This window comes from Methylorubrum rhodinum (assembly GCF_014199935.1).
Taxonomy (GTDB): domain Bacteria; phylum Pseudomonadota; class Alphaproteobacteria; order Rhizobiales; family Beijerinckiaceae; genus Methylobacterium; species Methylobacterium rhodinum.
The window spans coordinates 1-95,253 of the sequence record NZ_JACHOP010000022.1; the positions used below are offsets into that span (position 1 = coordinate 1).

A 95,253-nucleotide genomic window follows, 5' to 3' on the forward strand; every position below is an offset into this window, starting at 1 on the left:
GCCCCATTCCGGGACGGTCGGCGCCCCGCGCCTGGTCCGGGTGGCCACCCGGACCAGGCACCCCGCGGCTGCGGGACAGCCTCTTTCTAGCAGAGTGCCAACAGACAATTCCGGGGCGCCGAAGGCGAACCCGGAATCCACGACTGGCCGCGACGCTTCGTGAGGCCGCGCATCTCGGGTGGATTCCGGGTTCCGCTGCGCGGCCCCGGAATGACGAACGTTCCGCGTGCCGACCCGGAGTGGGCAGAAGTCCACGCGCCTATCGCCCGCTGCGACAGGCTTCTATATTTCAAAGGATGTCCGCCGCCTCCGCCCTCCTGCCGCCGCGCGCCGGCGTCCGCCGGCTCGATCCGATCCTGGTCGATCGCATCGCCGCGGGCGAGGTGGTCGAGCGGCCGGCCTCCGCCGTCAAGGAACTGGTCGAGAACGCCATCGACGCGGGCGCGCGCAGCGTCGAGGTGACGATCGAGGCGGGCGGGCGGCGCCTGATCCGGGTGGTCGATGACGGCATCGGCATGGGAGCCGAGGATCTGGCGCTCGCGGTCGAGCGCCACGCCACCTCCAAGCTCCCCGACGGCGACCTCACCCGGATCGGCTCGCTGGGCTTTCGCGGCGAGGCCCTGCCCTCGATCGGCGCCGTCTCGCGGCTCGCGATCACCTCGCGCACCGCCGACGGGGAGGGGGTGAGCCTTCTGGTCGAATCCGGCGCCAAGGGGCCGGTGCGGCCGGCGCCCGCGTCGCGCGGCACCCGCATCGAGGTGACGGACCTTTTTGCGGCGACCCCGGCCCGGCTCAAGTTCCTCAAATCCGACCGGGCCGAGACGGCCGCCGTCGCCGAGGTGCTGCGGCGCCTCGCGGTCGCGCAACCGCAGGTGCGCTTCACGCTGCGCACCGAGAGCGGCAGCCCGACGGTGTTTCCGGCCGAGGCCGAGACGGGCGAAGCCGCCCTGTTGCGCCGGCTCGGCGGCGTGCTCGGGCCGGATTTCCCCGGCAACGCCGTGCCGCTGTCGATGGCCCGCGAGGGGTTTTCGCTCGAAGGCCATGTCGGCCTGCCGACCTTCCACCGCGGGGTCGGCACCCACATCCACTTCGTCGTCAACGGACGGCCCGTGCGCGACCGGCTGCTGCTCGGCGCCGTGCGCGGGGCCTATGCCGACACGATGAGTTCCGACCGCCATCCGGTGCTGGCGCTCTACCTCGCCTGCGAGCCCGGCCTCGTCGACGTCAACGTGCATCCGGCCAAGACCGAACTGCGCTTCCGCGAGCCGGGGCTGGTGCGCGCCCTCGTGGTCAGCGCGATCCACGAGGCCCTGCGCCGTGCCGGGGCGCGCTCGTCCACGACGGGCGCGCGCGCCGCCCTCGACGCCCTGCGGCCGGGCGGCGCCCCGGTGGGGGAGGGGCGCTTCGCGGTCCATACCGGCGCCTCGGCCCCGAGCCTGATGCCGCGCCCGGCCCGCACTCTGTTCTCCGGCCCCTCCCTCGCCGCCCCTGCGGGCTGGCGTGCGCCCGCTTCCGCGATGCCCGATCGGTCGGGCTTCGCCGAGACGCCGCAGGCCGCCTTCGCCCACGATCTCGGCCCGTCCGATTTCGCGCCCCCCGCCGCCGACCTGCGGCCGGAGGCCGAGACGGAAGGAGCCGAGGCCCATCCGCTGGGCGCGGCGCGCGCCCAGATCCACGGTACCTACATCGTGGCCCAGACCCGCGACGGCATCGTGCTGGTCGATCAGCACGCCGCCCACGAGCGCCTCGTCTACGAGCGGTTGAAGGCCGAGCGGGCCGGCGGCGGCGTGGCGCGGCAGGGTCTGCTCATCCCCGACGTGGTCGAGATGGCGCCGGAGGCCGCCGACCGCCTCGTCGAGGCCGCCCCCGAGCTGGAGCGGCTCGGCCTGTCGCTGGAGGCCTTCGGCCCCGGCGCCGTGCTGGTGCGCGCCGTCCCCACGGCTTTGGCCGGCGGCTCGGTGAAGAACCTCGTGCTCGACGTGCTCGACGCGCTCGACGCCAGCGGCGTCGAGGAGGGCGGCCCGGCGGGCGCGGGCGATCCCGATCCCGTGAGCCGGCGCCTCGACGCGCTGCTCTCCCGCATGAGCTGCCACGGCTCGATCCGCGCCGGGCGGCGCCTCAAGCCGGAGGAGATGAACGCGCTCCTGCGCCAGATGGAGGCGACCCCCCTCTCCGGCTCGTGCAACCACGGCCGCCCGACCTTCGTCAGCCTGGGATTGGCCGACATCGAGCGGTTGTTCGGGCGGCGTTAGGGCTTCAGGGAGGACTCGGACGACGGCCCGAGCGGAGCCATTCGGCCATCTCCTGCGGCCGGACGATGACGAGGTCGTGCTCTGCCGTCCGGCGGATATGGAGGCGCCCGCGCAGGATCACCGTGTCGCCGTGGTGCGCAAAATCCCGGAAGTTCGCCGTGACCAGGGCATCGGCCCGGCCCGCGAGCGCGGTGTCGATCACCCGCCCGTCCTCGGTGTCGGTGGGTTTCGGCAGGAAGGCGGGATCGTACGGATCGTGCAGCGGCGGCCGGGCGTCGCGGGTCGGCTCCACGCCGCCGCCGAGCACCATCCTGGGGAATTCGGGCGCCGGCCCGAGGCGGGCGAAGCTCGCGATGAGGTCTATGAGACGACCCGAACTCTCCGGCGTGGCGCCCTTGCGGATCAGGACGTCTTGGAGCCGGGACAGCATCGTGTGCGAGACGACGAGCTGGACCGGCCCGAGGCCGGAGCGTCCCTCCTGCACCGCCTGAACGACGCTGCGGGCGGCGCTCACCCGCGCGCCCTTCGCCTCGGCCAGGAAATGCGCGATCCAAACGTTGAGATCGACGCAGAGCCGGAACGTCACGACTTCGACGGGGCCGTCCAGTCGCGGGCGGTCGCCTCCAAATCGGCCTCATCCGTGCTCTTGGGCAATGTGGCGGCGACCTCTTCCACCATCAGGCGCTGCGTCAGCGAGAAGTCGGCGCGCAGGAACAGGCGCACCAACTCACTCTCGAGCCAGCGCCGCTCCTCGCCCGTGGCGTGGTCGTCGAGGCGGCGCATCGCGCGGCGCGCGACCTCCGGCAGGGCGGTGTAGAAATCAACGGCCTGACTGACGAGGCTGGCCGGCGTCCGGGACTCGGCTTGCGCCACGCTGGCAAGACGCGCCGCCACCGCGTCATCGACGTCGCCCGAGACGGACCTGCCGGCCACACGCATCCTCCAGAAGATGTAAGGAGGATAGAAGCGGGCCGGACATCCCGCAAGGCGAGCGTCACTCAGCCTCGTCCTCCGCGGGCTTCGGCTCCGGCGGCAGCCGCGGCGGCGGCACCCGGCCGGGGCTCGGCGGGGTCGGCAAGCCGGCATCCGGGTCGGCGGGCGGGGGCGGCGGGGGATCGGTCTCGGGCATGGCGGGGCGTCCTTGAGGCGCGGGGTTGTCGGTCAACGCCGCGGGGCCCGCATCGGTGGCAATCGGAAGCATCAAAGGCGAGGCGGATGGGCGAGGATGTTTCCAACCTGTTCGCCGGCCTGCCGCCGGAGGGCGCGCCCGAGGAAGCCTTCGCCACGCTGCTCGCCGCCCCCGGCGCCCGGATCGAGCGGATCGTCTCCCGCGGGCAGGCGAGCCCGCCGGGCTTCTGGTACGATCAAGCCGAGGACGAGTGGGTCGCGGTGCTCGTCGGCGCCGCCACGCTGCGCTTCGCCGACGCGCCCGAGCCGCGGCATCTCACGCCCGGCGACCACGTGCTGATCCGGGCCCATCGCCGCCACCGGGTCGAGGCGACCGCCGATCCGACGATCTGGCTCGCGGTTCACCTCGCGAGGCGCTAACCCGGCCGGCATGATCGCCTGTCATATCGAACCGAAGGGACAGCTGGAGCCGGAGGGCGAGGGCCTGTGGCGCTCGACCGGGGCAGACCCGCAGTTCCGCCTCGTCCGCCCCGGCGGCGGGCGGCTGTTCCGGTTTCGCCTCACCGGCGGCTGGGTGCGGCTGCGGCTCGATCTCGAACCGCTGGGCTCGACCAAGCTCGTCCCGCTCCTCTACGTCGATGACGGGTCGGGCTTTCGCGAGGACGGCGCGCTGCGCCTCGAACTCCGGGAGGAGGGCGGGATCGACGACCTCGTGCGCCTGCCGCGCCGGGTGCGGGGCCTGCGCCTCGATCCGCTGGCCGCGAGCGGGCGGTTCCATCTCGCGCGCGCCAGCCTCGAACCCCTGAGCGGGCCCCGCGCCGCGATCGAGATCGCCCGGCGGCTCCTCGCACGGCTCTCCGAGATCGAGCGCCGCCCCGCCGCCCTGGTCCCGCGCCTCGTCCGGCTCGCCGTCTCGCATCCACCCGCCGCCCTCTGGCAAAAATTCTGGGACAGCGCCCGGCCGCGCCCGGCGTCGGCCTCCTACGCCGCCTGGATCGAGCGGGTCGAGCGGCCGGCCCTGCCGAGCGCGGAGGCGATGCGGGCGGCGATCGCGGGCTTCGCGCTGCGTCCCCGCATCTCCATCGTCATGCCGGTCTACGACACGCCCGAGCCCTATCTCGCTGCCGCGCTCGCCAGCATCCGGGCGCAGTCCTATCCCGATTGGGAGCTGTGCCTGTGCGACGACGCCTCATCCGCCCCCCACATCGCCCCGATGCTGGCGCGGCTGGCGGCGCAGGATCCGCGGGTGCGCCTGCATTCGCGGACAAAGAACGGCGGCATCGTCGCGGCGAGCAACGACGCGCTGGCGCGCGCCACCGGCGACTGGCTCACCCTGATCGACCACGACGACACGATTCCCCCCCACGCCCTCTACGCCCTGGTGGCGGCATTGAACGCCGATCCGGAGACCGACTTCGTCTATTCCGACGAGGACAAGATCACGGTCGAGGGCGAGCGCTACGAGCCGTTCTTCAAGCCCGACTGGTCGCCCGAGACACTGGAGGCCTGCATGTACACGGCCCATCTGGCGCTCTACCGGATGGACATCGTGGGCCGGATCGGCGGCTTCCGGGCGGAATGCGAGGGGGCGCAGGATTACGACTTCGTGCTGCGCTACACCGAGCACGCGGGGCACGTGCGCCACGTCGCCCAGGTCCTCTACCACTGGCGGGCGATCCCCGGCTCGACGGCGTTAGCCATGGACAACAAGGGCTACGTGGTGGCCGCCGCGATCCGCGCGCTGGAGGATCGGGCGCGCCGCACCGGCGGGCTCGACGTGGTGCGCCCCACGGCGTTTGCCGGCAGTTTCCATCTCCGCCGCACCTTGAGGGAGCGCCCGCCGGTCTCGATCGTGATCCCGACGGCCGGGCGCGACAGCGTGGTGCGGGGGCAAACCGTCGATCTGCTCGCCGCCTGCCTCGCCAGCATCCGGGCCACCAGCACCTACGAATCCATCGAGATCGTCGCGGTCGACAACGGCGACCTGCGGCCCGCCACGAAGGCCGCGCTCGCGCGCCACGGCGCCCGCTCGGTGACGTGGGAGAGGCCCGAGTTCAACGTCGCGGCCAAGATGAACCTCGGCGCCCGCCATGCCACCGGCGCCGTGCTGGTCTTCCTCAACGACGACGTCGAGGTGATCACGCCGGACTGGATCGAGGCGATGCTGGCATTGCTCGCCATCCCCGGCGTCGGCGCGGTCGGGGCCAAGCTCCTGTTCGAGACCGGCGAGCTGCAGCATGTCGGCGTCAGCGTCGTCGACGCGACGCCCGACCATCCCCGCCGCTCCTATCCGCGGGAGGATCCCGGCCACTTCTTCTCCAGCGCGGGCAACCGCAACTATCTGGCGGTCACCGGCGCCTGCGTGATGGTGCGGCGTGCCGACTTCGAGGCGATCCAGGGCTTCGACGAGGGATTCGCGATCAACTACAACGACGTGGATCTGTGCCTGCGCCTGCGCGAGCGGGGCCTGCGCAGCGTCTATTGCGCGGAAAGCCAGCTCTACCATTACGAGAGCCGCAACCGCGCCCGTACGGTCGATCCGGCTGAGCACGCCCGCTTCCGGGCGCGCTGGGCGGAAAAGATCCCGCGCGATCCCTATTACGGCGAATGGTTCGAGGCGCTGCCGCCGACCTTCGAGCTCGATCCGGCGCGGTTCTGACGGCTCATCCCGCCAGCGCGAAGGCCGGATCGTCGGCGAAGCTCCCACCGGTGAGGATCGCCTGCTCCAGGCCCGAGGCCGCCGGCAGCAGGTTCTCGGCGAAGAAGCGGGCGAGCGCGATGCGGGCCGCATGCGCCGGGTCGGTCTCGCCGGCCTTGAGCGCCGCACTCGACGCGAGCCCGGCTTGCGCGAGGCAGGCGGCGCCTTGCACCAGGCCGAACAGGCGCAGGTACGGGCTCGCGCCGGGCAGGGCCTCCTGCGGCCGGTTCGAGCCGAGCGCCTTCAGCAGAAAGCTCGTGGCGCGGTCGAGGCTGCCGATCCCCTCGCGCAGGCAGGGCGCCGCGTGGCCGAAGCCGGGATGGCCGTCCTTCACCAGCCCCTCGGCCACCCGCCGGATGAATGCGATCTGCGCGCCCACCGCGGCACCGCCGTCGAGCGGCAGTTTTCGCGTCACGAGGTCGATCGCCTGGATGCCGTTGGTGCCCTCGTAGATGCCGAGGATGCGGGCGTCGCGCATGAGCTGGGCCGCGCCGGTCTCCTCGACGAAGCCCATGCCGCCGTGGACCTGCACGCCCAGCGAGGTCACCTCGTTGGCAATGTCGGTGGAGAAGGCCTTCGCCACCGGCGTCAGCAGCGAGGCGCGCGCGTGCGCCGTCTTGCCGTCCGGGCCGTGGGCCGCGTCGAGGGCCTGGGCCGTGAGGTAGCAGAGGCCGCGGGAAGCCGCCGTGTAGGCCTTCATGGTCAGGAGCATGCGCTGCACGTCGGCATGGGCCGCGATGGCGCTGACGGGCTCGGGCGCGCCCGGCGCCCGGCCCTGGCGCCGCTCGCGGGCGTAGTCGAGCGCCTTCTGATAGGCGGCCTCGGCCACGCCCACGCCCTGGAGGCCGACATTGAGCCGGGCCGAGTTCATCATCGTGAACATGCAGGCGAGGCCCCGGTTCTCCTGCCCGATCAGCCAGCCGGTCGCCCCGCCGCCATCGCCGAAGGCCATGGAGCAGGTCGGCGAGGCGTGGATGCCGAGCTTGTGCTCGATCCCCGAACACCGCAGGTCGTTGCCCGAGCCGTCCGGCAGCACCTTCGGCACGAGGAACAGCGAGATGCCGCGGGTGCCCGCGGGCGCGTCCTTCAGGCGGGCGAGCACGAGATGGCAGATGTTGTCGGTGAGATCGTGCTCGCCGTAGGTGATGTAGATCTTGGCGCCCGTGATCCGGTAGCGGCCGTCGCCGGCGGGTTCGGCGCGGGTGCGCAGGCCCGAGAGGTCCGAGCCGGCCTGCGGTTCGGTGAGGTTCATGGTGGCGGTCCACTCGCCCGAGACGAGCTTTTCGAGGTAGCGGGCCTTGAGGTCGTCGGAGCCGTGGGCGGCGAGCGCCTCGATCCCGCCCGCCGTCAGCAGCGGGCACAGGCCGAAGGCGAGGTTCGCCCCGTTCCACATCTCGGTGCAGGCCGCCGCCAGCAGGTGCGGCAGGCCCTGGCCGCCGTGCTCGGGCGCGGCCAGCACGCCGTTCCAGCCGCCCGCGACGAAGGCGCGGTAGGCGTCCCGCCAGCCCGGCGGGGTGGTGACGGCGCCGTCCGAGAACGGCGTGCCGTGCCGGTCGCCCGCGCGGTTGAGCGGCGCGATCACGCCCGCCGCGAACCGGCCCGCCTCCTCCAGGATCGCCACCGCGTCCTCGGGGGCGATCTCGGTCCCGCTTTCGGCCAGCACCGCGTCGAGCCCGGCCACGTGGCGGAGCGTGAAGGCCATCTCCTCGACGGGGGCGCGGTAGGTCATGGGGCGTGAACCTGTGCTGGCGCTGGATGCGGCGCATGCCGTTTGACGGCCCGCACCGGGGGAGGCTAGGGCCGCTGATCCCCTGATCCGAGATCGCTTCCCCTCCGACATGGACGGATTCCCGTCAACAGCCCCGCCGCCGGCCACCGAGCGCCTGCCCGCCGACGCGGCCGGCCTTGCGCAAGCCGCTGCGCTCCTCTCGGCCGGGCGGCTCGTCGCGCTGCCGACCGAGACGGTCTACGGGCTCGGGGCCGACGCCACCGATCCGGTGGCGGTGGCCGGCATCTACGCCGCCAAGGCGCGCCCGAGCTTCAACCCGCTCATCGCGCATTGTCCGACGATCGAGGCCGCGATGGCTGAAGGCGTGTTCGACGATCACGCCCAAAGACTCGCAAAACAATTCTGGCCGGGGCCGCTGACGCTGGTGGTGCCGGTGGCGCCCGGCGGCACGGTCTGCGAGCTGGCCCGCGCCGGGCTCGACAGCGTCGCCCTGCGGGTGCCGGGCCACGCGCTCGCCCGCGACCTCCTGGCGCGGGTCGGGCGGCCGGTGGCGGCGCCCTCGGCCAACCGTTCGGGCCGGGTCAGCCCGACCAGCGCCGCGCACGTGCTGGCCGATCTCGACGGGCGCATCGCGGCGGTCCTCGACGGGGGCGAGTGCCCGGTGGGCGTCGAATCGAGCGTGGTCGCCTGCCTCGGCGGCCCGCCCCGGCTGCTGCGGCCGGGGGGCGTCACCCGCGAGGCCCTGGCCGCCGTGCTGGGGCTTTGGCCGGAGACGGGCGGAGAAGCGGGGGCAAAGCCCGTCGGGCCGGGGCTGCTGGCCTCCCACTACGCCCCGCGGGCCGCCGTGCGGCTCGACGCGACCCGGATCGGTCCCGGCGAGGCCGCACTGCTGTTCGGCGCCTTCCGGCCCGAAGGTGTGGGCGCGGCCCGCGCGGTCGAGACCCTGAGCGAGGCCGGCGATCCGGCGGAGGCGGCGGCCCGGCTGTTCTCGGCCCTGCGCCGCCTCGACGCCTCGGGCGCGGCCGTGATCGCCGTCGCACCGGTGCCGGACATCGGCCTCGGCGAGGCGATCAACGACCGGCTCCGCCGGGCCGCCGCGCCGCGCTGAATCTTTTTCGCGGATTTTTCGGAACCGATCCGCGGGCGGCGCATTGATGGTTCACGAAGGCCAGTTCAGCCCCCAATGGCCTTTTCCCTTCAAGGCTCGGAGCAATCCGAGCCTTTTTTCTTGCGCGCTGTGCAAGTCGCTGAAGAAGCAGCATTTTGCCGAACGCGCATCCCCTCGCCCCGCACGCGGGGAGAGAGTCGCGGCGACCTTGTCGTCGACGCGACAAGGCGGCAACCGGGGGTGAGGGGGCTTGGCCGGGAGAGGCGCGTCCTGAACCGCCCCCTCACCGCCGCTCCGGCTACGCCTGCGCTTCCTGCATGGACGACAAGGTCCATGCAGGCCTCTCCCCGCACAGCGGGGAGAGGGGGAACCAAAAAACTCAGCCCGCGAGCTTGGCGGCGATGCCAGCCACGTGGCGGCCCTGGTAGCGGGCGCCGTCGAGTTCGACTTCGCTCGGCTGGCGCGAGCCGTCGCCGTCGGCGATGGTGGTGGCGCCGTAGGGCGAGCCGCCCTTCACCGCCTCGACCCCGTTCTGGCCCGCGAAGCTGTAGGGCAGGCCCACCACCACCATGCCGTGGTGGAACATCACGGTGTGGAAGCTCGTCAGCGTGGTCTCCTGGCCGCCGTGCTGCGAGGCGGTGGAGGTGAAGGCCGAGCCGACCTTGCCGACGAGCGCGCCCTTGGCCCACAGGCCGCCGGTCTGGTCGATGAACTGCTTCATCTGCGAGGCCATGTTGCCGTAGCGGGTCGGCGTGCCGAAGATGATCGCATCGTAATCGGCCAGCTCCTCGACGGTCGCGACCGGCGCCTCCTGGTCGAGCTTGTAGTGGAACTGCCGGGCCACCTCCTCGGGCACCAGCTCCGGCACGCGCTTGACCGCGACCTCGGCCCCGGCTTCGCGGGCGCCCTCGGCCACCGCCTGCGCCATCCGCTCCACGTGGCCCCAGGACGAGTAGTAGAGAACCAGAATTTTTGCCATCGCGTGTGACTCCCGTTTGCGGCCGCTCCGCGGGGCGACCCTTGTCGAATGCGTGGCGGAGTATGGGTGTGCGGGCGGCTTGCAGAAACGCCCTCGTGTGCAAGATCATCCTTGCAGCGATGCAAGGAGGGTGAGCGGTGCCGGTGGCCTGGGACGAGTTCCGCCTCGTGCGGGCGATCGCCGAGAGGGGGGCGCTGGCCCCGGCCGCGGGGCAGCTCGGCATCAACCCCTCGACCGCCTTCCGCCGGCTCGCGGCCCTGGAGGCGGGGCTCGGGGCGCGTCTGTTCGAGCGCCACCGCTCCGGCTACGTGCCGACGCCCGCGGGCGAGGCGATGGTGGCCGCAGCATGCCGGATGGAGGAGGAGGCCGCCCGGTTCGACCGCGAGGTGGCGGATCGTGCCTCGGTGCCCTCGGGGAGTTTACGGATCACCGCGCCCGCGGGGCTCGCGGTCGATCTGCTGATGCCGATGCTGGCCCGCTTCCGCGGCCTCTACCCGCGGGTGCGGCTCGACCTCGTCGTGTCGGAGGAGGCGCTGAACCTGTCGCGCCGCGACGCCGACGTGGCGCTGCGCGCCACCCGCGAGCCGCCGGACAATCTCGTCGGGCGCCGCCTCTCGGGCGTGGCCTGGGCGGTCTACGGCCCCGTCGAGGCGAGCCTTGCGGCGGACCCGCTCTGGGTCAGTCCGGACGAGAGCGTGGCGGGCGGCCTGTTCACTCGCTTCGTCGCCGCGCGGACCGCGCCCGAGCGGGTGGCTTTGCGGATCAACACCGTGCAGGGCCTCTACGAGGCGGTGGCCGCCGGGATCGGCATCGGCGCGCTGCCCTGCTACGTCGCCGACCGACGCCCCTCCTTGCGGCGGCTCTCCGGCCCGGAGCCGGAACTCGCCGCCGAACTCTGGCTCCTGACCCATCCGGACCTGCGCCGCTCGGTGCGGGTGCGCGCCTTCCTCGAACACATGGCGGGCGAGATCGCGCCGCTGCGGGCGTCCCTGGAGGGGCGGGGGACGGAACGGCTTTTCGAGCGGGGAGAAGGCGCTGCGGGGCGGGCGACGGCCTGAGGCTCGCAGGCAAGGAAAATCCGTATGGCCCGGCGCGAAGAGCGCCGCGCGAAGCGGGCCTCGGCTTTCAGCCGAGGCGTCGAGCGGAGCGAAAGCCTGAGCCCGCGGATGCGGGCGCCGGCGACTGAGGCAAGCAGGAAGACATCTAATACAATTGCGTGAGGGCCGCTTCCGCCTGTATAAGCCCGCAATCCCCTCATTCATCGCGACACGGGATCCTCCGGGCTCGAAGCCGGAGGTCGCGGGAAGCCCGTTTCCGCTCCCCTGGCGCGACGCCCCGAACGACACCGTCTGGAGTTTGCCCGATGTCCCAAGGTCCGCTGATGCCCAAGGCGACCGCCGTGTGGCTCGTCGAGAACACCTCGCTGGCCTTCGAGCAGATCGCCGATTTCTGCAAGCTGCACCCGCTGGAGGTGAAGGGCATCGCCGACGGCGAGGTCGCCGCCGGCATCAAGGGGCTCGACCCGATCACCACCGGCCAGCTCACCCGCGACGAGATCGAGCGGGCGCAGCGCGCCCCGAACTACAAGCTCAAGGTTGCGGTCTCGAAGGTGAAGCTGCCGGAGGTCAAGCGCACCACCAAGGGCCCGCGCTACACCCCGCTGTCGCGCCGCCAGGACCGGCCCAACGCCATCCTCTGGCTGATCCGCAACCACCCCGAACTCAAGGACGCGCAGATCATAAGGCTCGTCGGCACCACCAAGTCGACGATCCAGCAGATCCGCGAGCGCACCCACTGGAATTCGAGCCAGCTCTCGCCGCTCGATCCGGTGACGCTGGGCCTGTGCTCGCAGATCGATCTCGACTTCGAGGTCCAGCGCGCCGCCAAGGACCGCCCGGCGGTGGTCCAGCCGGAGGCCGGTGCCAAGCTGCTGCCGACCGAGGTCTCGACCGCGCCGGCGGCCGAGGAGGCCGAGGACGAGGATCTCAACGCCGACGCGGTCTTCGCCAAGCTCAAGGGCATGAGCCGCATCGACGAGGACGACGAGGACTGAGTCTTTCGCCTCAGAAGAGATCATTTGATAAAAACAAAGGCCTCCCGCTCACGAGCGGGAGGCCTTTGTCGTTGAGGTGTAGGCCGATTCTCGCTCAATTCATGGGTGGGCGTCTTACCAGGGAGAATTTGGCAACGCATTGCCGATAGAACATTGCGCAAGAATCGGCGGGCGCCGCTCCTCATGGGGAACGCAGTTCTCGATCAAGCCGATCTCGGGGCCGGGGTTGCCGATGATTGCGAGACTGTCCGACGAGCTGTGCTTGTTGTCGACCAAGGACTTCGTGGATGTCGAGATCATCGACGGCGGCGATACCGTCGTGGTGAAGTTCGAGGGTGCCGATTGTCGGGTGGTGGGCGTGATGATGTCACGCCGCGTGATGCAGGGCATGGTCCGCGCGCTGGCCGACCTCACCGTCGAGGCCGAGCCGAGGAAGCAGCCCGGCGCCTGAGGCCTTACGACGGCAGCCGCTCGATCAATCCCTGGATCTCCCCCGGCAGCGGCGTCCGGTCCTGGCGGGCGTAGAGGTCGCGCAGCTGGCGGCCGATCTCGGCCAGACTCATCGAGCCCTTCACGATCAGCCGGTCGGCCTGCCGCCCGAGGCTCTCCTTCTCGGAAGCGCTGATCTCCTTGGCGGTCAGCACCACCACCGGGACGTTGCCGTCGGGGCGTCCGCGCAAGGCTCGGAGGAAGGCGAAGCCGTCCATCACCGGCATCATCAGGTCGAGCAGGATCAGGCTCGGTCGGCTCATGTCGAGGCTCTCCAGCGCCCGCGCGCCGTTCTCCGCCTCGCGCACCTCCCAGCCGTCGCGCTGGAGCGTGCGGCGCACCCGCTCGCGGGCATCCGCGTCGTCGTCGACGATGAGAACGTGGCCCTCGTGCCCGGCCGGGCGGTAGCGCTCCATCGCCTCCTTGAGGGCGTTCCAGTCGACCGGCTTGACGAGGTAGTCGGTGGCGCCGAGCACGTGGGCGAGGCTGAACTCGTTGACCACGCTGGTGATGATGACCGGGGTCTCGGCGATGTCGGGATCGGTGCGGATCGCGTGCAGCACCGCCCAGCCGTCCATGCGCGGCATCTCGATATCGAGCAGGATCGCCCGCGGCTTGAGGGCACGCGCGAGCGTCAGCCCGGCCCGCCCGTCGTTGGCGGTGCGCACCCGGAACCCCTCGCGCTCGAGGAAGCGCTGGAGCAGGTCGCGGGCGGCCGGGTCGTCGTCGACGAGCAGCACCACGTCGTGCAGGTGCGCCTCGCCCTCGGTGATCTCGCGGACGCGGGCCGCCACGCTCTCGGCCGCTTCCTCCTCCTCGCGATCGGCCAGTTCGGCGGGCAGGCGGATCGTGAAGGTCGCGCCCTTGCCGTAGGTGCTGGCGACCCCGATCGCGCCGCCCATGCGCTCGCAGAAGGCGCGGGTGATGGAGAGGCCGAGGCCGGTGCCGCCGAACTGGCGCGTGGTCGATTCGTCGGCCTGGGAGAAGCGCTCGAACAGCCGGCCGATCTGCTCCTCGGTCAGCCCGATGCCGGTGTCCGAGACCGCGAAGGTCAGCCAATCGGCGCCGTCTTCCGTGCTGCGGCGAACGGTCAGCGCGATGTCGCCGTCCTCGGAGAACTTCGCGGCGTTGCCGATCAGGTTGATCAGCGATTGGCGCAGCTTGAGCTGGTCCTGATGCATCGCGCCGAGATCGGGCGCGAGGTCGAGGCGGAAGCGGTTGCGCTTCTTCGCGATCAGGCTTTGCGTGGCCGCCGACACGTCGTCGATCAGGCTCGCGACGTCGAAGGTCTCGGCCGACAGCGTCATGCGCCCGGCCTCGATCTTCGAGATGTCGAGCACGTCGTTGATGAGGCCGAGCAGGTGCCGGGCCGAGGCCTCGATCTTGCGCAGGTCCGGCAGCAGCGCGGCCTGGCCCAGATCCTCCAGTTCCTCGCCGAGCATCTCGGAATAGCCGATCACCGCCGAGAGCGGCGTGCGCAATTCGTGGCTCATGTTGGCCAGGAACTGGCTCTTGGCGAGGTTGGCGGCCTCGGCCGCCGCACGCGCCCGCTCGGCCTCGGCCTCGGCCTCTTTCCGCACGGTGATGTCGATGTTGAGCCCGACCCATTCGCGGATCGCGCCGTCCTCGGCCAGCACCGGCACGCCGCGCACCTCGGTGTCGCGCCATTCCCCGTCGTGGCGGCGCAGGCGATACTCGACCGCGTAGGGGCGCTTGCCCTCGACGCATCCGGCCCAGACCTCCGCCGCCCGCGCCCGGTCCTCGGGATGGACCGCATCGACCCAGCCCCAACCCTGATAGGCCTCCTCGCTCTGGCCGGTATAGGCGGCCCAGCGCGGCTGGGGCGGGGTCAGCTCGCCCTCCGCGTTGGTGTTCCAGATCACCGCCGCGGAGGCGTCGATCAGCGCGCGGAAGCGCTCTTCCGACAGGCGCAGCGCTTCCTGGGCGTCGCGCGTCTCGGTGACGTCGGTGTTGGTGCCGTACCAGCGCTCGACCGTGCCGTCGGCGTTCCGCACCGGCTCGGCCAGCGACAGGAACCAGCGATAGCGCCCGTCCTTGCCCCGGAGCGGAAACGTGTCCTGCCAGGATTCGCCCGCCGCGATGCAGGCGGAGAAGCGCGCGGCGGCGCCCTCCAGATGGTCCGGGTGGTGCAGCTTGCGCCAGCCCGCATCGGCCATCTCGGCGGGGGTCGTGCCGGTGTAGTCGTACCAGCGGCGATTGTACCAGAACAGGTTGCCCGCCCCGTCGGCGATCCAGGCGAGCTGGGGCAGCGCGTCGGCGAGGTTGCGGAAATCGGCCTCGCTCGGCGGGGCCGGCTGTTCGTCGCGTGCCGTCACGGTGTCGCTCCCACGGTGTCGCTGTCGATGGCCCGTCGCATCAGCGCCGCAGCCGGTTGCCGAGGACGAAGCCGAACAGGCCCATCAGCACGATGCCGACCGCGCCCTGCAGGCCGACGAGCAGGTTGGTGATGCGCCCGTCCGGCTTCACCCCGATCTCCGGCGGGTTGGCGGTGAGCATGTTGAGGGCGCTGTAGCTCACGAGGTCGAGGGGGTTGTAGGTCGGCACGTTCGTGCCCTCCCGCGACAGCCCGCCGGCCGCCCCGTAGGCGCCCGCGAACAGGACGATGCCGATGAGGAAGGCGCGGGCGATGCGTGACAGGCTCTCGCCGTAATCGCACAGCCACTCGACGTAGCGGTCGGCGACCCAGCGATAGCCGTGGGTGATCACACCGCGGACATCGCGTGCGGAAAGGGCCTTGCGGGCCTGCTGGCCGGCATGGCGCCGGCCCATGCGGCGCCCGCGCTTGTAGGCCCAGCTCGCACCCGCGTGGCTGCCGATGCTCTGGAGGTTGCGCTCCAGCGCCAGATAGCTCGCCTGCGCCGCCTCGTACTCACCCGCCGCCTCCTCGCCGACGCAGCCGCCGAGCTGCTCGTGCGAGAGCCGCACCCCTTCGAGCCAGGCGCCGGCGAAGCGCGCGTGGCGCAAGCGGCACGCCGTGAGATCGAGCCGCACGAGGCTGGTGCGAGAAAAATCGGCCCCCGAGAGGTCGGCCCCGTCGAGGCGGCAGCCGGCGAGGTTGGCCCCCCGCAGGCGCGAGCCGACGAGCCGGGCCTTCTTCAGGCTGGCCCCCTCGAAATCCGCCCCCGTCAGGTTGCAGTCGGACAGGTCCGCCTCGTCGAGGCGGGCGCCACGGAACACGGAATCGTCGGCATCCGCCCCGGTGAAGTCGGTGCCCCACAGGTCGGCGCCGGGAAAGCGGGAGCCGTCGAGCAGCGCCTTCCTGAATTTGGCGAAGCGCATCACGGCGCCGGAGAAGTCGGCATCCTCCAGCATCGCCTCGCCGAAGGCCGCCTGCCCGCCCGCGACGCCGTGGAAGCGCGCGCCCGAGAGGTCGGCCCCGGAAAAGTCGGCCTCCTCGACGCAGGCCCCCTCGAACCCCGCCGAGCGGGCGAGCACCCCGGCGAGCCGCGCCCGCCGGAGGTTCGCCCCCGACAGGTCGGTTTCTTCGAGGTCCGCCTCGGACAGATCGGCCCCGGCCAGGTCGAGCCCGCCGGCATCCGCCGCCCACCACCGGGGCGGCGCCTGCGGATCGACGCGGGGTTCGAGCGCGGCGCGCCCCAGGCGCATCCCGGCGAGCCCGCCCCGGCCCGCGCCGTCGAGGACGGCCGCCCCGGCGCCGAGCTGCGCCAGCAGGGCGGCGACGCGCGGATCGCCCTCCGTCGCGCCATGTTGCACCGCCGCGTCCCGCACCATATCCACCCCTCGCGCCGTCGCCCTGAGCGATACAGGCAGGCGGGGCCGGATGGCGAGACGCTTGCACCGCGGCGATTGTGTGATCCGGCGGGCGTTCCGCGCGTTGGTGCGGAGCGCCGTTGCGGCGCGAGAGGGGATGGGCGGGCGTGTCGGGCAAGATTCTGCTGGTCGAGGACCACGAGGAGATCTGGGACTTCCTGTCCCGGCGCCTCAAGCGCCGCGGCTACGAGGTGGTGCTGGCCCATGACGGCGAGGCCGGCGTGCAGCAGGCGCGTGCGGCCCAGCCCGACGTGATCCTGCTCGACATGAACCTGCCGGTGCTCGACGGCTGGTCGACGGCCCGCGCGCTGAAGGCCGGCGGCGACACCCGCGCGATCCCGATCATCGCGCTGACCGCGCACGCCATGTCGGGCGACCGCGACAAGGCGATCCAGGCCGGCTGCGACGACTACCACGCCAAGCCGATCGATTTCCCGAAACTCTTGAGCCAGATCGGCGCGGCGATCGGGGCGGCGTCCTGAGCGTGGCCGGGGCGGCAGGCTCTCTCACCATCCGCACTCCCATCCAACCCCCTCATCCTGAGGTGCTGCGCAGCAGCCTCGAAGGAGGGCTCCAGCGCGCGCGCGATCCCTGGAGCCCTCCTTCGAGGCTTCGCTTCGCTCCGCACCTCAGGATGAGGGTGTGGGTGGGAGAGGCGCCGCCGTTATCCGTCTTCTTCGAACAGGCCCCAGCGTCATGAGCGACGACCCGGTCACGGCGCGCCTGCTGCGGCGGGCGCTGCCGGTGGTGACGGCGCTCGCCTCGCTGCTCCTCGTCGTGACGCTGGCAGGCGCCCTCTATCTCGGGCGCGACATCCTCGTGCCGGTGGCGCTCGCCATCCTCCTCAGTTTCGTCCTGCTGCCCGCGGTGCGCGCCCTGCGGCGCCTGCGGGTGCCGCGGGCGGCGGCGGTGCTGGTCGTGGTGGTGCTGGCCTTCGGCATCCTCGCCGCCGTCGGCGGGCTGATCGCCCGCGAGGCGGCCCAGCTCGCCACCGACCTGCCGCGCTACTCGCTGACGCTCCGCGACAAGATCACGGCCTTGCGCGCCGCCACCGCCGAGCGGGGCGGCCTGTCCGACACCTTCTCCGGCTTCTTCGACATGGCCGAGGAGATCGGCAAGGAATTGCAGCCGCCCGCCTCCGAGACGGCGACCGAGGCCCGGCTCGGCACCGCCGAGCGGCCGATGCAGGTCGAGATCCACGCCCCCCGCTCCGGCGTGCTGAAGACGCTGGGCTCGGTGGCGGGCGGCGTGCTGCACCCGCTGGCCACGCTCGGCCTGATCCTGCTGTTCACGATCTTCATTCTCTTGCAGCGGGAAGACCTGCGGAACCGCGCGATCCGGCTGGCCGGCTCGAGCGACCTGCGCCGCACGACGGCGGCGATCGACGACGCCACCGGGCGCCTCAGCCGGCTCTTCCTGGCGCAGCTCGCCCTCAACCTCGCCTTCGGCGTGGTGATTGGGCTGGGCCTGTGGGCGATCGGCGTGCCGAGCCCGATCCTGTTCGGCGTGATCGCCGGCATCGCGCGGTTCGTGCCCTATATCGGCGCGGTCATCAGCGCGGTGCTGCCGCTCGCCATCGCGGTTGCGGTCGATCCCGGCTGGTCGATGGCGATCCAGGTCGCGCTGCTGTTCGTGATCGTCGAGCCCGTCGCCGGCCACGTGGTCGAGCCGCTGCTCTACGGCCACTCCACCGGCATCTCGCCGATGGCGGTGATCCTGGCCGCCACGATCTGGACCTTCCTGTGGGGGCCGATCGGGCTCCTGCTCGCGACCCCGCTCACCGTCTGCCTCGTGGTGCTCGGGCGCCATGTCGAGCGATTGTGGTTCCTCGACGTGATCCTCGGCGACCGGCCGGCGCTCGGGCCCGATGAGATCTTCTACCAGCGCATGCTCGCGGGCGATCCGGCCGAGGCGATCGAGCAGGGCCGGCTGTTCCTCAAGGAGCGGGCGCTCGTGACCTATTACGACGAGGTCGTGCTCGCCGCCCTGCGGATGGCGCAAGGGGACGCCGCCCGCGGCAGCCTCGACCGCGAGCGCCAGGGGCAGGTGGGCGAAAGCGTGCGCACCGTGGTCGAGGCGCTCGGGCAGGTGCGGGCCCGCGGCCTGCCGCTGCTCGGACGGCGGCGGGCCCCGTCCCTCAGCCCCGAGGCGGAGGCCGCCTTCGCGGCCGTCGGGCCGGACCGGAGCGACGCCCGCATCGTCCTGCAGCCCGAGGACCTCGCGCCCGGCTGGCGCGGCGCCGCGCCGGTCCTGTGCGTGACGAGCGGCGGCGCCTTCGACGAGGCCGCCACCCTGATGCTCGCCCAGACGCTGACTCGCCACGGCCTGACCGCGCGGGTGGTGTCGCGGGACGAATTGCGCGACCTGCCGCCGGGGGAGCGGCCGGCGATGATCTGCTTCTCCTATCTCGACCCGATCAGCCTGTCGCAGATCCGCCTGACGCTCCGCCGCGCCCGGCTGGCCGTGCCGGGGGTGAGTGTGCTCGTCGCCTTCTGGCGCGAGCGCGACCCGGCCTCGCTCGGGCGCCTGCGCCGCCAGATCGCCGCCGACCGCCTCGTCACCTCGCTGGGCGACGCGCTGGGCGCGGCCCTGGAGCAGGCGCGGGCGGCGCCGAAGTCGAGGGAATCCGGCGGGCAGGCGCTTCGGCGAGCCGGATGAGGCGTTCTCCTCCCCCTTGTGGGGAGGAGGGAGGAGGGAGGAGGTGGGGGTGGTGCCGGCTGAAGCTCGGCGGTGCCTTCTGCACCACCCCCACCCCGAACCCCTTCCCACAAGGGGGAGGGGACACGCGTCGGCTGGACCGGTGCCCGGTGCGGGACTACTTCGGCACGGCTCGACCCCGCGGGAGGACACCCGGACCGTGACTTCCGACGACACGCCCGAGATCCTGCTGATCCGCCAGACCCGGCCGGACGTGGCCGAGCGGCTCAGCCAGCGCTTCCGCCTGCACCGGCTGGAGGAGGCGCCCGACCGCGACGCCTTCCTGACCGAAGTCGGCCCGCGCATCCGCGGCCTCGCGGTCGGCGCGATGAGCCCGATCGATGCCGCCCTGTTCGGCCAGTTGCCGAATCTCGAGATCGTGTCGAGCTTCGGCGTCGGCTACGACACCATCGACGTGACTGAGGCCGCCCGCCGCGGTGTCTGCGTCACCCACACCCCCGACGTGCTCTCCGACGAGGTGGCCGACCTCGCGCTGGGGCTGCTGCTCGCCACGGTGCGGCGCATCCCGCAAGCCGACCGCTACCTGCGCGAGGGCCGCTGGCGTCAGGGGAGCTTCCCGCTCACCGCGAGCCTGCGCGCGCGCAAGGCCGGCATCCTCGGCCTCGGGCGGATCGGCCGGGCCATCGCGACGCGGCTCGAAGCGTTCGGCGTGCGCGTCGCCTATCACGGCCGCAATCCGCAGGACGGGCCCTACGCCTATCACGACAGCCTGATCGGACTGGCGCGGGACAGCGACATCCTGATCGTGGCCGCCCCCGGCGGGCCGGAGACCAGGGGCATCGTCGATGCCGCGGTGCTGGAGGCGCTGGGAGCCGACGGCATCGTCATCAACATCGCCCGCGGCAGCGTGATCGACGAGGCGGCGCTCACCGCAGCCCTGAGAGCCGGCACGATCCTCGGGGCCGGGCTCGACGTGTTCGAGAACGAGCCGCACGTGCCCGATGACTTGGCCGCCCTCGACAACACCGTGCTGCTGCCGCATGTCGGCTCCGGCTCCCACTACACGCGGGCGGCGATGGGCCGGCTCCTGACCGACAACCTGTTCGCGTGGTTCGAGGGCAGGGGGCCGCTGACCCCGGTCCCGGAGACGCCCGTCACGGGCGCGCGATGAGGTTCTTGTCCGTGCTGCCGCGCCTGCGCCCCGCCGCCCTCGCTCTCATGACGCTCCTGCCGCTGGCGGGTACGCCGGCCGCCGCGCAGGAGACGCCACCCCCGTCCCCGGAGGGCGCGATGCCCGCCACCTTGCCCGACACCCTGGCCGGGGCGGCGGGCACCTGGGATCTCGCCCTCGCGGGCGGGCAGCGGCGCTGCGTGCTGACGCTCTCGGCCGACAGCGGTCCGTCCGGCCGGATCGTGCGCTTCCCCGCGGGCTGTCGCCGGGCGCTGCCGGTGATGGCCGGCATCGCCGGCTGGCTCTACGGCGAGGACGGCCTCCGCCTCGTCGACACCAACGTCCGGCCGATCCTGACCTTCGCCCGCGAGCCCGACGGCCGCAGCCTCGGCGCCGCCAGCGGGAACGGCGAGCGCTACAGCCTCGTGCCGCTCCAGATCGCCGCCATGCGCCCGGCCGGCGAGACGCCGCCCGCGACCACGGCCTCGCCCGCCGCCGCCGAGCCGGCCGCGGCCCCCGCGCCGCCGGAGGGCCCGGCGCCCGGCCTCTACGCCCTCGACCGGGCCACGCAGAAGGACGTCTGCCGCCTCGAACTGGCACCGCCCGACGCGGCGGCCAAGGACCAGGCCGCCGTGCGCCTCCTGCCCGGCTGCCGCGACAGCGGCATCACCGTGTTCGATCCGACCACCTGGCGCTTCGCCGCCGGCCACCTGACCCTCAAGGCCCGCCGCGGCCACGCGGTGAACCTCGTTTCCGTCGGCGACGGCCGCTGGCGCCGCGACCCCGATGTCGGGGTGACGCTGGTGCTCAGGAAGGTCGAGCCGTAAGGCGGTTGGATCCAGGCTCGGTCGGTGCCGACGCTCTCGGTTCCCGTGCCGCATCGGCCCGAAAGCTGGTAGCCGCCTTTCGGGCCGATGCTCTATGCCGAGAGAAACCGGCCGACGTGTTCGCAGAAGAACGCCGGCTCCTCCTCGGCCACGAAATGTCCGCTCCCCTCGGCAACGAGGCTCTCCAGCCGTGTCGCCCGCGGTCGCATCGCGGCGGCGAGACGGTCCCCGACGCTGTGGCGACCGCCGATCGTCAGCACGGGCATGTCGAGCCTGCGCTGGCCGAACGAGGCGGCGAGCGCGGCGTCGTCCGGCAGGGCGCGGTAGAGGTTGAAGCCGGCCGTCATGCCGCCGGGCGTCGCGTAGTGTCGCGCATATTCCGTGATCGCCGCCTCCGTCACCGCATCCGGGCGGTGCGACCACGCCCTGATCTGCGCACGGATGTAGTCGCGCTCGCGGCCGCGCGTGAGCATCTCGGGAAATCCGGGCGCCATGTGGAAGCCGTAGTGCCAGGCGCCTCCGCGCAGGGCGTCGCCGCTCTCGGTGCCGGGCACCGCGCAATCGACCATCACGAGCCGATCGACGCGCTCGGGATGCAGGTAGGCCAGGGCGAAGGCGACCTTGCCGCCCATGTCGTGGCCGACGACATGGGCCCGGCCACCGGCCGCCTCGACGATCAGCGCCGCGATGTCGGCGGCGAGCGTGCGCTTGTCGTAGCCCGCTGCGGTTCGCTCGGAGAGGCCGATACCACGAAGGTCCGGGGCGATGAGGGTGAAGGAGCCGGACAGCCGCTCCATCGTGTCGCGCCACGCGAACCAGGTCTGCGGCCAGCCGTGCAACAGGACGACCGGCGGACCCTGGCCGAGCGTGACGGCGTGGAGCCGGATGCCGTTCGCCTCGATGAAGCGATGGCGACCGCCCGGCGGCAGCGGCGCGGCGTCCGCTTCGCGGTCTGGAGCGATCTCGCCCAGCGCCCGCCTTCGCGGCAATAGGGAGCCGGCCATCGCGCCGAGCAGAAGGGTTCGACGTCCGAGATTCACGGGCCCGCTCCATCGGTTTCGACGGCGCGAGTTTGATGATTTGCGCGACCCCGACTATCGGTGGCGGGGGCATGGTTTCCATAACCCGTGGTTATCGATGAACGCCGTCTCCGCCCTGCGGGTCTTCGTCCGCGTCGTCGAGCGCGGCTCCATGACCGCGGCTGCCCGCGACCTCGGCATCTCGCAGCCCGCCGTCAGCAAGATCCTGCGCGACCTCGAAGGTCAGATGGGCGCGTGTCTCCTGCAGCGAAGCTCCCGCGCGATGCGGCTCAGCGAGCAGGGGCGCGCGCTCTACGAGACAACGAGCGGCGCGCTCTCGACCATCGACGCCGCCATCGAGGATGTCCGCGGCAGCGCCGGCTCGATCACGGGCGATCTGCACATCCACGGCCCCGTCTGCGTCGGGGAGCGCCATCTGAGCCGGATCGTCTTCGACTTCCAGGGCCGTCACCCCGCGGTGAGGGTCTCCCTGACGCTCGAAGACCGCGCGGTCGATCTGATCGAGGCCAATATCGATCTCGCTCTGCGCGTCGGCCGCCCCGAGGCGCAGGACCTGATCGTCCGGCGCATCGGCACGAGCCGGCGCCTGCTGGTCGCCTCGCCCGACTATCTCGCGCGGAACGGGACGCCTCGGAGCCGCCGCGACCTCGCGCGCCACGGGCTGATCGTCTCCACCACGATCCTGTCCCGCCAGGGCACGATCACGCTCTGTCGCGGGCGGTCGACGACGGAGGTGCAGGCGCATCCCGTCCTCACGACCAACAACCCCCAGGTGCTCGTCGGCGCCCTCGAAGCCGGACGCGGCATCGGCACCGCGCAGCACCTGCTCGTGGCCGATCACCTGGCGTCGGGCCGCCTCGTCCGCGTCCTGCCCCAGGAGGAGGTCAGGGCGAGCGAGCTGTTCCTGACCTATCCCTCCACGAAGTTCATGAGGCCGGTCGTTCGGGCGTTCATCGACTTCATGGTCCCGGCGCTGCGGAGCGTCGAAGGAATCGTCTGATCGCGTGAGGCGTGCCGAACCGGCTCACCCGTCAAAACACCGCCCGCGCGGCGAGATGCGCCCCGAGCCCGAGCAGGCCGACATAGAAGATCTTGCGGAACACCGGCTCGCTGACCCGGCCGCGCACCCAGCCGCCGACGAACATGCCGCCGAGGGCCGGCAGCAGCGCCAGCAGCGAGACGCCCGCGATCTTCGGCCCCAGCACGCCGGTGCCGGTCAGCGCCACGGCGAGCGCGATGGTCGAGACGGTAAACGACAGGCCCAGCGCCTGGATCAGGTCGTCCTTGGTCAGCCCCAGCGCGCCGAGATAGGGCGCGGCCGGGAAGGAGGAGACGCCGGTCGCCGCCGTCACCACGCCGGTCGCCGCACCGATCACGGGGGCGAGCCAGCGCTCGGCGGCGGGCGCCACGGTGAGGCGCAGGGCGGCAAGCCCGTAGGCCGCGTAGATCATCAGCGCGAGCCCCAGCGCGATGGTGGCCTCGCGCCCGTAGCGCCCGTGCAGCAGGGCGCCGGCCGCGAGCGTCGCCAGCGTGCTCGCGACCAGGAGCGGCCACAGCCTCTTGGCCAGCGCGCCGAAGCGCGGCCCCGCCACGAGCTGCCAGACATTGGTGACGAAGGCCGGCACCACGAGGATCGCCGCGGCCTCCGCCGGCGTCATGACGAGGCTGAGCAGCCCCACCGCGACGGGCGGCAGGCCGAGCCCGACCACGCCCTTGACGAAGCCGGCGAGCAGGAAGGCGAAGGCCGCGATGGCGAGCGCCGACGGATCGAGGGGGAAGGTCATTTTTTTGCCAGTGGGTCGTCTTGCGTGTTCAAGCCGCGCGCCGGGCGGCGTGTGAGACCCGCGCCGTCATTGCGAGGCGAAGCCGGAGCGAACACGCAATCGGCGGAGGCATCGGAGCCGCCAAAAAGAATCAGTCGCCGAGGAGCAGGGCGTCTCGAAAGATCGTCTCCGGCTCGGGGCCGGAGGCAGCCATCGGGCGCTCGACGATGCGGGTCGGGGCCGCGCAGCTTCGCCCGGCGTCCGAGCGCGTCGCGAACGCCACCAGGGCGAGGAGCGCCGCGAGGACGATCGCGGTGCTCTCCAGAAGCATCCGTCCGGAGACGAGGGTGGGTGCCTGCCGTGCCATGGGCCGAGCTTCGGCGGGACGGGCGCGGGGGACAATGCGGAACTCGCCTCATCCAGCCTTCGGCTGGGCCGAAGGCTCTTGTCCTCGCGCCGTCATGAGCCGACCATGGTCCGATGCGCTTCGATCTCACCGATCTCCGCCTGTTCCTGCACGTGGTCGAGGCCGAGAGCATCACCCACGGCGCCGAGCGGGCCGGCCTCGCGCTGGCCTCGGCGAGCGAGCGCATCCGCGGGATGGAACTCGACGGCGGCGTGCCGCTCTTGGAGCGCCTGCCCCGTGGGGTGCGCCCGACGCCGGCGGGGCTCGCGGTGGCGCACCATGCCCGCACGGTGCTGGCGCAGCTCGAACAGATGCGCGGCGAACTCGGGCAATATGCCCGCGGCCTGCGCGGCCATGTCCGGCTGCTCTCGGTGACGGCGGCCGTCGCGGCCTTCCTGCCGGAGGCCTTGTCCGGTTTCCTCGCGGCGCATCCGAGCGTCGACATCGATCTGGAGGAGCGCACCAGCCGCGAGACCGTCGATGCGGTGGCCGGGGGGCTGGCCGATCTCGGAATCGTCGCCGACACCACCGAACTCGCCGATCTGGAGACGCGGCCCCTGCGGCCCGACCGGCTCGTCCTCGTGGTGGCCGAGGGCCATCCCCTGGCGGCGCGGGAGGCGGTTGCCCTGCGGGACGTGCTGGACGAGCCGTTCGTGGGCCTCAGCCACGGCCGCTCGCTGCAGGCCTACCTCGCCGGCCACGCGGCGCGGGCCGGGCGTCCGTTCAAGCTGCGGGTGCGGCTCGGCGGGCTCGACGCGGTCTGCCGCATGGCCGCCCGCGGGGTCGGCATCGCCATCGTCCCGGAGGCGGCGGCGTTCCGCTCGGGCGAGGCGGCGGGCATCCGGATCGTGCCGCTCGCCGACCCCTGGGCCTCGCGCCGGCTCGTGCTCGCCGCCCGCAGTTTTTCCGCCCTGCCGGCGCATGCGCGCCAGCTCGTGGATCACCTGCTCGCGGAGGGCGGCGCGACCGGGTGACGCCTCCGTCAGATCGCCGCCGCCGGGTCCTCGTCGGCGCTCCGCTCCGTGCGCTCGCGGCGGGGGCGGCGCTCCATCAGGGCACGGCCGATGGCGCGCAACGGCGCGGTGAGGCGGCGGGCGTCCTCGGCGCGCTCCATGAAGGTCTCGCCGCGGCGGATCTCCCGGTCGAGCCTGGCCATGGTGCGGGCCAATGCCGGATCGTCGTCGTCGAGCCAGACCTCGACGGTGCGGGCGAAGGCCACCACCGTGCCCTGGATCTTGAGGCGCCCCAGCGGCCCCTCGGTGTCGATCCCGGCCGCGGCCAGCATGTAGCGGTGGGAGTTCAGCGCCACGCCGTTGAGCGCCAGCATCGACAGCGGATCACCGCGCAGCGCGAAGGAGATCCGCCGCAGGGCCGGCTTGTAGGGCGCCATCGCGTCGAGGCGGCGCATCAGCACGTCGAACAGGCGCTCGCGGGCGGGCTCGTCGGCCAGATCGCTGGAATCGCCCTCCAGCACCGCCCGGTCGATGATCCGCGACAGGCCGCCGAGCACCGCGCCCTTCGACGGAAACAGCTCGCGCAGCTCGGCGAGCGACAGGTCCGCCTCGCGGGCGATGTCGCCGATCTCGATGTCGTTCCAGGGCTGCTCCGCGGCGAGCCGCATCAGCGCCTCGACCGCGGCCTCGCGCGGGTTCGGCTTGGTGCGGGAGGCTGTGTCGGGCGCAGCACTCTGTTTCGCCTTGCCGGCCTTGGCTCCGGACTTCGGGGCCCCGGATTTGGGCTCGCCGGTCTCTTCCATGGGATCAGGCTCCGTGTCTTGGCTCGCCCTCCATGTAGGTGCCCGCCCGCGCGCTTGCAGCGCTTTTCGCCTCACCCGGACAATTCGCCCGCCCGGCGCCGGTTGGCCTCGACCGCCTCGCGCAGGAGATCGGGCAGGCCGCCCTCGCGCATCAGCACGCCGAGCGCCGCCGCGGTGGTGCCGCCGGGCGAGGTCACGTCCTTGCGCAACTGCGCTGCCGAGCGCGGATCGGCATCGAGCAGCGCGCCCGCGCCCGCCACCGTGGCGCGGGCGAGATTCTGGGCGAGGTCGGCCGGCAGGCCCGCCGCGATCCCGGCTTCCGCCAGCGCTTCCGCCATCAGGAACACGTAGGCCGGGCCCGAGCCCGAGACGGCGGTGAGCGCATCGATCAGGCCCTCGTCGTCGAGCCACGCCACGATCCCGGCGCTGGCGAGCAGCGCGTCGGCCGCCGCGCGCTGATCCGCATCGACCTCGGGGCTCGCCACCGCGCCGGTGGCGCCGCGGCCGATGCTGGCGGGCAAGTTCGGCATCGAGCGCACGACCGCGCGGGCGCCGGGCAGGCGGCGCTTGAGGTCGGCGATGGTCTTGCCGGCGAGGATCGAGACGACGAGCGTGGCCTCGCCGATCCAGGGGCCGAGCGAGGGCGCGGCGGCCTCCAGCCCCTGCGGCTTGAAGCCGAGCACCAGGGTGCCGGCGGGTTCGGGCTGGGCCGGGTTGAGCCGGATGCCGCGGGCCGTGCAGAGTTCGGCGATCTCGGGCGAGGGCTGCGGATCGACGATGATCGTGGCCTCGGGCGCGAGGCCGCCCGCGAGCCAGCCCTGGAGCAGGGCGCCCCCCATCTTGCCGGCGCCGACGAGGACCAGGGGGGAGGGCAGGGTGGCGAGAGGGCCGGAGAGGGATGCGGGCGTGTCCGTCATGCCCCCTCGATCCCACCGGATCGTTACGGGATCAAGCCTCGCCTTCGGTCTCGAAAAGCACCGCGTCGAGGGCCTCGCGGGCGGACTTGCCGGCCCAGAGCACGAACTGGAACGCCTGGAAGTAGCGCTCGCAGGCATCCGTCGAGGCCTTCATCAGGGCCGCGCACTGCCCTTGGGTCGGGGCGAGCCCGTCGTTGAGCAGGAGCGAGTGGCGGAACATCACCACGCTGTCGGACGACCACAGGTCGAAATGGCCGATCCAGAGCTGCTCGTTCACCAGCGAGACGAGGCGCAGCATCTCCGCGCGGCGGCGCTCCGGCACCTTCAGGTCGAAGGCGGCAGCGACGTGCAGGGCCTCGACCTCCTCGATCCACGTGAAGGCGACGTGGTACTCGGCCCAGCGCCCCGAGACCGAGACCGACATCTCGTCGGTCTCGATCCGGTCGAAGATCCAGTCGCGCAGCGAGGCGAGACGCTCGACCACGTCGATCGGGTGCTCGGACCGGTCGTTGTCTTCGATGAGGCTGAGCTGGGTCATGGCGATCCACGTTGTCGGCACGGTCGGACCACGTCCGATCGGGCCGGCGGGCAAAGCAGGGCCGTGACGGAACCCGGACGAGTCCCGTCGCTCTCCGTCCTGCGGAGGGTTTCGGTCGGATGTACTGGCCCCGCGGTCCGGTCGGTCTGTCCCGACGGGGCGAATCGTCTTGAAACCGGTTATAGCCCGCAGCCCCGGCGGGCTTCAAAGCGTCGTCCCGGCATCAGCGGTGGGCAACGAACGCTGTCCACCGCTGCTTCCTGTGCAAAGAAAATCCGAATCCGGACGGTGTTGCTTCCCATCGACGTGCGGATCGCGGCCCCGCCGCAGGGAGAAAATCGGGAGGAGGTCCCACGGGTTTCCCTCTGCCGCGACGGCGGAGCCATCCGAAGAATCAGACGGCTTCCGTGCTGCCCGCCGTGCCGGCCTCGCTGCCGAGGCGGGCCTCCAGGGCGGTGACGCGGGCGGCGAGCGCGTCGTTCTGGCTGCGCAGGGCCGCGACGAGATCGCGCAGCACGTCGACCTCCTCGCGGGTGGCGACGTCCATGTCGCGGATCAGGCGCTCGGCCTGTCCCTTGATCAGGGTCTCGGCCTCGCGGCGCACCCCCTGGGCCGCCCCGGCGGCGTCGGTGAACAGCCGGGCGACGTCGTCGAAGAGGCGGTTCGGGCTCTGCATGGTTCTTCTCCCGGGCCCGAGACGGTCCGGGCGCTGGTCCGACATAAGAATCCGCGGGCGGCGGGGCAATCGAGCGCTTTATCTCGGCCGCGCTACGCCGAACCGTCGGCGAGCGCGCGCACGACCGCGTCGGGCTCCTTGTCGATCACCATCAGGAGGGTGCGGGCCGCCGGATCGGGCGTGCGTCGCTGCTGTTCCCAGTCGCGGATGGCGCTCGGCGACAGGCCGAACCTTTGCGCGAACCGCGCTTGGGAGAGGCCTGTCCGCGCGCGGATCGCCGCGACATCGATCGAGGGCGGGGTGAAGCTGCGCGCCGGCTCCGCCTCGCCTCGGGCGATGGCCCTGGCCTCCTTGGCGCTCTTGAGCAGGCGCTCTCCGAGCTTGGTCATCATCGTCTCCGCCTGAGGGTCGCGAGGCGCGCGGCGACACCGGCGCGGTAGTCGTCGGCGAGTTGCGAGAGTTCGACGGCCAGCGCGTTGCGCTCCGCCTTCGAGAGATTGTCCCGCTCTCCCTTGTCGATGAGCGCGAGCAGGAAGACCGGGATGTCGCCGCCGCCGTAATAGTGGATCGTCCGATAGCCGCCGGACTTGCCCTTCCCCTTGCCGGCAAACCGCACCTTCCGGGCCCCGCCCGTGCCCCGCATCACGGCGCCGTCCTGCGGGTTGGCAGCCAGCCACGACACCATCGCGACGATCTCGTCCTCCGACACCCCGGCCGCGGCGGCATCCGCCTCGAAGGTATCGGTGGTGAGGACGGCGTGCATGCGGTATTTGTACGGCATTGCCGTATGTCGGACAAGCCGAAAGCGCGGCAATACCGTAGAGTGCGAAACGCCTTGTTCAGGGTCGCTCCCGTCCGCTCGAACCGTGGCAGGGCACCGCGGACTTCATCGACCCGCCCCACCTTGTTGCCCGACATCTCTCGACACCGCCGGCGAAACCGCCAGTTACAATCCCATTCGCCCCACTGGCTTCCGGCCCAAGCCTAAGCAGGCGTAAGACTTCTCCCGCCATGAGCGCGAACGCCCCCACCCCCCACATCCTCGTCGTCGAGGACGACCGCGAGATCTCTGCGCTGGTCGCCCGCTACCTGCGGGCCAACGAGTGCCGGGTGAGCGTGGCCGGGGACGGGCGCGAGATGGACCGGGTGCTCACGGACGCCCGCGTCGACCTCATCGTGCTCGACCTGATGCTGCCGGGCGAGGACGGCTTGAGCCTGTGCCGGCGCCTGCGGGCGTCCTCCCAGGTGCCGATCCTGATGCTGACGGCCAAGTCCGAAGAAATCGACCGGATCGTCGGGCTGGAGATCGGCGCCGACGACTATCTCGGCAAGCCGTTCAACCCGCGCGAACTTCTGGCGCGCATCCGGGCGATCCTGCGGCGCAAGGGGGCCGAGCCGCAGGACGGCGACGGGGTGCGCCGCTTCCACTTCGCCGGCTGGACGCTCGATGCCGGCCTGCGGCAGGTGCTGAGCCCGGAAGGGGCGCGCCTCTCGATCACGGGCGCGGAGTTCGACCTGCTGCACGCGCTGTGCCTGCGGCCGGGCCGGGTTCTTTCGCGCGATCAATTGCTCGACCTCACCCAGGGGCGGGCGGCGGGGCCGTTCGAGCGCAGCATCGACGTGCTGGTCTCGCGCATCCGCCAGAAGATCGAGCGCGATCCGCGCAACCCCGAGATCATCCGCACCATCCGCTCCGGCGGCTACCTGTTCGCCCCGGAGATCGCCCGGTCATGAGCGCGATACGCCGTTCCGCGGTGCCGGCCGCCGCCGCGGTGCCGGCCGCCGCCGCGGAGCCCGCCGCCGTCCCGCGGCGGCGGCGGCTCGCCTGGCCGCGCCCCAAGAGTGCCGCGGGGCAGATCGCGCTCCTCGTCGTGGCGGCGATGCTGGCCGCGCACGTGCTGGCCACCGTCGCGGTGCTGGCCCTCCGCGAGCCGTGGCGGGCGGAAGGCCGCCCCGGCGTCGCCGCGACCCGGCTCGCGACCGTGGCGCGGCTGATGGATGCCGCCGAGCCGGCCGAGCGCGAGGCGATCCTGCGCGCGGGCGCCCGCAGCCTGCCGACCCTGCGCCTCGCCCCGTGGGACGCCCTTCGGGACGGCGCGCCGCCGGTCGGGGAGGGCGCGCAGGAGCCGGCCTTCGAGCGCCATCCCCTGGTCGAGCGGCTGCGGGACGGGTTCGGGCGCAGCCTCACCCTCGTCGACCTCGCCCCCGAGGGTCACGAATCCGGCTTCCTCCAGATCGGGCTGACCACCCCTGCGGGGGCCCGGCTGCGGGCGGCGCTCCCCGACGACAACCCGCGCCCGCCGATCGGGCAGGGTGCCCTCATCTTCACCCTGATCTTCCTCGGCGTCAGCCTGCTGCTGCTGCTGTTCTGGGCGACGCGGGCGCTCACCGCGCCGCTCGCCGGCCTCGCTGCCGCCGCGGAGGCCTTCGGCACCGCCGATGAGGCGCCGCCCCTGCCCAAGCGCGGCCCGGAGGAGGTGCTGGCGCTCGCCCGCGCCCTCGACCGGATGCGCGCCCGCGTGCTGCGCCTCCTCGACGACCGCACCCAGATGCTGGCCGCGATCAGCCACGATCTGCGCACGCCGATCACGCGGCTTCGCCTGCGCGCCGAGTTCATCGAGGACGAGCGCGCCCGCGAGATGACCCTGCGCGACCTCGACCAGATGAACGGCCTCGTCGAATCCGCCCTCTCCTACGTGCGCGACGGTCAGGGCAGCGCGAGCGAGGGCGAGCCCGCGCTGATCGACCTCGCCTCCGTGGTCCAGACCGTCTGCGACGGCTTTTCCGATGTCGGCGCGGCAGTGAGCCTGGAGCGCAGCCGCCACGTCCTCGTGCGCGGGCGGCCCGACGACCTGCAGCGGGCGCTGACCAACCTCGTCGACAACGCCGTGAAGTACGGCGGCGGCGCCCGCATCCGGATGGGGCCTGCAAGGGGGATGGATGTGCAGGGGGCCTGCCCCGGCGTCGCCGTGGAGGTGCTCGATGACGGCCCCGGCATCCCGGAGGCCGAGCGGCACGCCATGCTCCAGCCCTTCGTGCGCGGTGACCGCGCCCGCAACCTCAACGCGGCCACCGGCTTCGGGCTCGGCCTGTCGATCGTGCTCGCCATCGTCGAGGGCCATGGCGGGCGCCTGACCCTGGAGAATCGCCGGACGGATGGGAAGGTGGGGGGGCTCTGCGCCCGCATCGAGCTGCCGCTCGCGGCCTCCAGCCGTGCCGGCTGAGGCCGCCCCTCAAAACTCCATGTCGAGTTCCTCGATCTCGTCCGGCTCCGCCTCGGCGAGTGCTGCCCATTCGTTGAGCAGGTCCCAGGCGAGGATCGTGTCGCGGTAGGTCGCGGAGGTGAAGGGCAGGGCGACGTCGTAGGTGCGGAAGCGCGTGCAGACGGGGGCGTACATCGCGTCCGCCATGGTCGGGCGCGCCCCGAACAGGTAGGGGCCGCCCGAGCGCGACAGGCAATCCTCGAAGATCGCGCAGATGCGCTCGATGTCGCCCTTGGCGCCGTTGAAGATCTTGAAGCCGCGGTGGAGGCTGCGCAGGTTCATCGGCAGGGCCGAGCGCAGGTTGATGAAGCCGCCATGCATCTCCGCGCAGACCGAGCGGCAGCGGGCGCGCTCGGCGGGCGCCTCCGGCAGCAGGCCGGCCTCGGGCCTGATCTCGTTGAGATATTCGGCGATGGCGAGCGCGTCCCAGACCGCGATCCCGCCGTGGTCGAGCCGCGGCACGAGAAAGGACGGCGAGAGGTGGAGCAACTCCGCCCGCGTCGAGGCGTCGGAACCCGGCAGCAGCTCCACCGCGAGGTCGAGCCCGGCCATGCGGCACAGCAGCCAGCCGCGCAGGGACCATGAACTATAATTCCGGCTGGAGATCGTGAGCGTCGCCTCGGCCATGGTGTCCCCCCGCATCGTCCCGGCGGAGGCCGATCCAAGACTTGTGCCGGATGGTTGGCAAGGATCTTTTCGAACGACTTGGCTTTTCGAAGGACTTGGCAAGCGCCTTGCCAGGGATGGGTCGGGCCGGAGGCACGGCCCGGCGCAAGCCCGGCTCAAGCCACTCGTGCGACACGAGGAAACGACGTTCTCCCGGGAGCGGTCGGCGCGATGTGATGCATCCACGACACAGGTAGCATCTGTGTACTTTTGGTCGGTTGCGCGGTTTTGCGAACGGCTTAGCCTGGACCGTCCGAGATCGCGGCGTTGGGGGCGGCGGCCGCGACTTGAAGAAGTGCAGCGGACGACGCCGGGCATCGGGACGTTCGTGCTGGGGAGTGTGACCCGATGCTGTATCAAGCCTTCGATGCCCAATCGGACATCGCCCGGCACACGCGCCAGTGGGGGAGCCTCCTCCACGAGGCCGCCGCGCCCTGGATGCGCACGCCCTGGCATCATAACGCCAAATGGTGGTCGGCGGGCGCCCGGATGATGATGCGGGCCGGGCTCACCTTCGCGCGGCCGGCCTACGGCATCAACGCCGTCACGGTCGGCAACCGCGAGGTGCCGGTGATCGAGGAGCCGGTGCTGGCCACGCCGTTCGGCACGCTCTTGCGCTTCCGCAAGGACATCGACAGCGCCCAGCCCAAGGTGCTGCTGCTCGCCCCCCTCTCGGGCCACTTCGCCACGCTCCTGCGCGGCACCGTGCGCACGCTCCTGCCCGACCACGACGTCTACATCACCGACTGGCACAACGCCCGCGACGTGCCGCTCTCGGAAGGCCGCTTCGGCTTCGACGACTACGTCGATCACATCGTGCGCTTCATGGAGGCGATCGGCGAGGGCGCCCACCTCATGGCGGTGTGCCAGCCCACCGTGCAGGCGCTCGCCGCGGCGGCCGTGATGGCGCACACCAGGAACCCGGTCCAGCCCCGCAGCATGACGCTGATGGCCGGCCCCGTCGATTGCCGCATCAGCCCGACCTCGGTGAACCACCTCGCCACCTCGAAGCCGATCGAGTGGTTCGAGAAGAACCTGATCGCCACGGTCTCGGGCCGCCACAAGGGCGCGGGGCGGCGGGTCTATCCCGGCTACATGCAGGTCTCGGCCTTCATGGCGATGAACGCCAAGCGCCATCAAGACGCGCACAGGGACCTGTTCTGGCACTACGTCGACGGGGAGGGGGAGAAAGCGCGCGCCGTCGAGGCCTTCTACGACGAGTATTTCGCCGTGCTGGACCTCACCGCCGAGTTCTACCTCGAGACCGTCCGGACCGTGTTCCAGGACTACACGCTGGCGCGCAACGAGTTGACCTATCGCGGCGAGCGGATCGACATGGGCGCGATCCGGCGCACCGCGCTGCTGACGGTCGAGGGCGAGCGCGACGACATCTGCGCGGTGGGCCAGACCATGGCGGCCCACGACCTCTGCTCCGGCCTGCCGCCGCACATGAAGAGCCATCACCTCCAGCCCGGCGTGGGCCATTACGGCGTGTTCTCCGGCCGCAGGTGGGAGAGCCAGACCTACCCGCTCGTGCGCAACTTCATCGCCGCGCACGCGTGAGGCGGGCGGGGCGGCCGTTCGCTCCTCTACGCCGTCATTCCGGGGCTCGCCACAGGCGAGAACCCGGAATCCACGACTGGCCTCGGCGGGTTGCAGGGCGTCGCATCACGGGTGGATTCCGGTCTCGCTTTCGGCGCCCCGGAATGACGGCGGGGGATTCGGCCGGCTAAGTTCCATCGTACGAAGCCTACGCTCGCTGAGGCCTTGGCCCTCCGCGACTACCCCGCAAAGGCCCAAAATCTGCGTGGGGACAAACTTTCGGAAGGCCTTGTCTTTCCGGCACCCTTCCAACCACAGCCGGCTTCGTGTATGTCGCGCGCCCAGGTGCAATTCTTCGCGCCGATTCGGCCGCCGTCGCGACGCCTCTCCCGGAAGGAAACCGGGGACCGGGGCGCCCGACGGCTTTTTCCCGGTCCGGCCGGGAATCCGAGGCCGGCGCGGTCCGAAACAGCGAAACTCAGGGGTTGATTCCGTTGCAGGTACTCGTCCGCGATAACAACGTCGATCAGGCGCTCCGCGTCCTCAAGAAGAAGATGCAGCGCGAGGGCATCTTCCGCGAGATGAAGCAGCGCAAGGCCTACGAGAAGCCGTCCGTGCGCAAGGCCCGCGAGAAGGCCGAGGCCGTCCGCCGCGCCCGCAAGCAGGCCCGCAAGACCGCGATCCGCGAGGGCCTGATCGCCGCGCCGAAGCCCAAGCCCCGTACCGGCGCGCCCCGCCGCCCCGGCGCCCCGAGCTTCTCGCAGCAGCCGGCCGCCGCCGCCCCGACGCCCGCCGCCGCGTCCTGATATTCGAGGCCGGCCCTCGGCGCCGGTCTTCACGTCGACACGAAAAAGGCCCCGCCGCCGGCGGGGCCTTTTTCGTGTCCGGAAGGCTCAGGCGGCGCGGGCCGTGAGGGTGGCGCGCTCGGCCTGCCGCAGCAGATCGAGGGGGAGCCACGGCTTGCTCATGTAGACGGCGCGCGGCGGCAGGTCGGCGCGGGCCTTGCCCTGCGAGGTCACCACGAGCCGCACCTGCGGCCAGCGGTCCCCGACCGTGCGGGCGAGCGCCGCCCCGTCCATCTTTCCGGCGAGCCGCGTGTCGGCCACCACCATCGCGACAGTCACGTCGCCCCGCTCCAGCACCGCCAGCGCGTCCTCCGCGCTCGAACAGGCGATCACGTCGAGATCGGTCTCCTCGATCAGGGCCGCGGCGAGATCGCGGGCGGCCTCGTCGTCCTCGACGACGAGCGCGACGGGACAGTCGGACGGAGATTGGGGCATGCTGCCTCCTCTGGCGATGACAAAGAGGCCGGCGCGGGGAGAACGCGGCGCCGGACGGGCGAGACGCGGACGGGAACGCTGCATCGCCACTCTGCGACGATGTTTGCCCCGCGACAACAGGTGGGCGGATGAATGGTTCAAGGCGGATCGTCGCCCCGTCCGGCCTCCGCCGGAAGAGTCTTTCTTAACGGACTGTTCACGCTGGGACGCGAATTGTTACACTCCGGTGACGCGAGCGGGGCGGTTCGGACCGCGGCTTGCATAGCCGGGCCCAGGAGGCAAAGGAGGCCGACGTCCCGCCATGTGCCGATTCCTCGCCTATCTCGGTGAGCCTGTCTTCCTGAACGAGCTCGTCTGCGCCCCGACGCACTCGCTGGTGCATCAGTCGCTCCACGCGGCCGAGGCGAAGACGGAGACCAACGGCGACGGCTTCGGCATCGGCTGGTACGGCGAGCACGCCGAGCCCGGCCTCTACCGCGACGTCTGCCCGGCCTGGTCGGACGACAATCTGGTCAACCTGTGCCGCCAGGTGCGGGCCAAGACCTTCTTCGCCCATGTGCGGGCGGCGACCGGCACCGCGACGACGCGGGCGAACTGCCATCCCTTCGCGCATGGCCGCCACCTGTTCATGCACAACGGCCAGATCGGCGGCTATCACCGGATCAAGCGTCGCCTGGAGGCGCTGATCCCGGACGACCTCTACGACACCCGCCGCGGCACCACCGATTCCGAGGCGATCTTCCTGCTGGCGCTGGCCAACGGGCTCGAATCCGACCCGGTCGCCGCCATGGAGGCGACCTGCGCCACCGTGCGCGACCTGATGCAGGCGGCCCGGATCGCGGAGGCCTTCCGCTTCACCGCCGTGCTCACCGACGGCGACAGCCTCACCGCCTTCCGCTGGGCCTGCGACGGGCGCCCGCCGAGCCTCTACTACCGCGAGAGCGAGCGCGGCCTCACCGTCGTCTCCGAGCCGATCGACGGCTGCCGCGAGGGCTGGCAGGTGGTGCCCAAGGGCGGCACGCTCCGGGCCCGCCGGGGTTTTGGCGCGGTGGTGAGCCGGCCGGAGGCCGGGCGCGCGGCGGCTTGATTTTTCGTAAATCCAGCCTTCCAGCCGTGCCGGTCCCCAAGCCGGGGCGGCTCGCCTAGATAAGGGCCGTTTCCCGTTCAGGAGTCGGCCCATGGATCTCGACGTTTCGCTGCACATCGCCGGAAGCTGGCGCCAGGGCGGCGCGGGCGAGAGCCTGCCGATCCTCAACCCCGCCACCGGCGAGAGCATCGGCCGGGTCGCGGTGGCGACGCGGAGCGACCTCGACGAAGCGCTCGCCGCCGCCGAACGCGGTTTTTCCGCATGGCGCAAGGTCTCGGCGTTCGAGCGCGGAAAGGTGCTGCGCCGGGCCGCCAGCCTGATGCGCGAGCGGACCGAGGCGATCGCCCGCACCATGACCCGCGAGCAGGGCAAGCCGCTGGCCGAGGCCCGCATCGAGACCGGGGTCGCCGCCGACATCATCGAGTGGTTCGCCGAAGAGGGCCGGCGCGCCTACGGCCGGGTCATCCCGGCGCGCGCCGAGGGCGTGCTGCAGATCGTCGTGCGCGAGCCGGTCGGCCCGGTCGCGGCCTTCACGCCCTGGAACTTCCCGATCAATCAGGCGGTGCGAAAGATCTCCGCCGCGCTCTGCACCGGCTGTTCGGTGGTCCTGAAGGGCCCCGAGGACACCCCGGCCTCCTGCGCCGAGCTGGTCCGGGCCTTCCTCGACGCGGGCGTGCCGCCCGACGCGCTCGGCCTCGTCTACGGCGATCCGGCCGCGATCTCCGGCCATCTCATCCCGCATCCGGTCATCCGCAAGATCACCTTCACGGGCTCGACCGCGGTGGGCAAGGAACTCGCCGCATTGGCCGGCCGCCACATGAAGCGGGCGACGATGGAACTCGGCGGCCACGCGCCCGCGATCGTCTTCGACGACGCCGACGTGGATCAGGCCGTGCGGGTGCTCTCGGCCAACAAGTACCGCAATGCCGGCCAGGTCTGCGTCGCCCCGACCCGCTTCCTCGTGCAGGAGAGCGTCTACGACCGCTTCGTCGATGGGTTCATCGCGGCCTCGAAAGGGCTCGTCGTCGGCGACGGGCTCGATCCCGACACGCAGATGGGCCCGCTGGTCCACGGCCGGAGGGTCGAGGCGATGGAGGCCTTCGTGGCCGATGCCGAGGCCAAGGGTGCCCGGCTCATGACCGGCGGCAAGCGCATCGGCAACCGCGGCCACTTCTTCGAGCCGACCGTCTTCACCGACGTGCCGTATGATGCCCGCATCATGAACGAGGAGCCGTTCGGCCCCATCGCCGCGATCAGACGTTTTTCCGCCGACGACGAGGCGCTGTCGGAAGCCAACCGCCTGCCCTACGGCCTCGCGGCCTACGCCTATACCCGCTCCGGGGCACGGGCGACCCGCGTCGGCGCGGGCGTCGAAGCCGGCATGGTCTCGATCAACCACCACGGCATCGCGCTCCCCGAGACGCCCTTCGGCGGCGTCAAGGAATCCGGCTACGGCAGCGAGGGCGGCTCGGAGGCGATCGAGGCGTATCTGACGACGAAGTTCGTCACCCAGGCCAGCGCCTGACGGGTTATTGCGGGCTCGATCACCCACCACCGTCGTTCCGGGGCGCCGCAGGCGAACCCGGAATCCACGGCTGCCCGCGACGCTCTGTTCGGCGTCGCGTCACGGATGGATTGCCCGCCCCCGGCGCGCCCCTCGGGGGCCGGGCTCCGTTCCGCGGCTCCGGAATGACGCCGAGAGGGTTGGAGAGGAAGGCTGTGCCCCCGCCGCATCCGTGGGGGATACCGCAATGCACAATAAATCCGATTTTCCCCAGCTTCAGCTTGAACAAATGAAACTTATTGCAGCAAGGCGAGTTTAGCCCTCCACGACATGAAGATAAGGACAGCTTGGGTCTGCGAGCTGCTCCGGGGAGTGCTCGCTTGCTGTATCCTCTCTACGAGGCCGGACATCTGTGGCTTGCGCCGATGCGCTTGGCCGCCGAGGCCACCCGTATCGCCTGCGAGAACCCGTTCAACCCGTTCGCCACCACGCCGCAGAGCCGCACGCTCGCCGCGTCTTGCGAGATGTTCGAGCGCGCCACCCGCGTCTACGCCAAGCCGGATTTCAACCTCGGCGTGCCGGAGCGGATCGTCTGGAAAAACCCGTTCTGCCGCGCCATCGCCTTCGGCGAGCCGGGTCCCGCGCTCGATGCGCGTCCGAAGCTCCTGATCGTCGCGCCGATGTCGGGCCACTACGCCACGCTGCTGCGCGGCACGGTCGAGGGGTTTTTGCCCACCCATCAGGTCGTCATCACGGACTGGATGGATGCCCGGCAGGTGCCGCTCGCCGCCGGCCGCTTCGGCCTCGACGACTACGTCGATACCTGCATCAGCCTGTTCGAGGCGCTCGGGCCCGATCTCCACGTCGCGGCGGTGTGCCAGCCCTCGGTGGCGGTTCTGGCCGCCATCGCCCGCATGGAGGCGGACCGGAACCCGCTGGTGCCGCGCTCGGCCACCGTGATCGGCGGCCCGATCGACACCCGCCGCTCGCCGACCGCCGTGAACGCGCTCGCCGCCGAGAAGGGGTTTGGCTGGTTCGAGAAGAACTGCATCCACACCGTGCCGCCGGGCTATCCGGGCGCGGGCCGCGCGGTCTATCCGGGCTTTCTGCAGCTCGCCGGCTTCATGGGGATGAACCTGCAGCGCCACGCGGACGCGCACCACGCGATGTTCGACCATCTCGTGCGCGGCGACGGCGATTCGGCGGCCAAGCACCGCGCCTTCTACGACGAGTATCTCGCCGTGATGGACCTCACCGCCGAGTTCTACCTCGAGACCATCCGGCGCGTCTTCATCGACCACGAGCTGCCCCGCGGCCTGTTCCGGCATCGCGGCGAGCGGGTCGACCTCGGCGCGATCCGCCGCTGCCACCTGATGGCGATCGAGGGCGAGAAGGACGACATCACCGGCATCGGCCAGACCAAGGCCGCGCTGGAGCTGGCCGTGAATCTGCCGGAGAGCGCCAAGGCCTACCATCTCCAGCCGGGGGCGGGGCATTACGGCATCTTCAACGGCTCGCGCTTCCGTGCCGAGATCGTGCCGCTGATGCGCACCTTCATGGAGCGCAGCGTGGCCCCCACCGTGCAGCAGGTCGTGGAGGTCGATCCGCACCCGATCCTCATGCCCACCGAGCCGGCGATGGCCCAGCCTCACCACCATGCCGCTTCGTCCCGCTCCCCCCGGCGCGACTGGGCCGCCTGGCGCGAGCGCCACGCCGCGCAGGAGCGCCCGGGGCAGCGGATCGCGGGGTAGGGGCACACCACCTCCACCCCCGCCCTCATCCCGACGCGCAGCGGCGGCCTCGAAGGAGACCTCCAGCCCGCCGCGCGATCCCTGGAGCCCTCCTTCGAGGCCGCCGCTGCGCGTCGGCACCTCAGGCTGAGGGTGTGGATGGGATGAGTCTCGAGAATCGCACGCGGTACCGATCCGCAGCCCTCGCGGCCCCTCGTCGAGGTCGATCACGAAGATCTCAGCGGCAGATCGCCGTTTGACCCGACTCCCTTCCTTGAATTATGAATACAAAAAGGTCGGCAGGCCTGGGAAGGGGAGGTCCGTTTGGGCGCGAGCGCGAAACCGGCGGCGAGTCAGCGGGCGACAGTCCGCAACGCGGCGGGTTTGCCCCGCAAGCTCGCGGAGGTGCTGCAGGGCGAGGCCCGCTTCGACGCCTTCACCCGCGGGCGCTACGCGACCGACGCGTCCATCTATCAGATCATGCCGGCCGGTGTCGTCTTCCCCAGAAGCGCCGCTGACATCGCCGCGACCCTTCGGGTGGCGGCCGACCACGATCTGCCCGTCATCCTGCGCGGCGGCGGCACCTCGCAGAACGGCCAGCCGATCGGCTCCGGCCTCGTCGTCGATTGCGCGCGCCACTTCAACGGCGTTCTCGCCTACGACGCGGAAGCAGGCACGATCACGGTCGAGCCCGGCCACGTGCTGGAGCGGCTGAACGGCCGCGTCAGGACCGACGGCTGGTTCTTCCCGGTCGAGCCGTCCACCGCGACCCGCTGCACCCTCGGCGGCATGGCCGGCAACAATTCCTGCGGTGCCCGCTCCCTGCGCTACGGCAAGATGAGCGACAACGTGCTGAGCCTGGAGGCGCTGTTCCACGACGGCAGCGCCTTCGGCTTCGGCCTCACCGGCAACGAGGCGCAGGCCGTCACCGGCGGCCCCCGCGTCGACGACCTCGCCCGCCGGATGCTGGCGCTGGCCGAAGCCCATCGCGACGAAATCATCCAAAAGTATCCGCGGGTGCAGCGGCGGGTCGGCGGCTACAACCTCGACAGCCTGATCGAGCCGCGGCCGAACCTCGCCCATCTCCTCGTCGGCTCCGAGGGGACGCTCGCCGCCACCACCTCGGTGACGCTCAAGCTCTCGCGCCTGCCGGCCCACCGGGCCATGGGCGTGTGCCACTTTCCCTCCTTCCGCTCGGCGATGGAGACGACGCGCCACATCGTCGATCTCGATCCGGTGGCGGTCGAACTCGTCGACAACAACGTGCTGGTGCTCGGCGCCGACATCCCGCTGTTCCGCACCACGCTCGCCGACATCACCCGCGGCCAGCCGAACTGCCTGCTTCTCGCCGAGTTCGCGGGCGACGATCTTTCGGCCTTGAAGCAAGACCTGAAACGTCTCGATCAGTGCATGGCCGACCACGGCTTCCCCGACGCCGTGGTCGAGGTGGTCGAGCCCAACCGCCAGAAGGCGGTGTGGGAGGTGCGCGAGGCCTGCCTCAACATCATGATGTCGATGAAGGGCGACCGGAAGCCGGTCTCCTTCATCGAGGATTGCGCCGTCCCGCTGGAGCATCTGGCCGACTACACCGACGCCGTCACCGAGGTGTTTTCCCGGCACGGCACCCGCGGCACGTGGTACGCCCACGCCTCCGTCGGCTGCCTGCACGTGCGCCCGATCCTCAACATGAAGGACGGGGAGGACGTGGCGCGGATGCGCGCCATCGCCGAGGAGACGGCGGAGCTGGTGCGCCGCCACAAGGGCTCCTACTCGGGCGAGCACGGCGACGGCATCTCCCGCTCCGAGTTCGTCGAGCCGCTGTTCGGGCCAAAACTCACCCGCGCCTTCGAGGCCGTGAAGGACGATTTCGACCCGCAAAACCGGCTGAACCCCAACAAGATCGTCCGCCCGCTCAAGATGGACGACCGCACGCTGATGCGCTTCGCCCCCGGCTACGCGGTCACCGAGCCGGCGCGGACCGCGCTCGACTGGTCGGACTGGGGCGGGTTCGGCCCGGCGGTCGAGATGTGCAACAACAACGGCACCTGCCGGAAGCTCGCGGGCGGGGCGATGTGCCCGTCCTACCGGGCGACGAAGGACGAGCAGCACCTGACGCGGGGCCGCGCCAACTCGCTGCGGCTGGCCATCTCCGGTCAGCTCGGCCAGGACGCGTTCCTGTCGCCGGAGATGAAGCGCACGATGGACCTGTGCGTCTCCTGCAAGGCCTGCCGCCGGGAATGTCCGACCGGCGTCGACATGGCGCGTATGAAGGTCGAGTTCCTGCACCATTACCACGCCCGGCACGGGCTGCCGTTGCGCGAGCGGCTGGTCGCCGAGATGCCGCGCTACGCGGGCGTCGCCGCCGCGCTGGCGCCGCTGCTCAACCTGCGCAACCGCTATGCCCCGCTCGCCAAGTTCGGCGAGCAAAGGCTCGGCTTCTCGGCGCGGCGCTCGCTGCCGGCGTGGCGCCGGCCCTGGCGCGAGACCGGCGAGCCGGCCCACCCTGCCGACGTCACGGGCGAGTTCCGCGACATCGTCCTGTTCGGCGACACCTTCAACCGCGCCTTCGAGCGCGAGAACCTGGAGGCCGCCGAGCGGGTCCTGACCGCCGCGGGCTACCGCCTTCACCGTGTGCTGGCGCATTCCGGCCGGCGCCCGCTCTGCTGCGGCCGCACCTGGCTCGCCTCGGGCCAGACCGACCGGGCCCGCGCCGAGGCCCGGCGGACGCTCGACGCGCTGCTGCCCTTCGTGCGGGCCGGCGCCCGCGTGGTCGGGCTGGAGCCCTCCTGCCTCCTCACCTTCCGCGACGAATTCTTGTCCCTCCTGCCGGGGGAGGAGGCCAAGACGCTGGCGCAGAGCGCGCTGCTGTTCGAGGAACTGCTCGCCGCCGACCTCGCGGCCGGGCGCATCAACCTGCCTCTGAAGGATCAGGGCGGCCGCGTCGCCCATCTGCACGGCCATTGCCACCAGAAGTCCTTCGGGGCGATGGGCGCGGTCGAGACGGTGCTGCGCCGCGTGCCGGGGCTCGATGTCCGAGTCATCGAATCGAGCTGCTGCGGCATGGCCGGAGCCTTCGGCTACCGCGCCGACACGATCGACACCTCCTTCGCCATGGCGGAGCTGTCGCTGTTCCCGGCGCTGCGCAAGGCGGGCCCCGACGACCTCGTCGTCGCCGACGGGACGAGCTGCCGCCACCAGATCCATGACGGGCTGAAGCGCGAGGCGATCCACGTGTCGCGCGTGCTCGACGCGGCGCTCTGAGAGCATCGGCCCGAAAAGTGGCCGCCGGTTTTCGGAGGAAGCCGATGCGGCACAAGAATCCGGAGCGTCATCCCGGATGACGCTCCGACCCCGCGGCCCTGCGGCGCGGGGTCGGAACACGACCTCCCGTCTCCGGTTGTCGCGGCATTCCATCAAGGACCTGCGATGACCGATCCCCTCACGAAATACCCGCGCCCGCCCTTCCCCGAGCAGCCCCAGAGTTTTCCGGGCAAGACGCCGAAGATGCAGCCCGAGCCGGACCACGGCGAGGCGAGCTACCGGGGTGCGGGCAAGCTCGACGGCAAGGCCGCTCTGATCACCGGCGGCGACAGCGGCATCGGCCGGGCGGTCGCCATCGCCTATGCCCGCGAGGGCGCGGACGTGGCCATCGCCTACCTGCCCGAGGAGCAGGCGGACGCCGAGGCCGTGGGCCAGTGGATCGAGAAGGCGGGGAAGCGCGCCCTGCTGCTGCCCGGCGACATCAAGGACGCCGCCTTCGCCCGCGAGATCGTGGAGCGCACGGCCAAAGCGTTCGGCCGCCTCGACGTGCTGGTGAACAACGCCGCCTTTCAGGAGCCGAACCGGGGCCTCGACGCGCTGGACGACGCGACGTTCGAAAAGCATTTCCGCACCAACGTGTTCGGCGCCTTCTACGCCACCAAGGCGGCTTTGGCGCATCTGCCGCCGGGCGGCAGCGTGATCTTCACCTCCTCGGTGAACTCCAAGCACCCGATGCCGACGCTGATGGCCTACAGCGCCACCAAGGGCGCGCTCAGCAACATGGTGCTCAGCCTCGCGCAACTGCTCGCCGAGAAGGGCATCCGCGTGAACGGCGTGCTGCCGGGCCCGATCTGGACGCCGTTCATCCCCGCCGGGATGAGCCAGGACGCGGTGAAGACGTTCGGCAGCCAAGTCCCCTTCGACCGCCCCGGCCAGCCGGCCGAGTTGGCCTCCGCCTACGTGATGCTCGCGTCCGAGGAGAGCAGCTACACCTCCGGCGCGCTGATCACGGTCGCGGGCGCCATGCCGGTGCTGTGAAAGTCCGGGTTCCCAAAGGGACCATCCCTTTGGCGGGGTTTGGAGCGGAGCCCCATGGGTGGCTTCGCCGACCAGGGCTCTGCCCTGGACCCGCGAAAGGACGTAGTCCTTTCGAAACCTGGACTTCAGCCCTTCGGCCAGCGGCTCTGGAGGGTGGCGAGCATCTCGACCGCGTCCTGCGAGATGCCGGCCTCGCGGGCGGCCGTGAGGGCGGGGTCCTCCGGCCGCGGCTCGGTGGGCCTCGTCTCGAACTGGCGGCGGTGGGCGTGGTCGAGGATGTCGGCGATGCGACTGCCGACCGCGACCGCGATGGCGGTCGAGTCCGGCCCCTCCGAGCGATGGACGTGCATCCGCTCCAGCGCCTCGGCGATCTGCCGCTCGAAGGCCTGGAACAGGTCGCCCGCCGCCTTCGGGTTCATCCGCATCAGCGCCGCGGCTGCCGCGCCGTAGGTCTCCTTGAGCATGTAGAGCGTCAGCCGCTCGACCGCCCGGTCGTCCTCGTCCATCGACTTGTCCGCCATACCGCCTGTCCTGTCGCGCTCGCCGTCTGCGGAACGCTTTTTCGACGACGTGGATTCCGGTTCGTCGAAAGAACGCGCGTCCGACGAGGACCTCGTGATCCGACCCGACGGGGTCGGGCACGGCTCCCGGGGCCGCCTCCGCAGGCGCCGATCATACCCTCGAAGCGAGAGAGTCTCATCCTGCCCTGTCATGTCGACGGACGACATGGGGAACGGCTTCGATCGCTTGTGAGTTGCGGCGCGTCGGGCCGTCAACCCATGCTCGGGCCGCACGCGCGCGGGGGGCGGGCGGCGGCCCCGCCGTCCGAAGGGAACGGCGGGGCGTGTCGTGTCCGCACGACGGAGCCGATACGCAACGCGGCTCGTCATGGACGATGCCCGGTTCAGGTTAGCCGGCCCTCAAGGCCCCGCTCCGGCCGCGGTCCCGGAATGGGATGGCGTCAGGGCGCCTCCTCGGCGGGCTTCTGGGCGAAGACGAGGCGCTGGTAGACGAGGCCGATGCCGATCAGGCAGGCGCCGAGCCCGAGGAAGGACAGGGCCCGCAAGGGCCCCTCCAGCCCGGCGAGATCGAACAGGAACGCCTTGAGGGTCGCGAGCCCGACCAGCGCGGCGGAGGCGAGGCGGGCGAGCGTCGAGCCGCGCCGGATCCCGTAGGCGAGCGCCAGCAGGCCGAGGACGAGCCACGCCGCCGAATAGGCGTACCACTCGGGCTGCCCGGTCTCGCGGTCGAGGCCGATCCGCTCCCCCTGGAAGCCGTGGCGGACAGTCAGGCACGTGCCGAGGAAGGCGAGGCCGAGCCCCAGCAGCCCCGCGGCCCGCACGAACCAGACCGGTCGCCGCCCCCGCGAGGCCCGCGCCAGGGCGAGCGCGGCGAGGGCCGGCGCGCCGTAGGCGAGAACGATGTCGTTGACGAGGATTCCGCCCGCCACCGGCTCGTCGGTGAGCAGAGGGTTGGCGGCGAGCCCCAGGCCGAGCGCCCCCTGCACCAGGGCGAGCGCGGCGAAGGCGAGCCCTCCGAACCGGATCACCGGCGAGGCGGCGGCCCCCGAGACGCGCCCCAGCACCAGGGAGAACCCGAGCGCGGAGAGCGTCGTCAGCCCCTGCTCGACGAGGCTGGTGCCGGGTGCGGCGAGGTCGCCGCCGTGGAGCGCGTGGCGGATCTGCAGGAAGACGAGCAGGCCCGCCAGCACGAGGCTCACCGCCTGGGCGACCTGCTCCGGGACATCCGGCGCGCCGCGGCGGATCACCCACGCGGCGAGGCCGAGGCACAGGGCCGGCAGGCCGTAGGCGATCAGCAGCCCGTTGAGGATCGGCGTTGCCGACAGGCCGGGGCCCGTCAGCAACGGATCCCAGGCCAGCCGCCCCGCCACCAGGGCGGCGAGCCCGGCCACGCACCAGCGGAGCGCCGGGATGTCGAGGCGCCGCGCGATGAGCCCGGTCGCGAGCGCCGCCCCGGCGAGCGCCGGGGTCAGCGAGCCGCCCGACAGCGCGAAGACGAGGCCGAGGCAGAGCGCCGCCACCGTGGCGGAGGCGAAGGCGCCGAGGCCGAGGGTCAGGGCCGGGGAGGGCGTGCCCTCGCCCTGTCGGCGGAAGAGGGCGGCGAGGCCGCAGAACAGGGCGGCGAGCGCCCCCGCCGCCGCGGCGAAGCCCGGTGCGACCGCGCCGCCGGAGAGCCGCAGATAGGCGAGCGCCAGGGCGGCGAGCGGCCCGAGCGCCGCGCCCGCGGCGTAGGCGAGGGCGGTCGCGTAGGGCAGGCGGCTGCCGCCGAGGAGGCGCAGCGCTCCCGCCGCGACGATGGCGGCGGAGGCCGCGAGCGCGAACCACGGCAGCGCGCCCGGCGCGTCGGTGCCGAGCCACAGGCCGAGCGGGTCGTTCGCCGGCGCGACGGCGTCCGGTTCGAAGGCCGGCCCGAATTCCGGCCAGAGCGCGAGGGCGCCGGCCAGCGCCACGACCGCCACCGGCAGGCCGAGGGCGGCGGGCGCGGCGAGGAAGCCGGCGGCACTGGGCAGGGCCACCGCGGCGAGGGCCGCCGCGATCCAGCCGGCATGCGCGCCCTCGTCCGCGGTGAGGCCGAGCACCGCCCCGGCGACGAGGACGACGCCTGCGAGCGCCCCGGCGGCGAAGCGGTCGAGGCGGGCCTCCGTCTGCGCCACGGCCCGGCCCGGCAGCACGGCGAGCACCAGGGCGGCGAGCGCGCCCTGCAGCACGAGATCGGCCTGCGCCGCCCCGCCCCCGGCGGCGTGGAGCGCCATCAGCACCGCCCATGCCGCCGCGCCGAGCCCGCCCGCGACGGCCAGCGCGCGCCAACCTTTGAGCCACGCGAAGCCGTAGGCGCTGCCCGCCACCACGGGCAGGTAGAGGGCGAGCGGCCACAGGCTCGCCGAGCCGCCGCCGACGAGGAGCGGCGTCGCCATGGCGCCGACGAGGCCGATGCCGGCGAGCGCCGGCCCGTGCAGCAGTGCGGCGGCCATGGCGGCGAGCCCCGTCGCGGCGAGCCCGGAGAAGGCCGCGAGGGGCCCGAGGAAGCCGTAGAGGGCATGCGCCGCGTAGAGCGCGCCGAACAGGGCGACGGTGCCCGCGGCGGTGACGACCGCCGGCACGTCGGGCCAAGTGGGAGGGGTCGACGCTTCTCCTCGCAGGCGCCTCCGTAAAAGCTCGCCCGCGGCGAGCAGCCCGAGCGCCAGGAGCACGGCGCCCGCGACCCGCACGCCGGGGCCGAAAAAGCCCCGCTCGGCCGAGTAGCGCACCAGCAGGGCGGCGCCGAAGGCGAGTGCCAGCCCGCCGACCCAGACGGTCCAGCGGGTGCCGAACCGCTCCTCCAGGGAGGGGCGTGCTGCGGCCGGGCGCGCGGCTTGGGGAGGAGCTTGGGGCGGAGGTTGCGGCCCGATCTTCGGAGCAGTCTTCGGAGCAGTTTCGGCACTCTGGGCCCGCGGCTCCGGCGGGGCAGGGACCGGCTGCGGGGGAGGCGCGTCGGCGCGGGGGGCGTCCGGTGCGAGCGGCCGCGGGCCGGCCTCGCGTGCGGACGACGCTCTCTCCCAGACGGCGAGGCGCCGCTCCAGCTCGGCGATGCGCCCGCGCTGCACCAGCGCCACGATCAGGCCCGCCGGGCCGGACACCGCCAGGGCGAGCCCGACGAGGGCGAGGAAGAGGAAGATGCTGTCGTCCATGGGCCCGGCCGTCCGGTTCGGAAGGCGGCGAGCTTAGCGCGACCCGGGGGGGACGCGCGTGTGGCCCCTCACAAGCGGGCCCTCAGCGCATGTAGGCGAGGTGCAGCCGGCAGCCTTCACGCTCCACCACGGCGCACGCGCGGTCGATCGCCAGCGAGGCGATCGAGAGATGGACCGTGTCGGGAACGACGGCGCACGGATCGATCTCGACATCGACGCCGTCGGGTGAGGTATCCCACACGAGACAACCAATCGAGCCCTGGTGTCCGAGCGGTGAAATCAGTCCTACCTTGAAAGCGTCTTGGAGAAATAAATCACGGCCCGCGTTCATCATGGCTTACCTCCGCGACCGCACCGGTTACGAGGATTAACATTACGATTACCGTCTTCCAAAAGCACGCGGGAAATTTTCCATTCGCTGGCAAAAAACCGATTGCGCCGGGCGCCAGTTCATGAATGCGCGGCGGATGTTGCTTGTTCGTTCCGAACGAAAGCTTCCGTTCGTATCCCTGAGGGATCGATGCTCGGCGTGCCCGTTCCGGGCCTTCCGCGCCCGGCCGCTCCGGTCATCCACGGCGAAGGTGCGCGGGCCCGCCCGCGACGACTTGACCCGCCGCAGCGCCCGCCCCACGATCCGCCCCGCGCGAAGAAGGTTTTTGAGGCGTGGCGACAGGCCGGTTGGCGAGCATCCCGTTCTTCAAGGAACCGGGTGTCGATCTCACTCCCTACGAGACGCGCTGCCACTGGCGGCGCTTCGACGAGAACGAGACGCTCGTCGATTACGACGACATCTCGACCGACGTGTACTTCCTCGCCACCGGCGAGGTGCGCATCCTCAACCGCTCGCAATCCGGCAAGGAGGTCATCCTCGGCGAGATGCGGGCGGGCGCCTTCTTCGGCGAACTCGCGGCGCTGGACGGGATCGGCCGCTCGGCCAACGTCACGGCGCTGACCCGCGGCGAGGTCTGCGTGGTGCCGGCCACCGTGTTCCGCCAGATCGTGTTCGCCTCCGAATCCATCGCCGACCGGCTGTTCCGGCTGCTGGCCAAGCGCGTGCGCGAGCTGAACACCCGGCTGATGGAGCACGCCCTGCTCGACCTGCGCCACCGCCTCTACGCGGAACTGCTGCGCCTCTCGGTGCCGCGGGCCGGCCATGACGGCGAGCGCGTCGTGACGCCGCCGCCCTACCACCACGTGCTCGCCGCCCGCATCGGCTGCCGCCGCGAGCAGGTGACCCGCGAGTTCACCGTGATGGCGGGCGAGGGCCTGATCGACCGCACCCGCGGCGCCCTCGTGATCCGCCGCCCCGACCTGCTGGAAGCGCGGGTGCAGGAGGCGCTGCGGGAAGACGCGTGATAGGGATGAGCCAAGTCCTTCCGAGCCCCTGACCGATCGTCTTGCACGCCCCCGTCCCGCCTTCCGCCCCGCTGCTCGGCATCGAGCGGATCACCAAACGCTTCGGCCCCCATACGGCCGTCGACGGCGTCTCCCTCGACCTCGCGGGGGGAGAAGTCTTCTGCCTGCTCGGCCCCTCGGGCTGCGGCAAGAGCACCCTGCTGCGGCTCATCGCCGGCTTCGAGACGCCGGATGCCGGGGCGATCCGCCTCGACGGGGCGGACCTGACCGCGCTGCCGCCGCATCGGCGGCCGGTCAACATGATGTTCCAGTCCTACGCGCTGTTCCCGCACATGAGCGTGGCGGCCAATGTCGGCTACGGACTCAAGGGGTTGGGCCTGGACCGAAAGCAGGCGGCCGAGCGCGTCGCCGGGCTGATGAGGCTCGTGCGGCTCGAAGGCTTCGAGGCGCGACGCCCCGAAAAGCTCTCGGGCGGGCAGCGGCAGCGGGTGGCGCTCGCCCGCGCGCTGGCGCGGGAACCCAAGCTCCTGCTCCTCGACGAGCCGCTCGGCGCCCTCGACCGCACCTTGCGCGAGGAGACTCAAGGCGAGCTGCGGGCGATCCAGCGGCGGCTCGGCACCGGCTTCGTCGTCGTCACCCACGATCCCGCGGAGGCGATGGCGCTCGCCGACCGAATCGGCGTGATGGAACGCGGGCGCCTCGTCCAGGTCGGTCCGGCGCGCGACCTCTACGAGCGCCCGGCGAGCCGCTTCGTCGCCGGACTCTTGGGGGACGTGAACCTGATCGAGGGTCGGCTCGGGCCGGACGAGCCCGGCGGCATCCGCACCGTCGAGACCGCGCTCGGACCCGTCCGCGCCAGCGGGGAGGGCGCGGCGGGCGCCGCCGTGGTGGTCGCGGTGCGGCCCGAGCGGCTGAGCCTCGACGGGGCGGGCGGCCTGCCCGGCACGCTCCAAGGGACACTTGAAGGGACACTTGTCGAGCAGACCTTCCTCGGCGACCGGATCCGCTCGCGGATCAGGATGGCCGACGGCTCGGTGCTGCGCGCCTCCGCGGCCTTGCCGATGACGGGGCCGATGCCGGCGGTCGGCGCGACCGTCACGGTCGCAATTCCCATTGATGCCGCTCGGGTGCTGCCGGCATGAGCGGGCGCTTGGCGCGGCTCATCGTGCGCGGCTTGCCGCTCCTGTGGCTGGTGCTGTTCTTCCTCGTGCCCTTCGCGGTGACGCTGAAGATCAGCTTCTCCTCCCCTGCCACCGCCCAGCCGCCCTACCTGCCGGTGATCGACTGGCAGGGCGGGCTGGAGGGCTGGCGCGAATTCCTCGAAGCGCTCGACTTCCAGAACTACCGCATGATCGCGGAGGACGCGCTCTACCGCGACGCCGCCCTCTCCTCGCTGGGCTATGCCGGCCTCGCCACCGCGATCCTGGCGCTGATCGGCACGCCCACCGCCTACGCCATGGCCCGCGCGTCGGAGCGCTGGCAGCCGATCCTCGTGGCGCTGGTGATCGTGCCGTTCTGGACGAGCTTTCTCATTCGCGTCTACGCCTGGATCGCGATCCTCAAGCCCGAGGGGCTGCTCAACGGCGCCCTGATGAAGCTCGGGCTGATCGGAAGCCCGCTGCCGATCCTCGACTCCCCCTACGGCGTGCTGATCGGCCTGACCTACGCCTACCTCCCCTTCATGGTGCTGCCGCTCTACGCGGTGATGAGCCGGCTCGACCCGACGCTGCTGGAGGCCGCTGCCGATCTCGGCGCCGGGCGGATGCGGGCGTTCTTCACGCTCACCCTGCCGCTCGCCCTGCCGGGGCTGGCGGCGGGCGCGCTGCTCTGCTTCATCCCGATGGTCGGCGAGTTCATCATCCCCGACCTGCTCGGGGGCTCGGACACGCTGATGCTCGGGCGCGTCCTGTGGAGCGAGTTTTTTTCGAATCGTGATTGGCCGTTGGCCTCGGCGGTCGCGGTGCTGCTGCTGTTCCTGATCGTCGGGCCCGTGGTGCTGTTCCGCGAGGCGGAGCTGCGCCGCGAAGAGGCCGCCGAGGGGAGGGGGCGGTGAGCGCCTTCGTCCGCATCGCGCTGGGCCTCGCCCTCGCCTTCCTCTACGCGCCGATCCTCGTGCTGATCGTCTATTCCTTCAACGATTCGAAGCTCGTCACCGTCTGGGGCGGGTTCTCGACCCGCTGGTACGCGGTGCTGTTCGCCGACGGGCCGCTGATCGCCGCGGCTCTGGTCTCGCTCAAGGTGGCGCTGCTCTCGGCCGCCATCGCGGGCGTGCTCGGGACGCTCGCCGCGCTCGCCCTCGACCGGCACGGGCGCTTTGCCGGGCGCGGCGCCTATACCGGGCTGCTCTATGCCCCGATGGTGATGCCCGAGGTCATCACCGGGCTGTCGCTGCTGCTGCTGTTCGTCGGCATCGGTTTGGATCGGGGCATCGCCACTATCGTGATCGCGCACGCCACCTTCGCCACCGGCTTCGTCGCCGTGGTGGTGGGCGCGCGCCTGAAAGGCCTCGACCGCGCGCTGGAGGAGGCCGCGGCCGACCTCGGCGCCTCACCGGCCCGCGTGTTCTTCGGCATCACCCTGCCGCTGATCGCCCCCTCGGTGGCGGCCGGCTTCCTGCTCGCCTTCACCCTGTCGCTCGACGACCTCGTGATTGCGAGCTTCGTCTCCGGCCCCGGCGCCACCACCCTGCCGATGCGGCTCTACAGCCAGGTCCGGCTCGGGCTGAACCCGGAGATCAACGCCGCCTCGACCCTGATGATCGCGACCGTCGGGCTGGTGGTGCTGGCGGCCTCGTGGCTGACGGCGCGGCGGGGGCAGGGGGCGTAGGGGTGCTCTACGGACTTGGACTATAACGCTCTGCGTTATACAAACGAGCCCGACGATGCGTTCCGCTGTCGATGCGGGTCGCGCCGGGCCGCAGCGGGAGGCCGTGAATGAGGATCTACGCGACCTCGGCCTTCGCGAGGCTGGCCGGCAAGGAGGGCGTGTCCGACGCCGACTTGATCGATGCCGTCGAACGCGCCGAGCGCGGCCAGATCGACGGCCCGATCGGCAAGCTCCTGATCAAGCAGCGCATCGCCCGCCCCGCCCAAGGTCGTGCCCGCGGCTTCCGGGCCATCCTCGCCCACAAGGTCGGCGAGGTCGTCGTGTTCCTGTATCTCTTCCCGAAGAGCGCCCGCGCCAACCTCACCGGCCCCGAGCGCGCAGCCTACCAAGACTACGCCGAGACCCTGACCCGCCACACGGAGGCGGATTTCGCCCGCCTCGTGGCCGAGCGCGGATGGAGACAGATCGGATGACGAACCAATCCCGAGCCAAGCCCCGCAGCGATGCGCTCCAGGCGCTGCACGAGGCCGCGTCCGATTCCCATGCGGTCGGCGCGATCGACAAGGCCACGATGCGTCACTTCGATCTCGCCTGCCTTACCCCCGTCGAGCCGCTGTCGCCCGAGGCGATCCGGCAGGTGCGCGAGACGGCCAAGATGAGTCAGGCGCTCTTCGCCCTCGCCCTCAACGTGACCGTCACCCTCGTCAGCCAGTGGGAGCGCGGCGAGCGCCGCCCGAGCGGCCCCTCGCTCAAGCTGCTGTCGCTGGCCGCCCACAAGGGCATCGACACGATCCTCTGACGCGCGTCTCCGGGACCCTACCCCGGCGGCGCCAGCACCTGCGCGCGCCGCGCCTCCAGCGTCTGCCAGACGAGGAGCGCGGGCAGGCCGAGGACGACGTCGGGGACGCGCTTGGCCAGCGACAGGGCGATGGCGATGCCGGCATCCAACCCGAACAGGGCGCCGACGAAGACGAAGCCGCCCTCCTGCACCCCGAGCCCGCTCGGCACCGGGAAGGCCGCCGACTTGATCGCCTGCGACAGCGATTCCAGCACCAGCACCTCGGTCAGGCTGGCCTCGACCCCGATACAGGCGAGCACGATCCAGATCTCGGCCGCGCCCAGCAGCCAGCCCGCGGCGTGGAGCAGCGTCGCCTGGGCGAGCGGGCCGCGGCGGTCGCGCGCCCAGACCGCGTCGAGGGCATCGCGCACGGACGGGCCGGCGGCGGCGTCCGGCTCGGAGGCGCCGAGGACGCGGCGCAGGAGGCCGGAGAGCCGCCGCTCCAGGCCGCGGGCGGAGCCGAGCCGCTGCAGGGCGAAGAAGGCCGCCACCGCCGCGACGGCGACGGCGGCGGCCTCCGCGGTCCAGCGGGCGAGCGTCGCGGCGGCCTCGCCGGGCAGGCGCCACAGCAGGCCGGCGCCGAGCCCCGTGAAGGCCACCTGCGTGGCGACCTGGATCAGCATGTCGGCGAGCAGCGAGGCCGCGGCGAAGCTGCCGGCCACGCCCCAGAAGGTGAGCAGGCGCCCGCCCACCACCTCGCCGCCGACCGAGGCGACGGGCAGCAGCACGTTCACCCCCTCGCGCACGAAGCGCAGGATCACGAAGGCGCCGGTCTCGACCGCGCCCCGGCCCGGCACGGCGGCACCGACCCCGGCGAGCAGGCGCGCCCAGGCGAGCCCGCACAGCAGGATGATCAGCGCGCGGACGAGGACGAGGCCGGCGAGCCCCGGCGCGCCGATCCGCCCGAACGCGTCGCCGATCGCGGTCAGGTCGTTGGTGGCCACGAGCCATGTGCCGAGCGCCAGGCCGGCGAGCGTCCCGAGGAGCGGCAGGCGCCGCACCAGCCCTCGCAGCAGCCGGCGCGGCGCGGAGGCGGGGTCAGCCATCGGCGGCGGGCGCGGGCGGTAAGGCGGGCGTGTCGAGCGAGAGGGAGGCGGGCGAGAGCGCGTCGAGGCAAGGTGCGAGCAGCACGACGCGGCCCCGCGCCAGGGAGGCCGGCGTCGCCACCGCGAGCAGGCGCTTGGGGCAGGGGCCGAGGCAGCCGGTCTCGATGATCTTCACTTTACGACCCTTCGCACGCGCCTCGCCCTCGGGCCGGGCGGCGGCGCGCTTGAGGGCGCGGCCGAGCCGCTTGCGGTCCACGCCCTGGCGCTTGGCGCACTTGCCGCAGACCAGCACGACCTCCGCGAAGCCGGCCTTCGCCGTGCGGGCCCCCCTTGCATGGGCCGGACCGTCCGGTTCCTGACGCCGTCCCAATCGCCCCTCCGCTCCCGTCGAATCCCGCGCTGCTTCTCGTGCATCTGCCGTTGCAGAGCGAGGGCGGCCTATCGCAGCCGTCGCCCCGCGCGGCAATCCCGGCGGATCGCCGCGCCTTAAAAAGGGCCGAAAAGAACGTGACCTCAGCCGTGGCCGCGCGGACCGGCCCGGCGCTTCGCGGCCGGGCGCGGCCAGGGCCCGGCGTGAACCCGGTACGAAGCCGGCGGTGGTTTCCCCGCGAGGATGTCCTTTCGATGAGTTCGGACGAGATCAAGCAGGAGACGCGGGTCCGGCAGAGCCCGAGCGTTCAGTCGCTCATGGACCTCGCCCGCCGCTCCGTGCCGGATCTGCGGCGCAACGCCGAGACGATCGAGCCCATGCCCGCGGGTCGGCGCGGGGCGCTCGTCGCGCGCGCGCGCCGGACCCTGGACTGGACCCGCCTGCCCGGCCTCCGGCCCCGCGACGAGGAGCGCCCGCAGCCCCGGCTGATGGTGCGGCTGATCCGCGGCTACGGCCTGTTCGTGCTGCTGCCGACGGTGCTGGTCGGGATCTACGTGTTCGCGATCGCCACGCCGCAATACATCGCCGAATCCCAGTTCGCGGTGCGCGGCAACGTCGAGCCGATGGAGAGCGTCACGCTCGGCGTCTACCAGGAGATGATCCAGAAGCATAACAGCCAGGACAGCTTCATCCTGCGCGACTACATCAAGAGCCGTCAGCTGGTGGAGGCGGTCGACGCCAAGCTCGGTCTCGAGAAGATGTTCTCGCAAGATGGGATCGACTTCTGGGCCCGCTACGATGCGAGCCAGCCGGTCGAGAAGCTGGTCCGCCACTGGCGCCGCCACGTCCTGCCGCAGATCGACGTCGTCTCCGGCGTGATCCGGCTGACCGTGCGCGCCTTCTCGCCCGAGGACGCCGTGGAGATCTCCAAGCAGGTGATCGCCCATGCCGAGACCCTCATCAACGCGATCTCCCGCCGCGCCCAGCAGGACCTGCTCGCCCAGTCGCAGATCGAGGTCGACAAGGCCACCGAGCGGCTCAAGCGGGCCCGCATAGCCCTGCAGCAGTTCCGCAACCGCTGGGGCATCATCGATCCCTTGCAGTCCGCCCAGGCGACGGTGACCACCATCGAGCTGCTGCGCAAGGACAAGATCAAGGCCGAGAGCGACCTGCGGGTCCTGCGCGATTCCAAGCTCGACGAGCGGACGCGCGGCATCCAGGTGCTCGTCGCCACCGTCGCGGCCATCGACGGGCAGATGAAGGACCTGCAGAACCGGCTCACCACCGACGGCCTCGTCAGCGACGCCTCGCACAACCTCACCCAGGCCCTGCTCGAATACGAGGGCCTGATGATCGAGCAGGTGATCGCCGAGAAGATCAGCGCCTCGATGAACATGATCCTCGATCGCGCCCGGATCGCGGCCGCCAAGCAGCAGATCTACCTCGCGACCTTCGTCGAGCCGCTGCTGCCGACCTACTCGGCCTATCCGGCGCCGTTCTACGCCGTCGGCGTCGCGCTGTTCCTGTTCACGATGATCTGGAGCGCCCTTTCCCTGATCCGGGCCGCGGTCGCCGACAACCGGCTCTGACGGGGCGGCATTCCCGAGATCGTCCCTCGATCGGGACGTCGCCACGGCCGAGGTCCGGCCCCGATCCTCATCGAACGTCGAGTGTGCGCCATGGCGGATTTCTCGGACCTCGTCGCCCGCGCGGTGAGCCCGGCCATGGGCCGGGACGAGCGCGAGCAGGTCTACGACGTGGTCCGGCAGGCGGTGCAGCGGCTGCAGGAGCGCGAGGGTCTGGCCGTGGACGATCCCGGCATCCTGCTGCAGCGCCACCTGATCGAGGAGACGATCCGGGACGTCGAGTTCGACATCACCCGCTTCCTGACCCTGCGCAGGATCGACGAGGCCCGGGCCGCCCAGGACGCCGAATCCGCGCGCCGCTCCGGTCGGCGGCGCTAAAGCATCGGCCCGAAAGGTGGGCCCGGCTTTCGGAAGAAGTCGATGCGGCACGGAAACCCAGAGCCTCGGCCCGAAAGGTGGGGCCCGGCTTTCGGGAAAAGCCGATGCGGCACGGAAAACATGGAGCCTCGGCCGATCTCCCGGCAACTGGACGATCCCGCGCCCGGACCCAGATGGGACGGACCTTCCGCCCTCCGGGCATCCCGACGAGATCCGCGATGCAGGCCGATCCCCCCGCCGATTCCCCCCTTTCGTCCCCCACCCTCGACGACGAGACGATCGCGTTCGCGGGCCGCGTCTTCCAGTACGCCCGGATGGGCCACGCCGAGGAACTCGCCGGGCTGTTCGCGCAGGGGCTTCCGGCCAACCTGCGCAACGACAAGGGCGACAGCCTGCTGATGCTCGCCGCCTATAACGGCCACGCGGAGACCGCCCGCGTCGTCCTGGAGGCGGGCGGCGATCCCGAACTCGCCAACGACCGCGGCCAGACCCCGCTCGCGGGCGCCGCCTTCAAGGGCGAGGCCGGCATCGTGGAACTGCTGCTCGACCACGGCGCGCAGGTCGACGGGGCGGGCGACGGCGCGCGCACGGCGCTGATGGTGGCGGCGATGTTCGACCGCGTCGCGATCTGCGAGCTGCTGCTCGCCCGCGGCGCCGACCCGGCCCGCCGCGACGCCTCGGGCCTGAGCGCCGCGGAGCTGGCCCGGCAGATGGGTGCGACGGAGACCCCGGCCCTGCTGGAGCGGGCGGGAGGCTGAGGGCTGCTCCGCGCCGGTGTCGCCCAAACGACACGCGTCGTCCTGTTTCTCGGTCTACGTGCAGCACAGGCTTGCGACGACGCAAGGTGTAACTTAGGGCTGTGGCAGAGGTGATGCCACGATGTCCAAGACCGTCAGCGATTACACGGCCCTTTTGTCTGGATCGAGTTGGTGGGGCGGCAAGACCGTCGGTAAGCCCGTCTTCGTGACCTACTCGTTCGAGGTGGAAGCCTACGATTATCTTACGGATTTCGGGTTTTCGAGCGCGTACAAGTCTTCGTTCAAGCCGCTGACCAATTTCGAGGAGACCGCCGCCTCCTTCGCCCTCGGGCATTGGGAGGGATCCAGCGGGATCACGTTCCTCCAGGTCGCGCCGGGCGAGGGGGATATCCGGTTCGGGCGCTACGATTTCAGTAAGGACGCGGACGTCTCCGACGCCGCGGCCTTCGCCTATCATCCGGTGACCGCGATCGATCGCGACGGATCGTATTCCCTGGCCTTCGGCGGCGACGTGTCCATCGACCTGTCCGTCGCGGATTACTCGTTCTACGGCATGATCCACGTGCTGACGCACGAGGTCGGCCACGCGATCGGCCTCAAGCATCCGTTCGAGGGCGGCATCGTCCTCGACACGACTCTCGACACCGTCGCGCACACGATTATGAGCTATACCGGCGTGACGGCGACGCTGCCCAAGCTCGGCGAACTGGACGAGGCGGCCGTCGCGTATCTGTACGGTCCCGAAACGGCGGATGGCAAGCAGGTCTCGAGCTGGAACTGGGACGAGAAGACCTACACGCTGACCCAGACCGGCGGATCAGGAAAGGACACGATCCGCGGCGTCTCGACGAAGGATGTCATCCGGGGCGGTGGCGGCGACGATCTGGTGTTCAGCGGCACCGGCGACGACCGGATCGAGGGTGGGGCGAACGACGACGTGGTCTTCGCCGACGACGGTGACGACACCGTGTTCGGCGGCGCGGGCGACGATGTCCTCCATGCCGGAGACGGCCGGGACGTGCTGTCCGGCGACGCAGGGAACGACGCGCTCGCAGGCGACGACGGCGACGATGTCCTGAAGGGCGGAGACGGCGCCGACGCGCTGTTCGGCTTCTCCGGCCAGGACCGGCTCGAAGGCGGGACCGGGGACGACGTGCTGGTGGGCGGCGCGGGCGACGACACGCTCGATGGCGGCGTCGGCGGCGCGATCGAGGGCGACACCGCCGAGTACGGCGCCGTGCGCCAAGCGATCCGGGTCGATCTGAACGGCCTGCGCGAGACCGTCGGCGGCAAGGTCGTGGTCTATCACGCGGCCGGAGCGGAGATCGGACGCGACACCCTCGTCAGCGTCGAGAACGTGGTCGGCGGCGCCCGCTCCGACGTGCTGATCGGCGACGGGGCCGCCAACCGCTTCTGGGGTGGGGCCGGCAACGATCTGCTCCAGGGCAACGCAGGCGCCGACCGACTCGAGGGCGGAGAGGGCGGCGATCGCCTCGAGGGCGGGGCCGGGGACGATCTGCTGGTGGGTGGCGCCGGCAACGACACGCTCGAGGGCGGGACCGCGAGCGACACCGCCGATTACGGCGCGGCGCGCCAGGCCGTCCGGGTCGACCTGAACGGCGTGCGCGAGACCGTCGGCGGCAAGGTCGTGGTCCATCACGCATCGGGAACCGAGATCGGCCGCGACACCTTCGTCAGCATCGAGAACGTCGTCGGGGGAATGCGTTCCGACATGCTGATCGGCAATGCCGTCGCGAACCGTCTCGCCGGGAACAACGGCGACGACACGTTCAAGGGCGGCGGCGGCGCCGACACCCTCACCGGGGGAGCCGGCGCCGACCGCTTCGTGTTCGACACGAAGCCCGGCGCGAACGACGCCGACCGGATCACCGACTTCACGGTCGGCACCGACAAGCTCTGGCTCGACGACGACGTGTTCACCGGGCTGAAGGCGGGGCTGCTCGCCGAGGGGCGGTTCCATGCCGGCCGCGCCGCCCACGATGCCGACGACCGCCTGATCTTCGACGCGCGGAGCAAGAGCCTGTTCTACGACGCCGACGGCACGGGGGCCGGGGCCCAGGTGAAGATCGCGACCCTCGACAAGGTCGCCTCGCTCAGCGCTTCCGACTTCCTGATCGTCGTGTAGGATCGCCCCCACGGCCCCGGACCGACGATCCGGGCCGGGGAGGGACGCCATGGTTCAAGCGGTCGGGGCGATCGACCAGGGCACCACGAGCACGCGCTTCATCGTGTTCGACCGCGCCGGCGCCATCCGGGGCCAAGCCCAGCGCGAGCACGAGCAGATCTTCCCGCGCCCCGGCTGGGTCGAGCACGATGCCCGCGAGATCTGGCGCAACACCCGCACGGTGATGCGCGAGGGGCTGGTCCGGGCCGGGCTGGAGCCCTCGGACCTCGCGGCCATCGGCATCACCAACCAGCGCGAGACGGCGCTGCTGTGGGATGCCGAGACCGGCGAGCCGCTCCACAACGCGCTGGTCTGGCAGGACACCCGCACCGACCGGCAGGTCGCCGCGCTGGCCCGCGACGGCGGGCGCGACCGGTTCCGCGATCTCACCGGCCTGCCGCTGGCGAGCTACTTCTCCGCCTCGAAGCTCGCGTGGCTGCTCGACCATGTCGAGGGGGCGCGGGAGCGGGCCGAGGACGGGCGCGCCCTGTTCGGCACGTTCGATTCCTGGCTGGTCTGGAACCTCACCGGCGGCGAGGCGGGCGGCCTGCACGTCACCGACGTGACGAATGCCAGCCGCACCCAGCTGATGTCGCTCGCGACCCTCGACTGGGACGACGGCATGCTCGGCGTGTTCCGCATCCCCCGCGCGGTGCTGCCGCGGATCGTCGCGTCGAGCGCGGTGCTGGGCGAGACCCGCGACCCGTTCGAGGGGGTGCCGGTGGCCGGCATCCTCGGCGACCAGCAGGCGGCGCTCTTCGGCCAGACCTGCTTCGAGCCGGGCGAGGGCAAGAACACCTACGGCACCGGCGCGTTCGCCCTGATGAACACCGGCCCCGAGCCCGTCGCCTCCAAGGCCGGCCTCGTCACCACGGTGGCCTACCGCATCGGCGAGGCGCCTCCGGCCTACGCGCTGGAAGGCTCGATCGCCATCACCGGCGCGCTGGTGCAGTGGCTGCGCGACAATCTCGGGCTGATCAAGGAATCGGCGGACGTCGAAGCGCTGGCCCGCAGCGTCGAGGACAACGGCGGCGTCTACGTGGTGCCGGCCTTCTCCGGCCTCTACGCCCCGCATTGGCGCGACGACGCCCGCGGCCTGATCATCGGGCTCACCCGCTACGCCAACAAGGGCCACATCGCCCGCGCGTGCCTGGAGGCCACCGCCTACCAGACCCGCGAGGTGCTGGAGGCGATGGAGCGCGATTCCGGGATTCGACTCGGCGAGCTGCGCTGCGACGGCGGCATGGTCGTCAACGACCTGCTGATGCAGTTCCAGGCCGACATCCTCGACCGCGAGACCCTGCGCCCCAAGGTGTCCGAGACCACGGCGCTCGGCGCCGCCTACGCCGCGGGCCTCGCCACCGGATTCTGGGCCGGCTTGGCGGACCTCAAGGACAATGGGGCGGTTGACCGACGCTGGCATCCGCGCCTCGACGCGGACCGGCGCGCGGCCCTGTTCTCCGGCTGGAGCCGGGCGGTGGAGCGCTCCTTCGGCTGGGTGGAGGACGAGGCATGAGGACGGGCCGGGCTTTCGCGATCACACTTCTGACGATGACGATGTCTTTTGGAACCGCGGCCGAGGCCGCTCCGCAGAGCTATCCGGGCCAGAGCGAGGGCGACGTCGTCGTCAAGGACTTGCGCCTCGCCGACGGCGGGAGCCTGGAACAAGCAAAACTCCACTACACCACGCTCGGCACGCCGCATCGCGGCGCCGACGGCGCGATCGACAACGCGGTCCTCGTCCTGCACGGCACCACCGGCACCGGAAAGAGCTTCCTGATCCCGACGCTCGGCCCCGAGCTGTTCGGCGAGGGGGCGCCGCTCGATGCGCGCCGCTGGTACGTGATCCTGCCCGACGGGCTCGGGCGCGGCGGCTCGTCGAAGCCCTCGGACGGGCTCAAGGGCCGCTTCCCCCGCTACGGCTACGGCGACGTGGTCGAGGGCCAGCGCCGGGTGGTCGAGGAGCTCGGCGTCAAGCGCCTGCGCCTCGTGCTCGGCACCTCCATGGGCGGGATGCAGGCCTGGATGTGGGGCATCCGCCATCCCGACGCCATGGACCTGATCATGGCGGTGGCGAGCCAGCCGATCCCGGTGAGCGGGCGCAACGCCCTGTGGCGGCGCCTGCTGATCGAGGGCATCCGCTCCGATCCCGACTGGAAGGGCGGCGAGTACACCGAGCAGCCGCGCCGCTTCGAGCGCATCCTGCCGATCTTCAACATCATGACCGAGAGCGTGCTCGGCCTGCAGAGCCAAGCGCCGACGCGGGCGGCCTCGGACACGGCCTATGACCGGATGATCGCCGGCTACGAGCGCAAGGCCGACGCCAACGACTGGCTCTACTGGTTCGATTCCTCCTACGACTACGACCCCTTCCCGGAGCTTGCTAGGATCAAGGCCAAGGTGCTGGCGGTGAACTTCGCCGACGACGAGCTGAACCCGCCCCAGCTCGACGTGATGAACGCGGCGCTGGCTAAGGTGAAGGATGGCCGCTTCGTGCTGGTGCCGACCTCGCCCGAGACCCACGGCCACCAGTCGCTGCGCTACGCCGCCCTGTGGAAGCGCCACCTCGCCGAGTTCCTAGGCGCGCCCGACGCAAAGACGGAAGGGGCGAATTCGCCGGAAGGACCGGCGAAACGCTGAAAGCCTGCTCGACCTGGCCCTTCGAGAGCAGCCCGGCTCGATGCTGAGGTTGTTTCGATCCGTCCCCTCATCCCGAGGTGCGGAGCGAAGCGGAGCCTTGAGGGAAGGCTTCGGGGATCGCGCGATCCGCTGGAGCCTTCCTTCGAGGCCGCTGGTGCGGCACCTCGGGATGAGGGTATTGGGTGAGAGGAACGGTCGAACCGGCGCTGAGATGATCGGGCGTGATCGTTCGAAACAACGGAAAGGTTGCGTAAAAGCTTTCCTTCTGCCGCTGCGCGAAAACCAACGAATGTTATCCGGCTGCGATCTTAGCCCATGATAGGTCTTGCGGCTCTATCGGCGTCGTTCACGCGGGCGTGATCCGGATTCGGCCGGCCGACGGGAGCGGAGAGACTTGATGACTGTTGCGGCGACGGAAAATTAACCGTTCGAATTATAAATCCGGTTCCGAGAATTGCTCCTGCACTCGACCGGACTCACCATGCGCGTCTCCCTCAAAGCGGCCCTGGCCGGCTCGTTCAGCCTGCTCGCCGTCGTCGCGGCGGCCCAGGGCGGGCTCAGCATCGTCAAGCTGGCGGCGATCGATGGCGAGGTGCGGGCGATCGCCGACAACTGGCTGCCCTCGGTCGGCCTGCTCGGCGACATCAGCACGGCGACCCGCGACGAGCGGGTGAAGTCCTACCGCTACGTCGCCACCTCGGACACGCCGCAACTGCTCATCGACAACGAGAAGAGCGTGCGGACGAGCCAGAAGGCGCTCTCCGACCTGCGCAAGGCCTACGAGCCGCTGATCGCCTCGCCCGAGGAGCGGGCGCTCTACGAGCGCTTCTCCGCCACCTGGGCGACCTACACGGTGCGGCTGGAGGAGATCGTCGGGATGATGCGGGCCGGCCGGCAGGCCGAGGCGCTGACCCTGCTGGCCGGGCCCGACACCCTCGCCTTGGCCCAGGCCGCCACCAAGGCGCTGCAGGAGAACGTCGCCCTGAACAAGCGCGGCGCCAAGGACAGCGTCGCCCACGCCGTCGAGAGCGCGGCCTCGGCCGCCACGACCGCCTGGATCGCCATGGCGGTGACGCTGCTCTGCGCGCTGCTCGCCGCCCTGTTCGGCTGGCTCGGCATCTCGCGGCCGATCGAGGGGATGACCGCGGCGATGGGCCGGCTGGCGGCGGGCGACGCCACCCTCGACGTGCCGGGAAGCGGCCGCGGCGACGAGATCGGCGCGATGTCGGCCGCCGTACAGGTGTTCAAGGACAACCTGATCCGCGCCCGCGCGCTGGAGGAAGAATCCGCGCTCGCCCGCGCCGGGGCGGAAGCCCAGCGCAAGGCGGCGGCCCGCGACATGGCCGACGCGTTCGAGCGCGCGGTCGGCGGGGTCGTCGGTGGGCTCTCGGCGGCGGCGACCGAGCTGCAGGCGACCGCGCAACAGATGACCGCCACCGCCGCCCAGACCGCGGCCCAGTCCGGCACGGTCGCGAGCGCCGCCGACGAGGCGGCCTCGAACGTCGGCACCGTCGCGGCGGCGGCGGAGGAACTCGGCGCCTCGGTGCAGGAGATCGGCCGACAGGTCGACGGCTCTGCCGAACTCGCCCAGGCCGCGGTGGGCGAGGCCGGGCAGACCGCCATCCTCGTGCGCGACCTGTCGGACGCGGCCTCCCGCATCGGCGACGTGGTGGCGATGATCGCCACCATCGCCGGCCAGACCAACCTTCTGGCCTTGAACGCCACGATCGAGGCGGCCCGCGCCGGCGAGGCGGGCCGGGGCTTCGCGGTCGTCGCCGCGGAAGTGAAGGAACTGGCGAACCAGACCGCGCGCGCCACGGAAGAGATCACCGGCCAGATCGGCCGCATCCAGTCCTCGACCGGTCAGGCGGTGTCGGCCATCGACAGCATCGCCGGGCGCATCCGCGAGATCAGCGGGGTCGCCACCGGCATCGCCGCGGCGGTGGAGGAGCAGGGCGCCGCGACCCAGGAGATCGTGCGCAACGTGGCGCAGGCCGCGAGCGGCGCGGGCGCAGTGACGGCCAACATCGCGGGCGTGGCGAGCGCGGCGGAAGAAACCGGCGCGGCGGCGAGCCAAGTGCTTGCCTCGGCGACCGAGCTGTCGCGCCAGTCCGAGCATCTCGGCGCCGAGGTCGCCCGCTTCCTCGGCACCGTGCGGGCCGCCTGAGACGGCTTCAGAAGACCGGCGGCTCCGCGCTCGCGGCCTCGGCTGCGGGCGTCTTCTTCTTGCGGGGCTTGCGCGGCTTGATCGGCGCCTCCTCCTCGGTGGCGCGCTCGTGGATCGCGAAGGCGTGGAGGTCGCTCGCCGGCTCCGGCGCCGGGCTCTGCCCCTGGTCCTCGATCAGCGCGTAGAAGGCGGCGCGCACGACCTCCTTCTTGCTGGCCTCGGGATGCCGCTCGCGCACCGCGCCCAGCAGTTCCTTCGGCTTCATACCGGCTGCCGCCACGCTGCGCAGCGTGGCCGCGATCTCGTCGATCGACGCCATCTCGTTCCTGTCTCCGGTCGCAACTCCCCGACCTGTGGTCGGCGTACCGACTTTAACACAAGTATGACGGCCCGGTCTGCCTGCGGATCGCCTTCATCCGGAGGCGTTCAGGGCCGAAAACCCTCGAACACCATCTGGTCGGCATGCGCGGCGGCCAGCGCCCGCTGCTCGGGCGTGCGGACGGTCCAGGTCATCACCGGCATGTTGCCGAGGCGGCGGCAGAGATAGGGCACCGGCCCCGGCAGGTCGCCGACCCGCCAGGACAGGAAGTCCGGCCGGCTCTCGTCGAGATGGAGCAGGCCCGAGAGCGCCGTGCGCAGCGAGGGCGTCAGCCGGTCGTATTCGGGATCGTCCTGGCTCGCCTCGGCGACGATGCCGCGGGGTATTTTTTCGGGCGCGATCTCCGCCAGAGTCCCGACGATGCCGGGATCGAAGGATTTGAGCGCGATCGGCGCGTCGAAGCCGGCCACGACCTCCGCAGTGCGGCGGGTGAGGCGCCGGTCGCCGTCGAAGCGGCTCTTGATCTCGACCACCACCGGCACACGGCCGCCGATATGGGTGAGGAATTCGGTCAGCGTCGGGATGCGCTCGGCGGTGCCGAAGACCGTGAGCTTGCCGAGTTCGGCGGCGGGCGTCGCGTCCACCGCGCCCTCGGTGCCGGTGAGCCGCCCCAGCGTCGCATCGTGAAACACCATCGCCTCGCCGTCGGCGCTGATCTGCACGTCGCACTCGATGGCGTAGCCCGCCAAAGCCGCGGCCTCGGCGGCGGCGAGCGTGTTCTCGGGGATGCCGCCCGCGCGGTCGTGCAGCCCGCGATGGGCGATCGGCCGCGCGGTCAGCCAGGCGGGGGCGTTGAGGGGCCGGCTCACGCGACCTCGAACATCGCCTCGACCTCGACCGCGGCGTCGAGGGGAAGTTCGGCGACGCCTACGGTGGAGCGGGCATGGCGGCCCTTGTCGCCCAGCACCGCGACCATCAGGTCGGAGGCGCCGTTCATGATGGGGGCGAGCGCGGAAAACGTCGGCACGGCGTTGATGAAGCCGCCGAGCCGCACGCATTGCACGACGCCGCGGTCGAGATCACCCACCGCCGCCTCGATCTGGGCCAGCACGTTGAGCGCGCAGAGCTTGGCCGCCTCGATCCCGGCCTCGTTCGAGACCTCGGCGCCGAGCTTGCCCTTGTGGGCGTCGGCGAGCTTGCCGTCCGGCCCGAAGCAGATCTGGCCGGAGACGATCACGAGGTTGCCCGAGCGCACGAACGGCACGTAGTTCGCGACCGGTGCGGCGGCCTTCGGCAGGGTGAGCCCGAGGGCTTCCAGGCGTTCCTTGACCGAGTTCATCGCGTACTCCGCTCCTCAGGGCTGCTTCGTCGCGGGGGACGAAGCACGGGGGCAGGGCGGGGCGCAAGGGGCGTTCCGCTGCGTCCCCTTGCGCCTGATTCGGCCGCGCGCCGGCTGAGCCGGCAAAGGAGCCGGGAAAAGCCCGTCACGACACGCCACGGTGTCCGCGGCGTTGCGAACACCCCCTTTTCCAGTGTAATCGCGACCGTGCCGCCCGCATCCCGAGGCGGCGCTTTCGTTTGGAAAGCCGTTTCGAGGAAGCCGGATGACCGCGACCTCCGCCCTGCTGCCGACCTATGCCCGCGCGCCGCTCGCCTTCGAGCGCGGCGAGGGCGCTTGGCTCGTGACGGAGCACGGCGAGCGCTATCTCGATTTCGGGGCGGGCATCGCGGTCAACGCGCTCGGCCACGCGCATCCCCACCTCGTGGAAGCTCTGACCACGCAGGCGCAGAAGCTCTGGCACACCTCGAACCTGTTCCAGATCCCCGAGGGCGAGCGGCTCGGCCGGCGGCTCGTCGACGCGACCTTCGCGGACGTGGCCTTCTTCGCCAATTCCGGCGCCGAGGCGAACGAGGCCGCCATCAAGATGGCGCGCAAGTACCACGCCGCGGGCGGCCACCCCGAGCGCTACCGCATCGTCACGTTCGAGGGCGCCTTCCACGGGCGCACGCTCGCCACCATCGCGGCGGGCGGGCAGCAGAAATACATCGACGGCTTCGGCCCCAAGGTCGAGGGCTTCGATCAGGTGCCGGTCGGCGACTTCGATGCGCTGGAAGCGGTGATCGGCCCCGAGACTGCGGCCCTGATGATCGAGCCGATCCAGGGGGAGGGCGGCCTGCGGGTGATCCCCGGCGAGACGCTCCGGCGGCTCCGCGCGCTGTGCGACGAACACGGCCTGCTCCTCATCATGGACGAGGTCCAGACCGGCGTCGGGCGCACGGGCAAGTTCTTCGCGCACGAATGGTCGGGGGTGACCCCGGACATCATGAGCGCGGCCAAGGGCATCGGCGGCGGCTTCCCGCTCGGCGTCTGCCTCGCCACGCTCGACGCCGCCCGCGGCATGGTCGCCGGCTCGCACGGCACCACCTTCGGCGGCAACCCGCTCGCCATGGCGGTGGGCAACGCCGTGCTCGACGTGGTGCTGGGCGAGGGCTTCCTCGCCCATGTCGAGCGGATGGGCCTGCTGCTGACGCAGAAGCTCGCCGGCCTCATCGACCGCCATCCGCACGTCTTTATCGAGATGCGCGGACAGGGGCTGATGCGCGGCCTGAAGCTCAACCTGCCGAACACCGAGTTCGCGGCCGCCGCCCGCGCGCGGCACCTGCTGGTGATCCCGGCGGGCGACAACGTGGTCCGCCTGCTGCCGCCGCTGATCGTCGGCGCGGCGGAGGTGGACGAGGCCGTGGCCCGGCTGGAGGCCGCGGCGACCGATCTGGAGGCGCAGATGCGCGGCGCGGCCTAACGGGCTTTTCCCATGAAGCGCCTCAGCGGCGCTTCGTGGGGGCCTTGGGCTGTCCCGCGAGCGAAGATTCAATGAGCACGACCCTGAACGGCAGCGGACGCGAAGTCCGCCACTTCCTCGACCTCAAGGATTTCTCCGCCGAGACCCTGCGCGGCATCCTCGATTCCGGCGCGGCCATCAAGCGCGCGCGGGTGAAGGGCCGGCAGGCCGCGGAGCGCCCGCTCACCGGCAAGACGCTGGCCATGGTGTTCGACCGGCCGTCCACCCGCACCCGCGTCTCGTTCGATGTCGGCATGCGCGAACTCGGCGGCGACACCCTGATGCTGACCGGCAAGGAGATGCAGCTCGGCCGCGGCGAGACGGTGGCGGACACCGCCCGCGTGCTGTCGCGCTTCGTCGACGCCATCGTGATCCGCACCCTCGACCACGCCCTGATGCTGGAACTGGCCGAGCACGCCGAGGTGCCGGTGATCAACGCGCTGACCAAGGTCTCGCATCCCTGCCAGATCATGGCCGACATCATGACCTTCGAGGAGCATCGCGGGCCGATCCGGGGCAAGACCGTCGCGTGGTCGGGCGACGCCAACAACGTGCTGGCGAGCTGGGTCCACGCGGCGGCCCGCTTCGACTTCACCCTCACCGTCGCCGCCCCCGAGGAACTGGCGATGCCGCCCGCGCTTGTCGCCTGGGCCGAGCGCGAGGGCGCGCGGGTCACCGCCTCCACCGACGCTTACGAGGCGGTGAAGGGCGCGGACGCCGTCGTGACCGATTGCTGGGTCTCGATGGGCGACGCCGACGAGCATTTCCGCCACAACCTGCTCTCGCCCTACCGGGTCGATGCCGCCCTGATGGCGCATGCGGCCAAGGATGCGATCTTCCTCCACTGCCTGCCGGCCCATCGCGGCGAGGAGGTCACGGCCGAGGTGATCGACGGCCCGCAATCGGTGGTGTTCGACGAGGCCGAGAACCGGCTCCACGCGCAGAAGGGGATTCTGGCTTGGTGTCTGGGGGAGGAGGCGTAAGCCTTTTCTACTGGCACCGATTGATCGAGGTGCTTCGTGCGCATCCCCTCTCCCCGCCGTGCGGGGAGAGGGCTTTGCCGGCCTTGTCGTCGGCAAAGCGAGGCGGCAGCCGATGGTGAGGGGGCTTCTACGGAAGAGCCCCAACCTGAGCCGCCCCCTCACCACCGCTTCGCTTCCTGCATGGACGACGAGGTCCATGCAGGCCTCTCCCCGCGTGCGGGGAGAGGGGGAACCGGCTGCGTCCGAACGCCTAACCTTCCTCCGCCCGCTCCAGAAACGCCGCGTACGCCCCCGTCACCGCCCCTGGCCGCTCGAAATGCGGGAACGCGCCCGTCGGCAAGCGCAGGATCGTCCAGTTCGGGCGGCCCACGACCTCGCCGACATGGCGGTAATCCACGAAGTCGCCGCGCGCGCCGTGGACCATGAAGACCGGGAGCGTCAGCGCCTCGTAGACCCGCGTGGTGTCGTCCGGAAACAGATACCCTGAGATGAACGAGAACGGCGCGTGCTCGGCCCCCGGCTGGTGGGCCGAGAGCTGGTCGTAGGCCAGGAGGCCCTCGTCGATGTCGCGGCTGCCCCAGGTCTTTTCGAGGAAGAAGCGCATGCTCGGGGCGCTCACCAGCGCGTCGAAGAGCGGCCGGCCCCAGAGCGGGAAGGCGGCGAGCCGGCGCGCCGGCGCGCTGCCGCGGTGGCTGTCGAGCGGACCGCGGCCGGAGAGGCGGGCGTCGAACCCGGTCGGGCTGATCAGGCCGAGCGTGGCAAACAGTGCCGGCCGGTCGAGGGCGGCCCGCGCGAGGTAGGCGCAGGACAGCGACAGGGCCATGGCATCGACCGCGACCCCGCCGTGGCGCGCGGCGATCTCGGCCGCCGCGTCGAGGATCGCGTCGGCCATGAGGCGGGGCGTGTAGACCCGGTCCGCCCGCTCGGACGAGCCGAAGCCCGGCAGTTCGAGGGCGTAGACCGGGCGCTCGTGGCGAAAGTGCTCGTAGAGCGGCCGGACCTCGTAGGCGTTGGCCGCCGCGTTGATCGAGTGGATCAGGAGAAGCGGCCGCCCGGCCCTGGCATCCGCCGCGTAGAGGCCGACCCGCCCGGCGCGGGTGCGCAAGGCGGTGCGCCGCCCCGGCAGGGCCGGGGGGAGGGGTCCGCTGCGGTTGAGGCCGAGATGGCTCCAGGCGATCCACGCGCCCGCCGCCGCCAGCGGCAGCAGGGCGGCGCCTTTCAGCACCCGGCCTCGCTCGACCGATCTGCGTGTCCGATCCACCCGTGTCCTCCGTGGCCTCTTGAACGTCCGGCGACAACGCGGGGCGCCGCGGACGTTTCCGTCAGGCAGACGCCAGCGGCTTCGACACGTCCTCCAGCGACTTGCCCTCGGCCGCGGTGGCGTAGAGCCCGCCGACCACCGCCGCGACCGCCATCAGCGCGGCGCCGATGAGGTAGCCGACCAGCACCCAGTCCCGCGAGCCGGTCTCGACCAGCGTGCCGAACAGGAGCGGGCCGGACACGCCGCCGATGCCGGTGCCGATGGCGTAGAAGGCGGCGATCGCCAAGGCGCGAATCTCCAGCGGGAAGGTCTCGGCGACCGTGAGGTAGGCGGAGCTGGCCGCGGCGGACGCGAAGAAGAACACCACCATCCAGGCCGCGGTCTGGCCCACGGGGCCGAGGATGCCGAGATGGAACAGGTATCCGACGACGGCGAGCAGCACCGCCGAGATGCCGTAGGTCGCCGCGATCATCGGGCGCCGGCCCACCGTGTCGAACAGCCGCCCGAGCAGGAGCGGGCCGAGGAAGGAGCCCAGCGCGAAGGGCAGCAGGTACCAGCCGACATCGCCGCCGGGCACGTTGTAGAACCGCTCCAGCACCAGGGCGTAGGTGAAGAACAGGGCGTTGTAGAAGAACGCCTGGGCGATCATCAGCGCGAGCCCGACGAAGGTCTGGCGGCGGTTCGACACGAACATCGCGTTCGCCACCTCGGACAGCGGCGTGTGGCTGCGGACCTTGAGCTTGAGGCGCCGGTTCGGATCGGGCGGGGGCAGGGTGATGCCCTCGTCCGTGAAGCGCTTCTCGATGCCGGTCACGACCCGGTCGGCCTCCGCGGCGTAGCCGTGGGTGACGAGCCAGCGCGGGCTCTCGGGAATCCATGTGCGCAGCAGCAGGATCACGAGGCCGATGCCGCCGCCGACGAAGAAGGCGACGCGCCAGCCCCAGGCCGGGTCGATCACTTCCGGGCGCAGCAGCGCGATCGACAGGAACGAGCCCAGCGCCGCGCCGATCCAGAACGAGCCGTTGATGACGAGGTCGGTCCAGCCGCGCACGCGGGCCGGGATCAGCTCCTGGATGGTCGAGTTGATCGCGGTGTACTCGCCGCCGATGCCCGCCCCCGTGAGGAAGCGGAACAGGCAGAAGCTGTAGATGTCCCAGGACAGGCCGGTGGCCGCGGTCGCCACGAGGTAGAGGGCGAGCGTGATGAAGAACAGTTTCTTGCGGCCGATCCGGTCGGTGAGCCAGCCGAAGCCGAGCGCGCCGGTCACCGCGCCGATCAGGTAGGAACTCGCCGCCAGCCCGACGTCGAACTCGGTGAAAGCCATCGGCTCCTTGCGCAGCGCGCCGACCAGCGCACCGGCCAGCGTCACCTCCAGCCCGTCGAGGATCCAGGTGATGCCGAGCGCCACGATGACGAGGGTGTGGAAGCGGCCGAACGGCAGCCGGTCGAGCCGGGCCGCGATGTCGGTCTCGATGACGCTGCCCGCCGCCACCCGCTCGGGCGCCTGCGCCCCCGCCTGACCTTCCACGCGGCTCGTCATTGGGCCCCCGTTTACCGTGAATCCGGACTCTTGTTGGCAAGCGGCGGGCGGGCCCGGCGCGTATCCGACTCCGGCAACGCTTCAGCGCGCGAAATGGCTCATTCGCCGGGCCTGCCGCCATGAACTTTTCCGCCAGAGCGTTTTCACGCGCCGCTTTCCTTCCGCTCGCCGGTCTCGGCGGGCTGCTCGCCGCCTCGGCGCTCGCCTCCGACCGGCCTGGCTCGGCCGGCGCCGAGCGTTGGGCGCTGCGGCCGACGCGAAGCCCCGAGCCCGCGCCGACGCCGGTGCCGGTGCTGCGGGGCGTGAAGGCGATCCCGCTCTCGGACCTGCCCGGTGAGCGGCGCTCGGTGCGGGTGATCTACCAGGGCTACGGCCCGGTCGCGGCGGCGGAGCGCTGAGGCTCGCGCCTCAGCCCGGCCCGACCATCGCGTAATCCCGCCGCCGCAGCCGCCGCGCGCCCCGGCGATAGGCGGTGGCGGTGCCGGGCCAGAGGGTGCGGTTGCGGCCCTTCCCGTCGAGATACCAGCTGCCGCAGCCGCCCCGCGCCCAGATGCTGTCGGCGAGCCGGGCGTCGACGGACGCGCGAAACTCACTTTGCGCTTGCGCGCGTACCTCCACCGCCCGCCCCGGATTCTTTTGAAGCCACCGCAGGCACCCAAGCACGTGGGCGACCTGCGCCTCGACCATCGCCAGCACCGAGTTGTGGCCGAGCCCGGTGTTCGGCCCGAGCAGCAGAAAGAGGTTCGGGAAGCCCGCCATCGCGATGCCGTGGAACGCGTCCGCCCCCGCGCACCACGCCTGCGCCAGGGTCCGCCCGTCGCGGCCCGTGAGGACGAGGCGGTCGAAGCTGCCGGAGGGGGAGAAGCCGGTGGCGAGGATCAGCACGTCGAGGGCGTGCGCGGCCCCGTCCGCGGTGACGATGCCGTGGGGCGTCACGGCGCGGATCGCCTCCGTGACGAGGCTCACGTCGGGCCGCGTCAGCGCGGGATAGAAATCGTCCGACAGGAGCACCCGCTTGCAGCCGAGCCGGTAGGACGGCGTGAGGCGCCGCCGCAGATCGGAATCGGGGATCGCGCGCTTCAGATGGGCGCGGGCGAGCGATTCTCCGCCCGCGGTCAGCCGCGAGACGCGGGTGAAGCCGAGAAGCGCCAGCATCTCGCGGCGCCAGAACAGGCCGGCCCGGTAGAGCCGGCGCAGCGGGCCGATCCCGAGAAGGGTTTTTGCGACTGGGCCGTAGGATCGGTCGTGGCGGGGCAGGATCCAGGCCGGGCTGCGCTGGAACAGGGTGAGGTGGGCCGCATGGCCTGCGATCTCCGGCACGATCTGCACCGCGCTCGCCCCCGTGCCGATCACGCCGACGCGCTGGCCCCGGAGGTCGCAGCCGTGATCCCACGCGGCGGTGTGGAAGCAGGGGCCGGCGAAGTCGTCGAGGCCGGGCAGGGCGGGACGGGCCGGCGCGTGCAGGGCGCCGACCGCGCCGACGAGGACGCGGGCCGAGACCACGCCCCGGTCGGTCTCGACCCGCCACAGGCAGGACGCTTCGTCGTAGGCGGCGCCCAGCACGGTCGTGCGGAGGCGCAGCCGGTCCGCCAGTCCATGCTCGGCGACGAGAGCTTCGAGATAGGCCTGGATCTCGCCCTGACGGGGAAACAGCCGCGACCAGTCGGAGCGGGGGGCGAAGGACAGGGAATAGAGATGGGCCGGCACGTCGCTCGCCGCCCCCGGATAGGTGTTGTCCCGCCACGTGCCGCCGATCCGGTCGGCCTTCTCCAGAACCGCGAAGCGCGGGAACCCGGCCCGGTCCGCCCGGATCGCCATGGCGAGGCCGGAGAAGCCGGCGCCGACGATGACCAGATCGAGCGGAGCCTCGCTCACGCCACCGCCTCCGGGACCGGAACCGCCTCAAGGGCGCGGCGCAGGAAGACGGCCGCCTCCGAGAGCGATGCCTGGGCCTCGGGCAGAAAACTCTCGGCGAGTTGCCAGGCATGCGGCACCACCGGGAACACCGTGAGCGAGACCGGCACGCCCGCCGCGCGGGCCTTGTCGGCGAGGCGCAGGGAATCGTCGCGCAGGATCTCGCGGGCGCCGACATGGATCAGCAGCGGCGGGAACCCGGAAAAGTCGGCCTCGATCGGCGAGGCGCGGGGATCGGCCGGGTCGGCCCCGTCGAGATAGGCCGGCACCAGCCGGGTCAGCGCCTCGGGCCGAAACATCGCGTCGCGCTTGGCATTCGTGCGGAAGGACGGGCTGCGGCCGACGAGATCGGTGGCGGGCGAGAACAGGGCCGCCGCCGCGGGCAGCGGCAGCCCGAGGCGGCGCGCCTCGACCATCGCGGCGAGCGCGAGGTTCCCGCCCGCGGAATCCCCGGCGATGGCGGCCGGCCCTCGCGCCGCGAGGGCACGCCAGACCGCCGCGCAATCCTCGACGCCGGCCGGGAACGGGTCTTCGGGGGCCAAGCGGTAATCGGAGGCGAACACCCGGAAGCCGGCCCTGGCGAAATGGCCGGTGATCGGCCGGTACATCCGGGCCGAGCAGGCGATGAAGCCGCCGCCGTGGAGATAGAGCAGGGCAGGGCGCTCCGCGGGCCCGCCCTGGCCTTCCGCCCACTCGCCGGCCACGCCGCCGAGTTCGCCCGGCGTGAAGGCGACGCCCAGGGGCGCGGGAAAGGTCTCGCGGTCGAAGGCCCGGCGGATCGCCGCGATGTCGGACTGGCCGCCGATGCGCGCCTTCACGGCCAGCCGCACGGCGACGTCGTAGAGATGCGCGCGCAGGCTCGCCATGCTCAACCCTCCCCCACCGCGCGGCGGATCAGCGACCAATACCGAACCGGCATCAATCGCTGGATCAGAAGGGCGCGGCGCGCATCCTTGCCGATGACGATGCGGGGCGCGCGGGCCTCGACGCCGCGCAGGATCGCGGCGGCGACCGGCTTCGGGTCCATCGTCAAGAGCCGCTCGAAGGCGGCCAGCCCGCGGGCCGCTTGCCCCGGATCGAGGCCGCGGGGGATGCGGGCGTTCCGGGCGATGCGCGTCGCCACGCCGCCCGGATGGACCAGCGTCACGCCGAGCCCGGTGCCGGCAACTTCATGCGCCAGCGCCTCCGAGAAGCCGCGCACCGCGAACTTGCTCGCCGCGTAGGCCGCCTGGCCGGCCGGCGCGACGATGCCGAACACGCTCGACAGGTTGACGATCTGCGCCTGGGGCTCGGCCCGCAACAGCGGCAGGCAGGCGTGGGTCAGCCGCATCACCGCGTGCAGGTTCACGTCCATCAGCCACGCCACGTCGTCGAGGTCGGCCTCCTCGAACCGCCCGGCGAGCGCCACGCCCGCGTTGTTGACGAGCAACTGCAGCCCGCCGTGATGGGCCCGCACCGCGGCGGGCAGCGCCGCGACGGCGGCGGCATCGGTGAGGTCGATCACGTGCTCGCTCACCGCCACGCCCGCGGCGCGGGCGGATGCCGCCACCGGGGCCAGCCCCGCGCCGTCGCGGTCGGCCAGCGCCAGGGCGCAGCCGCGCCCGGCGAGCGCCTGGGCCAGGGCCGCGCCGATGCCGCTCGCCGCCCCGGTGACGAGGGCGGTGCGGCCCGAAAAGACGAAACGCCCGGCCATCACGAAGCCCGCCGGACCCACGCGGGGCCGATCCTGCGAGCCATCCGAGTGATGCAGAAGGCGCGTTCCCCTCCCCACGGATCTCGGGCTTGCCCGAGATCCGCACCTTGCTGGCCCAGATCGGGCAGGCCCGATCTGGGTGGGGAGGGGTCAGGGGTGGGGGTCGGGCAGACGGTGCCGCCCCGTTCGATCCTGAACCACCCCCACCTCCTCCCTCCTCCCCGCAAGGGGGAGGAGAGGCGTTTCACCCTGCCGACCGTGCGCTGTGGGCGCGCGCCAGGGCGAGGGGAGGGGGAAGCGGACGGAAGGGCAGGCAGGGCAGGAACTCCGGCGCGGAGCGAGTGAGGTCGGCCCAGAGCCGGCCTTCGTCAAGGCGACGAAAGGGGGAGGACGCCCCCGCAGACATGACCTCGCACTTCGGACGCTCCCTGGATTTGGTATCGCGCGCCCGCTACCTCTTCCGGTGACCCGGAGCCCGCCCGATGCGCGACGCCGCCCTCCGCCTCGACGACCTCGTGACGTCCGATCCCGCCATCATGGGTGGGCGGCGCGTGTTTCGGGCACGCGCGTGCCGGTCGAGGTCCTGTTCGAGAACCTCGACCGGGACGACGTGGTCGCGGTTCTCGAACGCACTGCGCCGCGAGCCGCCTGAGACGTGATGTATGGCCGGAGGTCGGAGAGATGGAGCGTGAACTCGACCGCGCGATGTCGGAGGAGCAGTTCCTCGCCTGGGCCGAGGGCCGCGACGGGCGCTACGAACTCGTCGAGGGCCGGGTGACGATGCAGGCGGGGGCGACGCGGGATCACGAGCGGGTGGCCAAGCGCATCTTCTCGCTCCTCTACGCGCAGGTCGACGAGGCGCGCTTCGACGTCAACAAGGGCGATTTCGGCGTGCGGATCAGGCCCGGGGAGGGCAGGGGCAGCATCCTCTATCCGGACGTGGTGATCGATGCGCAGAGCCCGACGGGCGCCGAGCGCGCGACCCTGACGCCGGTCGTCGTGATCGAGGTGCTGTCGGCCGGCACCGACGACGACCATCACGTCCAAAAATTCGCGCGCGACGCCCGCCGGGACACGCTGCGGTGCTACGCCGTGTTCGACCAGAAGCGTCCGCGCACCCATCTCTGGACCTGGGGCGACGGCGGCCGGCCGGACGCCCCCGCCTTGGTCGAGGGGAGTGCCGCCGAGATCGTGTTCCCGGTCATCGGAGCGCGGCTGCGCCTCGCCGACATCTATCGCCCGATCCCTGGTTAGGGCGCCGGGCGATCCTCCCACGCAACGATCCGGACAATCCCCATCGTGCAGGCAGATTCCAGCCGGCGGCGCGGCTCCACGGCCACCGCCTACGCGATCCTGACGCTGACCGCTCTGCTCTGGGCCGGCAACGCGGTGGCGGGCAAGTGGGCGGTGGGCGAGGTGTCGCCGCAGGCGCTCACCACCTTGCGCTGGGCCTTCGCCTTCGCGCTGCTCGCCGTCATCGCCCGGCGGCAGGTGGCGGCGGAGTGGCCGCGGCTCGCGGCGCGCTGGCGCTACGTGCTCGTGATGGGGGCGAGCGGCTACACCGTGTTCGCGAGCCTGTTCTACGCCGCGGGCGCCCACACCACGGCGCTCAACGTCGCCCTGCTGCAGGGGGCGGTGCCGATCTTCGTCATGCTGCTCAACTTTTTCGCCCGCGGCACCGGCGTGAGGGGAGGGCAGGTGGTGGGCGCCGCTGTGACGCTCGCGGGCGTGGCGGTCGCCTCCTCCCACGGCGATCTCGGCGCGCTGCTCCGCCTCACCTTCAACCTCGGCGACGGGCTGATGCTCGCCGCCTGCCTCGTCTATGCCGGCTACACCGTGGCGCTGCCGTCGCGGCCGAAGGTGTCGGGGCTCGCCTTCTTCACGGGGTTGGCGCTCGCCGCCCTCCTCTCCTCCCTGCCGCCGCTCGCCGCCGAATGGGCGGCCGGGCGGCTGATCTGGCCCTCGCTGGCGGTCGGCTGGCCGCTCGTCGCCTTCGTGGCGCTCGGGCCCTCGCTCCTGGCGCAGCTCTCCTACATCCGCGGCGTCGAGCTGATCGGGCCGAACCGGGCGGGGCTGTTTGTCAACCTCGTGCCGGTCTTCGGCGCCGGCCTCGCCGTGATGCTCGCGGGCGAGCCGTTCGACGCCTTCGACGGGCTGGCGCTCGCCCTGGTGCTCGGCGGCATCCTGATCGCCGAGACCGCCGGGCGCAGGGCTGCGGCGAACGCCGCGACGGGGTAGGGCGCCGCGATCCGGGAACGCATCGTGACCCTCGCGACGCATTTTCGGCGGCGAAAACCGCCCGGTGACGTGAGCTGGCCACAGGTTGGGCCCAACGATGCGCTAAGAGGCGAGCGAATCAATTCCGCCGGACCGCCCGCCCGCCGATGTCCCAGCCTTCCGCCCCCTCGCCGCGGGCCGGCGAGCCGGTCGCCCTGCGGCGCGTCCTGCCGTGGCGCGCCCTGCCGTCCTGGGCCGGCGAACTCGCCGCCGCCGCCGCCGCCGGCCTCGCGTGCGGACTGCGCTACCTGCTCGATCCGGTGCTGCCGCCGGGCTTCCCGTTCCTGACCTTCTTCCCCGCCGTCATCCTGACGACGTTCTTCCTCGGCCTGCGGCCCGGCATCGTCTGCGCGGTGCTGTCGGGGCTCGCCGCGTGGTACTTCTTCATCAGCCCGGTCGACACGTTCCTGCTGAGCGTCTCGACCGGGCTGACGCTCGCCTTCTACACCTTCATCGTCTCCGTCGACATCGCCCTGATCCACCTGATGCGGGTCGCGGGCACGCGGCTCGCCGCAGAGCGGGCGGTGACGGCGGGGCTCTACGAGCAGCAGCGCACCATGTTCCAGGAGCTGCAGCACCGGGTCGCCAACAACATGCAGTTCGTGGCCGCCCTGCTGTCGCTGCAGAAGCGCAAGATCGCCGACGACCCGAAGGCGGCCATGGCCGCCTTCGACGAGGCCCAGGCCCGGCTGGAGACCATCGCCCGCATCCACCGCCGCCTCTACGATCCGGGCCGGATCGACCAGCCGGTCGGGCAATACCTGCAGGAGCTCTGCGCCGACTTGCTGGAAGCCACGGGGGCGCGCAACATCGTCTGCCTCGTCGACGTGCCGCCGTTGCGCCTCGACCTCGCCCGGCTGACGACCCTGTCGCTCCTCGTGGTCGAGGTCGTCACCAACGCCCTCAAGCACGCCTTCACGGGCTCCGAGCGCGGCACCATCACGATCCGCCTGGAGACGATGGAGGGCAGCCTCGCGGCGCTCACCATCGCCGACGACGGTCCCGGCATCCCGGCGAGCTTCGACCCGGCGGCGAGCCGCAGCCTCGGCTTCCGCATCGTCCAGGGGCTCGCCGCCCAGCTCGGCGGGGAACTCACCTACGCCAACGAGGGCGGCACGGTGGTGCGGCTCGTGTTCCCGACGATGCGGGCGGCATGAGACGTTGCCGCTTCCCATCGTTCAGGCGCCGACCGGACCCTCGCCCTCATCCCAAGGTGCTCCGCCGAAGGCGGAGCCTCGACGGAGGGCTCCAGGGATCGCGCGGCTGGCTTGAGGCCTCCTTCGAGGCTGAGCTGACGCTCAGCACCTCAGGAGGTGGGACGAGCCGGCGAACCGCCGTCTCGGGCGCCCCGTCACCCCAGCCCGTCGTCCGGCGCGCGTAGGCGGTAGCCGATTCCGGTCTCGGTGAGGAGGAGGCGCGGGCGCTCGGGATCGGCTTCCAGCTTCTGGCGGAGCTGGCGGATGTAGACGCGCAGGTATTGCGGATCGGACGAGGCCGGAACCTCGCGCATGAGCTGGGCATGGGTCAGCACCTTGCCGGCATGCAGCACGAGGATGCGCAGGAAATCGTATTCCCGCGGGGTGAGCCGCACCTCGGCGCCGTCCACCCGCACGATGCGCCGCACGAGATCGACGCTGAGGCCCTCGACCGTGAACACCGGACGCTCGCCCTTGGCGGCGAGCTGGTGGCGCAAAGCCGCCCGCAGGCGGGCCAGCAGCTCGCCCATGCCGAAGGGTTTGGTGACGTAGTAGTCGGCGCCGAGATCGAGCGCCTCGACCTTGCCGGCCTCGTCGCCGCGGCTCGACAGCACCACCACCGGCAGGTCGGGGTGATCCGCGCGGATGTCCTGCAGCAGATCGTGCCCGCCCCGATCCGGCAATCCGAGATCGAGGATGACGAGATCGACCCGCTCGCGTTTGAGCAAGGCCAGCGCGGTGCGGGCGTCGGGTGCCTCCAAGAGCGCGTAGCCCTGCGTCGCGAGGCCGACCCGCAGGAGCCGGCGGATCGGCGGCTCGTCGTCGATCACGAGGACGGTCGGGCTCATGCGGCGTCCCCCACGGATGGGATCGGCGAAGGGATCGGCAAGGTCACGGTGAAGACGGCGCCGGAGCGGTCGCGCCGGTTGCCCGCCGTAACGGTGCCGCCCATGGCCTCGACGAAGCCGCGGGCGATGGCAAGCCCCAGCCCGGTGCCGGCGCGGACCCGGTCGCCCTTGCGCAGGCGGTGGAACTTGTCGAGCACCCGCTCGGTCTCGTCCTCCGGCAGGCCCTCGCCCTCGTCGAGCACGGCGAGGATCACGCGCTCGGCTTTTCGCTCCGCCCGCACCGTGACGGTGCTGCGTCGACGATGTAGGCCACGTCCTGATCCGAGAGGTTGGGGGCGACCGCCCCGGCCTCCAGGCGGGTCATGTCGAGGAGGTTGGCGATGAAGCGGTTGAGCCGCTCGGATTCCTCGATGACGGTGGCGAGCAGTTCGCTCCGCGCCGCGTGGGGGAGGGCGGGGCCGAGGTCGCGCAGCGTGCTCGCCGCGCCGAGGACGGAGGCGAGCGGCGTGCGCAGGTCGTGGCTGACGGAGCGCGGATCGTCGCTGACGCAGACCAGCACCCGCTCGCCCGCGGCCCAGGGGCCGGCGATGGCGTTGGCCCGCATGTGGCCCAGGAGCTCGTCGTCGACCCGGTCGGCGGTGCGGCGCAGAGCGAGTTCGCGCAGAGCCGTGAGGTTGCCGCGGGAAAAGTAGTGCCGCAGCGCCCGCTCGGCCCCTTCGGGCACGTAGACCTTGCCGTCCTTGAGGCGCTGGATCAGGTCGTCGGGGTTGAGATCGACCACCTCGATGTCGTCGGCCCGGTCGAGGATGCCGTCGGGCACGGTCTCGCGCACGCGGATGCGGGTGATGCCGGCCACCACGTCGTTCAGGCTCTCGACGTGCTGGATGTTGAGCGTGGTCAGGACGTCGATGCCGGCGTCGAGCAGCTCCTCCACGTCCTGATGGCGCTTGCGGTGGCGCGAGCCCGGCGCGTTGGAGTGGGCGAGTTCGTCCACCAGCGCGAGCTGCGGGCGGCGCGCCAGCAGCGCGTCGAGGTCCATCTCCTCCAGCACGGTGCCGTGATACGGCACGCGGGCCCGCGGCACGATCTCGAAGCCGTCGAGCAGGGCGGCGGTCTCGGCCCGGCCGTGTTGTGCCCGCGAATCCCATAGGCTTCCTTGGCGAGCACGACGATGGAGCAGCCCTCCGGCGTCTCGTCGGCGAGGGAGGCGAGCTGCGCGGCGTCCGCCAGATCGCGCTCGGACACGCCCGAGACCGGCCGGAAGGCCGTGGCCTGCCGGTTGCCGAGCGTGCTCGCAATGACGGCGTGAGCCCGTCCCAGCCCGCACCAGAACCATTCGCATAAGATATATTATGGAACTACGAATCGCATTCCGGCCCTACAGGCTCTCTCATGGTTAATTCCGTTAACCATGATTGCGTCGCATTTGAGCGAATGCGGCCACGGATCCGGATCGGTTCGGCGCGATGCTGCGGTCGCGGATCGAACGACGATCCGGCACGAAAATGCAGAGGCGCCGAAGGTGCTTGCAAAACAGTGCATAACGTATTCAATTCGGGACATGGACGGCGGCGTCCCCTCGCAATCGTCACAATTTCCCGCCAACACGATCGAATCGATGAACCCGCTCAAGCGCTTCGCCATGTCGTTTGCCGTGCCGCTCCGCCTGCTCCCCGGATTGCTGTCGGCCGCCGCCCTGGCCGTTGCCTTCACCGGCCCGGTGCTCGCCCAGCCCGATCCGCCGCCGGTCACCGGCGCGGTCGCGCAGGAGCGCGCGGCGGAGCGGGTGCCGGCCAAGCTCGCCCGGCTCGCCTCGCTGCTCGGGCATGACGGCGACGTGCGGATCGTGGCGTTCGGCTCGTCCTCGACGGAAGGGGCGGGCGCGTCCTCGCCGGCCATGGCCTACCCTGCCCTGCTGGAGCGCGACCTCGAAGACCGGCTTCAGATCGGCGCGTCGAGCCGGCGCTCCATCACCGTGATCAACCGCGGCAAGGGCGGCGACACCTCCGAGGAGATGGCGAGCCGCCTGGAGCGCGACGTGCTGGCCGAGCGGCCCGACCTCGTGGTCTGGCAGACCGGCAGCAACGATCCCCTGCGCGGCGTGCCGGTGGAGCGCTTCGTCGAACTGACCCGCGAGGGGCTTCGGGCGATCCGCGCCACCGGGGCCGACGTGGTGCTGATGGACCAGCAATGGTGCCGCAAGCTCTCCGGCGTCGACGGAGCCGAGCGCTACGGCGAGGCCCTGCACGCGCTCGCCGCCGAGCTGAACGTCCCGGTGATCCGCCGCCGCGCCCTGATGCAGTCCTGGGTCACGCACGGCCTGATGACGCCGGCCCAGATGATCGGCCCCGACGGGCTGCACATGACGGACGCCGGCTACCGCCAGCTCGCCAAGGCGGCCGCCGCCCAGATCCTCGTCGGCGCCGGCCTGATCCAGCCCTCGCTCGCCCGGAACTGAGCGGGAGGAGGGCGCCGTTCCCGACAGGTGGAAGCCCCCTCCCCGCCCATCATGCCTCAACCCGAACGGACCGAAGCCGAACTGACCGAGGCGGCGCTCGCGGCCTTCCTCGACGCGTTCTACGCAAAAGTCCGCCGCGATCCGCTGATCGGGCCCGTTTTTTCCGCGCGCATCCCCGATGCGGAATGGCCGCACCACATGGCGCGGGTGACCGATTTCTGGTCCTCGGTGCTGCTCCGGACCGGCCGCTACAAGGGCAACCCGTTCGGCCGCCATCTCGGCATCCAAAACCTCGCCCCGGACCATTTCGCCCGCTGGCTCGGCCTGTTCGCGGCGACGGCGGCCGAATTCTTCGAGACTCCGCTCGCGGACGACATCGTCGGGCGGGCCCACCGGATCGGCGACAGCCTCAAGGCGGGATTGTTCTTCCGGCCAGAGGCGCGGGCGAGCCGGCCGGATCCGTCCTGAGCGGAACGGTCCTCCGCCCGGATCGCCCAGCGGCGGCAAGGGTTTGCTTTTCGTGGCCGGGAATGTCACGCCTCGATCCGAAGCGGGGCGCGGCCGCAGCATGGGGCACTCGTCTTTTCTCGGTGCGGCGTCGCTGCGGGCGAAGGCCCGGAGCTTCGACGACATCCTCGTCCATCCGAGCCTCGAGGTGCTCCGGAACCCCGGCGCCCTGTTCCGCGGCGGCCCCGCCTGGCCCCGCTTCGAGACGCAGATCCTGGCCCGGACCTGCTGGTTCCCCGTGCCCTTTCCGGTCGATGCCAAGCCGCCGCCGCTCCGGGAGGCGGCCGCGGCCGCCGGGGAGGGCGTCTGGTGCGGGCCCATCAGCATCCATTTCGGGCACATGGTCGCCGATTTCGGCATGCGGCTGGCGGCGTCGAGCCGGGCCTATCCCGACCTGCCGCTGATCTTCAGCATCTGGGACCTGCCCGGCGCGGAGCCCTTTCCCTTCTTCTGGCAGATCGTCGACCATCTCGGCATCGACCGGGCGCGGATTCACCTCAACCGCACGCCGACCCTCTGGCGGCGCCTGCACGTGCTGCCCCAGGCGGAGCGCCGCTTCGGCGGCGGACCGCACGGTGCCCATCTCGACTTCCTCGACGCGATCGCGGCGCCCTCCCCCGGCCCTCCCGATATCGCCTGCCTGTTCGTGTCGCGGGCCGGCCTCCCCAAGGGGCGTTTCGCGGGCGAGGCGGTGCTGGAGACGGCCCTGCGAAGCGTCGGCGTCACGGTGTTCCGGCCCGAGACCGTTCCGCTCGAGGCGCAGCTCGCCCTCTACCGCCGGGCGCGGCGCCTGATCGTCTCCGAGGGCTCGGCCCTGCACGCCTTCCAACTCCTCGGCCGCCTGGAGGCCGAGATGATCGTGCTGTGCCGCCGGCCCTGGCGTCGCCTCGCCGCCGCCTCCCTGCGGCCGCGGGTCGGCGCCCTGCACTACGTCGAGGCGCTGAAGGGCCTCGTCTACGGCCTGCGCGCCTCGGGCCGTCCGCAGAGGACCACGGCCCTGTCCATCCTCGACGAGGGACGGCTGCTCGACGCCCTCGGCCGTCTCGGCGTCGCCCTCGCCTGGGACCGGGCGGCCTATCTGCGGGCGCGGGAGGCCGACATCGCGGCATGGATCGCGCATCGGATGGCGCAGGCCGCCCATCCGGGCGAGCGGGCGATGATCGAGCGGCGCCTGCGGGCGCTGTCGCTGCCGCCGCCCGCCGCGTGGCCCGAATCCGGCGCGCAGGCCTGACGGCCGGAGCCGGGCGCTGCGGGAGACTACAAGCCCACCTGCACGCTCAGCCCGTCATGGGCCGGCACCACCCCCGGCGGCAGCTTCTTCGCCAGCGTGGCGTAGTCGAGATCGGTGTGGAGGTTGGTCAGGATCGCCCGCCTGGGCGCCAGCTCCTCGATCAGGGCCAGCGCGTCCGAGACCGAGTAATGCGACGGGTGAGGGGTCTCGCGCAGCGCGTCGATGATGAGGAGATCGAGGCCGCGCAACGCCGCCTTGGCGGGCTCGGGCATCAGGCTCACGTCGGGGGCGTAGGCCGCGGGGCCGAAGCGGAAGCCGTGGGCGGCCTCGTTGCCGTGCTCCATCGCGAAGGCCAGCGCCTCGATCGTCCCGCCCGCGCCGTCGATCCGCACCGGCTCGCCCGCGCGCAGTTCGTGCAGATCGAGGATCGGCGGATAGGCGCTGCCCGGCGGCGTCTCGAAGGCGTAGCCGAACCGGGCCGTCAGCAGCGCGCGGGTGAGGGGATCGGCGTGGACCGGGATGCGGCGGCGCATCTGGATGACGAGGGGGCGCACGTCGTCGATGCCGTGGGTGTGGTCGGCATGCGCGTGGGTGTAGAGCAGGGCGTCGAGGCGGGTCACGCCCGCGTCGATGAGCTGCTCGCGCAGGTCGGGCGAGGTGTCGATCAGCACCGTCGTCGATGCCCCCTCCCCCCGCTCGCGCCGCTCCACCAGCAGCGAGCAGCGGCGGCGGCGGTTGCGGGGGTCGGACGGGTCGCAGGCGCCCCAACCGGAGCCGACCCGCGGCACGCCGCCCGACGAGCCGCAGCCGAGGATGCGCAGGGTCAGGCTGGCCATGCGCCCTCCTGGCCCGCCATCGCGAGGCCCGGCCTCACGCCGCGACCCCGTCGAGGGCCGCCGCCTTCGCGAACAGCCGGTAGAAATTGGCGGTGGTGAGCGCGCAGAAATCCTCGAACGGGAGGTCGAGGGTTTTGGCCAGCACGCGGGCGGTGTCGGCGGTGTAGGCGGGCTCGCAGCGCCTGCCCCGATGCGGCTCCGGCGCCAGGAACGGCGCGTCGGTCTCGACGAGAATCCGGTCCCGCGGGACGCTGCGGGCGATGTCCCGAAGGGCGTCCGAGCGGCGGAAGGTGACGATGCCGGAGAACGACACGGACAGCCCCAGCTCCACGCCGACCTGCGCCAGCCGCGCGCCAGAGGAGAAGCAGTGCAGCACCGCCCGGAACGGCGCGCGGGCCATCTCGTCGGTCAGCACCGCTTCCATATGACTGTCGGCGTCGCGGGAATGGATCACCAGCGGCAGGCCGGCGAGCCGCGCGGCCTCGATATGCGCGCGCAGCACCCGCTCCTGCACGGCCTCGGGCGCCGCATCCTCGTAATGGTAGTCGAGCCCGGCCTCGCCGATGCCGACGCAGCGCGGGGCCTCGGCCAAAGCCGCGATGGTCTCGGGCGCCACGTCCGGCTCCTCGGCGGCCCCGTGCGGGTGGGTGCCGATCGTGTACCAGACGGCCGGATTCGCCTCGCTGATCGCCCGGTAGGTGTCGGCCTTGGCGACCCGCGTCGAGATGGTGACGAGCCGCGTCACCCCCGCCGCCGCCGCGCGGGCGACGACGCCCGGGATGTCCTCGGCGAAATCGGGGAAGTCGAGATGGCAGTGGCTGTCGACCAGCATGGATTCTTTTTGAAGGAAGATGCGGGAAAAGCGGGAGCCGGGCCTTCAGGCCGCGGCCTCCGGCTTCTCGAAACGCGGGAAGATCGGGGTCGGTGCCGGAAGCGCCGCGCCGGGCTGCAAGCGGTGGGCCTCGTCGGCGAAGGCGAAGCTGCGCGCGTCCGCCGGCACGGCGAGCAGGTCGAGGAGCGCCGCGCCCGCCGTCGGCACGAAGGGCTGCACCATCAGGCCGACCCGGCGCAGGGTCTCGACCGTGACGTAGAGCACCGTCGCCATCCGCTCTGGATCGGACTTGCGTAAGCGCCACGGCTCTTCGGAGGCGAAGTAGCGGTTGGCGTCGGCGACCACGGTCCAGATCTCGGACAGGATCGAGTGCAGGGCGAGGTCCTTCATCAGCCCCCTCGCCTTCTCCGGCAAGGCCGCGGCGGCGGCCAGCAGCCGCGTGTCGGCCTCGGAGAAATCTCCGGGCTCCGGCACGGCGCCGTCGAGATTCTTGGCGATCATCGAGAGCGAACGCTGGGCGAGGTTGCCGAGATCGTTGGCGAGGTCCGCGTTGATGCGGTTGATGATCGCCTCGTGGCTGTAATTGCCGTCGCCGCCGAACGGCACCTCGCGCAGCACGAAGTAGCGCAGGGCGTCGACGCCGTAGGTCTCGGCCAGATCCATCGGATCGACGACGTTGCCGAGCGACTTCGACATCTTCTCGCCCTTGGAGAGCAGGAAGCCGTGGCCGAAGACGCGTTCCGGAACGGGGAGCCCCGCCGACATCAGGAAGGCCGGCCAGTAGACCGCGTGGAAGCGGACGATGTCCTTGCCGATCACGTGCACGTCCGCGGGCCAGAACGGCCAGCGCGGGTCGGTCTCGTCGGGGAAGCCGCAGACGGTGAGGTAGTTCGTCAGGGCATCGACCCAGACATACATGACGTGGCCCGGCCGGTCCGGCACCGGCACGCCCCAGTCGAAGGTGGTGCGGCTGATCGAGAGGTCCTTGAGGCCCGAGCGCACGAAGCTGGCGACCTCGTTGAGCCGCGTCTCCGGGCTCAGGAAGTCGGGCCGCTCGGCGTAGAGCTTCAGCAGACGGTCCTGGTAGGCCGAGAGGCGGAAGAGGAAATTCTCCTCCTCCATCCACTCGACGGGCGTGTCGGTCTTGATCGAGCGGCGGCTGCCGTCGGGGGCCAGCACCGTCTCGGCCTCGTCGTAATAGGACTCGTCGCGCACCGAGTACCAGCCGGCATACTTGGCCAGATAGATGTCGCCGTTGGCCTCCATGCGCCGCCACAGCGCCTGGGCGGCGGCGTAATGGTCGGCTTCCGTGGTGCGGATGAAGCGGTCGTAGGCGCAGTTGAGCCGGTCGGCCATCGCCTTGAAGCGCCCGGCCATGTCGTCGACGAAGGCGCGCGGGCTGGTCCCGGCCTTGGCCGCCGCCTGCTGGATCTTGAGGCCGTGCTCGTCGGTGCCGGTGGAGAACAGCACCGCGCGCCCGTCGAGGCGCTGGAAGCGCGCGATCGCGTCGGTGGCGATCACCTCGTAGGCGTGGCCGATATGCGGCACGCCGTTGGGGTAGGAGATCGCCGTGGTGATGAGGAAGGGTTTTTCCGGTGTCTCGCTCACGTGTCGATGGTCCCGGATGGTCTGAGGTGGCGCGCGCGGGCCGGCCCGACGGGCGGGCCGCTTCGCTCGTCGCGCGACACGGGTTTCGGCTCGACAAGCCTTGTGGCGCGCATCGTCCCGCGGCGCAACCGAAGGCCTTTTTGTTTCCGCCTCAAGCGCCGGCGGCCGCGTCCGCGGCCTCAGGTGGCTCGTGGGACGCTCTTCGCGCCCGGAATGCGGCAGGGCCATCGCATCAGCGGCCTGCCGCCGCCAGGGCCTCGAAGGCGGCGAGCACCAGCGGGCGGCGGTCGAGGTTGTAGATCGCGGCCTCGCGGGCGGCAGCCGCGATGCGCTCGGCGGCCTCGACCAGGGGCAGGAGCCGAGCCGGGCCTTCCCCCTGGCGGCGGTCGATCTCGGCGGCGACGTGGCGCTGGATCGCGTCGAGCACGGCCGTCAGCAGGGGCTCGGCGTCGCGGGCGGCCAGACTCTCGCCGAGCTTGAGCACCCGGCGCCAGTCCGGATCGGGCAGGCCGGCGAGCAGGGCCGACACCTCCGCCTCGATGGCTTGCGTGGCGGGATCGAGCAGGGCCACCGCCCGCGCCACCGAGCCCTCGCAGAGCGCGGCGGCGCGGGCGAGCGCCGCCGGATCGGGCGGGGGGAAGGGCGCCGGAAAGTCCTCGATGACGGCGCGCACCTGCGCCTCGGCCAGCGGGCGGAGCGTCAGCGCCCGGCAGCGGGAACGGATCGTCGGCAGCAACCGCCCCGGCGCGTGGGACACGATCAGGAAGATGGCCCGCGGCGGCGGCTCCTCGATCATCTTCAGCAGCGCGTTGGCGCTGTTGGCGTTCAGGTCCTCGGCGCTGTCGACGATGCAGACGCGCCAGCCCCCCTCCCCGCCCGCAGTGGTGGCGAACAGGGCGAGCGCCTCGCGGGCGGCATCGACCGAGATGCGGGTCGGCAGGGTCTTGGCGCCCGGCGCCTGGACGCGGCGGAGCGCGATCAGGTTCGGATGCGACAGGGCCGCGACCTGCCGGGCCGCCGGATGCCCCTCGGGCAGATCGAGGGTTTTGGAATCGGGCAGCGTGCGGGGATCGGCCACCAGACGGCGGGCGACCCGGTAGGCGAGGGTCGCCTTGCCGATGCCGACGGGGCCGCCGATCAGCCACGCATGGTGGAGGCGGCCCGCAGCCAGCGCCTCGGCGAAGGCGGCCTGCGCCGCCTCGTGGCCGACGAGGCGGGCCTGTTCGCGCGGGCGCGGCACGTGGGCGAGGTCGCCGGCCTCGGCCTCCGAGACGGCGGGCGCCTCCTTGCGGGCGCGGCCTCCCTCAGGCGGCATGGTCGCGGTCCCCCGAGGCGGTCTCGCCGGGCAAGGGGGCAGGCAAGGGGGCAGGCAAGGGGACGGGCAAGGGGACGGGCAAGAGGTCGGGCCGATGGGCGGCGACCGCCCCGCGGATCGCCGCCTCCACAACGTCGGGGCCGGGTTCGGCGTCGATCACCCGGCAGCGCTCCGGCTCGGCCTCGGCGATGGCGCGGAAGGCCGACCGCAGGCGCTCGTGGAAGCTCGATGCTTCCGCCTCGAACCGGTCCGGACCCTCCCCCTCGCCTCTCCGGCGGGCGCGGGCGAGACCGGCCTGGGCCGGCAGGTCGAGGATCAGGGTAAGGTCGGGGCGAAGTCCTTCCAGCGTCACCCGCTCCAGACTGGCGATCAGCGCCGGATCGAGTCCGCCCGCCGCGCCCTGATAGGCGCGGGTGGAATCGGCGAAGCGGTCGCACAGCACGACGGCGCCGCGCGCCAGCGCCGGGCGGATCAAATGATCGACGTGGTCGATACGGGCGGCGGCGAAGATCAGCGCCTCGGCGAACGGCCCGTAGGGTTTGGCCACGCCCCGCAGCAGCGCCTCGCGAAACGCTTCGGCCCGCTTCGTGCCGCCGGGCTCGCGCGTCGTCACGACCTCGCGCCCGCTCCCGGCCCGCAGGGTGGCGGCGAGGCGCGCGATCTGGGTGGACTTGCCCGCCCCCTCCCCGCCCTCGAAGGTGATGAAGACGCCCCGCGGCGCATCGCTCGACATGGGTAGCGGGCTAGCACAGGGTGGGCGCGCGCGACAGCGGAGGTGGGTTCGGCGGATACCGAAGGCCGCGCGTGTCCCCTCCCCCTTGTGGGGAGGGGTTCGGGGTGGGGGTGGTTCAGGATGGATCGCCGAGCCTCATCCTGAACCACCCCCACCTCCTCCCTCCTCCCCACAAGGGGGAGGAGAGTGCCCCGTTCTGTTCGCTTCGATCAGACGGCAGGTGCCGTCGTCAGCCACCCTCGCATCGCCTGGAAGGTCGCGACGCCCGCCGCGAAGGCCGCCGCCTCCTGCCCGGCGGCCAAGCCGTCCAGCCGCGCGCGAAAAGTCCGCCACAGCGGGCCGGCCTCGCGGCCGCGGCCGGCGTAGTAGGCCAGCGGCGTCCCCTCGCCGTGCAGGCCGCCGACATGGCGGCCGATCACCACGCCGCCGAGCGTGGAGCCCTCCAGCACGTAGAGCGCACCCATGGCGGCACCCTCCCCTGCAAGCGCGGGCGCCGCCGGGGCCGGCAGGGCGGTGCGGGCGAGAAAATCCAGGCCGAGGGCGGCGAGGTCGGCGTCGAGGGCGGCGAGCCGGCGGCGCGGCGCGAGGAAGGCGTCGTCGGAGAGCCCCATGGCGATGGCGGGCTCGTAGGCCGCGTGGAACCCGCGCAGGCGCGCCAGCAGGGCGCGGTAGCCGGGCAGCGTCGCCACCCGCCCCTGCCAGTCGAGGTCGCGCTCCAGTGCCTCATGGGCGTCCGCCGTCGCCGCGCGCAGGCGGGTGTGTAGGGTCTCGGGCTGTGTCAAAAAAACTCCGGCTCAGGCGTGGACGGTGAAGCAGGCGCCGCCCGCGTTCTCGGCCTCGAGCCGGGCGCCGATCTGCTCCAGCATGGCCCGCACCAGCTTCATCCCGAGCCCGGTGCCCTGCGCCTTGCCGCTCTCCCAGTCCGGCGGCATGCCGACGCCGTCGTCGCAGACGGTGAGGCGCACCGCGCCCTCCTGGCCGCCCGCCGCGTCCGTCCGGCCCTTCACCGTCACGGTGATGCGGGCGCCCCGTTCGGGTCGTCCGGCATATTTGAAGGCGTTGGTGACGAGTTCCGTGGTGATGAGCGAGAGCGCCACCGCGTGGCGGTAGGGCACCATCAGGCCGGCCTCGGCGGTCATCGCGACGCTGTGCTCGTCCCCGGCCATGCCGGCGAGGTCGTCGCAGAGCGCCTGGATGGTCTGGCCGAGATCGACCTGTTCCAGGCTGTCGCCCTGGTACAGGCTGTCGTGGACGCGGGCCACGCTCATCACCCGCGCCGAGGTCTCGGAGAAGGCCTGCCGCGCGGCAGGATCCGCGATCTGGCGGCGCTGCATGTGCAGGAAGGCGGTGACGATCTGGAGCGAGTTCTTGACCCGGTGGTCGATCTCGCGGGTCAGCAGGTCCTTCTGCTCCAGCAGGCGCTCCTTCTCGGCCAAGAGTTCGGTCAGCTCGGCGATCTTGCGGCGCTGGCGCAGGACCACGCCGTCGACGGCTTCCGCCAACTGCTCGGCGAGATCGACCTTCCACGGCGCGAACGGGGCCGAATGGCCGCGCCGCTCCTCGACCCAGCGCTCGAACGAGCGCCGCGGCAGCACCGCCACCGGCCCGCTGCCGGGCAGGACGGGTTTGCGCGGGTCGCCGCCCCAGGTGACCGTGCTCGGCATCTCGGGCTTGAACCACAGCAGCAGGTGGCGCCGCTCGGAACCGACGAAGACGGCGAGCAGGCCGCTCGCGGTCTCGGTGTAGGCGGATGCGGGCGCGTGGTGCAGCACCAGGGTGTCGGTGACGAAGCTGCGCGCCTCCGCGGGCACGCTCGTGCGCAGCCACGCGGCGAGCGCCCCGATCGCCGCCTCGCCCGGCGTCGCGCCCGCCTGCCGCACGGCGTCGTCGGAGACGATCGCCGCACCGCTGGTGCCGAACAGGTCGAGCAGGGCGGGGCTGCCCTCCATCAGGGTCTGGGCGAAATCCTCGGTGCGGGTCAGGCGCCGCACGAGGCGCCCTTGGAGATCGAGATGATGCTGGCGCTCGCTCCAGAGCGCCTTGCCCTCGATCTCCTGCACCCGCATGGCGAAGGCGTCGGTCAGGACGGTGGCCGCCGCGCGGGTCTCGGGCGCGACGTAGTGCGGCCGGCGGTGATGGCCGATCATCAGGCCCCAGAGCCGGTTCTCGACCATGATCGAGACCGACATCGAGCCGTCGACGCCGAGATTGCGCTGATATTCGAGATGGATCGGCGAGAGCGTGCGGTTCTGGGCGAAGGTGAGGTCGATCGGCGCGTTGCCGGCCTTGCGGTCGGCCACCAGCGGCACCGGCACGCAGTCGCGGTCGATCACGAAGCGGCTCTTGGCCTTGGTGTAGAGGGCGCGGGCCTGGGCCGGGATGTCGGAGGCCGGGAAGCGCAGGCCGATCAGCGGGCGCTGCCAGTCCGGCACCATGTCCTCGGCGATGGCCTCGCCGTTCCAGTCGCTGTCGAAGCGGTAGACCAGCACCGATTCGAAGCCGGTGACGGCGCGGATTTCGAGCGCGGCGATCTGGGCCGCCTCGGTCAGGCTCTCGGCGGCGCGCAGGCGCGCCATCGCCAACTCGGTGTCCAGCGGGCTCGCGGCGGAAAAATCCTCGGCCCGCTCGGGGGCGAGTTCGAGCTCGACGATGACCCGGCCGAGATGGACGTGGGCGACGAGGTGGAAGCTTTCGCCCTGAGAACCAGCACCCTTGGGCGGCAGCGTGATGATGCGGCGCAGGCCCCGCCCGTCGGTGAGGCTGTGGGCGGCCAGCCCGTCGCGGATCGCGGAGACGATTCCCGCCGGCAGCACCGCCTCCAGGCGATGCCCGGTCGGCGGAAAGAAGGCAGGCGGCAGCACGTCCGCCGCGTTGGCGCTGTAGGCCAGGATCTCGAAGCTGCCCGCGTCGGCGGCGAGCATCACGGCGTTGGGCTGGATCGAGCCGGGGACGTGGATCGGCTCGCGCTCGCACAGGCCCGGATCGACCGGCTCGGCCCGGCTGCGGCTGGCGATGGCGGCCAGCACCGCCTCGCGGGACGGGCCGGCGGCGATCTGCGCCAGGGGGCTGAGGACGAGCCACGTGCGCCCGCCCGTACCCGGCCTGAGATCGATGCGCGCCCGCAACGGGGCGGGCAGGCGGCCGAACACGAACTCGAAGCTCTGCGCGCCGCCCCCGCGCCGGGCGGCGAGGAAGCGGCCGTAGAAGCCCGGCACGCGGGTGCTCGGCACGAGCTCGCGGAAGAAGTTGCGCCCGACCATCGCCTCGGCGGCGAAGCCGCAGAACGCCGCCCCCGCCCGGTTGCAGAGGAGCACGGTCCCGGCGGCATCGAGGGCGAGCAGCCCCGCCTCGACCGCATCGCGCTCGGCTGCCGTCAGGGCGTCGAGATCGACGGCGGGACCGGCCGGGGCATGGTCCGGCCCCCTGGTCGTCCCTTGGGCGTGTGTCTGCGACGGCTCGACCATTACACGGTCCGATATGCCCGCGGCAGGCACATCGCGCAATGGCGTGCGGGGCCGTTCGAGATCGTCTCGGCATACGGCCAAGTTATTGCGCCTTCGGAGTTTTGTCTGAAACCATACAGAGCGCGCATGCCGGCCCGCCCGCCTCCCGCGGCTCCCACTCGGCCCGCCGCCGGACCGGCGGGGCGCCCGCCGGAACCGGTCCGGCAACGGGGCCGTCGGAACCTTAACGATTGAGACGAGCGGATCGTTCATCCGCCCCGGCCGGAGGTGACGTCAACCGTCCCGCTCCGTCAGGCCTGCCAGCGCGGTGTCGAGCGCCTCCTCCAGCGTCGGGTGATAGAACGGGCGGTCGCGGAACGTCTTGGCGTCGAGCCCGTCCTGCACCGCGTGGGCGACGAGGTGGGCGAGGTGCTCGACCTCCGGGCCGATCATCTCGGCGCCGACGAGGCGGCCATCGGGTTCGGCATAGAGGCGCAGGCCGCCCTGCGCCCGGTCCATGGCGCGGGCCCGGCCCTGGTCGCAGAAATCCGCGCGCCCGACGCGGTGGCCGGCCTCGCCGTCGAAGCCGCCGCCGACAGCGGCGATCTGCGGCTGGCTGAACACCATGGCGAGCATGGTCCAGCGCTCGGGCCGCTCGACCGATCCACCGGAAGCGAGGCGGGCGGCGTTGCGCCCGGCGATCCGGCCCTGGCGGCTCGCCTCGTGCAGGATCGGCCGGTCGGCGTTGGCGTCGCCCGCGATGAACAGGCTCGTGCCCTCGCAACGCTGGGAGCGGGGGTCGAAGGCCGGGCTGCCGCGCTCGTCGAGTTTGGCGCCGGTCTCCTCCAGGCCGATGCCGCGCACGTTCGGCGGGCGGCCCGCGGCGGAGAGGACGCGGGTGAAGCGGCCCGAGCCGCCCTTCCACGACAGGCGAACGCCCTCGCCTTCCACCTCGCCGGCCTCGACCTCCGTGCCGAGCCGGAGATCGAAGGCGGCGGAAAAAATCTCGCGGGCGGCGCGGCTCAGGTCGGGATCGCGCAGGCCTCCGAGGCTATTGCCGGGATCGAACACGCTCACCCGCACGCCGAGCCGGGCCATGGCTTGCGCGAGTTCGAGCCCGACCGGGCCGGCGCCGAGGACGGCCAGCGAGTCCGGCAGATCGTCGATCTCGAACAGGGTGTCGGTGGTGAGCACGCGATCGCTCAAAGACCGAAGCGGCTCCGGCACGCTCGGGCTCGATCCGGTGGCGAGCACCGCCGCCTTGAAGCGCAGGCGGGTGTGGTCGTCGACGCGTAGCGTGTCCGGCCCCTCGAACACGGCCCGGCCGGTGAGGCGCGACTCCGGGGGCAGGTTTTCGAGGCCCTCGAAGACCGATCCGACGAAATCGTCGCGCAGGCGCCGCACCCGCCGGAGCACGGCCGGCCCATCGACCCGCACGTCGGCGACGCGCACCCCGAACACGTCCGCCGATTGCGCCCCATGCGCCGCCTCGGCCGCGGAGATCAGGAGTTTCGAGGGCATGCAGCCGACCCGGGCGCAGGTGGTGCCGCCCGGTCCCTGCTCGATCAGCACCGAGCGGGCGCCCTCCTTCAGGGCGGCGCGGTGGGCACCGATCCCGGCGGTGCCGGCACCGATCACCGCGACGTCGCAGACGATCTCGCGCATCGGTTCAGGCCGCCATGGTCAGGACGGCGCCGCCATCGACCCGCAGGTTCTCGCCGGTGATGAAGCTCGCCTGCTCGGAGCAGAGGAAGGCGACCGCCGCGGCGACCTCCTCCACCCGTCCGCGGCGCCGGGCGACGATCCCGGGGCGCTTCTCCTCCAGAAAGCTCTCGACCGCCTCGTCGAACGAGACGCCGAGTTCGCCCGCCCGCTTCTCCATCATGGCGTCGGTCATGGGCGTGGCGACGAAGGCGGGCGCCACCGAGTTCACCAGCACGCCGTCCGGCCCGTAGGCCTTGGACAGGCCCTTGGTGAGGTTCATCAGCCCGGCCTTGGCGGCGCAGTAGGGCAGTTCCTCGACATAGGGCTGGACCGCGTCCTCGGAGGTGAAGAACACGATCCGCCCCCAACCGGCCTCGCGCATGCCGGGGATGAAGGCGCGGGCGACCCGCACCGCCGCCATCAGGTCGGCCTGGAGGGTCGAGAGCCAGCCGTCGTCGTCGATGTCGAGGAAGCCGCCGGTGGCGCCCGTCACGCCCGCGGCATTGACCAGGATGGTGGGCTTGGCCTCGAACGCCCTGTCGGCGAAGTCGCGCAGCTTGAGCGCGCCCTCGTTGGAGGAGAGGTCGGCCTGACAGGCCTTCACCGCGCCGAGCGCGGATAGGCGCTCCGCGGCCTCCTGCAGTTCCGTCTCCTTCACGTCGGAGAGAACGATGCTGACGCCCTCGCGCAGGAGATATTCGGCGCTGGTGTAGCCCATGCCGGAATCGCCGCCCGTGACCACCGCGACGCGGCCGCTGATACCGAGATCCATGAGAGCTGTCCTTCCCGGCCGCCGGGCGCCGACGCGGCCGTGCTGCTGTATGACGATCGCCGGCCAACGGGAGGCATGCCCGATCGTTCCGGGCGCAGCCGCGGCTGCGGCGATCGGACCGGGAGGGCGGGGAACGGTCGATCGTGGGACCGGGGAACGGCAAAAAACTTTTCGGAAGGGTGTCGGCGGCGGGCGTCCCCGCCCGTCCTCGGGCGGCACGGAGCGAGACCAGGGAGAACCGGACGATGAGCGAGACCGAGACGAGCCAGCCCACCGCATTGCCGCCGACGCGGGGCGGCGTGATCGCCTACCTGACGGTCGACGGGGCGATGCGAGCCTCCGCGTTCTATCAGGAGGCTTTCGGGGCCGAACTCGCCGCCGCGATCCCGGTGGACGAGAAGGGCCGGACCATGCACGTCCACCTTTACCTCAACGGCTCGTCGCTGATGCTCTCGGACGCCTTTCCCGAGCACGGCCACCCGCTCCAGCCCCCGCAATCCTTCAGCCTGATGCTGCCGGTGGACGATATCGCCGCGTGGTGGGACCGGGCGGTCGCGGCCGGCGCCACGGTGGTGATGCCGTATCAGGAGATGTTCTGGGGCGACGTCTACGGGCAACTGCTCGACCCGTTCGGCGTGATCTGGGCGATGAACCAGTCGAAGCAGCCGACATAGTCGGCCATTTTCTTGGCCTCATACCAACCGGCGATGATGGTGACTCATCGCCGGTTGCCCCCGCGACTGCGGGGCGGCGGGCGTCCGCCGAGCGCACGGAACAGGACCATCGGTCCTGTTCCGTGCAGACTGGTATCAGTCCCCGGCGCCCGCCTCCGCGGGCTCAGGCTTTCGCTTCGCTCGACGCCTCGGCAAAGCCGAGGCCGCTTACGCGGGGCGCTCTTCGCGCCCGGCCATACGGCACGATCCCTCTTGCGAGGGATCACATCTCGGGAGCCTACCCATGACCGACACCGACGATCCCCGCGACCTCGTCCTGACCCGCCTGATCCCGGTGCCGCGGCACGCCCTGTGGCGGGCCTGGACCGAGCCGGACCTGCTGAAGCAGTGGTTCGCGCCCAAACCCTACACGACGCCGGTGGCCGAACTCGACGTGCGCCCCGGCGGCGCGAGCCTGATCGTGATGCGCAGTCCCGAGGGGCAGGACATGCCTAATCCCGGCGTCTATCTGGAGGTGGTGCCGGACACGCGCCTCGTCGTCACCGACGCCTACACCCGCGCCTGGGTGCCCTCGCAGAAGCCGTTCCTGACGGTGATCCTCACCTTCGCGGACGAGGCCGGCGGCACCCGCTACACCGCGCGAGCCCGCCACTGGACGCTCGAAGATCGCGCGGCCCACGAGTCGATGGGCTTCCACCAGGGCTGGGGCCAATGCGCCGACCAGATGGAGGCGCTGGTCAAAGGTCTGGTCTTATAGGGCCACTCGCCCCTCATCCTGAGGCTCTCGAAGGACGATGGGGCGGCCGCAATGCCGATCCGCTCGCGCAGCAGATCGGCGTCGGCGCTCTTCTCCGGCAAGCCCCGGAGGCTCATCGTCGCATCGGTCATCGGGGGGCTCTCGGGTTCGGGGTTGGCTGTCGCAACCCGACCCTGCCCGGCAAACGCCGATGACCACAGCTCAGCTACGCCACCGCCTGAGACACGACTGATCTGCCCCCACGAGGTGGTCCAAGTTCGAAGTTAGTGCAGGGTCGGCCTTTGCTCCACGGGTAGCTTGGCCGGCGGAGCCGGTCGGGTGAG

88 protein-coding genes and 2 pseudogenes are annotated in these 95,253 nt (G+C 71.8%); 46 read left to right on the forward strand and 44 right to left on the reverse strand.

The features are described from left to right. The first annotated feature begins 296 nt into the window (after positions 1-296). The gene (mutL, locus tag HNR00_RS19810) at positions 297-2,252 is read left to right on the forward strand and encodes a DNA mismatch repair endonuclease MutL (protein WP_183572233.1); all 1,956 of its coding nucleotides are present in this window, start codon (positions 297-299) and stop codon (positions 2,250-2,252) included. Positions 2,253-2,256: 4 nt separating this feature from the next. Here the strand turns inward: mutL and HNR00_RS19815 are convergent, their stop codons facing one another. The 3 genes from HNR00_RS19815 to HNR00_RS25865 form a co-directional block, all read right to left on the reverse strand. Next, positions 2,257-2,838 carry a PIN domain-containing protein gene (locus HNR00_RS19815; RefSeq protein ID WP_183572235.1) on the reverse strand — a complete coding sequence of 194 codons (582 nt, stop codon included), beginning with the start codon at positions 2,836-2,838 and terminating at the stop codon, positions 2,257-2,259. Next, positions 2,835-3,185 carry a hypothetical protein gene (locus HNR00_RS19820; RefSeq protein WP_183572237.1) on the reverse strand — a complete coding sequence of 117 codons (351 nt, stop codon included), beginning with the start codon at positions 3,183-3,185 and terminating at the stop codon, positions 2,835-2,837. Before HNR00_RS19820 ends, HNR00_RS19815 begins: the two co-directional genes overlap by 4 nt. A 61-nt stretch (positions 3,186-3,246) precedes the next feature. After that, positions 3,247-3,381, reverse strand: a complete 135-nt coding sequence (locus HNR00_RS25865; protein ID WP_281383336.1) for a hypothetical protein — start codon at positions 3,379-3,381, stop codon at positions 3,247-3,249. Positions 3,382-3,467: 86 nt separating this feature from the next. On the opposite strand from HNR00_RS25865, the gene HNR00_RS19825 reads away from it, so the two are divergent. Both HNR00_RS19825 and HNR00_RS19830 read left to right on the forward strand, forming a co-directional pair. Continuing rightward, a complete protein-coding gene (locus tag HNR00_RS19825) occupies positions 3,468-3,800 on the forward strand; it encodes a cupin domain-containing protein (RefSeq protein ID WP_183572239.1) in 333 nt (110 codons plus the stop codon). A gap of 10 nt (positions 3,801-3,810) precedes the next feature. Further along, positions 3,811-6,039, forward strand: a complete 2,229-nt coding sequence (locus tag HNR00_RS19830; RefSeq protein ID WP_183572241.1) for a glycosyltransferase family 2 protein — start codon at positions 3,811-3,813, stop codon at positions 6,037-6,039. Positions 6,040-6,043: 4 nt separating this feature from the next. Here HNR00_RS19830 and HNR00_RS19835 read toward each other — a convergent pair whose 3' ends face one another. Beyond that, on the reverse strand, positions 6,044-7,807 hold the full coding sequence (locus tag HNR00_RS19835) for an acyl-CoA dehydrogenase (protein WP_183572243.1): 1,764 nt from the start codon (positions 7,805-7,807) through the stop codon (positions 6,044-6,046). Positions 7,808-7,916: 109 nt separating this feature from the next. On the opposite strand from HNR00_RS19835, the gene HNR00_RS19840 reads away from it, so the two are divergent. Further along, a complete protein-coding gene (locus HNR00_RS19840) occupies positions 7,917-8,915 on the forward strand; it encodes an L-threonylcarbamoyladenylate synthase (protein ID WP_183572245.1) in 999 nt (332 codons plus the stop codon). 379 nt (positions 8,916-9,294) lie between these two features. Here HNR00_RS19840 and wrbA read toward each other — a convergent pair whose 3' ends face one another. After that, positions 9,295-9,894 carry an NAD(P)H:quinone oxidoreductase gene (wrbA, locus tag HNR00_RS19845; protein ID WP_183572247.1) on the reverse strand — a complete coding sequence of 200 codons (600 nt, stop codon included), beginning with the start codon at positions 9,892-9,894 and terminating at the stop codon, positions 9,295-9,297. A gap of 137 nt (positions 9,895-10,031) precedes the next feature. Here wrbA and HNR00_RS19850 point away from each other — a divergent pair, with 137 nt between their 5' ends. The 3 genes from HNR00_RS19850 (at position 10,032) to HNR00_RS19860 (ending at position 12,398) form a co-directional block, all read left to right on the forward strand. Beyond that, a complete protein-coding gene (locus HNR00_RS19850) occupies positions 10,032-10,952 on the forward strand; it encodes a LysR family transcriptional regulator (RefSeq protein ID WP_183572249.1) in 921 nt (306 codons plus the stop codon). A gap of 305 nt (positions 10,953-11,257) precedes the next feature. After that, complete coding sequence (locus HNR00_RS19855; RefSeq protein WP_183572251.1) at positions 11,258-11,947, forward strand: DUF1013 domain-containing protein; 690 nt, start codon at positions 11,258-11,260, stop codon at positions 11,945-11,947. 262 nt (positions 11,948-12,209) lie between these two features. Then, on the forward strand, positions 12,210-12,398 hold the full coding sequence (locus HNR00_RS19860; RefSeq protein WP_183572253.1) for a hypothetical protein: 189 nt from the start codon (positions 12,210-12,212) through the stop codon (positions 12,396-12,398). Positions 12,399-12,402: 4 nt separating this feature from the next. Here HNR00_RS19860 and HNR00_RS19865 read toward each other — a convergent pair whose 3' ends face one another. Both HNR00_RS19865 and HNR00_RS19870 read right to left on the reverse strand, forming a co-directional pair. After that, positions 12,403-14,772: a hybrid sensor histidine kinase/response regulator gene (locus HNR00_RS19865; RefSeq protein WP_183572255.1), complete on the reverse strand. Its 2,370-nt coding sequence runs from the start codon at positions 14,770-14,772 to the stop codon at positions 12,403-12,405. A 40-nt stretch (positions 14,773-14,812) separates the two neighbouring features. After that, positions 14,813-16,189 (reverse strand): pentapeptide repeat-containing protein, encoded by a 1,377-nt coding sequence (locus tag HNR00_RS19870; protein ID WP_210306576.1) that lies wholly within the window; start codon positions 16,187-16,189, stop codon positions 14,813-14,815. Between the two features lie 146 nt (positions 16,190-16,335). On the opposite strand from HNR00_RS19870, the gene HNR00_RS19875 reads away from it, so the two are divergent. The 4 genes from HNR00_RS19875 (at position 16,336) to HNR00_RS19890 (ending at position 20,884) form a co-directional block, all read left to right on the forward strand. Beyond that, positions 16,336-16,710, forward strand: coding sequence for a response regulator (locus tag HNR00_RS19875; RefSeq protein WP_056238615.1), 375 nt, complete (start codon positions 16,336-16,338; stop codon positions 16,708-16,710). A gap of 214 nt (positions 16,711-16,924) precedes the next feature. After that, complete coding sequence (locus HNR00_RS19880) at positions 16,925-18,886, forward strand: AI-2E family transporter (protein ID WP_183572257.1); 1,962 nt, start codon at positions 16,925-16,927, stop codon at positions 18,884-18,886. Between the two features lie 199 nt (positions 18,887-19,085). Then, positions 19,086-20,057: a 2-hydroxyacid dehydrogenase gene (locus tag HNR00_RS19885; protein WP_183572259.1), complete on the forward strand. Its 972-nt coding sequence runs from the start codon at positions 19,086-19,088 to the stop codon at positions 20,055-20,057. Beyond that, positions 20,054-20,884, forward strand: a complete 831-nt coding sequence (locus tag HNR00_RS19890; RefSeq protein WP_376770398.1) for an AprI/Inh family metalloprotease inhibitor — start codon at positions 20,054-20,056, stop codon at positions 20,882-20,884. Before HNR00_RS19885 ends, HNR00_RS19890 begins: the two co-directional genes overlap by 4 nt. A 92-nt stretch (positions 20,885-20,976) precedes the next feature. Here HNR00_RS19890 and HNR00_RS19895 read toward each other — a convergent pair whose 3' ends face one another. After that, positions 20,977-21,924 carry an alpha/beta fold hydrolase gene (locus HNR00_RS19895; RefSeq protein WP_312886085.1) on the reverse strand — a complete coding sequence of 316 codons (948 nt, stop codon included), beginning with the start codon at positions 21,922-21,924 and terminating at the stop codon, positions 20,977-20,979. A gap of 97 nt (positions 21,925-22,021) precedes the next feature. Here HNR00_RS19895 and HNR00_RS19900 point away from each other — a divergent pair, with 97 nt between their 5' ends. After that, positions 22,022-22,924 carry a LysR family transcriptional regulator gene (locus tag HNR00_RS19900; protein WP_183572261.1) on the forward strand — a complete coding sequence of 301 codons (903 nt, stop codon included), beginning with the start codon at positions 22,022-22,024 and terminating at the stop codon, positions 22,922-22,924. Between the two features lie 31 nt (positions 22,925-22,955). Here the strand turns inward: HNR00_RS19900 and HNR00_RS19905 are convergent, their stop codons facing one another. Both HNR00_RS19905 and HNR00_RS19910 read right to left on the reverse strand, forming a co-directional pair. Further along, positions 22,956-23,708, reverse strand: a complete 753-nt coding sequence (locus tag HNR00_RS19905) for a sulfite exporter TauE/SafE family protein (protein WP_183572263.1) — start codon at positions 23,706-23,708, stop codon at positions 22,956-22,958. Between the two features lie 130 nt (positions 23,709-23,838). Further along, positions 23,839-24,054, reverse strand: coding sequence for a hypothetical protein (locus HNR00_RS19910; RefSeq protein ID WP_183572265.1), 216 nt, complete (start codon positions 24,052-24,054; stop codon positions 23,839-23,841). A 113-nt stretch (positions 24,055-24,167) separates the two neighbouring features. Here HNR00_RS19910 and HNR00_RS19915 point away from each other — a divergent pair, with 113 nt between their 5' ends. Continuing rightward, positions 24,168-25,067, forward strand: a complete 900-nt coding sequence (locus HNR00_RS19915) for a LysR substrate-binding domain-containing protein (protein ID WP_183572267.1) — start codon at positions 24,168-24,170, stop codon at positions 25,065-25,067. A gap of 8 nt (positions 25,068-25,075) precedes the next feature. On the opposite strand, the gene HNR00_RS19920 is transcribed toward HNR00_RS19915, so the two are convergent. From HNR00_RS19920 to HNR00_RS19945, 6 genes are all read right to left on the reverse strand, one after another. Further along, on the reverse strand, positions 25,076-25,849 hold the full coding sequence (locus tag HNR00_RS19920) for a TetR/AcrR family transcriptional regulator (RefSeq protein WP_183572268.1): 774 nt from the start codon (positions 25,847-25,849) through the stop codon (positions 25,076-25,078). 71 nt (positions 25,850-25,920) lie between these two features. Further along, a complete protein-coding gene (gene proC, locus HNR00_RS19925; RefSeq protein ID WP_183572270.1) occupies positions 25,921-26,766 on the reverse strand; it encodes a pyrroline-5-carboxylate reductase in 846 nt (281 codons plus the stop codon). A gap of 31 nt (positions 26,767-26,797) precedes the next feature. After that, positions 26,798-27,304, reverse strand: coding sequence for a type III secretion system chaperone family protein (locus HNR00_RS19930; RefSeq protein ID WP_183572272.1), 507 nt, complete (start codon positions 27,302-27,304; stop codon positions 26,798-26,800). Positions 27,305-27,698: 394 nt separating this feature from the next. Next, positions 27,699-27,980 carry an accessory factor UbiK family protein gene (locus HNR00_RS19935; RefSeq protein ID WP_056238943.1) on the reverse strand — a complete coding sequence of 94 codons (282 nt, stop codon included), beginning with the start codon at positions 27,978-27,980 and terminating at the stop codon, positions 27,699-27,701. A gap of 92 nt (positions 27,981-28,072) precedes the next feature. Continuing rightward, positions 28,073-28,369: a helix-turn-helix domain-containing protein gene (locus HNR00_RS19940; protein ID WP_183572274.1), complete on the reverse strand. Its 297-nt coding sequence runs from the start codon at positions 28,367-28,369 to the stop codon at positions 28,073-28,075. Next, positions 28,369-28,743: a type II toxin-antitoxin system RelE/ParE family toxin gene (locus HNR00_RS19945; protein ID WP_183572276.1), complete on the reverse strand. Its 375-nt coding sequence runs from the start codon at positions 28,741-28,743 to the stop codon at positions 28,369-28,371. The genes HNR00_RS19940 and HNR00_RS19945 overlap by 1 nt, the downstream gene beginning before the upstream one ends. Positions 28,744-28,991: 248 nt before the next feature. Here HNR00_RS19945 and HNR00_RS19950 point away from each other — a divergent pair, with 248 nt between their 5' ends. Next, entirely contained in the window at positions 28,992-29,714 is a 723-nt protein-coding gene (locus tag HNR00_RS19950) for a response regulator (protein WP_183572278.1), read from the forward strand. Further along, positions 29,711-31,204 carry an ATP-binding protein gene (locus tag HNR00_RS19955; protein ID WP_183572280.1) on the forward strand — a complete coding sequence of 498 codons (1,494 nt, stop codon included), beginning with the start codon at positions 29,711-29,713 and terminating at the stop codon, positions 31,202-31,204. The genes HNR00_RS19950 and HNR00_RS19955 overlap by 4 nt, the downstream gene beginning before the upstream one ends. Before the next feature lie 9 nt (positions 31,205-31,213). Here HNR00_RS19955 and HNR00_RS19960 read toward each other — a convergent pair whose 3' ends face one another. After that, positions 31,214-31,870, reverse strand: coding sequence for a glutathione S-transferase family protein (locus HNR00_RS19960; RefSeq protein ID WP_183572282.1), 657 nt, complete (start codon positions 31,868-31,870; stop codon positions 31,214-31,216). 387 nt (positions 31,871-32,257) lie between these two features. On the opposite strand from HNR00_RS19960, the gene HNR00_RS19965 reads away from it, so the two are divergent. Together HNR00_RS19965 and rpsU are read left to right on the forward strand one after the other, a co-directional pair. Continuing rightward, the gene (locus HNR00_RS19965) at positions 32,258-33,472 is read left to right on the forward strand and encodes a polyhydroxyalkanoate depolymerase (RefSeq protein ID WP_183572284.1); all 1,215 of its coding nucleotides are present in this window, start codon (positions 32,258-32,260) and stop codon (positions 33,470-33,472) included. 473 nt (positions 33,473-33,945) lie between these two features. Then, positions 33,946-34,257 carry a 30S ribosomal protein S21 gene (rpsU, locus tag HNR00_RS19970; protein ID WP_183572286.1) on the forward strand — a complete coding sequence of 104 codons (312 nt, stop codon included), beginning with the start codon at positions 33,946-33,948 and terminating at the stop codon, positions 34,255-34,257. An 87-nt stretch (positions 34,258-34,344) separates the two neighbouring features. On the opposite strand, the gene HNR00_RS19975 is transcribed toward rpsU, so the two are convergent. Continuing rightward, the gene (locus HNR00_RS19975; RefSeq protein WP_183572288.1) at positions 34,345-34,731 is read right to left on the reverse strand and encodes a response regulator; all 387 of its coding nucleotides are present in this window, start codon (positions 34,729-34,731) and stop codon (positions 34,345-34,347) included. Between the two features lie 301 nt (positions 34,732-35,032). Between HNR00_RS19975 and HNR00_RS19980 the strand changes: the two genes are divergently transcribed. The 5 genes from HNR00_RS19980 (at position 35,033) to HNR00_RS20000 (ending at position 43,351) form a co-directional block, all read left to right on the forward strand. Next, positions 35,033-35,818, forward strand: coding sequence for a class II glutamine amidotransferase (locus HNR00_RS19980; RefSeq protein WP_183572290.1), 786 nt, complete (start codon positions 35,033-35,035; stop codon positions 35,816-35,818). Positions 35,819-35,909: 91 nt separating this feature from the next. Beyond that, positions 35,910-37,343 (forward strand): NAD-dependent succinate-semialdehyde dehydrogenase, encoded by a 1,434-nt coding sequence (locus tag HNR00_RS19985; RefSeq protein ID WP_183572292.1) that lies wholly within the window; start codon positions 35,910-35,912, stop codon positions 37,341-37,343. Positions 37,344-37,702: 359 nt separating this feature from the next. Beyond that, on the forward strand, positions 37,703-39,073 hold the full coding sequence (locus HNR00_RS19990) for a polyhydroxyalkanoate depolymerase (RefSeq protein ID WP_183572295.1): 1,371 nt from the start codon (positions 37,703-37,705) through the stop codon (positions 39,071-39,073). A gap of 303 nt (positions 39,074-39,376) precedes the next feature. Next, complete coding sequence (locus tag HNR00_RS19995; RefSeq protein WP_183572297.1) at positions 39,377-42,313, forward strand: FAD-binding and (Fe-S)-binding domain-containing protein; 2,937 nt, start codon at positions 39,377-39,379, stop codon at positions 42,311-42,313. A 165-nt stretch (positions 42,314-42,478) separates the two neighbouring features. Continuing rightward, positions 42,479-43,351 (forward strand): SDR family oxidoreductase, encoded by an 873-nt coding sequence (locus HNR00_RS20000; RefSeq protein ID WP_183572299.1) that lies wholly within the window; start codon positions 42,479-42,481, stop codon positions 43,349-43,351. Positions 43,352-43,476: 125 nt separating this feature from the next. Here HNR00_RS20000 and HNR00_RS20005 read toward each other — a convergent pair whose 3' ends face one another. The 3 genes from HNR00_RS20005 to HNR00_RS20015 all read right to left on the reverse strand — a co-directional run bounded on the left by HNR00_RS20005 (position 43,477) and on the right by HNR00_RS20015 (position 47,373). Further along, positions 43,477-43,872 (reverse strand): hypothetical protein, encoded by a 396-nt coding sequence (locus HNR00_RS20005; RefSeq protein ID WP_183572300.1) that lies wholly within the window; start codon positions 43,870-43,872, stop codon positions 43,477-43,479. A gap of 440 nt (positions 43,873-44,312) precedes the next feature. Further along, positions 44,313-47,039 carry a DUF2339 domain-containing protein gene (locus tag HNR00_RS20010; protein ID WP_183572302.1) on the reverse strand — a complete coding sequence of 909 codons (2,727 nt, stop codon included), beginning with the start codon at positions 47,037-47,039 and terminating at the stop codon, positions 44,313-44,315. An 82-nt stretch (positions 47,040-47,121) separates the two neighbouring features. Next, on the reverse strand, positions 47,122-47,373 hold the full coding sequence (locus HNR00_RS20015) for a hypothetical protein (protein WP_183572304.1): 252 nt from the start codon (positions 47,371-47,373) through the stop codon (positions 47,122-47,124). A gap of 329 nt (positions 47,374-47,702) precedes the next feature. Here HNR00_RS20015 and HNR00_RS20020 point away from each other — a divergent pair, with 329 nt between their 5' ends. The 6 genes from HNR00_RS20020 (at position 47,703) to HNR00_RS20045 (ending at position 52,020) form a co-directional block, all read left to right on the forward strand. Further along, positions 47,703-48,395 (forward strand): Crp/Fnr family transcriptional regulator, encoded by a 693-nt coding sequence (locus HNR00_RS20020; protein WP_183572306.1) that lies wholly within the window; start codon positions 47,703-47,705, stop codon positions 48,393-48,395. Between the two features lie 41 nt (positions 48,396-48,436). After that, positions 48,437-49,537, forward strand: coding sequence for an ABC transporter ATP-binding protein (locus HNR00_RS20025; protein ID WP_183572308.1), 1,101 nt, complete (start codon positions 48,437-48,439; stop codon positions 49,535-49,537). Next, entirely contained in the window at positions 49,534-50,448 is a 915-nt protein-coding gene (locus tag HNR00_RS20030; protein WP_183572310.1) for an ABC transporter permease, read from the forward strand. Before HNR00_RS20025 ends, HNR00_RS20030 begins: the two co-directional genes overlap by 4 nt. Beyond that, on the forward strand, positions 50,445-51,221 hold the full coding sequence (locus HNR00_RS20035; protein ID WP_183572312.1) for an ABC transporter permease: 777 nt from the start codon (positions 50,445-50,447) through the stop codon (positions 51,219-51,221). The genes HNR00_RS20030 and HNR00_RS20035 overlap by 4 nt, the downstream gene beginning before the upstream one ends. A 107-nt stretch (positions 51,222-51,328) precedes the next feature. Beyond that, complete coding sequence (locus tag HNR00_RS20040) at positions 51,329-51,694, forward strand: type II toxin-antitoxin system RelE/ParE family toxin (protein WP_183572314.1); 366 nt, start codon at positions 51,329-51,331, stop codon at positions 51,692-51,694. Next, positions 51,691-52,020: a helix-turn-helix domain-containing protein gene (locus tag HNR00_RS20045; protein ID WP_183572316.1), complete on the forward strand. Its 330-nt coding sequence runs from the start codon at positions 51,691-51,693 to the stop codon at positions 52,018-52,020. The genes HNR00_RS20040 and HNR00_RS20045 overlap by 4 nt, the downstream gene beginning before the upstream one ends. A 17-nt stretch (positions 52,021-52,037) precedes the next feature. On the opposite strand, the gene HNR00_RS20050 is transcribed toward HNR00_RS20045, so the two are convergent. After that, entirely contained in the window at positions 52,038-53,105 is a 1,068-nt protein-coding gene (locus HNR00_RS20050) for a lysylphosphatidylglycerol synthase domain-containing protein (protein WP_183572318.1), read from the reverse strand. After that, positions 53,098-53,475 carry a hypothetical protein gene (locus HNR00_RS20055; RefSeq protein WP_183572320.1) on the reverse strand — a complete coding sequence of 126 codons (378 nt, stop codon included), beginning with the start codon at positions 53,473-53,475 and terminating at the stop codon, positions 53,098-53,100. The genes HNR00_RS20050 and HNR00_RS20055 overlap by 8 nt, the downstream gene beginning before the upstream one ends. Positions 53,476-53,729: 254 nt before the next feature. Here HNR00_RS20055 and HNR00_RS20060 point away from each other — a divergent pair, with 254 nt between their 5' ends. The 7 genes from HNR00_RS20060 to HNR00_RS20090 all read left to right on the forward strand — a co-directional run bounded on the left by HNR00_RS20060 (position 53,730) and on the right by HNR00_RS20090 (position 63,189). Further along, positions 53,730-55,064, forward strand: coding sequence for a KpsE/RkpR family capsule polysaccharide export protein (locus HNR00_RS20060; RefSeq protein ID WP_183572322.1), 1,335 nt, complete (start codon positions 53,730-53,732; stop codon positions 55,062-55,064). A gap of 90 nt (positions 55,065-55,154) precedes the next feature. Then, the gene (locus HNR00_RS20065) at positions 55,155-55,439 is read left to right on the forward strand and encodes a hypothetical protein (protein ID WP_183572324.1); all 285 of its coding nucleotides are present in this window, start codon (positions 55,155-55,157) and stop codon (positions 55,437-55,439) included. Between the two features lie 218 nt (positions 55,440-55,657). Next, positions 55,658-56,197 carry an ankyrin repeat domain-containing protein gene (locus HNR00_RS20070; protein WP_183572326.1) on the forward strand — a complete coding sequence of 180 codons (540 nt, stop codon included), beginning with the start codon at positions 55,658-55,660 and terminating at the stop codon, positions 56,195-56,197. A gap of 121 nt (positions 56,198-56,318) precedes the next feature. Beyond that, on the forward strand, positions 56,319-58,343 hold the full coding sequence (locus HNR00_RS20075; protein WP_183572327.1) for a matrixin family metalloprotease: 2,025 nt from the start codon (positions 56,319-56,321) through the stop codon (positions 58,341-58,343). 49 nt (positions 58,344-58,392) lie between these two features. Beyond that, positions 58,393-59,898 carry a glycerol kinase GlpK gene (glpK, locus tag HNR00_RS20080; protein WP_183572329.1) on the forward strand — a complete coding sequence of 502 codons (1,506 nt, stop codon included), beginning with the start codon at positions 58,393-58,395 and terminating at the stop codon, positions 59,896-59,898. Next, a complete protein-coding gene (locus tag HNR00_RS20085; protein WP_183572331.1) occupies positions 59,895-61,022 on the forward strand; it encodes an alpha/beta fold hydrolase in 1,128 nt (375 codons plus the stop codon). Before glpK ends, HNR00_RS20085 begins: the two co-directional genes overlap by 4 nt. 481 nt (positions 61,023-61,503) lie before the next feature. Continuing rightward, positions 61,504-63,189, forward strand: a complete 1,686-nt coding sequence (locus HNR00_RS20090; protein ID WP_183572333.1) for a methyl-accepting chemotaxis protein — start codon at positions 61,504-61,506, stop codon at positions 63,187-63,189. Positions 63,190-63,196: 7 nt separating this feature from the next. Here HNR00_RS20090 and HNR00_RS20095 read toward each other — a convergent pair whose 3' ends face one another. The 3 genes from HNR00_RS20095 to HNR00_RS20105 all read right to left on the reverse strand — a co-directional run bounded on the left by HNR00_RS20095 (position 63,197) and on the right by HNR00_RS20105 (position 64,847). Beyond that, positions 63,197-63,508, reverse strand: a complete 312-nt coding sequence (locus HNR00_RS20095; protein WP_183572335.1) for a hypothetical protein — start codon at positions 63,506-63,508, stop codon at positions 63,197-63,199. Between the two features lie 107 nt (positions 63,509-63,615). Next, positions 63,616-64,377 (reverse strand): glycerophosphodiester phosphodiesterase family protein, encoded by a 762-nt coding sequence (locus HNR00_RS20100; RefSeq protein WP_183572337.1) that lies wholly within the window; start codon positions 64,375-64,377, stop codon positions 63,616-63,618. Next, positions 64,374-64,847, reverse strand: a complete 474-nt coding sequence (locus tag HNR00_RS20105; protein WP_183572339.1) for a RidA family protein — start codon at positions 64,845-64,847, stop codon at positions 64,374-64,376. The genes HNR00_RS20100 and HNR00_RS20105 overlap by 4 nt, the downstream gene beginning before the upstream one ends. Positions 64,848-65,112: 265 nt before the next feature. Between HNR00_RS20105 and HNR00_RS20110 the strand changes: the two genes are divergently transcribed. Together HNR00_RS20110 and argF are read left to right on the forward strand one after the other, a co-directional pair. Continuing rightward, complete coding sequence (locus tag HNR00_RS20110) at positions 65,113-66,309, forward strand: aspartate aminotransferase family protein (RefSeq protein WP_183572341.1); 1,197 nt, start codon at positions 65,113-65,115, stop codon at positions 66,307-66,309. 71 nt (positions 66,310-66,380) lie between these two features. Further along, positions 66,381-67,331 carry an ornithine carbamoyltransferase gene (argF, locus tag HNR00_RS20115; RefSeq protein WP_183572343.1) on the forward strand — a complete coding sequence of 317 codons (951 nt, stop codon included), beginning with the start codon at positions 66,381-66,383 and terminating at the stop codon, positions 67,329-67,331. Between the two features lie 250 nt (positions 67,332-67,581). Here the strand turns inward: argF and HNR00_RS20120 are convergent, their stop codons facing one another. Next, a complete protein-coding gene (locus tag HNR00_RS20120; protein ID WP_312886086.1) occupies positions 67,582-68,556 on the reverse strand; it encodes an alpha/beta fold hydrolase in 975 nt (324 codons plus the stop codon). 97 nt (positions 68,557-68,653) lie between these two features. Beyond that, positions 68,654-70,132, reverse strand: coding sequence for an MFS transporter (locus tag HNR00_RS20125; protein WP_183572347.1), 1,479 nt, complete (start codon positions 70,130-70,132; stop codon positions 68,654-68,656). Between the two features lie 119 nt (positions 70,133-70,251). On the opposite strand from HNR00_RS20125, the gene HNR00_RS20130 reads away from it, so the two are divergent. Continuing rightward, positions 70,252-70,530, forward strand: coding sequence for a hypothetical protein (locus HNR00_RS20130; RefSeq protein WP_183572349.1), 279 nt, complete (start codon positions 70,252-70,254; stop codon positions 70,528-70,530). Between the two features lie 10 nt (positions 70,531-70,540). Here the strand turns inward: HNR00_RS20130 and HNR00_RS20135 are convergent, their stop codons facing one another. The 3 genes from HNR00_RS20135 to HNR00_RS20145 are packed head-to-tail and all read right to left on the reverse strand — an operon-like array spanning position 70,541 to position 73,739. Further along, the gene (locus tag HNR00_RS20135) at positions 70,541-72,007 is read right to left on the reverse strand and encodes a flavin-containing monooxygenase (protein WP_183572351.1); all 1,467 of its coding nucleotides are present in this window, start codon (positions 72,005-72,007) and stop codon (positions 70,541-70,543) included. Next, entirely contained in the window at positions 72,004-72,912 is a 909-nt protein-coding gene (locus HNR00_RS20140; RefSeq protein ID WP_183572353.1) for an alpha/beta hydrolase, read from the reverse strand. The genes HNR00_RS20135 and HNR00_RS20140 overlap by 4 nt, the downstream gene beginning before the upstream one ends. A gap of 2 nt (positions 72,913-72,914) precedes the next feature. Then, positions 72,915-73,739, reverse strand: a complete 825-nt coding sequence (locus HNR00_RS20145) for an SDR family NAD(P)-dependent oxidoreductase (protein WP_183572396.1) — start codon at positions 73,737-73,739, stop codon at positions 72,915-72,917. A gap of 681 nt (positions 73,740-74,420) precedes the next feature. On the opposite strand from HNR00_RS20145, the gene HNR00_RS20150 reads away from it, so the two are divergent. From HNR00_RS20150 to HNR00_RS20160, 3 genes are all read left to right on the forward strand, one after another. After that, the gene (locus HNR00_RS20150; protein WP_183572355.1) at positions 74,421-74,993 is read left to right on the forward strand and encodes a Uma2 family endonuclease; all 573 of its coding nucleotides are present in this window, start codon (positions 74,421-74,423) and stop codon (positions 74,991-74,993) included. 45 nt (positions 74,994-75,038) lie between these two features. Next, complete coding sequence (locus tag HNR00_RS20155; protein WP_183572356.1) at positions 75,039-75,977, forward strand: DMT family transporter; 939 nt, start codon at positions 75,039-75,041, stop codon at positions 75,975-75,977. Between the two features lie 146 nt (positions 75,978-76,123). Beyond that, positions 76,124-77,173 (forward strand): sensor histidine kinase, encoded by a 1,050-nt coding sequence (locus HNR00_RS20160; protein WP_183572358.1) that lies wholly within the window; start codon positions 76,124-76,126, stop codon positions 77,171-77,173. A gap of 194 nt (positions 77,174-77,367) precedes the next feature. On the opposite strand, the gene HNR00_RS20165 is transcribed toward HNR00_RS20160, so the two are convergent. The 3 genes and pseudogenes from HNR00_RS20165 to HNR00_RS20170 all read right to left on the reverse strand — a co-directional run. Then, positions 77,368-78,060 (reverse strand): response regulator, encoded by a 693-nt coding sequence (locus HNR00_RS20165; RefSeq protein WP_183572360.1) that lies wholly within the window; start codon positions 78,058-78,060, stop codon positions 77,368-77,370. Further along, complete coding sequence (locus HNR00_RS26095) at positions 78,057-78,314, reverse strand: sensor histidine kinase (protein WP_376770399.1); 258 nt, start codon at positions 78,312-78,314, stop codon at positions 78,057-78,059. Before HNR00_RS26095 ends, HNR00_RS20165 begins: the two co-directional genes overlap by 4 nt. A 137-nt stretch (positions 78,315-78,451) precedes the next feature. After that, positions 78,452-79,189 (reverse strand): annotated as a pseudogene (locus HNR00_RS20170) (histidine kinase); the annotation flags it as partial. 513 nt (positions 79,190-79,702) lie between these two features. On the opposite strand from HNR00_RS20170, the gene HNR00_RS20175 reads away from it, so the two are divergent. From HNR00_RS20175 to HNR00_RS20185, 3 genes are all read left to right on the forward strand, one after another. Continuing rightward, positions 79,703-80,518: an SGNH/GDSL hydrolase family protein gene (locus tag HNR00_RS20175; RefSeq protein WP_183572398.1), complete on the forward strand. Its 816-nt coding sequence runs from the start codon at positions 79,703-79,705 to the stop codon at positions 80,516-80,518. A gap of 51 nt (positions 80,519-80,569) precedes the next feature. Continuing rightward, a complete protein-coding gene (locus HNR00_RS20180; RefSeq protein ID WP_183572362.1) occupies positions 80,570-80,986 on the forward strand; it encodes a group III truncated hemoglobin in 417 nt (138 codons plus the stop codon). A gap of 100 nt (positions 80,987-81,086) precedes the next feature. Beyond that, positions 81,087-82,256 (forward strand): glycosyltransferase 61 family protein, encoded by a 1,170-nt coding sequence (locus HNR00_RS20185; RefSeq protein ID WP_183572364.1) that lies wholly within the window; start codon positions 81,087-81,089, stop codon positions 82,254-82,256. Between the two features lie 26 nt (positions 82,257-82,282). Here HNR00_RS20185 and HNR00_RS20190 read toward each other — a convergent pair whose 3' ends face one another. From HNR00_RS20190 to HNR00_RS20230, 10 genes and pseudogenes are all read right to left on the reverse strand, one after another. After that, positions 82,283-83,092 carry an MBL fold metallo-hydrolase gene (locus HNR00_RS20190; RefSeq protein WP_183572366.1) on the reverse strand — a complete coding sequence of 270 codons (810 nt, stop codon included), beginning with the start codon at positions 83,090-83,092 and terminating at the stop codon, positions 82,283-82,285. A 34-nt stretch (positions 83,093-83,126) separates the two neighbouring features. Beyond that, a complete protein-coding gene (locus HNR00_RS20195) occupies positions 83,127-83,924 on the reverse strand; it encodes a TatD family hydrolase (RefSeq protein WP_183572368.1) in 798 nt (265 codons plus the stop codon). A 45-nt stretch (positions 83,925-83,969) separates the two neighbouring features. Beyond that, positions 83,970-85,760, reverse strand: coding sequence for a methionine--tRNA ligase (gene metG, locus HNR00_RS20200; RefSeq protein ID WP_210306578.1), 1,791 nt, complete (start codon positions 85,758-85,760; stop codon positions 83,970-83,972). Positions 85,761-85,764: 4 nt separating this feature from the next. Beyond that, the gene (locus tag HNR00_RS20205; RefSeq protein WP_183572372.1) at positions 85,765-86,847 is read right to left on the reverse strand and encodes a DNA polymerase III subunit delta'; all 1,083 of its coding nucleotides are present in this window, start codon (positions 86,845-86,847) and stop codon (positions 85,765-85,767) included. Continuing rightward, a complete protein-coding gene (gene tmk, locus HNR00_RS20210; RefSeq protein ID WP_183572374.1) occupies positions 86,837-87,580 on the reverse strand; it encodes a dTMP kinase in 744 nt (247 codons plus the stop codon). Before tmk ends, HNR00_RS20205 begins: the two co-directional genes overlap by 11 nt. A gap of 209 nt (positions 87,581-87,789) precedes the next feature. Further along, the gene (locus HNR00_RS20215) at positions 87,790-88,362 is read right to left on the reverse strand and encodes a biliverdin-producing heme oxygenase (protein ID WP_183572376.1); all 573 of its coding nucleotides are present in this window, start codon (positions 88,360-88,362) and stop codon (positions 87,790-87,792) included. 12 nt (positions 88,363-88,374) lie between these two features. Further along, entirely contained in the window at positions 88,375-90,555 is a 2,181-nt protein-coding gene (locus tag HNR00_RS20220; protein ID WP_376770400.1) for a histidine kinase dimerization/phosphoacceptor domain -containing protein, read from the reverse strand. A gap of 204 nt (positions 90,556-90,759) precedes the next feature. Further along, positions 90,760-91,296 (reverse strand): annotated as a pseudogene (locus tag HNR00_RS26100) (PAS domain-containing protein); the annotation flags it as partial. 21 nt (positions 91,297-91,317) lie between these two features. Beyond that, positions 91,318-92,688, reverse strand: a complete 1,371-nt coding sequence (locus tag HNR00_RS20225) for a dihydrolipoyl dehydrogenase (RefSeq protein WP_183572381.1) — start codon at positions 92,686-92,688, stop codon at positions 91,318-91,320. Positions 92,689-92,692: 4 nt separating this feature from the next. Further along, entirely contained in the window at positions 92,693-93,499 is an 807-nt protein-coding gene (locus tag HNR00_RS20230; RefSeq protein WP_183572383.1) for an SDR family NAD(P)-dependent oxidoreductase, read from the reverse strand. A gap of 245 nt (positions 93,500-93,744) precedes the next feature. On the opposite strand from HNR00_RS20230, the gene HNR00_RS20235 reads away from it, so the two are divergent. Continuing rightward, positions 93,745-94,173: a VOC family protein gene (locus tag HNR00_RS20235; RefSeq protein ID WP_183572385.1), complete on the forward strand. Its 429-nt coding sequence runs from the start codon at positions 93,745-93,747 to the stop codon at positions 94,171-94,173. Between the two features lie 283 nt (positions 94,174-94,456). Further along, positions 94,457-94,930, forward strand: coding sequence for an SRPBCC family protein (locus HNR00_RS20240; RefSeq protein ID WP_183572388.1), 474 nt, complete (start codon positions 94,457-94,459; stop codon positions 94,928-94,930). The last annotated feature ends 323 nt before the right edge of the window (positions 94,931-95,253 follow it).

Coding starts and splice junctions, on each gene's coding strand:
- mutL (WP_183572233.1), top strand. CDS start 297: ATGTCCGCCGCCTCCGCCCTCCTGCCGCCGCGCGCCGGCGTCCGCCGG.
- HNR00_RS25865 (WP_281383336.1), bottom strand. CDS start 3,381: ATGCCCGAGACCGATCCCCCGCCGCCCCCGCCCGCCGACCCGGATGCC.
- HNR00_RS19825 (WP_183572239.1), top strand. CDS start 3,468: ATGGGCGAGGATGTTTCCAACCTGTTCGCCGGCCTGCCGCCGGAGGGC.
- HNR00_RS19830 (WP_183572241.1), top strand. CDS start 3,811: ATGATCGCCTGTCATATCGAACCGAAGGGACAGCTGGAGCCGGAGGGC.
- HNR00_RS19835 (WP_183572243.1), bottom strand. CDS start 7,807: ATGACCTACCGCGCCCCCGTCGAGGAGATGGCCTTCACGCTCCGCCAC.
- HNR00_RS19840 (WP_183572245.1), top strand. CDS start 7,917: ATGGACGGATTCCCGTCAACAGCCCCGCCGCCGGCCACCGAGCGCCTG.
- wrbA (WP_183572247.1), bottom strand. CDS start 9,894: ATGGCAAAAATTCTGGTTCTCTACTACTCGTCCTGGGGCCACGTGGAG.
- HNR00_RS19855 (WP_183572251.1), top strand. CDS start 11,258: ATGTCCCAAGGTCCGCTGATGCCCAAGGCGACCGCCGTGTGGCTCGTC.
- HNR00_RS19870 (WP_210306576.1), bottom strand. CDS start 16,189: ATGGTGCGGGACGCGGCGGTGCAACATGGCGCGACGGAGGGCGATCCG.
- HNR00_RS19880 (WP_183572257.1), top strand. CDS start 16,925: ATGAGCGACGACCCGGTCACGGCGCGCCTGCTGCGGCGGGCGCTGCCG.
- HNR00_RS19890 (WP_376770398.1), top strand. CDS start 20,054: ATGAGGTTCTTGTCCGTGCTGCCGCGCCTGCGCCCCGCCGCCCTCGCT.
- HNR00_RS19900 (WP_183572261.1), top strand. CDS start 22,022: ATGAACGCCGTCTCCGCCCTGCGGGTCTTCGTCCGCGTCGTCGAGCGC.
- HNR00_RS19905 (WP_183572263.1), bottom strand. CDS start 23,708: ATGACCTTCCCCCTCGATCCGTCGGCGCTCGCCATCGCGGCCTTCGCC.
- HNR00_RS19910 (WP_183572265.1), bottom strand. CDS start 24,054: ATGGCACGGCAGGCACCCACCCTCGTCTCCGGACGGATGCTTCTGGAG.
- HNR00_RS19915 (WP_183572267.1), top strand. CDS start 24,168: ATGCGCTTCGATCTCACCGATCTCCGCCTGTTCCTGCACGTGGTCGAG.
- HNR00_RS19920 (WP_183572268.1), bottom strand. CDS start 25,849: ATGGAAGAGACCGGCGAGCCCAAATCCGGGGCCCCGAAGTCCGGAGCC.
- proC (WP_183572270.1), bottom strand. CDS start 26,766: ATGACGGACACGCCCGCATCCCTCTCCGGCCCTCTCGCCACCCTGCCC.
- HNR00_RS19930 (WP_183572272.1), bottom strand. CDS start 27,304: ATGACCCAGCTCAGCCTCATCGAAGACAACGACCGGTCCGAGCACCCG.
- HNR00_RS19935 (WP_056238943.1), bottom strand. CDS start 27,980: ATGCAGAGCCCGAACCGCCTCTTCGACGACGTCGCCCGGCTGTTCACC.
- HNR00_RS19940 (WP_183572274.1), bottom strand. CDS start 28,369: ATGACCAAGCTCGGAGAGCGCCTGCTCAAGAGCGCCAAGGAGGCCAGG.
- HNR00_RS19945 (WP_183572276.1), bottom strand. CDS start 28,743: ATGCACGCCGTCCTCACCACCGATACCTTCGAGGCGGATGCCGCCGCG.
- HNR00_RS19950 (WP_183572278.1), top strand. CDS start 28,992: ATGAGCGCGAACGCCCCCACCCCCCACATCCTCGTCGTCGAGGACGAC.
- HNR00_RS19955 (WP_183572280.1), top strand. CDS start 29,711: ATGAGCGCGATACGCCGTTCCGCGGTGCCGGCCGCCGCCGCGGTGCCG.
- HNR00_RS19960 (WP_183572282.1), bottom strand. CDS start 31,870: ATGGCCGAGGCGACGCTCACGATCTCCAGCCGGAATTATAGTTCATGG.
- HNR00_RS19965 (WP_183572284.1), top strand. CDS start 32,258: ATGCTGTATCAAGCCTTCGATGCCCAATCGGACATCGCCCGGCACACG.
- HNR00_RS19975 (WP_183572288.1), bottom strand. CDS start 34,731: ATGCCCCAATCTCCGTCCGACTGTCCCGTCGCGCTCGTCGTCGAGGAC.
- HNR00_RS19980 (WP_183572290.1), top strand. CDS start 35,033: ATGTGCCGATTCCTCGCCTATCTCGGTGAGCCTGTCTTCCTGAACGAG.
- HNR00_RS19985 (WP_183572292.1), top strand. CDS start 35,910: ATGGATCTCGACGTTTCGCTGCACATCGCCGGAAGCTGGCGCCAGGGC.
- HNR00_RS20000 (WP_183572299.1), top strand. CDS start 42,479: ATGACCGATCCCCTCACGAAATACCCGCGCCCGCCCTTCCCCGAGCAG.
- HNR00_RS20005 (WP_183572300.1), bottom strand. CDS start 43,872: ATGGCGGACAAGTCGATGGACGAGGACGACCGGGCGGTCGAGCGGCTG.
- HNR00_RS20010 (WP_183572302.1), bottom strand. CDS start 47,039: ATGGACGACAGCATCTTCCTCTTCCTCGCCCTCGTCGGGCTCGCCCTG.
- HNR00_RS20015 (WP_183572304.1), bottom strand. CDS start 47,373: ATGATGAACGCGGGCCGTGATTTATTTCTCCAAGACGCTTTCAAGGTA.
- HNR00_RS20030 (WP_183572310.1), top strand. CDS start 49,534: ATGAGCGGGCGCTTGGCGCGGCTCATCGTGCGCGGCTTGCCGCTCCTG.
- HNR00_RS20040 (WP_183572314.1), top strand. CDS start 51,329: ATGAGGATCTACGCGACCTCGGCCTTCGCGAGGCTGGCCGGCAAGGAG.
- HNR00_RS20045 (WP_183572316.1), top strand. CDS start 51,691: ATGACGAACCAATCCCGAGCCAAGCCCCGCAGCGATGCGCTCCAGGCG.
- HNR00_RS20050 (WP_183572318.1), bottom strand. CDS start 53,105: ATGGCTGACCCCGCCTCCGCGCCGCGCCGGCTGCTGCGAGGGCTGGTG.
- HNR00_RS20060 (WP_183572322.1), top strand. CDS start 53,730: ATGAGTTCGGACGAGATCAAGCAGGAGACGCGGGTCCGGCAGAGCCCG.
- HNR00_RS20065 (WP_183572324.1), top strand. CDS start 55,155: ATGGCGGATTTCTCGGACCTCGTCGCCCGCGCGGTGAGCCCGGCCATG.
- HNR00_RS20070 (WP_183572326.1), top strand. CDS start 55,658: ATGCAGGCCGATCCCCCCGCCGATTCCCCCCTTTCGTCCCCCACCCTC.
- HNR00_RS20075 (WP_183572327.1), top strand. CDS start 56,319: ATGTCCAAGACCGTCAGCGATTACACGGCCCTTTTGTCTGGATCGAGT.
- glpK (WP_183572329.1), top strand. CDS start 58,393: ATGGTTCAAGCGGTCGGGGCGATCGACCAGGGCACCACGAGCACGCGC.
- HNR00_RS20085 (WP_183572331.1), top strand. CDS start 59,895: ATGAGGACGGGCCGGGCTTTCGCGATCACACTTCTGACGATGACGATG.
- HNR00_RS20090 (WP_183572333.1), top strand. CDS start 61,504: ATGCGCGTCTCCCTCAAAGCGGCCCTGGCCGGCTCGTTCAGCCTGCTC.
- HNR00_RS20095 (WP_183572335.1), bottom strand. CDS start 63,508: ATGGCGTCGATCGACGAGATCGCGGCCACGCTGCGCAGCGTGGCGGCA.
- HNR00_RS20105 (WP_183572339.1), bottom strand. CDS start 64,847: ATGAACTCGGTCAAGGAACGCCTGGAAGCCCTCGGGCTCACCCTGCCG.
- HNR00_RS20110 (WP_183572341.1), top strand. CDS start 65,113: ATGACCGCGACCTCCGCCCTGCTGCCGACCTATGCCCGCGCGCCGCTC.
- argF (WP_183572343.1), top strand. CDS start 66,381: ATGAGCACGACCCTGAACGGCAGCGGACGCGAAGTCCGCCACTTCCTC.
- HNR00_RS20125 (WP_183572347.1), bottom strand. CDS start 70,132: ATGACGAGCCGCGTGGAAGGTCAGGCGGGGGCGCAGGCGCCCGAGCGG.
- HNR00_RS20130 (WP_183572349.1), top strand. CDS start 70,252: ATGAACTTTTCCGCCAGAGCGTTTTCACGCGCCGCTTTCCTTCCGCTC.
- HNR00_RS20140 (WP_183572353.1), bottom strand. CDS start 72,912: ATGGCGAGCCTGCGCGCGCATCTCTACGACGTCGCCGTGCGGCTGGCC.
- HNR00_RS20145 (WP_183572396.1), bottom strand. CDS start 73,739: ATGGCCGGGCGTTTCGTCTTTTCGGGCCGCACCGCCCTCGTCACCGGG.
- HNR00_RS20150 (WP_183572355.1), top strand. CDS start 74,421: ATGGAGCGTGAACTCGACCGCGCGATGTCGGAGGAGCAGTTCCTCGCC.
- HNR00_RS20160 (WP_183572358.1), top strand. CDS start 76,124: ATGTCCCAGCCTTCCGCCCCCTCGCCGCGGGCCGGCGAGCCGGTCGCC.
- HNR00_RS20165 (WP_183572360.1), bottom strand. CDS start 78,060: ATGAGCCCGACCGTCCTCGTGATCGACGACGAGCCGCCGATCCGCCGG.
- HNR00_RS20175 (WP_183572398.1), top strand. CDS start 79,703: ATGTCGTTTGCCGTGCCGCTCCGCCTGCTCCCCGGATTGCTGTCGGCC.
- HNR00_RS20180 (WP_183572362.1), top strand. CDS start 80,570: ATGCCTCAACCCGAACGGACCGAAGCCGAACTGACCGAGGCGGCGCTC.
- HNR00_RS20185 (WP_183572364.1), top strand. CDS start 81,087: ATGGGGCACTCGTCTTTTCTCGGTGCGGCGTCGCTGCGGGCGAAGGCC.
- HNR00_RS20190 (WP_183572366.1), bottom strand. CDS start 83,092: ATGGCCAGCCTGACCCTGCGCATCCTCGGCTGCGGCTCGTCGGGCGGC.
- HNR00_RS20195 (WP_183572368.1), bottom strand. CDS start 83,924: ATGCTGGTCGACAGCCACTGCCATCTCGACTTCCCCGATTTCGCCGAG.
- metG (WP_210306578.1), bottom strand. CDS start 85,760: ATGGCCCTGCCGCATTCCGGGCGCGAAGAGCGTCCCACGAGCCACCTG.
- HNR00_RS20205 (WP_183572372.1), bottom strand. CDS start 86,847: ATGCCGCCTGAGGGAGGCCGCGCCCGCAAGGAGGCGCCCGCCGTCTCG.
- tmk (WP_183572374.1), bottom strand. CDS start 87,580: ATGTCGAGCGATGCGCCGCGGGGCGTCTTCATCACCTTCGAGGGCGGG.
- HNR00_RS20225 (WP_183572381.1), bottom strand. CDS start 92,688: ATGCGCGAGATCGTCTGCGACGTCGCGGTGATCGGTGCCGGCACCGCC.
- HNR00_RS20230 (WP_183572383.1), bottom strand. CDS start 93,499: ATGGATCTCGGTATCAGCGGCCGCGTCGCGGTGGTCACGGGCGGCGAT.
- HNR00_RS20235 (WP_183572385.1), top strand. CDS start 93,745: ATGAGCGAGACCGAGACGAGCCAGCCCACCGCATTGCCGCCGACGCGG.
- HNR00_RS20240 (WP_183572388.1), top strand. CDS start 94,457: ATGACCGACACCGACGATCCCCGCGACCTCGTCCTGACCCGCCTGATC.